The following is a 115343-nucleotide window of genomic DNA, read 5'->3' on the forward strand; positions in this document are numbered from 1 at the left end:
ATCACAGGGCGAAGAAAGTCCCGTACCGAAGCCCATTCGGCTTCGGTCTTTAAATTTCGGGGCACATTCATGTTGCTGATAGTATCGCCATGCAAGTATTGAGCCGAAGGCATCCAATAGTCAGCACGCTTGAATACTCCACCTTTAGAAGTTGCACTTTTCCAGAAGCTATCCGATACTTTTTGCTTTTTTAGAGGTCTCCAATAATGACCATTTCCGTCAATCGCTCCACTTCCCGTTATAGCTACATTTATGAGATTTTTTCCCGAGATAGGTGATTGGCATCTGCGTGTATCAAGTCCCTCAAAAACCGTTTCAACCAAAGGGTACAAATCTTTATCGGGCGAAAAAAGAATGATTGATTTATCTTCTAAATGCAGATTAATATTACTTTTAAAAACGATAGGTCCTGTCAGCCATACACCGGGAGGCACAGTTAATTGTCCACCACCTTTAGCTGCCAGAGCATCTATTGCCTTTGCAAAAGCTTGGGTATTTAATGCTATACCATCGCCTATCCCTCCAAAATCTTTAATGGATACTTTGTTGGTAGGAAAAGTCGGACGAGCCAATTTAGGCATCTGAAAAGGTAGATTTTCATATAGATATTCATATCCTCCCTCTTCTTTTGCAAAGAGATTGCAAGCAGATACAACGAATAAGGTTATAATAATTACGAGTTTTTTCATAGTTAGTTTAGGCTTTCAATAGTTAAAGGAGTTAAGGTTACAGGACCCAACAAACCAGAAGGTATTATTTCCCATCCCGAATAGTCCCCTTTCTGATAATCGATTTTCACAAAATTTATTTCCTTGAATATTCGCCAATCGAATTTCTGTCTGTCATATTCAGCAATTCGATTTGCAGGCAGATTGGTTACCTCAATTTCAATACGGTTATTACCTTCTTTCAGGTATTTACCAACCTTTATTTTAAAAGGAACAGCCCAAAGGGTTGCTACATCTTGACCATTTATTCTTACCCGAGCACTCTCGCGGACATCGCCAAGATCTAACTCCCATTCATCACTCTGTATCAATGGTAAGTTAAATTCAGTAGTATATAAGGCTGTTCCCATATTTGTTTTCAGGTCAGGATTATCCAGTCCAGTCCATGATCCTAGCTTATTTAGTTTAAACTCATTAGCAATAGCAGGGCTACTTTCCACAAATTTCATCGCCCACCCACTATTAAGCATAATAGATAGATTTTGAGGAGTGTAATATTTCCAATCGGCAACATTCGTTATCTTCTTATCAAATGTTTTCAGTATAATCGATTGCCCTGATTCAAGTTGAAGATATACTTGTGTTTTATTTCCTTCTTTACGAACCTTAGCCAATCCTGATTTTCCATCCATCGGATTAAAGAACATCGCACTTTCGGCATCCACAGCAAGAGTTATCCAACCTTCTGTATCTTCGGCTTTAAGTGCTGATATGAAATAATGATAACCATCCTTGTTGCTTCTTCTGATATATTGCAAACCGTTTAAGGTTTTCATTTCCTCTTTTTGGATATTACAAGCATCCAACGTTTTAGTATAATCCGAGCCTGTTATTATCTGCCCTTTGCCCAATGTTTGAGTATTTACTTCAGCAAATGATTTCGTTTTAGATATCTGATTTATAAGCTTTACTAATTCTGCTCTTCGTTTGTCGAAATCTTTAAATCCGGGAACATCATTGGGATATTTCTCTACGAAAACGATCTTTGCCCCGTCTTTAGCTAATTTCAATAAATGTGACAATGTTTCAATCGGCATCTTATCAACAGAAGGTACAATTATAGCTTTATATGATGTACTGCCTGATGTCACAAGTTTACCATTAATAACCTGTGTAGACAATAAATAGTTATCTGATATATAATCGACATCATATCCCGAATTGACAATATTATTTACAGCTGAAATAAACTCAGGAGCACGTTCTTGCATCTTATGAATATCAAACATCAAAAGGTGTCCGTCTTGTTCATGCCACATATCGTACACAGGGAAATAAAGCAGAAAATCGTTATCCGGTTTACCCTCTTGCAGAAAAGACTGGCATCTGGTGATATACTCAAAGAAAGCATCTGCATCTCTCCAAATACTATTGGTGGGCGACATATCTATTGAAGCATAAAATTTCCATCCGGGCCATTTAGCCTCTTTGGGCGAATAGGTTGTTCCATGAAAAAAGACGTGATTTACACCCGAAAGAAACAGCAAATCCAAATCGGGTTTACACTGAGAAAGTGAAGTTCTGAAATGCTCGGTCAACCATGTAAATGTTTCGGAGCTGGTATACGGTTTTCCTGTAATATGTGCTCCCGAAGAGGCATATTTAAGCATAGATAAGTCAGAATCATTTATCTTTTTGATCGAATCTTTCCGAAGTCCTTTTATATGAAAATCGGATATACCAAAAGACTCAGCTTCGGGAATATCTACTGTCGCATATAAATCGATCAGATTTCCGGGTGATCCGTGTGCCTGATTTCGGGTGGTACTTCCATGCTGATGCGCCCAATTTGTCCACTGATGAGTAAAGTTTTCAAGAAGCAGATCAGCCAGAGTTTCTCTATAATCGGCAATTATACGTGCTGTTACATCCGTTCTTTCTTGGGAGATAAATTCAGGTAAATAATTTTCCAATTTATATCCCCGTCTTTTCTCGAATTGTTCGAATAGGTCGGGAGTCCAATCACCACCATATACTTCATACGAATCGTTAAAGAAAGAATTAGGATAGCTAGCGTTATTATCCTGAAAGGCTTTAGATAGTCGGGTAAGATAATTAGAAACTGCTGTTTTCGAAAAATGATTCATTACCAACCCTTCACCTCCGGGAGCAGCACGCTTTACCTGCTGCAATGTTTTACCATTGAAAACAGCTATCAATCGCCAATTTCCTTTTGGAGCAGTCCATGAAAGTGTTTTGTTTTTGACCTTAGAAGTAAGATCTAATTTATCTCCTTTATCAGAGAAAGCCATCAAACGATAAAAGATTGCGATGTTTTTTTGCTTCTCGTCTTTTACTTCTATCTTTTCATTTAATTGTTGTCCGCCTTGCAAGCTATATTCCTCGAATATAACTTTTGTTGCAGCATCTTCCATGCTTACCTGAGGTCCTCCGAAAGGCCAGCCTGTGCCACCATTCATATCTATCTTTAAGCCGAGTTGATTGCCTTGTGCTTCTGTATATTTAAGCATTTCCATCCAACGTGGCGACAGGTATTGAATTTCATTCGCCTCATTATTCCGAACACCATAAATAGGAGTGATTTCGAGTCCGCCCATACCTTTACGGGCATATTCTCCCATATTATAGGCAAGATTCTCTTTATCGACGGCACTCCCCATCCACCACCAACGTGCGGCGGGTTTCATCTCGGATTTTATTTGTGGCCAGCCTGTCTGTTGTGCCGATAAACACAACGAAAATATGCTGAATAAACAAAGTATCGTGTTTTTCTTTTTCATACGACTGATTTAAGACTTAATATCTTTATTTGCCGAGTTGCAAACATCCCATTATAAATGGTCCTGTTGCTTTTGCATCGTTATCTCGAATACGTTCGTTTACATAATATTCGAAGCTACCGTCACGATATGGATTTCCTCCCAGACCCGATACAGCACAACATTTTGTCAATGTAAGAGTTCCGTCTGCATTTTTCACAATCAGGTTTTTCATCAATCCATCATAAGCTTTTTCGGCAACAGCTTTGTACTTTTTATCGATATATCCTTTGTTTAAAGCCTTAGCGTAAGAATACATAAACATAGATGACACGGATGCTTCAAGGTAATTGCCTTGTTTGTCTCCTTTGTCCAAAACCTGATACCAAAGCCCTGTTTTATCTTGATACTTGGGTAAAGTTTCAGCCAGTCCGTTTATTATTCTGATAAGCTCACCTCTCTGAGGATTATCTTGTGGTATAAAATCCAAAACATCCACCAAAGCCATAAACCACCATCCGATGCTACGTCCCCAGAAGTTAGGAGACTGACCTGTAACTTTGTTTGCCCAAAGCTGATTTTTACTCTCGTCCCAGGCATGGTAATATAGTCCTGTCGCAGGATCGTAGGTATGTTTGGCACAAATCAGGAATTGATTGATAACATCTTCTGTCCATTCGGGCTTATTAAATGTGATGCCATACTGAGCCAGAAACGGAGATCCCATATACAACCCATCCAACCATATTTGATGCTGATAAATCAGTTTATGCCAAAATCCACCTTCGAGCGTTCGGGGATGAACACTCATTTGTTTTACCAGCCTGTCCATAGCCAGTTTGTATTTTTCATCTCCTGTTTGCTTATAAACATCAAACAGAACTTTTCCAGAATTGATATAATCGATATTATAAGTTTCGACTTTATATAGATGTATCTCTCCTAAATCGTTGATAATAGTATCAGCCCATTGTACAACATAGTCAAGGTATTTTTTATCTCCCGTCTGTTTCCAGACATCGAGTATCGCCTGACATCCCAATCCTTGTGAGTAGCCAAAGTAAAGGCGTTGTCCATGATCTAATTGATATGCCTGAGGAAAACGTTTCATTTCAGAATCGGCAAAAAGGATTCCTGTTTTTTGCGAATAAGCTAATTGTATTGTAAATAAAGTAATCACTACTAGGAATAAGTTTCTCATAAATATTATATATAGGTTACAGTTTATAAAACTACAAAATGCTTATCCTTTCAAAATAAGCATTTTGATCTTTATTGTATGACTTTTGACTATTTACGTAAAAGGGTTACAGCCATTAATCCGATTACTACTTCATTGGCTACCGCCTTCACTTCTATATTCTTTAATTCCTTTTGGGGATTTAAAGGTAGATCAAGAATTATTCCTGCACCACCGTCAATAGTGCGACCATAGACCTCAGTAGGACTTATTTTCAAATCGGTTTCCATATCACGAGTCACCAATGCTGTTTTAAAAGCAACACGATACGGACGAGGCTGTTTCGATCTGAATGCTTGTCCATCTATAAAGAAATCCTGTTCGATAGGTGCCCATGTTTCAGGGTTTATCAATTCCAAAACCTCTTTTGTTCCATCCTGATAATTTATAGTTACAGTTCCGTTTACTACATGACATTGCATATGGTTAGTGCTTCCTGCCATCATCAGATAGGCATGGGATGCTTTACCCGTCAAAGGTGCTGATAGCTGACTAGGATAATTATCCCATAAAGTAGTGAAAGCAATGTTATTGGTTTTCGGCTCACTATGCGTACGGAATGGAACACCGAATGGTGTCATAAATAGATTGTCGTTGGTTGCTTTACGCAAGCCGACGTCGTCTATATTAGCTGTCATTGTCGGGTGACACCATTCGCCTATTCCTTGTTTAGGTACTTGCAATGTTGTATAAGGTGAACGGGGTGTCAGATATTCATTCTTGAAAATCTGAGTAACCGAAGCATTCAGAATATTATCAATATTTACAGTTTCATATTGAGGTGATGGATTCTTTAGATTCCAATTGATTAGGTTCGTTTCATAAATTACCTTTCCATTTTCGGCTAATAGTAATCTGTTTGTTCCCAATTTTATATACTCTTCCGGAATAGTAATTAAATCAGAGGCTTCACCTTTTTTTATAGTTAATGGCTGAGCTGAATTATTTATAAGTAATTGAACATTTAAGTCTTTATTCAAATTATTTTTTACTGTAAATTGTAAACTTGTTGCTTCTGCATCATAATTAATAAAAACGGGTTCTTTTATTTCAATATCAATAGGTTGCCACCAGATCATTTGTCCTTGCTTAAGTTGAACAAATAATGTCCGATGTCCTAATTCTCCATTTAATTGTCCATTTATACTATTGGCTTTTAATTTTGCATCCGCCAATACATTTTGAGGATCATATATTTTCTGAATCTTAGCTTTAGATGATAGATTCCAATTCTCACCATTTACACCGTTTGAGATATACGAGGGCTGATCTAATTTACTTCCGCCCCACTCTATTTCTACTGTATAACTAGTTGATGGTTCGCTTTCAATCTTAATGAGAGGCTGTCCAACACTCTCTTCTAAAGACCACTTATGAGGTTTACCGTTTACTTTTACAGATAGTATATTTTCTCCTTGAGCCTTTAACCGCAAATCGAGATTCAATGACTTTTTAAACTTGCTATCGATAGTATATATATCAAGATTACCTTTTCGTTTGAAATCAATATCAATATCAGGGGTTGAAATTGATGCATATTCCCAAGCTGATGGAAATCCGGGACGAATTTCCAAACGATTACTCATTGCATCAGGTAATATTCCAAAAAGTCCTTGAATAAGTGTTCTTGAATATACCCCTATGGGATCGCCAAAATCCCGATAACATTCTCCCCGTGCAGCATCATAAAAACTCACCTGACCGATATTTCCGGGACTACCTCCGAGATACATACCATCCAAAACTGAACTTTTGAATAGTTTAAAAGCCTCATCATTCCTACCAGATTGCCAGTATGCCAAACTAGTATGAGCCACCTCCGCAAAAGCCACATTATTAATAGACCACGAATAAGGTAACCAATTAGTTGTCGAAATTGTCTGATACCCCTCATCATCCAATCCCCTAGCCAAAACAGGAATATGGGGAATTTCAGTATCTATGTATCGTGTTGCCTGATAAGCCTGAAAAGGCGTGTGAATATCCGAATCTATGGCATGATACACCGTCCAGATGGCAGCATTGGGATGAATCATTTTATTGCCCATAAAGTCTTTGTATTCTGCCCACCACCCTTTATTATCGAGCCACAATTGAGAATTAACTGCTTTGAGTATCTTGTCAGCCTCATCGGCATAAGGCTTGGGGTTTTCTCCTAGTTGAGCAGCAATTTGAGCAGCCATTTTATTGGCTCTGTAGTTATATGCCGATGAATGCGTCACACTGCCACTATTATATTGCAGTGCATCACTCGCCCAAATGCTGGCATAAGCATCATAAAGACCATCGTCATTGGGATCGAAGTTTCGTTTCTCCCAAGCCAAATGACTTTTCAATACAGGCCACATTTTACGTACATAATCCATATCACCTGTCCAGTTGAAATGCCAGAGCAATTCATCAATATAACAGAGATTCATGTCATAATGATGCATCTGATTCGTGCTGTACTGATTACGGGTAATGTAACCGTTACTATACATTTGTGTACCCCAGATTTTTTCGGCTCGTGCCAAATTGAGTTTTTGATCTTGTGCAGGATGCGGAATAGTTGGTTCAACGTTTGTAATCTGTGAGGCTGCATATCCATCGAAATGCTTTCTGGCTCTATCGTGCCAACCAATAGCATCGCCCACATAAGCCGCACGCCAACCATTAAGAGGCATACGCCATCCTACTGCTCCGTGTTGCCAACAATCGGGATCCCAAATACCGTCGGCGGCTATACTCAAAACACCTCCTAAGGTATTGAAATACTGATCAGGGGTATTTATGTTTACTGTCTCTGCTATTGATTTACGTTTAGTTTCGGCATCATCGAAACATTTCTTTAATTCTGTATAAAGAAGCTTTCTCTCTTTATTATTTTGGATAGCGAAATAATAAGTATTAGATGAATTTAGAGCTGTCTTAGATAGTACAATCGGTTTATTTTCTACAACAACCGATTTCCAAACATTCAAAGGTGTTGTCATAGTAAAAGGTGAAGCCAATTTCACTTCCGAATTTTCGGGATATATACCTGCTATTTTTTGTGCTCCACCTTTTGTACCTTGTCCATATTCTAATATAAACGAATTACCGTTTATAGCAAACTCATTGTTTATACAGGCATCGGGTTGCAAGCCAAAAGCATTGGGATCATCCACTCCTAAATCTCCGTTTCTGAAAAAGCGTTTATTGCTTGCTCCACCAAACGTGGTAATCAGTTCTATATTGGCAGGAAGATTTTCCGATTCTATTTTCATTATCAGACCTTCGGCATAGGCCATTGCTAATACTGAAATCGTTATCTTTCCCGATTGAATAAAGGAATCTTTTATCTCATAAATCCGACTACCTGCCCGATAAATAGACTTGATATATTCGGCATCATTCAGCCAGAGACTTTTACCGTCTTTCACTAAACCCAACTGCATATTTCCGCCCATATTCGGCATGAAGAAACCAAATTCGGGTACATCGCCTGTTTCTATGCGGAAAGCGGTATTTGTTCCATACAAAGCCCTGTTGAATTTTTTATCTCCATTTACAATAACGAAGTCTTCTCCTTCGGGAATATAGCGTAACTTTCTTTCTTTTCCATGCCAATATCCTTGAGGTTGCCCCAACATATTTACACAAGAAAAAAGAAGTAAAGAAAGTATCAGTATAAGGTGTCTCATATTATATTTTATATGTTTTAAGGTTTCAGTAGGGGCAGACACATAGGTCTGCCCCTACATTTTTACGGCATTGGTTTTAAGTCTTCCCAAATCACATTCCAAGTTCCATCTTTGGGAAATCCGGGAGTTTCTACTTTGTTTCCATCCCATCCGGCACACATCATAGCTACCGCTGTTAATAATCCACCATTACCGGGAAGATATACTCTAAGGCGTGAATCCTGATAATTATGACCGTTCCCTAAATAGGTATTTGTACGTTTATCCATCAATAATGCCTCAACCGCTTTCTCTGGTTCGCCTAAACGGGCAGCACACATGGCTGTCATCGGATAATCCCATCCCCAGGTTTTACCCCAGTTCCAATTTTCCAGAATCCAATCCAATGTATTTTTCATGTAATCGGGGCGTATCAGTTTGTTTTGAGGCAAGACACCCATAGCTCCCAACACAGCAGGATGATCGGATGTAAAACGAATATCTTTGTATGTATCTACTGCATCCTCAGCAGCAAGATACAAGCCATCTAAAGCTGCAAGAGGAGATAATTTGTCGATCAATTCATCCCATTGAGGTTTTCTTTTCTCGCCGGCTCTTTCTCTCCATTGTTGAGCTACCAACATGGCATAATGCCAATAAGATAATTCGAACGGGGGATTAATCGTTTCCGATGCTCTTAACGATTCCTGAGCAGGAATCAAACCTTTCAAGACATAACGACCTTCCAGTTCTTCATAAGTGGCAAATGATGCCATAAATTCGGCAGTTTCTTGTACCAAGGAGTTATATTTTCTCAAGACTTCGGGTGACGGATTATTTCTATAAATCAATTCAGCCATATAAATAAAGTGAGGCTGTTGCCATACCAAAAAAGAGCCGACTTTCGAAGGGGCTTCTATTCCCGAAGGGTCTGTCATTTTCATCCAACGTACTCCTTTGAATCCTTGCCTTTCTGCAATAGACTTAGCTACAGGATAAGCCGTAGAATACCAATCCATACTACGTTCCAACAAATCGGTTCTGTTCCACAATGCAAAATGGACAGCATGCCACCAATGCATTTCCAAATGGAATTTTCCAAACCAACTATTATAGGTCAAACCTGTTTCTTGTGGCGGGTACATTCCTGCTGATTGAATAGCCATCAGGTATTGAGAGAGAACAACCCGTCTCTCCAATTCTTTGGCTCTGGTATCGGTGCATTTCGAGAAATCAATAGCACCGCCTTTTTCCCAAAACGATTGCCAGTATTTTGCCGATGCTTCGAAAGCTTCCTTTGCTGTATTTTTTGCTTCAGCAGGGTTCTTGTCTGTAAATTCACAGGTAAAAGAAAAATCTTTGCTTTCGGGACTCAACACAAAATAATGTGCTTCTTTTTGGCTTACCGATGCTTTACCCTCCCATTTAACGTTCACGTAATAGGTGGTACTATCTAGCATACGTTTAAATACTAAAGATTGATCATCCTGAGTCAATATTTCAGTATTATGTTTCTCAGGAACCGACCAATCCGAAGCATCATCCGTATGTTTTCCTGTCGGATAGGCAAACTTGAAATTGACTTTCATAGTGCCTTTCGTCATCAAATCTGAGTTTAAAGCTACTGCAATCTGGTCTTTATCTGGATTACACACCGTTTGAACCAAGGCAGAATCAGCATCCAATTCAAAACGACTGATAATCTCACCCTTCCAAAGATCGAGTGTTTGATTTATACCCTTTATTTCATTCGCCTTTACGGTACTTCCATCTGCATGAGTAAGCTCTAATCCTACATTTCCTAAATGCAAGCGATGAGAGTTTACACGATACCAATCGGCAGCGTCTTTCGGTCTGCCCGGTTCATTGAACTGAACGGCATAAGGTTCTTCCCATCCTCGGAAATTATAATTTTTGAGGGTTTCTTCGTGCTTAAATTTCTCAGGATTAGCAAAACTATGCCATCCCCATTGAGATTGAGTGCCTAAAGGAACTCCGGCTGAATACAGTTCAGGGTAAGTTTGTAGTCCTGTAGCATCTACCGTAAAAGCAAAATTGCCATTACCAACCGATAAAGAGGACAATTCCTCAAACTCGGTTACTTTCGGATTGTTTCTCTCTACAAGTGCATATCTGTCTATCTTTTCCTGTTTCCCTGAACCGCAAGCGACTAAGAAACCTGCCAAGACTATAAAATTCCATTTCTTCATAGTAAAACGATTATTCATTTGTACTGATTTTAAAGACAAAACCGGAGGAAGTTCCATATTGACCTCCTTGCATAGCATTAAAAAGATATGCAGTTTTTCCATCTTTCATTAATAACTGAGGACGCTCAAACCGTCCGTATCTTTTTAAGTGTGAAGGAGCGGGAGGCTCTTCCAAATAGGCATCGGCTCCAAACCAAGCTATCTGAGGTTTCGACCAATTGATTCCATCCGCAGATTCGAAGATCAAACCGACTTCATGGTCAAAATATCCCATATCCCGCATCAACATTTTAAACTTACCATCTTCAATATATACATAAGCATCTTCGACCTGCTTATTATCTCCGTATTTCGAAAAATCGACAACAGGATTATTTTCGAATCTCTTGTACTCTCCTTCTATATTATCGGCAATTGCCAAACCATATTTGCGATTGGCTCTTATGGCTCCTTTCTCATTCTGATAAGCCTCCTTGTTCCACGATTTATAGTATAACCAAGCCTGCCCGTTCGGGCGAGATACAAATGCAGGGTTGGTTGTATTGCAATCATCCCAAGCCCCTGTTTCGCCGGCTTCCAGAATCGGTTTATCCGATCTGATCCAAGGTCCGTTTATCGATTTCGATTTCGCTAAACCGATTCGTTTCGTATAAATCGTACCATCACTATTGCCCATATAGAATAAATAATACATACCGTTCAAATACTGAATATGCGGATTGTGGCAAGTAGTTGCATCGAAATAACCTTCACGAGGAGCCAATACTGTCTCCACATAAGTATAAGGTCCTTCGGGTTTACCTGCTATAGCATGAGCTATTTCAGATTTATGTATCCAACCTCCCATTTTGTATTTTTCAGGCCACCGAGAATAGAATACATGCACCTTACCATCTTCACCATAAATTGGAGCACAACACCAAACATAGTATCCTTCCGATTCGAGAATCCGCCCCACAGGTTGAAGATTTTTACTGAAGTCTGAAATTTTATCCTGTGGATATTTTTGTATGACATTTTTATCCTGTTCTTTTTTCAGTACAGAAAAATAATGTGTATCTAAATCTACTAAAGAATTCAGATAGACTTCAATATTTGTATAATCTTTACTGAGATTGTACATATTTCCATCTTCACTATCATTTGGGTTCAATTTATGCTTTATCTCCCATTCATCGGGTATACCATCTCCATCACTGTCTTTAGGATATCTCCCCTGTTTTAATTGAGGCCATCCTCCAACTGCATTTTGAGAATCAATAATACCTTTGTTGCCTCCACCATAACTTTCGCCACTATTGGCTGTACTTGTACGAACTTCTTCGATTACACCGGCATCGTAACTATCTCTACGAAAACTGCAACCTGCCTCGGCCAATACCCTTTGATAAGCGACTTCAGCTGAATTTTGATTAATAGCGACAAATGGAAACGGTTCGTTTGCACGAACTCTGTTGGTTGCTCCCACTCCTTTCCAATTATCAGAAGTGACAAGATCGCTTCCTTCCATCACATTATCGGACAGATAGTAAGAGCCCGTACCATCTTCTGCCGGGTCGAGAAACCAAGCACGTTTATTTTCAGATGTGGCAGGACCGGGTTTATAGTAATTAGCTACAAAATTTACTTTCCCCGAACGCCCTCCTCCATAGGCTGACTTGAATCCCCAATTGTAAACCACATTATTTCGAAAATCAACAGGCGAACATCCATCTGATGCAAAACGAGGATTACGGCTACTGTGATGAGCTATCAAATTGTGATGAAAAGTAGCTCCGCAACCTCCCCAAATACCACCGAAGCCGTGTGCGCCTTTGGAGTGTGCCGATTTCGATAAGCTATGGGTAATCATACACCATTGTACGGTTACATTTTCTGAATTGTAAATAGAAAGGCACTCATCAACCGACCAAGAAGCGGAGCAATGGTCGACTATTAAATCTTTTACTTTTATAGCTCCTATAGCATCGTCTTCCACTTCGTGAAGGTCTCCCATCCGTGAACGGATATATCGTACAATCACGTTATTGGCTCGTATGTAAAAGGGATATCCCTTCAAACAGATGCCATCGCCGGGCGCACTTTGCCCGGCAATGGTTATACTGTCATTCGTTATGATAAGTTTCGACTTTAAATCTATCGTTCCGTCTACTGCAAACACAATTATACGTGTTCCTTTTTGCTCAATAGCATCACGAAGACTCCCCTCTCCCGAATCATTCAGATTTGTAACTATCAATACTCGTCCTCCACGTCCTCCGCTTGTGTACTTGCCATATCCTTCGGCTGTAGGAAAAGCCAAAGATTGAGCAGATAAACCAAAGGAGCAGAATATACCTAAGAGTATAGTTATATATCTAAACATCTTTTTAATACAAGGGATGTTGCTGACCTTTCAGACCAATATTTGTATCAATAGTCTCAGAGTTAAGAGGAAGAAGTTCAACTTTATTTTTTTCCAAGCCTCTGAAAATTCCTTGCACCCATGTTGCATTAGCTTCCAACTTTTGTGTGTAATGCAGGGATACATTACTATACATATCAAGAAGTGTATATCCGTCAGACTTTAATTTAGCTTTCTCATCAGCAGTTGGTTCTGATTTATAGCCAATGTAGGATACGACAACAACAGGATCTTCGAAAGATGTAGCTTTTTCTTTTTTATAGGCTCTAAAACGATCAATATTGGCATATTTACCTGTGTGGTTGGCCATATCTATCACATTTTGTTTGGCTTGGGTTAATGCTTCGAAATGAATTCCCCAACGAACAAGGTCTGTTCTGCGCATTCCTTCAAAGCCAAGTTCCAATTTCCGCTCATGGATAATAGCATTTCTGAATGCCTGATAACTTGTCGGAGTAGTACCTATTTTAGATGCATCATTTTTGAATCCACGCAATCTCACTTTTTCATATGCCCATTTTGCAGTAGCTGTGACCCCATTGTTAAACTCATTCTCAGCTTCGGCATACATCAACAATACATCCGAATAACGAAGAAAAGTCCAATTGATATCACGTTTATTGATAGCTGTACCCTCTTCTTTTTTCCATGTAACACGAAATTTACCGATACTCATACTCGAATAAGCACTCATCTGACGTGTATTATCGGCAGCTATACCATAGTTACAAAGCGTAACGTCGCGACGAACATCTCCTTCTTCAAAATCATACCAATAAGTAGGTAAAGCAGTCATAGCAGGACCGGCCTTTTGGAACATTGAACTTGTATGACAGAACATTCCATTAGTATATCCTATTGCCGAACCATTTACATCGGTTCCGTACTGACCAAATTCTAGCATAGACTCCTTATTGTATCGCCCATTCACTAAATCACGGAAAACAGTTTCATAGTCAATCAAATCATTTTCGCCTCTGTCAACAACTGCTTTACAGGCATCTCGTGCTATTCCATATAATTCTTTAATACGTGTAGCATCTTCACGTTGAGCCATTTTAACTGATCCGGGATCATAGGTATTTAAATCCCACCGTAAAGAATAACCTGCGGCATATAAAGCTATACGAGCCAGAATTCCATAAGCCGAGTTTTTGGTGAAACGTTCAACCGAAGTAACCATCCCTTCACCTTGCCAAGGCAGGAGTTCTACTGCTTTTTGAAGATCTTCAACAGAGCCATCCATTATAATATCGCGGCTTACACGTGACGAAAAGAAGGTGCCTGCATCTTCAACCGGTATTGTTGAATAAGGAACATCCCCAAAGAAGCGAACGATATTCAGATAGTTCATACCTCTGATTGCATAGCATTCACCTAACAGCATGTTGATCTTTTTCTTTTCTGCCTCTGATGAACCTTCCATAGCCGATAGTTTCTTGATACAAATATTGGCATACTCTATGCCTGCATACATAGCAGTATAGGTTGAAGTCGGTATATTGGATGTATTGAATACGTAGTTGGCAACCTGATTTTTCGAATTAGTATCTCCTTCGGTAGAAATGCACTCATCTGTCCCCATACCTAACTGATAATACAATTCTCTATTAAAAATACTTGTATAACAACCGATAACAGCCATTTCGGCACGGTCTACATTCTCAAAAACAGTCTCATTATCAAATTTACTTTCCGATTCCATATCCAGCCAGTCCTGACATGAACTGAAGCTCATAGCTGTGGCTAATATTAATACTATATTAATTATCTTTTTCATTCTTGTTTATTCTTTAAAAGGTTAGATTTAAGCCAATAACATAACTTTTAGATCTGGGGTAGGCCGAATTATCAACCCCTTTAGTCAATAAGCTTCCTGTTGATGATACCTCGGGGTCATAACCTGAATAGTTGGTAAAAGTATGGATATTGTTTAATGTGAAATATATACGGGCATTGTTGATCCAAGCTTTCTTTAACAAAGGTTTAGGTAGAGAATAACCTAGCGTTATTGTATTTAAACGAAGGAAAGAGGCATCTTCCAGATAATAATCAAGAGCATCGGTGATAGCAATTTTATTATCGGAATGTATGCTCCATAAAGCATCACTTGCATATTGATTTGGATTCAATTCTGCCAAACGAGCCAAGCTGGTAGTTTCTTTACCTGTAGCTGGATCGATTAGAGTAAAACGTTCATTCATTATTGCCAGTGAATTCTGATTGGGTAAATACGGACCAATGAAGCGTTGAGCATTCATATTAAAGACTTCGTTACCCGATGAAAATGTAAAGAATACGCTAAGATCAAATCCTTTATACATAAATGTATTCACCATACCTCCAGTAAACTTAGGTTCTGAACTTCCTATTACCGTACGATCGTCGGTAGACCAAACCGGATTTCCTTTTGCATCTGTTTGTCCGGCAGTAGTTTTATACTTTACATCTCCGGGTTTGATAGTTGAAGTATTTTTACCTTTCAGATAAGGAATTCCATCTTTTAGAGTATACGTTCCGTCTGCATTCTGTTTAAAATCGTCAGTGGTATATACCCCATCGTATCTATAGCCATAGAATTGTCCCAGAGGTTTTCCTTCTTCAATCCAAAAATCCATGCGTGACTCGTAATTCTTTCTCCAATAGCTAATATCATCCGAAAATAATCTTAAGACTTTCGATTTATTGAACGATATATTAAAGTCTGTAGTCCATGTAAAATCTTTAGATGCAACATTCACTGTATTTAATACAAACTCGAACCCTCTGTTACGAATAGATGCTGAATTTTGAAATTGAGTCTTATAACCTGAAGAGGTAGGAATCTGGTTTTCAATCAATAAATTATCAGAAACATTATAGTAATAATCGGCAGTAAGACTTACCCGCCCTCTAAAAATCGATATATCCAAACCTATATTGGTCGAAGTTGTCTGTTCCCATTTCAATAACTTATTTCCCAACTTATCACCGGGTTTCAGTCCATTAACTATACTATTATTCATAGCATAAAGAGTCGATCCGTAATTCGTCCTAAACATATTATCATCAATATTGCAGTTACCTGTAGTACCGTAACCTATACGCACTTTCAGTTGGTCAAATATATCCAACTCTTTCATAAAAGCTTCTTCTGAAATTCGCCATGCAGCCGAAGCCGAAGGCAACATACCCCATTGCTTTCCTTTTATAAATTTGCTGGTACCATCTGCACGGAGAGTTCCTGTTACCAAGTAGCGGTCTGCATAATTATACATAACACGTCCAAAAACCGATACCAAACCTTCGCGACCTTTATCGGAGCTATAAGTCGATCTTTTGGCCATATTCACATCATTCAAACCAAAATTACTTTCAGGAAATTCATAGTAAGAATTATCCAATTTCATGGTTTCGATGTACATAGTCTCCTGTCCCAGCATTGCATTAATATTATGCAAACCAAAATTTTTCTTCCATGAAAGCGTGTTTGTTATCTGCCAATTCAACTTTTCAGCATTATTACGTTTTCCCCACGGACCTTTATTGACTTCTGCAGTACGAGTGCGGCCATCATCCCAATAATCGTTACGTACTTGTCTCCAATAATAACTTCCGGCTGTACGGAAAGTCAAATCTTTTAGAATATTTATTTCTAAACCTAAGTTTACTGTAGCTTCTCTAGTATATTTATTCTGGGTTATAGCATCGTTCGTGATAAGAGGATTAGAAATATCATATTGAGAATCTATAGCTAACATCTCATCTCCAAGATCGGCATTCAACATCTGCTCATTTGTAAATCGGATTCCTCCTGTCACCGGCTGCAAAATAGACATTTTAAGCATTCCGCCTAAAGAGCCTCCTCCTTCGACATTAGTGGCTTGAAGATTAGCTCCAAAATCCATACGAATGCGTTTACTGATCTCATGATTTATTTTAGTACGTATACTATTTCTGTTATAGCCCGATTTATCCAATAACCCATCTTGTCCTGTATAATTGTAGCTAAGCATAAACTTCGTTTTTTCGCTACCTCCTGTAATACTTAAGTTGTGATTTTGAAGAATAGCTGTCCCCCCGAAAACTTCATCTTGCCAATCGATACCTGCACGATTACCATATTCACTGGCAATACGTCCAAAGGCTCCTGTAAAGAAATCAGGATCGGAAACATTACCTCCAAACATACTTGCCCATTTTTCTTCATTTCCGGCTAAAGTTTGAAATTCGTATTGGTACTTTACATATTCGGAAGTATTAAGCAGGTTTAATTTCTGACCCAATTTTTCAAAACTTACAAATGTATTATAGTTGACTTCGGTCTTTCCGCTTTTACCTGATTTAGTCGTAATAAGTATAACTCCATTCGATCCACGTGCTCCATATATAGCTGTAGCTGATGCATCTTTCATAACATCAATCGATTCAATATCATTGATGTCAACCATTTGCAACCCATTCTCCATCTGAAAACCATCTACAATATATAATGGAGTTGTAGATTGAGTAACTGAAGTACCTCCACGAACAGTAATATTAATATCTGCACCGGGCGCACCACTTTGTGTTACAACATTTACCCCTGCAATTTTCCCGGTAATGGCTTGTGCCGCTGTAGTTACAGGTATTTGTGCAATTTGAGAACCTTTAACCGATCCTGTAGCTCCGGTCAGATCTCTCTTTCTGACAGTACCATATCCAATAACAACAACTTCATCTAATGCTTTGTCATCGGACACCATTATAACATCCAATTTGCGAGCTCCTCCTATAGGAATAGTTTGCGTTTCATAGCCTATAAAAGAGAAAACCAACACAGCTTTGTCATTAGGCACCGAAAGACTAAAGTTTCCGTCAATATCAGTAAATACTCCCGATGTACTGCCTTTTATGGTAACACTTACACCCGGTAATTCTCCTATATTATCTTTCACTGTTCCGGTTATGACAATGCCATTCTGGGCATAAATCATATTTCCCGTCAGAGAAAAAGAAATGAAGAGAAGTAAAAATTTAAAACAGAAAAGTTTCTTACACTTTTTCACACATCTTTTCATGATATTACAATTTATAGTTAAGGTTTAAAAACTATTATTAGTAGGACTATAAAAAATCTCAGGTTAACATTATAACTCAAATAGGCTTATACACAGAAAAGCGTACATGAAAATATTTTCATGCACGCTTTTCGATATTTATACAACACAATAAATAATACCACACCTTATAATATAAGGGGGTAATGGTATTACATTCTTTTTTATTATATTTAAGGCTCTCTCTCTCTCTCTCTCTCTCTCTCTCTCTCTCTCTCTCTCTCTCTCTCTCTCTCTTAAAAATAATCCTAACTTCCAAATTTTCAGCTATAAAATTTAGAGAAATATTAGATATTTGTTGGGATAAGTTTAACATAAAAAGTTCGGATCTTAAGGTTAATAGAGCCGATTACACATTCAAGAATTTCTATCTGTAGACTTTTCAGAATGGAGTTCCAGCATCTTGGTTACAAATATATAGTGATCCCAACCCGGCATAATTATATATATTGAGATTAATCATTAAGGATTTGATACTAATAAACGGAATACATTTTAAAGCCTCAGACCGTCTTATGCTTTGGCAAGTATTACAATTATAGCAGATTATATTTGAAAAAAAACTTTTAGGACTTGCGTCATTTAACCGAAAACAATCTTATTTTTCGTTATATAATAAACAGAAACAGCTTAGTAATAAACTAAAGAAAATAATAATTGTTATATTTATAGATCTTATGCCAATACTAAGTTCGCAGAACTATTTATTGCTTTGGTAAGCAAAACAGCAATAGATTATTATGCCTTTAAAATGTATCATTAAATATTTTCTTTTACTTAAAAAAAGTAAGCAATTAGTACATATATAATTACCTTATTTTATTTTAGCACGCTTTATATATCGAACTTACCTAAATAACTAATAGGTCTGAGACCTTAACAGTAATATATATGAAAGAATTTATATTAAACAATGGAGTAAAGATACCGGCAGTAGGACTCGGTGTATTTAGAGTGAATGATGCGAATGCAGCATATCAGACAGTAAAATCGGCTTTATCTGTTGGATACAGACATATAGATACTGCTATGATTTATGGTAACGAGGAAGAGGTGGGTAGAGCAATTAAAGATTCGAGAATTTCCCGTCACGAAATATTCCTGACAACTAAACTTTGGAATGACGATCAACGGTCAGGCAAAGTAAGAGAAGCCCTTGATGCTAGTTTAAAACGATTAGGCACAGAGTATGTAGACTTATATCTTGTGCATTGGCCTGTAAGAGGCACCTATGTGAGTGTATGGAAAAAAATGGAAGAGATTTACAGGGCAGGAAAGGTGAAGGCGATAGGTGTAAGTAATTATCACTCGCACCATTTGGACGACCTGCTGGAAAGTGCTGAAATAGTGCCTGCAGTGAATCAGATCGAATGCTATCCCTATCTGACCCAAGAACCTCTCATCAAATATTGCAAAGAAAAAGGCATATATCCCGAAGCATGGGGTCCATTGGGTGCCGGACAATCGGATGTATTGGTTAATCCCATAGTAACTGAGATAGCCAAGAAATACAATAAAAGTGCTGCACAAATAGTACTTCGTTGGAATCTGGAACGTGGTGTAATTGTAATTCCTAAGTCCGTAAATAAAGACAGACAGATAGAGAATCTAAGTGTCACCGATTTTCAATTAACAGACTCTGAAGTTAGGCAGATCAGTTCCTTGCATAAAGGCTTACGTTTAGGCTCCGATCCCGATAATTTTAATTTCTAGGATTGCAGACTCTTTTCATTGCTTTGGTAGATATAAAAAATAAAGACAGCTATATAAAAAAATAAAGGCTACCTCGATGAGGTAGCCTTTATTCACTCTTATGCAATATGTATATTTAAGAGAGAACACCTCTGATACGATCTTCAAAGGCCGAAAGCGAAGCTTTTGCACCTTCTCCCATCGCTATTATAATTTGCTTGTACGGAACAGTCGTTACATCACCCGCAGCATATATACCGGGTATATCTGTACGGCAATGAGCATCGACTTCAATTTCGCCAAAACGATTCATACTCACTAATCCTTTGAATACCGAACTGTTGGCAGCCAAACCGATCTGAACAAAGATACCATCCAGTTCAACAACACGTTCCTGTTCAGTCTTACGGTCTTTTACTCGAATACCTGTAACCTTATCTCCATTCCCTACAACCTCAGTTGTTTGAGAACTTAGTATAATTTTTACATTAGGAAGACTTCTGGCTTTCTCTTGTAAAACTTTATCAGCCTTCAATTCATCCAGAAATTCGAAAACGGTTACTTTAGAGCAGATACCTGCCAAATCAATAGCAGCCTCTATTCCTGAGTTTCCACCACCCACAACGGCTGCATGTTTTCCTTTATAAAAAGGCCCGTCGCAATGGGGACAGAAGGCAACACCTTTTCCTATGTATTCCGATTCTCCTGTAACATTAAGCTTACGCCAACTTGCCCCTGTAGCAATAATCAGGGCAGGAGTTATTAATTTTTCGCCTACATTAGTATATATAATCTTACTACCATCTTCGTTTTCAACCTTCTCTACCAAGCGATGCTCTAATACATCAATTGCATAATCTTTTATATGCAACTTCATATTATTGGCAAGTTCTTCGCCTGTAGTTTTTGGTACAGAAACCAGATTCTCTATACCGACAGTTTCTTTCACCTGCCCACCCATACGCTCGGCAAGTAACGCAACAGTCAAACCTTTACGAGCCGAATATATAGCTGCGGCTGCACCTGCAGGACCTCCACCAACAACTACTACATCGTAGTTTTTAGTAGTACCGGTCTCTATCTTTTGGTCGTCTGAACCATACTGGTTTTCAAGCTTCGAAAGCAATTCGCCAAAATCGCCTCTTCCTACATGAAGCAGTTTCCCATCTGCAAATACAGCAGGAACACCTTGCAATTTCAAAGCATCTACTTCTTCCTGATTTAATGCACCATCTACCATTTCATGAGAGATGTCAGGATTAAGGATAGCCATTAGATTTAGTGCCTGAACAATATCAGGACAGTTTGTACATGTCAACGACACATAGGTAGTCAGGCGAACAGGTCCTTTTAATGCTTTTACACGACCGACAATAAAATCATCGGGAATATTTTTCCCTTTACCATCACTATTCAATATAGCTAATAGCAATGAGGTAAATTCATGACCATTGGGAATTCCACGAAATTTAACGCCTGTTTTCGCCCCATCTTTCAGTAGCGAGAATTCCAGACCATTACCTTCGTTTACTTGACTTGTTATTTTATCCGAGCACGAAGCAACATCTGAAAGCATTTCGAGTAATTCGCTACGGCTTTCATGCTGATCAGACACGGCTATATTAAATGTATATTGAGCCTTAAGATCGGCAAATACTGTACGTAACTGTTCTTTTAAAGAGGAATCTAACATATCTAATTTTTTATTTTCAGTTTAATGGTCTTCGACCTAATAGTTATTTAAGCAGATGATATCTGAAAAATCAAGACCGGCAGTCGCCGGTCTCAATGTATTTTTATTAGATCTTTCCTACCAAGTCGATGCTAGGTTTCAAAGTCTCATCGCCTTTTTTCCATTTAGCAGGACATACTTCACCGTCGTGAGTAGCTACAAACTGAGCTGCCTCAATTTTACGTAACAATTCATCAGCATTACGTCCGATACCATTGTCATGTATTTCAGCAATTTTGATTTGTCCCTCTGGGTTAACCAAGAATGTACCTCTGTAAGCCATTCCTTCTGATTCGATCATCACACCAAATGCACGGCTCAACAATCCTGTTGGATCGGCTAACATAGGGTATTTGATTTTGCGAATAGTTTCTGATGCATCATGCCATGCTTTGTGTACGAAATGAGAATCGGTACTTACCGAATATACTTCAACACCCATTGCTTGCAATTGATCGTATTTGTCTGCAACGTCCACTAATTCTGTAGGACACACAAATGTGAAATCTGCTGGGTAGAAAAAGAAAACAGCCCATTTTCCTTTTACATCTTCGCTTGTTACTGTTTTGAAAGCTCCATTGTGATAAGCTTGTACTTTAAATTCCGGTAATTGAGAATTGATAATTGGTTCCATGTTTTATATTATTAAGTTGATAAATTTCATTTATAACACCACAAAGATATATAGTTTTTATTTATAAACAAACTATCACTTATAGATTATAACTATATGAAACCGATCATCAAAAAACAGTTACATTCCGCTTGATAATACAAAAGCAAGTAAAAAAAATAAGTTACAAAATACACATTAAGGTAACAAAATAAGCACTATAATAAATGGATATGTATCCAGTTGTCACTTTCATAAAACACTGTTAATCTGAAACAAAATCACAAAAAGGTAACAAAGGTGACAAAAGTGACACATTTCTTCATTGTTACCTTTTTAGTAATTTTCAGAAAATGTGTTTATATCTTTCTTATTATTATAGATAAAGAAATGCAATCGACTCTGTAATGTAACCTGATATTTTCCGAAAGCAATTCTTTGTATTTTGAGTCACAGACTAAACGTAGCTATGCTAAAAAAAGAGGTTTGAGAAAACTTCATTCTCAAACCTCTTTCTATATAGAAAACACTTTTATTATTATAAAACTAAACTAATCTAATCTCCTTTATCGGCTTCGTCATCTAGCATAGAGGCTATTTCGGCTTCTATATCTTTATATTCAGCTGCCATCAAGATTAACTGATCTTTTATATTACGATATTTCTCGGCTTGTAATCTTATCTCCTCTTTGTGGCTCTTGGAAAGTTTAGACAAGCGTATCGATAAAATTAGTAATGAAAGAAAAACAACTCCACTAATAAGTAGCCAAAAAACAAGTTGAGAGCGAAAATGATCGATTTGCTTATCCTTTTGCTCCAGAGCATATTTTTTATCGGCATCAAAAAGTTCTAATAATTGACTTTCGGCTTTTATAGTTTCATTCAATTTTAACTCTAATTCAGCATAGCGTAATGCATCGATATAATTTCCTAATTGTTTGTTATATTCTAAAAGCGAAGCATAAGTCCCCTTAAGAATTCCACGATCGGTAGTCTCCGGTAAATGTTTTTTCAGTAAATCTGTATAAAAACGGGCAGAATCAAGCTGCTCTGTACAATTATATAGGTTCGAAAGATTAAGATAAATCCGCAAAGAATCTATTGATGATGTTGTTTGAGCCAGCGATGAATGTAACTTTATAGTTGCTTCTTCATAATTTCCTCTTACCCGATCAATAATACCTAAATTCTTAGTAAAAATGCTTTGATATGTTTGATCATTAGTAAGTTTAGCTAGATCCAATCCTTTATTTAAATAATAATAAGAACTATCTAAATCGTAGTTGGAATAAAATGCAGTTCCCATTGAATAGATGGTTTGCATCTTCAAGTTGTCAGTATCTTTTATTTTATCAAACAGGTTTAATGCTATTTTGTAATGAAATAGAGCACTATCCATCACATCCTGTTTATAATACTGATAACCAATATTGTATTGACTTCGTGCTATTAATATAGTATCTTTAGATAAATTCGCATAATATTTGGCCTCCATATAACTTTTAAGAGCCTTACCTACTATATTTTTTTGGTAATATACATTCCCTGAATAAAAATGAGCTAAAGCTGATTGGGCATAATTTCCTTTACTTTCAAAATAATCGCGAGCTTCAAAAATTAAAGTATCGTTAGCTATACTCTGTTTATTTTTAAATTTTGCCTGTACACAAGTCACAATATAGAGCATATAATCTCCTTTATCAAGACTTCCTGCCTGGATAGAGTCCAATAAGGCCAAAGCTTCTACAGGATGACTTTCTGCTAACTTCTGAGCTTGAATCAATAATGCGGAAGAAGGATTATCATTCTCTTTACAGGAAAATAATGAGGCAAAAATTAAGACTAAACAGGCTATTCTAAGAAAAAAATTATTCATAAGTGAGTATTAATAATATTGTATAAAATGTTCGAGGACATATTTCCTCGAACATTTTTACGACTCAGCTTAATCCACTGTAAATTTTTCACTACTTATAGTAGCCCCTTTATTATCTCTTAAAATAAGAGTATAAGATCCTGTTGGTAAATTAGCTATATTAATATACAGATTAGTATCCAACGATGTATCTGTTTTTGCTTGACTAACAGTTATACCTATGTTATTTTTTATTATTGCATTAACAATACTAATATTTGCAGTAAAAGTAATCTCAATATTATTTTTAGGAGTAATAACTGTTGTAATAGGAGAAACAAAAGCCATTTGAGAAGATTTCATCAGTCCGCCATCTCCCATACCATCATCACCCTGCTTAACAAAAGAAAAAACTGAACCAACAGAAGCTATTATAGCAACTGACAATAATGAAGCTTTTATTTTCATAGTATTTTTATTTTTAATCATTTTGAGTAGATATTAAATTAAACCTCAAAATATGAGATTATACAGAGCCCTATAATAAGGATCTAATTGCAAAATAAATCGAAATACACGACTATACATACACTTAGAAGGGCTTTTTATTCAAGCAACACGCCTTTTAACCAAGTTTTCTAGAAACATTATAAAAAAATGATAAAAACAAAAGAAGCACACTCTTATTTGAGTGTGCTTCTTTTACTAAATAAAATAAAACCTATTCGTTAAGCTTAGAGCATTTATCGCATAAACCTTTCAAAACAAAATTCACACTCTCCAAAAGAAATCCCTTAGGTAATTGCACTTTAGGTATAGAGATGTTTTCCATACAAAAAGTTTTTTTACATTCATGACAATTAAAATGAACGTGCAAATCTTGGATTGAACAGTTACAATCGGAACTGCAAACCGAATACTTAACCGAACCCGAACCATCGTCAATACTATGTATCAGAAGTTTTTCATGAAACAAGGATATAGTTCTGAAAAGGGTCGATTTATCAACGGTATCAAGACTTGTTTCAAGATCAGATAAACTAAAAGCCTGAGGATATTCTACCATTGCTTTAAAAATCAGAAGCCTGACTGCTGTAGGCTTTACCCCCCTTTCTTCTAATCTTTCAATATATTCTGCATTCATATTTTTCTCCTTTCTTTAAATTTAACGATCCTAACGATCCCATTGTTGAAGCTCAGATAAAGCCAGTTGATATTCTTTTTCCTTCTCCATATACTGGTCAATGGTTTCGTAATAAACGGATAATTCCAACAAATAATTAATCAAAGATAACTGTCCTTTTTCGAAAGCTTTCTTCAGTAAAGTCCTATTATTGGATGTACTCAAAATTTCTTCGTAATCACGCAGCAAATCAAATAATGTACCAGCTCTATGGTATTGATTTTTGAGGGTATTATAAAACTGAAGCTCCGAATCTTTTTGCTGCATCTCCAAAGCCACAGTCTGTGCCTTTTGGTACTTAACGGTATTTTTACCCTCCCACAAAGGAATAGATACTCCAAAAGTAAACCCTTGATGGGTAGTTCCTAAAAGACGCTCACTCATATACCCCGCTGTTATTTTAGGAAGATTAAGAGCCTTAGTCAGTTTCTCTTGCTTTCGGCTGAGATCAACCTCCTTCATCGCCGATTCAAGTGCCGGATTATTCATCTTTGCCTCATTGAACCATTGGTCAAAACTCAAAGGTAACGAATAAGAAGAGTAATTACTCAATAGATCAAGCATCGGTTCGCCTCCATTGAGCCGTTGCAATTCAGCACGCAGTGTAGCAATCTCCACCTCAGCTATCTGCATAGCTTTTTCCGAATTCAGCAAATTCAACTTGGTCTTATTGTATTCGATAATATTGATATCTCCTTTATCGAAACGGGTCTGATATGCTTCACTCAATTCCTTTGCCAGTTTTACCCGTTCATTTAGTTCTGCATATCTTTTTGTTTGATAAACAAGCTCCACGCAAAAGACTCTGGCTTGTTGTAAAATCTCTTTTGCCTGTTGTTGGTAAACTAAATCAGCTTGCACATTTTGCCCTGTCACTACTTGTGATCGGTATCCGTAAGCTGTCGGAAAATCAAAGGACTGGGTAATATTCAAATCTTTCCGATTGCCCTCTTCACTTGGACTACCCCACAGATAACCTACTTCGACTTCGGGATTTGCCATATTCAAAGCTGTTTTATTTCCTATTTTATCTGCTTTAGTCTTTTCCAGCAAAGCTTTGAGAGTCGTATTATTAGATTCTATACGATTCAATACCTCCTGAAAATTATCCTGAGCATTTACCGTGAATAATACGCCTGACAATGCAATTAGTATATATATAAGTTTCATAATTCTACTCTTTTTCTATTCAAATTTCGTTGCTGCATCATTCTGTAAATAATAGGAACGATATACATATTCAACAATGTAGATGTCAGCAATCCACCTAAAATAACTTTAGCCATAGGACTTTGTATTTCATTGCCCGGAAGATCGCCTTGCAGAGCCAATGGTATAAGAGCCAATCCCGAACAAAGTGCTGTCATAAGAATCGGATTCAGCCGGTCAAGTGATCCCATAACAATACTGTTTTCAAGAGATTCTCCGCTATTGTGCAGGTCATTATAATGAGCCATCAACAATATTCCGTTTCGGGTAGCAATACCAAAGAGGGCAATAAACCCGATAATAGCGGGAATGCTTATTTCGCCCGTAGTAAACAGGATAGCATAAATACCCCCTATCAAAGCCAATGGCAGATTCAATAAAATAATGATGGACTGCGATACATTTTTAAATTGATTATATAACAAAAGAAATATAACCAAAATGGCAAAAATAGAAGTAATCAATAATGTTTTAGAAGCTGCCTGCTCACTCTCGAATTGTCCTCCATATTCGATATGATAACCTTCGGGTAATTGAATCTTTGAACCTACAGTTTCCTGTATTTCATTTACTACACTACGCAAATCACGATCGGCTACATTTGCCGATATAACTATTTTACGCTGAACATTTTCACGACTTATCGAATTGGGTCCCTCCGAAGATGTTATTTCAGCAATGTAGTCAAACGGTATTTTAACACCATTGGCATCAATCATCAGGTTTTTAATTTTCTCTGCCTGATCTTTGTATTGATCGTCCACCTTAAGAATCAAATCAAAGGTCTTTCCTTCACTATACACCTGGGAGATAACTGCTCCTGAAAGCATTGTCGATACCATCTCCGAAAATTGAGGCAGTGTAATACCATATTTAGCCAACAATTCTCTGCGAGGTGTAATTTTCAGTTGCGGACGGTCAACTTGTTGCTCTACATTCAGGTCGGTAACTCCATCTATATTCTCAATAGCATCTTTAATCCGGTTACCCTGTGTAAACAATTCGTTCAGATCGCTTCCGAAAAGTTTAATGGCAATATTGGCTTTGGTTCCCGAAAGCATATGATCGAGACGGTGAGAAATAGGTTGCCCCACTTCGATACTTATTCCCGGAATGGCGTTTAATTTCTCCCTTATTTCGGCTAATAGTTCATCCTTAGAGCGTCCATCCAGAATAAACGGAGCTTCTATTTCCGAAGTATTTACTCCTAAAGAATGCTCATCCAACTCTGCACGTCCGGTTTTACGTCCTACGGTCTGTATTTCTTTGATGCTAAGCAGTTCGGTTTCTACCAATCGCCCTATTTTATCGGACTCTTCCAATGAAATCCCTGGAGTAGTATTTACTGTGATGGTAAAAGATCCTTCATTAAACGGAGGCAGGAAATTTCGTCCTAAAGTAAAGAATATTACCATTGCCGAGATCAACATGAGTCCTGTTACCACCAATACTTTTTTCTGGTTTTCCAATGCCCAATGCAGACTTTTTTCATACCAATACTTTAAGGTCAAAACCATGCGAGGTTCTTTTTCCTCCTTATCGCCTTTCGTTTTTCCCAACAAGTAACTACACAAAACGGGAGTTATAGTCAGAGCCACAACAGTAGAAGCAAACAAGGCTACTATAAATGATATACCTAGGGGTACAAGCATACGTCCTTCCATTCCACTCAAGAAGAATAGAGGCACGAAACAAGCCACTATAATAAGCGTCGAATTAAGGATCGGCATTCTCACCTCTTTCGATGCTTCGAAAACAACATCCAAGATAGGCTGCTGTTCTCCTTCGGGTTTCATCCTATTGAGGCGTAAATGCTTAAATACATTTTCGACATCTATTATGGCATCATCCACCAATGAGCCTATGGCAATTGCCATACCTCCCAAACTCATTGTATTGATGGTTAATCCCATTAATTTAAGGGTAAGTATAGATACCAACAGCGATAATGGAATAGCCATTAACGAAATGAATGTTGTACGTGCATTCATCAAGAATAAAAAGAGTACAATCACCACAAAAACAGAGCCTTCGTAAAGTGATTTTTCGACATTGCCTATTGAACTTTCGATAAAACGTTCCTGACGAAAGATATCGCTCGAAATCTTCACATCCGAAGGTACATTCTTTTGCAGATCGGCAATCGAAGCATCTAGTTTTTCAGTCAGCTCAATTGTATTTGTATTAGGTTGTTTCGTTACGGTTATTAAAACAGCCGGTTTTGTTTTTTCGGAAGCAACTCCCAATTTGGGTTGCTTGCCTCCTATTTTAATCTCAGCAACATCTCCAATTAAGACGACACCATTACCTTGTTTTTTCACAAGGGCTTTTCCTAACTGGTCGACATCGTTTGTTTGCAGAATTCCCCTTACAATATATTCGTTTCCATACTCATAAAGTACTCCCCCCGAAGCATTCTGATTCATATTTTCTACAGCAGCAAGAACTTCATTCAGCCCTACCCCGTAATGTTTCATCCGCCCCGGATCGAGTAATATCTGGAATTCTTTTATATCACCTCCAATTACCGTTACCTGAGCTACTCCACCTGTCGAAAGAAGGCGTGGACGTATCACCCAATCTGCAATAGTTCTTAAATCCAATAATGAAGTTGAATCGGACGAAAGCCCGATAGTCATTACCTCGCCCATTATTGATGATTGAGGTCCCAACGTAGGTTTTCCAACATTTGTGGGCAGATCATTTCCTAGAGCCGCCAATTTTTCGGTAACTACCTGACGGGCTCTGTAGATATCCGTTCCCCATTCAAATTCGACCCATATAACAGAAAATCCTGTTGTGGATGACGAACGTACCCGACGTACATCAGTTGCTCCGTTTACAGCGGCTTCGATAGGAAAAGTGACAAGACGTTCGACTTCTTCACTCGCCATACCGTTAGCCTCGGTCATAACAACCACAGTGGGAGCATTCAAGTCGGGAAATACGTCTATCTCCATATTTTTAGCTGTGTAAAATCCTCCTAATAAAAGAAGAAGTGCAGCTACAAGTACCACTGCCCGATTATGAAGCGAGAAGTGTATTATTTTATTTAACATATATAATTTCTCCTTTCATTAGTGAGTATGACCTTGAGGTAACGTTCCTGATGCTGCAGCCAATTTTATATGATAAGCTCCTTTGCTTACCACTTTATCTCCGGTCTTCAGACCCGATAAGATTTCTACATTTTGCCCATCACTCGCACCTAGTTTAACCTCTTGCTTTTTGTAATCGTCAGCATTTAACTGAATATAAACAAAGTATAAACCTTGTGATTCGATTAATGATGAAACAGGCACAGTAAGAACGTCTGCTCGTGGCTTTCCTAAAAGATAGACTTCGACATATGAACCCGGAACAATATTTCCCACATTATTAAACTCAAAACTTACAGGGATATAAAATCCATCGCTACTTGTCGACTTTCCATAAGAAACCAACTTTCCACCCAATTCCGACAATTGATAAACTCCATCATAATATGGAATGCGGAAATTAGCAGATGTAATATTTTTAAGGTCTTTATAGTAGCGTTCCGAAATATCTGCACGAAGTTGTAATTTCTGACTTTGGGTAATTGTAAACAAGGGCTGACCAACTTCTACATACTGCCCCTCGTTTACCAATCGGGCTTTAATATATCCACTAATAGGAGCAGAAATACCTGCACCGACATTAGTCTGTCCTTTAGCATACGATTGATAAGAAACCTTTGCATTTTCATAATACAATTTAGCTTCATTGAACTCTTTCTCGGAAATCAATTTATCACCAATAAGAGATTGTGCCCGTTGGAATTCTTTTTCTGCCATCTCGTAAGTTGACCGGGCTTTCACCCCGGGATCACCATCCGGTAAATTACGTGAGGATATAGATAGCAACGATTCTCCCCTACCTACCGATACACCTTCGTTTATAGAGCTTTTATTAAACGACACGATTCCGCTTGCAGTAGCAGAAACAGTTACCTCATCACCGGGAGGCGATAATATTTGTCCGCTTGTCTTTATTACTTCGTGAAATGAAGTCGGTTCTATTGAAATAACCTCTAAACCTATATTCTTGGCTTGCTCGCTTGTAAAAACAATCTCATTTGAATGATCTCCCGTTTCGGACTGTGCAGCATCGTCATGCGAATGTTCTCCGTGCCCTGTACAACTCCAAGAGAGAGCCAGAACACCGAACATATATATAATCTTTTTTCTCATTTTTCTTCTTTTGAAGGTCTCAGACCTATTTTTGTCATAATAAGAGTGTAACAGCAATAGCGTGTAATAGCCTTAAAATATTAGACACAATATTTTAAGCAGCTAAAACCACTAAAGCATACTGAATATGTCAAACCTGTGTTGACTTCAATAAATTGTTATTATCCTAAAAAAGAAGGAGGGGCTCTCAGGCTCTTTATAGAACCTGCGAAAGGTGAAGTATAAGTATCGGTATAAGGTATTTGATTCTTTTCAGTAGTAGAATCAGGAAATTCCAAATATAAATTACTCAACGGATATACCAAACAGTATAACGAGAGTAAGTTTATCGAATTAGTCGTATCTAAGTCATCATTCAAATCATTCTGACGAATAACAATCTGCTTGATATCGCAAGCATCGAGATTTTGCGAACAATGATTTTTAGCATGGTTATGGCCTTGTGCCGAATGACATCTAAGACAATCGGTACTACTTTCTTTTGTAATACAAACGATTCCATCGTGGTGAAAATGAGGTAGAATAACATGAGCTTGCAGCAATACACAAGCTAACATTAAACATATTTGTATTATAAACTTTTTAGTTTTCATAAATGATTCTACCTTTTTCTGATTGCAAATGTAGTAAATACTTGCTGCAACCTGGTTGCATTTTTCGATTTAAGGTTTGAAACTTTTTCTATTTGGAAGAAAAATATAAGCTATTCACGGTAGGGTTGCAAGATACGGCATTAAGGTAAACAAACAAAATTCAATTCTAATAAATCATATAAAAACGACTACAAATCAAGTATCCGCCATAAATATTTTATAACTTATTAGCTAGATAAATCTATTTTATTTTCTGTATATTTGCGGCTTAATAGTAATAGGTACTCTTTAACATAATATATTGGTAAGCATCAAATACAGCATTATTTCATAATAGAAATCGTTTGTACTTTAGACTTACTTATTAAAGAAAACTGTTCTAACAACGTCATTTATGCTTGCTTTTATAACATGGGATATTAGTCCCGAACTAGTTAATATTTTTGGACGGGAAATCCGTTGGTACGGATTGTGTTGGGCAATAGGTGTACTCTGTACATCTTATGTGGTACAAAAAATGTATCAATCGGAGAAACTTCCTGAGAAATGGTTCGATTCTCTTTTTGTCTATGTATTAATTGGTCTTATTATAGGTGCCCGACTAGGGCATTGTCTGTTTTATGACCCCGAATATTACTTATCTCACCCCATCGAAATCTTAAAGATATGGGAAGGTGGTCTTGCCAGTCATGGAGGAGCTATCGGGATGACTATCGGAATATGGCTATTTTGCCGTAATGTCAGCAAAAAAAGTATCATCTGGGCACTCGATCGCCTTATAGTAGGGGTAGCCATAGGAGCTGCTTTTATCCGTGTAGGTAACTTGATGAACTCTGAAATATATGGTGGTCCGACTACCATGCCTTGGGGATTCAACTTCGTGAGAGACAGAAGCTGGCACTTGCCAATCGCAGAAGGAGGAGCAGGTGAATTACCTTGTCATCCGACACAGATATATGAAGCTGTCATCTATTTTGCGATATTTATTCTGACGATGTATATGTTCTACAAAACAGATGCAAAGAAAAAGCAAGGTCTGATATTGGGTGTTTCTCTGATCGGAATATTTTTATCCAGATTCTTTATCGAGTTCCTGAAAAATGTACAGGAGCCTTTTGAGTTACAAATGAGAGCAAGCATAGGTATTAACATGGGGCAATTATTAAGCATACCATTTATTATATGGGGTGTTTGGCTAGTATACAATGCTCTGAAAACGAAAGAACAATCTATCAAAAAATAATATATTACTTGTATTATGTTAAAACCTATTCAAATAAAAGAAGACTTATACTATATTGGCGTCAATGACCGAACAAAGGCTTTATTTGAAAATTTATGGCCTCTCCCTAAAGGAGTTTCGTATAATTCTTATTTAATTGTAGACGAAAAAACAGCACTATTTGACACTGTAGATATATGTTATTCTGACATTTTTTTACAGAAATTAGAAACAGCACTAAACGGAAAATCATTAGATTATCTTGTGATTAACCACATGGAACCTGATCACTCGGGCTCTCTAAGATTACTTAAAACCAAATACCCTAATATTCAAATCGTCGGTAATAAAAGAACTGCCGATATGGTAAGCGGGTTTTATGGTATTACTGATGGAGTAATGATCATTGAGGATGGACAAGAACTGAGCCTAGGTAAACACAATCTGGTGTTTTATCTGACTCCTATGGTACACTGGCCTGAAACGATGATGACTTATGAAACAACCGAAAAAATGATTTTCTCGGGAGACGCATTCGGTACATTCGGAACACTTGATGGTGGTATAACCGACAAACAATTACATCCTGAACGTTACTACGACGAAATGGTACGCTACTATTCAAATGTAGTAGGCAAGTTCGGTTCTCCTGTACAAAAAGCATTACAAAAACTAAGCCACCTCGAAATCAATTATATTTGCTCGACACATGGTCCTATCTGGACTATTCCGGAGCAAATTAATAAAGTGATTTCGATCTATGACAAACTAAGCAAATATCAAGGTGACGAAGGTGTGGTTATTGCATACGGAAGTATGTACGGAAATACCGAGCAAATGGCTGAAACAATAGCTTTAGAACTAGCTCAACAAGGTATTAAAGAAATTATACTTCATAATACATCGAAACGTTCGCATTCATATATTATCCGCGATATATTTAAGTACAAAGGTCTTATTATCGGATCGCCTACTTATAATAATAAATTGTTTCCTGAGGTAGCTACTCTTCTTGCAAAAATAGAAGAAAGAGATATGAAAAACAGATATTTCAGCTATTTCGGTTCATATACATGGGCAGGTGCAGCACTTAAACGCATCGCTCAATTTGCTGAAAGTACCAATTTCGAAATTATAGGTACTCCTGTAGAAATGAAACAATCGATGAGTATCGATACCTACAACGCATGTGTAGCGCTGGGTAAGACTATGGCCGACAGACTTATCCAAGACAGATAAGCCATAGTATTTTAATGATTCGCTCTTACAAAAGCAACAATAACTTCATAAACGAGACTATTATAATAGTCTCGTTTATCTTTAGGTATCAGACCTTTTTATTACTTTAGCAAGTAAATATCATTTAACGCTTCATTTACTTAAAATATGGAATGGCAAAAACTACTATCGTCTAAACGTTTTGGAATGGAAGAATTTCACGATGAAAGACAACATGACCGATCCGATTTTCAAAGAGATTATGATCGCCTCATCTTTTCATCTCCTTTCCGTAGACTTCAGAACAAAACACAGGTATTTCCCCTTCCGGGTAGTGTGTTCGTACACAACCGATTAACTCACAGCCTAGAAGTTTCCTCCGTAGGACGTTCAATCAGTTTGATGGTATCAAAAGCCTTGCGCAACAAATACCCCGATTCTCCTGCAGCATTCGAGGAAATAGGTTCCATTGTTGCTGCAGCTTGTTTAGCACACGATTTAGGTAACCCTCCATTTGGACATTCGGGCGAAAAAGCCATTGCCACTTATTTTTCCGAAGGCAAGGGACAACCGCTTTATCACGATATCGTAAAAGGTGACGGACGCTGGGAAGATTTCATCAACTTCGATGGTAATGCAAACTCAATCCGTTTGCTTACACATCAATTCATAGGACGCAGAAAAGGCGGCTTCGCCATGACCTACTCGATGTTGGCTTCTATCATTAAATATCCTTTTTCATCGGAGCTGGCACATGGTAAAGGTAAATTCGGCTTCTTTCAAGCCGAAGAGCCTGACGTTATAAAAATAGCAGATGAACTAGGAATACCTAAGCTACAGGAACAGCCACTTAAACTGGCTCGCTATCCGCTTGTATATCTTGTGGAAGCTGCTGATGATATCTGTTATAAGATAATGGACATTGAGGATGCTCATAAATTACATATTCTGACTACTGAAAGAACCATTGATCTTTTCATAAACTTTTTCCCTCCCGAAAAACAGGAAAAAATGAGAAGAACCATGTTGCTTGTAAATGATGTAAATGAGCAATTGGCATACCTGCGATCAAGTGTAATCGGCCTACTGGTTAATGAGTGTGCGCAAGTATTTATAGATCACGAAGAAGATATACTAAATGGGACTTTTAACAGTCCTCTAATCAAACATATTCCTGAACTTTCGAGCAATGCTTATAAGGTTTGCACCGATTACAGCGTCAAATACATATACAAAGCTAAAGATGTTCTGGATATCGAACTTGCAGGACACCGCATCATTGGGCTGCTGTTAGATACTTTCATGGAAGCTATACGCAATCCAGACAAAGCATATTCGCAGCTTTTACTAACAAGGGTTCCCGAACAGTACGAGGTACAAGACCCTTCATTGTATACGCGTGTATTAGCTATATTGGATTATATATCGGGAATGACCGACATTTATGCACTGGATTTATATAGGAAGATCACAGGTATGAGCCTGCCTGCGGTTTAAGGTTTTCTGATGATCGGTTTCATCTCTTTTGTCAGATAAGTATCATCAATAGCAAAGTAAGGCTTATTTCGAATACTACCCGTCGCTTTTATCAAATTGCGATGGGTTGATTTATTTATAGAAAGAGCTATCAACTCTGTACAATAGACTTTATCATCTGAAGTATTATCAAAATCAAGATCGAAAGGTGTTTCTTTATTTAAATATTGGGTGGCAACGTAAACAATAGAATCGCGCACTGTTTGCGTTGTATCTAATCTGTAAACCGCCCAAGTAGATATATTCTTAAGAAAAACGTTTAACGACTCTTTCCTGACTCCTCCTACCCCTGTCAATTCACTTGCCTCAGCATGTATGACGTATACTTCACGATTGTTATCTATAGCTATAATACCGCCATGGGAATATAATTTTTCTCTATTTGATGATTTTCTAAAATAATCAGAGAAAAAACCATTTCCATGGCGGTATATAATATCTCCATTCCGGAATTCTTTTAAATCCCATTCACTGGAAGATGAATTCTCATTGCTATGACAACTCACCAATAAAAGAAAGAGACTTAATAAAAATATCTTAAGTGTATCCAACTAGATTGTACTTACTAAAGGAATAAAAAGGTTGTGACCTTATTTACCCATTGTAACTTTCCACTGACCGTCTCGTTTTACCAAGTTTAGCTCTTCCTGACTTCCTAGAGGTGAAGTATAGGTAACCCAAGCAATAGTATCACCAACAATAGAGTCTTTGATCATTTTAAACTTAAAGTCAGGGTATTTAGGAATAGAATCGCCTGACATTTTCATCGCCATATCCAATAATGATGCCGTTCCGGCTGTCATATGTTTTTTGGCTTCTTCCATATCACCTTTAGCCATGCTTTCAGTAAATTTTTCGGCTGTTGCTTTAGGTGAATTGGTATCGCATGATACAAATGCAACAGAGATCAATAGCAACACTAGTAATTTTCTCATAATTTACTTTTTAGTTTCATATACAATAGCATCAATAACAGCCACAGTAGTCAAATTTATAATATCTCGCACAGAACTCTCTATATCTGTAAAATGTACAGGTTTGTTCAGTCCCATTTGAATCGGTCCGATAGTCTCACCCGATATTCCCAGATCAACAAGTAATCGGCTTACCACATTTGCGGAACTTAAATTGGGGAAAATTAAAGTATTTACATCTTTATCTTTCAATGTATTGAACGGAAAGGTAGTATCTCTTAATTCTTTATTCAAGGCAAAATTAACCTGCATTTCACCATCAATTACTATTTCCGGATTATTCTTGTGCAGATAATCTACTGCCTGAGAAATACTATAAGGACTACCATCCTTTTCTGCACCAAAATTTGAAAAAGATAACATAGCCATTACGGGATCGGTATTGAAAAACTTCACGGCATTGTGAGTTAATTTCGCAATATCAACCAAAGCATCCGTATTAGGCCACCTGTTTATAAGCGTATCAGCTATAAAGAATGTACCTTTCTTGGTTTGAAGAATATGCATTGCCGCAAAATGTTTTGTATCGGGACGTAGACCTATCACCTCTATTGCCTTTTGAGCAAATTCCTGATAATGACTGTATACCCCTGTAATCAAAGAGTCAGCTTCACCTGTTTCGACCATCATCATTCCAAAATAATTACGGTCGTTCATTTTCTCAAAAGCTTCAACATAGGTAATACCTTGTCTTTGTCGCTTCTCGGATAGTAAACGGGCATATTTATCACGACGAGCATCTTCAGACAAAGCTCTATGATTTATAATTTCAATACCCTCTAAGTTCAGGTTATTTTCCTTAGCAATCCGTTGTATACGTTCCGTATTCCCTATAAGGATAGGAAAACATATCTCCTCATTCTTAGTTAATACAGCAGCCTTTATCATATTGATGTGATTACCTTCACAGAATACAATTCGTTTAGGATGTTGTTTAGCTAAGTTTGTCAACTGTCTCACCAACTTATTACTGTATCCCATCATCTCGGTCAACCTATTTTCATAAGCAGACCAGTCGTCAATAGGCTTACGGGCCACACCCGATTCTATTGCAGCCTTGGCAACAGCAACAGAGACAGCTGTTAATAATCTTGGATCTAATGGTTTCGGTATGAAATAATCCCGTCCAAATACAGTACGCTGAAGACCATAAGCTGCATTTACAACATCGGGAACTGATTCTTTTGCCAGATTAGCCAATGCTTTTACCGCAGCCAACTTCATCGCCTCATTAATACCTCTGGCTCTCACATCTAAAGCTCCTCGGAATATATAAGGAAATCCTAACACATTATTTACCTGATTAGGATAATCAGATCTTCCGGTTGCAAAAATCACGTCTGCCCTAGCCTCAATTGCATCATCATAAGCAATCTCGGGATCAGGATTAGCCAAAGCAAATACAATAGGATTGTCATTCATCGATTTCAGCATATCAGCTGTAACAACACCGGCTTTCGATAGTCCTAAAAAAACATCAGCACCTTTCATCGCTTCCGTTATGGTCGAAATATCTCGATCCGTTGCAAAGAATTTCTTCTGTTCATCCAGATTCGTTCTTTTAGATGATATAACACCTTTACTGTCACACATCACCACATTCTCTTTGCGGACGCCTAAGCTCATATATAATTTAGTACAGGCAACAGCAGATGCACCCGCACCACTAACAACGAGTTGAATATCTTCTATTTTTTTTCCTGAAATTTCCAAAGCATTCAATAAAGCCGCCGAAGAAATAATAGCTGTACCGTGTTGATCGTCGTGCATAACAGGAATATCAAGTTCCTCTTTTAAGCGTCGTTCTATTTCAAAGCATTCGGGAGCTTTTATATCTTCGAGATTGATTCCTCCAAAGGTTGGAGAAATAGCTTTCACGGTTTGTATAAATTTTTCAGGATCTTTTTCATCCACCTCAATATCAAAAACATCTATTCCTGCAAATATTTTGAAAAGCAATCCTTTTCCTTCCATCACAGGTTTTCCTGCTAAAGCACCAATATCGCCAAGTCCCAGTACAGCCGTCCCATTAGATATTACAGCAACTAAATTGCCTTTAATGGTATAATCGTAAGCTGTTTCGGGGTCTTTTTCTATTTCGAGACAAGGATCTGCTACACCCGGCGAATAGGCTAATGCCAGATCGGTTTGAGTACTGTAAGGCTTGGTTGGAACCACCTCTATTTTTCCGGGTTTACCCTTCGAGTGATAAAGCAAAGCTGCTTCTTTTGTAACTTTTCTCATAATGCCAATACTGGTTCTTGATAGATTGTTTTACAAATTGAATTCTTTAAAATATAAAGAATTATACCAGAAAAAAAATAGATTCTGATATAAAAACGAAGTTAATGAAAAAAGTGCGATTAGTAGTTTAAATTAATAAATTAAGTTTGCAGAACTATTTATTGCTTTGGTAAGAAAAAAAGCGATAGATAGTTATAGTTTTAAACTATATCATTAAATAGTTGCTTTTACTTAAATAACAAAAGGTTAATGTTATAAAAATAGAAAGTCCGCGAAATCACTTCGCAGACTCTCCTTCTTAACACAAACTTTACAAAACTACACAATAGAGTTGATTGCGGTCTGATAATTAGGCTCTTGCGTAATCTCAGGAACCAACTCAATGTACGATATATTTCCTTTAGGGTCGATGATCACCACTGCACGGGCTAAAAGGCCTTTAAGTGGTCCGTCTGTCATCAACACGCCATAATCTTTTCCAAATTCCGGGCTTCTAAAAACTGACACCGGACTTACATTTTCAATTCCTTCTGCTGTACAAAATCTTCCTGCAGCGAAAGGTAGGTCTGCTGATACTGCCAAAACAACTGTGTTGTTTAATTTAACAGCCTCCTGATTGAATTTTCTAACAGAAGCAGCACATACACCAGTATCTAAACTTGGGAAAATATTTAAAACAATTGTTTTCCCTTTATAATCAGAAAGAGACACTTCCGCTAACTGACCACTTACTAATGTAAAATTAGGAGCTTGAGTACCAACTTTAGGTAGATTACCTATTGTATTTACCTCACCACCTTTAAAACTTATTTTTGCCATAGCTTATTGTTTTATTGATGCTCTCTAAATTCAAGAGCAAATTTATACTGTTTTTTGTTATTTATCTAACTAAAATCTAACTTTTTTATATTTTTAACTCTATTTTAAGGAAATTCGCAGTAATACCTGCATTTTTCCTCACTAATTCTTCGGGGGTACCCTGCATCATCAACATTCCGCCTCCTGATCCACCTTCAGGTCCCATATCTATTATATAATCGGCACACTTAATTATATCAAGATTATGCTCTATTACAATAACGGTATTTCCTCTCTCAACCAATTGATTCAGCACATTTAATAAAACCCTTATATCTTCGAAATGAAGTCCGGTAGTAGGCTCATCCAAGATATAGATAGTATTACCTGTATCTGTCCGTGCTAATTCTGTAGCTAGTTTCACCCGTTGCGATTCTCCTCCTGACAGCGTTGTAGAGGGCTGACCCAGTTTAATATAACCTAATCCCACATCCTGAAGAACCTTAATCTTGTGTAAGATATTAGGTGTATTTTCAAAGAACTCAACTGCCGCATTAATCGTCATATCTAAAACATCGGCTATAGATTTCCCTTTAAATCTTACTTCAAGAGTTTCTCTATTATAACGTTTACCATGACAGTCCTCACATGGAACAAATACATCGGGCAAGAAGTTCATTTCAATCGTCTTATAACCATTGCCTCCACATGTCTCACAACGCCCTCCTTTTATGTTAAAGGAAAACCTACCAGGCTTATAGCCTCTTATTTTAGCTTCGGGAAGACTTACAAATAAATTTCTTATATCCGAAAATATTCCTGTATATGTTGCCGGATTAGAACGAGGGGTTCTTCCGATGGGCGATTGGTCTACACTAATCACCTTATCTACAAACTCCATTCCTTTGAACGATTTGTACGGAAGGGGGTCTGCAAGCGATCTGAAAAAGTATTGGCTAAGTATCGGCAGCAAAGTTCCGTTCAACAAACTTGATTTACCACTACCCGATACTCCGGTAACACAAGTAAGTGTACCTAGAGGAATTTTTATGTCTACAGATTTCAGATTATTGCCTGTTGCACCTTTCAGTTCCACAAAATGCCCGTTACCTTTTCTTCGTTTCTTAGGCACTTCTATCATTTTTCGCTCATTCAGATAGTCGGAAGTCATGGTGTCGGCTTTAAGCATCTCTGCCGGAGTTCCAGCAAATACAACTTCTCCTCCTCTACGACCCGCAAAAGGCCCCATATCTATAATATAATCGGCTTCGAGCATCATATCTTTATCATGCTCTACAACAATAACCGAATTACCTGAATCTCTTAATTTTTTCAGAGATTTAATCAATCTCACATTATCCCGTTGATGAAGACCAATACTAGGCTCATCGAGAATATAAAGGACATTAACAAGCTGAGAACCAATCTGTGTAGCAAGTCGTATACGCTGACTCTCACCACCCGACAAGGATGCAGAAGCTCTATTGAGTGACAAATAACTTAATCCCACATCGAGAAGAAAAGTCAAACGTGAAAGAATCTCTTTTTTTACCTCAGCAGCAATATGTCTTTGCTTTTCAGAGATATGCTCGTCCATATTTTGTACCCAGTCATAAAGCTCCTGGATATCCATAACCGATAATTCTGCAATATTTTTATCATTGATCTTGTAATGCAGAGCCTCAATATTAAGACGCTGACCTTTACAATCGGGACAAGTTCTGGTTGTTATAAACTGATTTGCCCATTTCTGAGCGGTAGCCGATGCTTCGCTCTCTTGTTGCATGTTGATGTATTTTGCAACACCTTCGAAAGTTACGCTATATGTAGAACCTCCTAAAGTCTCGTTTTTTATTTCGAGTTTCTCGTCAGTTCCAAACATTATTTCATCCAGAGCTTCTTCGGGAATATTTTTAATCGGAGTTTTTATAGTCACTCCGTATTTTTCACAAATAGCTTCGATCTGCCAGAAGAACAAAGAGTTCTTATATTTACCAAGAGGTGCTATACCTCCGGCATGTATACTTTGTTCGGGCTTTGGTACAATCTTATCCATATCGATCTGATTGACAACTCCCAAACCTTTACATTTAGGACATGCTCCAAATGGCGAATTGAATGAAAAATTATGTGGTGCAGGCTCTCCATACGACAAGCCCGAGCTGGGGCACATCAACTGGCTACTGTAATGACGCACTTCTCCTGATTCAACATCTTGGATCATAATCAGCCCATCACCCTGTTTCATCCCCACCCGTACACTATTCTTCAACTGATCACTGAATTTATTGGATACAGCCATCTTATCGACCAGAATCTCGATACTGTGATTCTTATAACGATCGACACGCATTCCGGGAAGAATCTCTCGAATCTCACCATCGATACGCACATTCAGATAACCTTTCTTTCTGATCTGCTCGAAAAGTTCCTTGTAGTGTCCTTTACGATTCCTAACAACAGGAGCCAATATATATATTTTCTTACCCAAATAACGGGTCAAAATAAGCTCAAGTATCTGCTCTTCGGTATACTTAACCATCTTCTCTCCGGTTAAATACGAATAAGCATCTCCTGCCCTTGCATATAGAAGACGTAGGAAGTCATATATTTCGGTCGTAGTTCCTACTGTAGAACGAGGATTACGATTTGTGGTTTTCTGTTCAATCGAAATAACAGGACTTAATCCTGTTATCTTATCTACATCGGGACGCTCCATTCCTCCTAAGAAGTTACGTGCGTATGCCGAAAATGTTTCGATATAGCGTCGTTGACCCTCTGCAAATATTGTATCAAACGCTAAGGAAGATTTTCCGCTACCACTCAATCCGGTAATAACAACCAGTGAATTACGGGGAATATCAACATCAATATTTTTCAGATTGTGTACACGCGCTCCGTATACAGATATTAATTCAGTCTCTTCAACTTTGTGATCCATTGTTTATCCTAAGGCCTCAGACCTTTTTATTGCTTTGATTGTAGGGGCAGGTCTCTGTGTTCACCTTCAGTTTACAAGTAAAGCAAACCCTTACAAGCAGAAATGCGATATTTACTATTTTCTTTTACTTAAGGTCACAGACCTTTTTATTGCTTTTACTCCGTAACCCATCTTTTATCATATACTTTTATTTTTTCGCCTCTCTTATAATAAAGAGACTCGCTATTAGGTATAAGAATAGTATACGAACTTTGACTTTTTGGGGTTATGGTCAATTTACGATCCCTTAACCAGGAGTTGAAATCTTTCAATTGAGCATAAGTCACACCATTATCTTTGGCAAAAGAGGCCAGATCGGGTATGCTTTGAGTAACCTCAACCGAGTTAAATTGAATCGGTTTATACAATTGATCGGCAGATATTACATAGCCATATTTATAGGGATTCTCAAAAATACATTTGAGTGCCAACATTCTAAAATAATAACGTGAAGTTTCTTCCACCAACCACAAATCTAAACTATCTTCAGCTTGTTGTTTATCCAATTCGCCGCTGATACGTCCCATGCCTGCATTGTATGACATAGCTACGCTTGACCAGTTTCCATACTTACGATAAGCACTGTTTAGATATTTACAAGCCGCCTGAGTCGATTTTTCGATAGAATATCTCTCATCAACTTCACTGGTAACCTCCAGCCCGAATTGAGTAGCAGTGGCAGGCATCAGCTGCCATAAACCCGATGCTTTGGCTGATGATACTGCCCGAGGATCAAGCGAACTCTCAATTGCAGCCAAATACCTGAAATCTTCGGGTATACCGTTCGCTTTCAATATAGGGTCTATAATCGGGAAAATACGGTTAGCTCTTTTGATAAGCAACAGCGTAGTTGAATGAAGGTATGCAAAACTATTTATCTCACGATCGAAACGCTCATGAAGATCATATCTGTCAAGTTTCAAACTTTCACCTGCCAGACTCACTTCATCGGGTATTTCGATAGAGGTTGTCATTGCCAAAACTTTAGGATTTTTCCGTTCTTCAAGAGTGGCTTCCGAAGTAGACAGCAAAAACACACCTAATGAACACACACATGCAATTGAAGCAGCTAGTATTATATATTTCTTCATCATAAATTCTCCTTAGTTAGTTAAGTAATAAAAGTATAAAACAACCATTTTAAGACCATAGCTTATACCGGGTATATCTACCAAAGCAATAAAAGGCTTAAAAATTTTATTTATGTGTACGTTCTGATTTATCAGTCTTACCTACAGGTTGATTTAGCAATTCCTGTAGTTTTTCGGGAGTTATATTAGGATATATGTGTCCTCTACTCATAAATGAAATTTTACCCCTTTCCTCGGAAACTGTTATAACTTGTGCATCTGTTTCCTGACTAACACCAAGTCCTGCCCTATGTCTCAATCCAAATTGTTTGGGAAGGTTCGGGTTTTGTGATATGGGTAATATACAACCGGCAGCAGTCACTTTTCCTTTCGAAATAATCATTGCCCCATCATGAAGCGGACTATTCTTGAAAAATATATTTTCGATTAAACGTGTACTGACATCTGCATTTATAATCTCACCTGTTTGCTCATATATTCCCAACGACATCTCCCGCTCTATAACAATTAAAGCTCCGGTATAAGTCTTAGACATATTCATACATGCCAGAACAATAGGCGTTACAAAATTATTTCCGCCGGTATCACGGCTTTTACCACCAAAAAGCTTAACCAATGACCGGAATACACTATTGGCACCCAGTGTCATAAGGAAGCGCCTGATCTCGTCTTGAAAGAGGATAATAATGACAAACATTCCGATACTTACAAATTTATTGAGGATAGCCCCCATCAGTCTCATTTGCAGTACATGCGAAACGATAATCCAGAGTATAATAAATGCTATTATCCCTTTAAATATGGTGGTAGTTCCCGATTTTTTGACAAGATTATACAACTGATACATTACAAATGCCACCAGTAGAATATCAATAATGTCTTTTATTCCGAAATTCTCCAAAACTAAATATCTTTAAGGTCTCAGACCTAATTTATCTTTACTTATATCTCAACTGCTCTGTGATTTTAACAGCTTCACAAGCTTCCTTCACATCATGAACACGCAAAATATTAGCACCGTTCATCAGAGCATATGTATTAAGAACCGTAGTACCATTAAGTGCCTCTGAAGATGCCACTTCGAGAAACTTGGTTATCATCGATTTTCGTGATATGCCTACAAGCAAAGGTAATTCAAAATTTTCAAAAAAATTCAAATGCCTCATCAATTCGTAATTTTGGGATACGTCTTTCGAGAATCCAAATCCGGGGTCAAGAATAATATCATTGACGCCCAATTGATGCAAACGAGCTACCTTTTCGGAGAAATAATAAGCTATATCCTGAACTAAATCGTCATAATTATTCAGCTTTTGCATGGTTTGAGGAGTACCCCTCATGTGCATCAAAATATACGGTACATGAAGATCGGCGACAGTCTGAAACATATTAACATCAAGACTTCCTCCAGAAATATCATTAACGATAGCAACTCCATAATCCTGCACACATACTTTGGCAACATTCGCATGAAAAGTATCTACAGACAAAATAACATCGGGAAATTCCCGATTTATAGCCGATAAAGCAGGCGATAAACGTTCGATCTCTTCTTCTGATGAAAGGAATTGTGAGGATGGACGAGTCGACTGCGCACCTATATCAACAATAGTCCCACCTTGAAGAATGATCTCCTCTACCCTCTTTAATATGTCTGCCTCATTTTGTTTGCGGCTTCCTTCATAAAAAGAATCAGGTGTAACATTGAGTATCCCCATCACCACAGGGGTAGACAGATCAAGTAATTCTCCTTTGATATTTATCGTCTTTATCATACTTTTATTCGCCAAGACTTTATAGGTCTAAATCAATTATACTTTCTTCTAAAACAGTCAGATTCTCAATATTATTATCATGAACCAAATAGGTATTCTCTACACCTACTGCCCCTACATTTGGAATTACAAATTTGGGTTCAAGTGCAAAAACCGTATTACTTACAAATACCTCTTTCGAACGAGGTGTAAGTACTGGCGGCTCGTTTATTTCGAGACCAACGCCATGACCTACAAATTTAGCTTGTAGCTTCGTTCCCATAAAATAAGCTTCCAGATCATTCTTTTTAGTAAGATCCATAGCTATATTATATAAGTCGGCACAAGGCGTTCCCTGTTTTGCAGTCTGCTTAATTACTTCATGTATCTCTCTCGAAACCTCATGTGCTTTATAAGCTAAATCGGATAATTTACCTACTGAAAAAACACGGGTCATATCAGTCATCCAAGGTCCATAATTACCGGCCATATCTACCATGATGGCATTACCTTGTTTTATTTTTTCGCCACAAGCACCAAGAGGCAAAATAGCATTTCCACCTTTTCCTCCTAAAGCAAAATCGAATGGAGAGGGACTTTCGGCATTTTCGCCTACCAGCAAACTACCCATGTAGATATCCATATTTGCTCCGTAGCTTCTGAATATACCTAATGAACCATGCTGACGCATCAGATGTTCAATCTCGAATTGTAATTCAAGATCGGTCATTCCTTTTTTATATAGATTGGGGATTTGCTTATATACCTCTACGTGTTTTTTCGCACACTCTCTGACCTGAGAAATCTCAAAATCTGATTTTACGGAACGTAACTGACGCAACAATACTGAAGCATTTACTGTTTCGGTTATTTGCATTGAAGATATCAATCGGCTACATTCCGAGAATGACAATGTATCTACCTCCAAAAGCACTTTCTTAGGTAAAGCTAAACCCTGCTTTTGCAGTTCTTCAACTATCTGCTCGGGTTTACGAATAAAAATCGCATTCTCTAAAACCGCATCAGTAGTTCTTTTTAAGAAATGAAATGCTTCTCCCTCAGCAGGTAAATAGAAGTACCCATTGTAGATACATCCTGCAACGTAAAACACATTGACCCCTGTTGTCAGGATACAAGCATCCACTCCATCTTTTTGCATTTCGGCTTGAAGTCTTTTCCGGCGTGCCTGCAAATCGTTGAATAAAGATGTATTGAAATCCATATCTTTTATATTTTTTCTGGTCTAAGACCTATTCATTTTCTTCTTAAAAAAAGTAGAACTGTAGCTTAGAGCAACTATACCTTAACGGTATAACTCTTTTTCTTTGATATATTGATACACACTTTCGGGTAAGAAAGCATGCATGTCTTTTCCTTTGGTAAATCCTTCCCGAATAAAGGTTGACGAGATCTCTATAATAGGGGAATTTAGAGCCTCTACATTCTCTTTCAGCTTCTTAGATATAGATATACGATACCCTAACCGAGGATAAACATATATTCTATATTGCTCTAATATCCCTTCGAAATCTCTCCATCTATCGAATGACTCCCAATTGTCCGCCCCTATAATTAAAGCAAATGTATTTTCGGGATAAGCATCACTTAATGCTTCCAACGTATGCACTGTATAAGATGGTCTGGGGAGAGAAAATTCAAAATCGGAGGCTTTTAATTTCGGATAATTTGCCAAGGCCAGTCTTGTCATTTCAAAACGGGTATTTTCGTCCAATAAAAGAGTATCTTCTTTGAGAGGATTCTGAGGTGTCACCAAAAACCAAACTTCATCAATATCCGTAAATTCGGTGATGAAGTTCGCTAACACCATATGCCCGATATGAATCGGGTTAAATGATCCGGAAAAAATTCCTATTTTCATTCTTGAAGAAATTTAGAAACGACAGCCAAAACCTCAGCTTTTGCCACTTCGAGATTTTCATTGTGAATAATCACATCAAAACGGGGAGCAAATGTTATTTCGTATTCAGCTTTTGCAATCCGGTCTTGGATTACTTCGGCATTATCCGTGCCTCTTTTCTCCAGTCTATCTCTCAATGCCTCAATTGATGGTGGCTCTACAAACACCGAAAGAGCCTTATCGCCGTAATGCTCTTTAATATGACAACCTCCTACAACATCAACATCAAAGATAACATTGCCTCCATTATCGGTAATACGTTGAATTTCGGATTTTAAAGTCCCATAATATCTATCAGTATAAACCTCTTCGTATTCGAGGAACTCATTATTTTTTATTTTTTCCCTGAATTCATCAGGAGATAAAAAATAATATTCTACTCCATTTTGTTCGGTTCCTCTCGGAGGACGGCTGGTGGCAGAAATAGAAAAAGAAAGATTCAGATCCTGCTCCAATAAATAATTTACTATTGTCGATTTTCCTGCTCCCGAAGGTGCGGAAAAAATAAGAAGTTTACCCATTAAATTAAAAAAGTTTACGAATTTACAAATAAACGAGTAAACAAGGCTTACTTACTTGTCAACTCGTTTACTTTTTTGAAACTTTACAGTACGTTAAGTACTTGCTCCTTGATTTGCTCTAATTCATCTTTCATCTGTACAACCAATTGTTGCATCTGCACATGATTAGCCTTAGATCCTGTTGTATTTATTTCACGTCCCATTTCCTGAGTTATGAAGCCAAGCTTTTTACCCTGACCCGACGTGTCGTTCAGTGTTTCAAGAAAATACTTAAGATGGTTTTTCAAACGGGCTTTTTCCTCATTTATATCTAACTTTTCGATATAATAAATCATCTCTTGTTCGAAACGGTTCTTATCGTAATCAAAATTCTCGATTTTTTCAAGAGCCTCAATAATACGAGCTTTCACCTTTTCAACACGCTCGCCTTCGAAAGGCTCTATAGCTGTCATCAAATTACCGATATTAGAAATCTTCTGAATAAAGAGGTCTTCCAACATTTTACCTTCCTGCTTTCTGAATTCAACAAGTTGATCTAATGCCTGATTAATGACATCTGCTACAACTTTCCATTCTTCCTCATCTGCATCCTGTGCTTCATATTTCAAAACATCGGGTAATCTTAATAGTACTTGAAACCAATCCGATGGTACATCAATTCCTAACTTTTCAGAAGAATTTTTAATCTGGTTGTAATACGATTCAAGTACATTCTGATTTATCTGAGATGTAGTTTCCTTACTTGTATTCTCGACATAAATAGCAAAATCAACCTTACCTCGTTCGAGACGACGAGCTATCAGGCTACGCACGTTTAACTCCTGTTCTTTATACACACTAGGAATACGCACTGATAGATCAAGCTGTTTACTATTCAAAGATTTAACCTCAACAGTAATTTTCTTATTCGATAATTCGGCTGTTGCTTTGCCAAATCCTGTCATCGACTGTATCATATAATTTGTTTTAAGGTCTCAGACCTATTTATTATTCATTGGCAGGCAAAAATGCAACTGATGGCTATCTTTATAAACAAGGTTGCATTAAATACTTACTACTATTTATTCTTTCACAAAAGTAACCTTTTTGGACGAAACTATAATCAATATTTGATCTCCAAATAATAATGTCAACGCTTTATTTCGTCTATATGCTGCCCTCTCTCATGCGTATATCTTCCGAATTTAGGTTCACCCACCATCTGTTTCCCATAAATACCTGTATGACCGGATATTAAATATGAAATTACGCAAGCGATTGCTGCATACACACCGCATCCTCCGCCAAATAATTCAATAGCCATTATTGAACAGGCTATCGGCGTATTGGTAGCACCTGCAAATACGGCAACAAAGCCTATTCCGGCCAACAAGCCCATAGGCAAAGGGATAAACAGCGACAGTGCATTTCCTAAAGCTGCTCCTATAAAAAACAGCGGTGTAACTTCTCCACCCTTAAATCCGGCAGCCAGTGTTATGATTGTAAATGCTATTTTCAATAGAAAAGCATAGGGAACAAGTTGATGGTCAAAAGAATCTACAATAACAGGGATGCCCAATCCGATATAATCGGTGGTATCCATTGCCCAAACGGCAATAATAACGATCAAACCTCCGACAAAAGGGCGGAAAGGGGGGTATTTTATTTTCGATTTGAAAAGTGCTGTTACATAATGTATGCCTTTACTGAAAAACACGGCACAAAGTCCGAAAGCCACTCCTGCAAATATTGTATACAATAAAGTTTCGGCTGAAATTTCAGGTACAAACGAAATTGAATAATGTGTATGATGGGCTTGCCATGCTTTAGTCGCTAAATCGGCGATAACAGACGATAAAAGAGCCGGTAACAGGGCATTGTACCTCAAACGTCCTATCAGGAAAAACTCCAGACCAAATATTGCTCCTGCCAGAGGCGTACCGAAAACAGAACCAAATCCGGCAGCCGTAGCAGCGACTAGTAAGATACGGCTTTCTTCAGAGGTTAATCGAAAAGGTTTACGAAAAACATCGGCAATGGCTCCTGCCATCTGAATGGCTGTACCCTCTCGTCCTGCCGAACCTCCGAATAAATGAGTAACTACTGTACCTATATATACAAGAGGAGCCATTCGAAAAGGAATCCTTTGTTCGGGTTTATGAATCGTATCGATCAAGAGGTTATTTCCTGCATTGGCTTCTTTTCCATAATAATGATACAACAAACCAATAAATACTCCGGCGATGGGCAGAAAAGCCATAATCCAAAGATGCGATTGCCTGTAATTAGTTACAAAATCGAGAGAATGCAGAAACAGAGCCGAAGCCGAACCAATACAAATACCAATAACGGCACTTATTGTTATCCACTTAAGAATATACAATATAAAGGGGTAATTTCTAAGAATTAATCGGAAATGAATGCTGATTTTTCGCACAAAAAAAATGTTTTTGTTTCTTTATTAAATTGCTTCAGACCTTTTCTTATTACTTCCATAAGTAAAATAGCAATAGCTGGCTATTATCCTTAAAGACAGTAATAATATTAAAATCATTTTAATAAGGCGTCATCAGCTTGTTGAAGGCGGTTGGTTAAGGAAGACACCATTTCCTTTAAGATCATAAAGATAATCACTTTATATTGAAAATAAAAAAGGACATATTAAAATAGCCTATATTTTATTGCAGGATTTATAACTCTTACATACTTTTGAGCCCGAATTAAAAACATCCTATTCATGAAATCAAAATATACCTCTTTATTGAGATTCGAAACGATCATTATTATATTTATTCTCGTGGCTTTTTCTTTGACCTGGATAAGCTGGGGTAAGCTCATTGTTACAGGGTGGGATCTGCCTTCTTTGTATAAAAAGACTACCAAAATTTCGAATACAATCATGTTCTTCGCTAAAAAGGATTCTCCACATCTAGCATATGTATTTTACATAGTACCGTTATTGAGTTTAATATCGGGTATTTTTTTGTTTAAGATGAGATACCGAACCGCTAATCTTATATTAGTACTCACTTCTATATTGGGAATATTTGTTTCTATATATATGTATATTTATTTTATTACCTCCAAGATGTTTAAACTCTCCAATGCAGGAGGAGGTATACACCTCTTACTTTTGGTCAGCAGTATAGGGTTGATATGGTCGTTTATATATTGTATCAGAAAAAAGAAAAATAAGGATATTCCTTTAGAAGCAGTTTCTGAAACTAATGACCTGCTTTAAGAAAATATACTAACTGAAAAGCATTTAGCACACTATAAATGACATAAATCGAAGTCTTTTTTTTGATTTTTTCGCATTCTTTTGTGGTAGAAGTACAAAGTATTCCCTATTTTTGGATTTACAGACTAGCAATCTTTAACCAATTAAAAATACTATTTGTAACGCCATGAAAGAATTAAAAATGTTCATCGATGGGAAATTCATCGAAAATACTTCAGGAAAGTGGATCAATGTCCTAAATCCTTCAACAGAAGAAGTAATCGCAAAGATGCCTGACGGCACTCTCGAAGATACAAAAAAAGCCATCGACGCAGCAGACGCCGCTCAGATACAATGGGAAAAAACTCCCGCCGTTGAAAGAGCCGGTTACCTCCTTAAAATTGCTGCGGGCATTCGTAAAAGGGAAAAAGAAATAACAGATATTATTGTACAAGAAGGTGGTAAAACACAAGGCTTAGCAAATGTTGAGGCTCTGTTTACCGCCGATTATCTGGAGTATATGGCAGGATGGGCACGACGTTACGAAGGCGAAATTATCCAAAGTGATCGTCCTAACGAAAACATATTCTTATTTAAGAAAGCTATCGGTGTAACAACAGGCATCCTACCCTGGAACTTCCCATTTTTCCTTATAGCCCGAAAAGCTGCTCCGGCACTCGTTACAGGAAATACGATAGTAGTAAAACCAAGTCAGTTAACACCTATCAATGCATACATCTTCGCACAGATTGTCGAAGAAGCAGGTGTACCCAAAGGAGTATTCAATCTGGTCAACGGACGTGGTTCTGTGATCGGTCATGAACTGGCAGCTAATCCTAAGGTGGGCATGGTGAGTCTCACAGGAAGTGTTTCAGCAGGACAACAAACCATGGCTGCTGCAGCTCCTAATATCACCAAAGTATCTCTCGAACTGGGGGGAAAAGCTCCTGCCATAGTAATGGACGATGCCGATCTCGATTTAGCCGTTAAAGCGATTATTGCCTCAAGAGTAATTAACACAGGGCAGGTTTGTAATTGTGCCGAACGTGTATATGTACACAAAAATGTTAAAGAGGCATTTATGACTAAATTGGTTGCAGGAATGAAAGCTGTTAAAGTAGGAGATCCGAATAAAATCGCCGATCTTGATATGGGACCGTTAGTAGAAGAAAATGCTCTCAAATCGGTTCAGGATAAAGTTGAAAAAGCAATTAAACAAGGTGCAAAATTAATCTGCGGAGGAAACCGTATCGGAAATAAGGGATATTTCTTCGAACCAACTATACTTGATAATGTTACTCAAAATATGGATATTATCAAAGAAGAAACATTCGGTCCCGTTTTACCGATTGTAGAGTTTACCGATATAAATGACGCTATTGCTTGGGCTAATGACTCCGAATTTGGCTTAACCTCTTCGGTATATACTCAGAATTTAGACACTGCTTTTAAATTGGTGAGAGCTCTTAAATTTGGAGAGACATATATCAATCGTGAAAACTTCGAAGCCATGCAAGGATTTCATGCAGGATGCCGCAAATCGGGTATTGGCGGTGCTGACGGAAAACATGGATTGGAAGAATATCTACAAACTCATGTAGTCTACTTAGAAACAAAGGGTTAATCATTCGTTAATTGATCATAGGGGGTCTCAGGAGCAATGCGTTCCTGAGACCTTTTTGTTAAAAACTACTTTTCTTCATTATTGTCAATAAAAAAATCTATATTTGCGGCAAAGAGGAACAACGAAAATTCTAATATTTAAGAAATAAAAGGGTACTGCAAATGTTAAATTTCAGTACGTAATACATTCGCAACATACCTAGTGCTACGAGTTGTATATACCTATAATCTAATTTTGCCTAAAAAATGAGAGTAAAAATTCTACTATTAAACTTTGTTTTATCGTCCCTAGGCTTATCTATGGCTCAGGTTGGATTAAACACCGAATCGCCTAAAGCATCCTTACAGGTATCGACAGCAACAGCCACAGACAATACTGTAAGCGAAGGGATAATCGCTCCAATATTAACTCGAACTCAACTAATTGCTAAAGATGCACTATACGGAGCCGATCAGACCGGAGCAATAGTATATATTTCAGAAACTTCGGGAACACCCTCTCAAAAGACTTCTCTTATCGACTGGAAAGGATATTACTTTTTTGATGGGACAATATGGAAACAGCTTGGTACCGAACCTTGGTATCGAAAAAACGGTGGACCGGCCATTGCAAATTCCGATTCAATTTACCTCAGAGGAAAAGTGGTTATAAATGGGACTGAGATAGCAACAGTGCATGGTGATAATGCAGCATTAAGTGTTTATGGCGCCGATGCGTTAATTAATGGATTAACAGTTGGAAAAGGGTCTGGAAATATCACTGGCAACATCGCTGTAGGTGAGAATGCTTTATTGGCAAATACTACCGGAAATAATAATATTGCAATAGGCTATTATGCCTTGGCTAAGAATACTAACGGAAGCCACAACATATCGATGGGGTCATTAGCAACCCCTAGTCTTGCATCTGGCGATTACAACATTTCAGTAGGATATATGGCAAATAGCAGCCTCATTACGGGAAGCAACAACATTGCAATAGGCAGTCAGTCCGGTTTTCCGGGAGGAACGAGTAATATAGCTATAGGCTACAAAGCAGGTAGTGATATTACAGGAACGAACAATATCGCTATAGGTGCTTTATCCAGAATCATTTCCGGAAATAATAATATCGTCATTGGAAATGTAGCCAGCATAAATGGCAGCGGTACTAATTTTAATATCGCTATTGGAGACTCTGTTACTGTTGAGGGTAATTATAACATCGCTATAGGAAAACTCTCTAAGGTTAGAGGCACCAATTCTGTAGCTTTAGGCTATGGATCCATTAACAATACAAATAACTCGATAGTACTGGGTTCTTCGCAAGTAAACACAATCAGAGCTGCAGTTACATCAATTACAGCTCTATCTGATCGTAGGGTCAAAAGAGATATTCGAGAAAATGTTCCAGGATTAGCTTTCATCAATAAATTAAATCCTGTAACCTACAATATGGATGTATCGGCGATGGCTTCTCTGCAACAAACTCCAGACACCATAAATATGCAGAGAAAGTTAGAAATTGAGAAAATATTACATACCGGATTTATAGCTCAAGAGGTTGAAAAAGCTGCTCGAGATATAAATTATGACTTCGATGGAGTTTCTATACCACAAAACAAAAATGAAATATACGGTGTGAACTATACCTCATTTGTACCATCGCTGATAAAAGCTGTTCAAGAACAAAAGAAACAAATAGAAGAACAAGAACAGTTTATTGAAGAACAAAAATTAAGTATCCAAAAACAAGATATTTTAGTACAAGATTTAAGAAAAAGATTAGCAACCCTTGAAGCCAAATAAGATTACTTAGCAGTTATCGAACCGAAATGGTAAGGTTATTACACATCCCCATTATGAGAAAAAATACAATTAAATTAATATTAGCCTTGGGAATCCTTTTGTGCTTCACAATACAGATCAAGTCACAAAACATAGGTATAAATACCACCGACCCGAAAGTATCGTTGCACATTATAGCTTCCGACAATGCTTCCTTGGCAGAAGGGCTCATCGCTCCGTCTCTTACCCGCCAACAACTTATTAACAAAGATGATGCATATGGTATTGATCAAACAAATACCCTCATATATATCACAGATCTGTCGGGCACAACAACATCCAAGACAAAAGAAATAACATCACCCGGATATTATTTCTTTGATGGTATATCGTGGCAATCTTTTTCTATTGAGCCCTGGTATAAAATAAATACTTCAGAAAAAGCAATGTTAAACACCGATTCTATCTACCAGCGAGGAAAAGTAGTAATAAAAGGTAATACCATAGGTAATGTAAATGGTGTACCTGCTGCCTTAACTGTATATACCGCCGATGCCTCTTTTAACAATGTAAGAGTAGGAAAAGGTAATTTGAATTTAGCTCGAAATACTGCATTAGGATACAATGCATTGTCATTCGATGAAACGGCAACTGAAAATAACAACCTTACGGCTATAGGCAATAACTCGTACAGTAGTTTTACTGCTGCATCAGGAACAACTATTGGAAATACTTACTATCCTTCAAATAAACTAACTACCGATTTTGTATCATTATCATCTTCGTTTTTAGGAAATATAAGTCCTTTATCCATAAAAATAGGAGCAGCACGAACCAGCAGCTCAGATTCCTGTAATGTTCAAATAGGATATATCAACCCTAACGGAACTAAAAACTCAATATTGATAGCGGGTTATATGTCCTTGAATCCAACAGAAGACTCAGTTTTATTAGGCGACTCTATTAGTGGAAATGGCACAAGGGAATCGGTTTATGTGGGAACGAGAATAAGTACTAATAGTGCTACCAGAGCTACAGTTATCGGCTCAAATAACCGAGCTAATTCAACTACACACCTCATTATAGCTAACAATACAAGCTATCCCTACGAAGGATCTTATGGAGTTGTACTAGGCAATGCAAATATTACCTCCATCCGAGCTGCCGTAACCTCTATTACCTCTTTATCAGACTATAGAGTAAAAAAGAATATTGAGAGTAATGTTCCCGGAATCGAATTCATAAAAAGACTAAATCCGGTTACATACAAATTAGATATACCATCAACAGACCAACCAATGTCGAAAAGGTCACCCGAGAATATTCGACATAGTGGTTTCATTGCTCAGGAGGTAGAAACTGCTGCCAAAGAGATAAAATATAATTTTGATGGAATCTATGTGCCACAAAATGAAAAAGACAGATACGGGCTCAATTACTCTTCATTTGTTGTACCTTTAGTAAAAGCTATTCAAGAACAACAAGCAATCTTAGCCGAACAACAAATAGCGTTATCACAGCAAAAAAACAAATTAAAAGAGCAGAATGCACGATTGGAGATTTTGTCTCAAAAACTCGCTGCATTAGAGCAACAATAAAGCCTCAATCTTTTTTATTTCCAAAGCAATTACAACAATAAATAGAACTCATTTATGAAAAAAAATATACTATATCACCTGCTTCTTTCGCTTGCTCTTTTCAGTACAAGTGAGTTCGCTCAATCGCAAGTTGGTATAAATACAAAAGATCCTAAAGCAACATTAGACATCCATAGCTTATCAACAACTCCTACAACTCCTGAGGGACTTATAGTACCCTCATTAACACGTCAGCAGACCATCTCAAAAGATGCAGCATATGACAACACACTAACAGGAGCAATAATATATGTGACTGACTTATCGGGGACATTAACGACAAAAACAAGAGCTATCAACAGAATAGGATATTATGCCTTTGACGGAACTATGTGGATTCCTTTTCAAAAAGAACCTTGGAATAAAGTAGGTACCAATCAAGCTTCTACAGAAAACACCGATGATATTTATTCCAATGGAACAGTAACTATCAATTCGACATCAGCATTAACATCAATGGCACTAACAGTAGTGAGTCAAGATGCATACATTAATGGAATCAGTATTGGTAGAGGAAAAGGAAATGTGAGTTCCAATACTGCAGTTGGGTATAATACACTAAATAATAATACAACAGGAACCACGAACAATGCAATTGGATATAACGCACTAGCTAAAAACACAACAGGAAGCTATAATATTGCAGTTGGTTACTCAGCTCTTGCCAATAACGAAAAGGGAAACTACAACCTGGCTATAGGCTATCGTGTTAATGAAAACAGACAAGACAGTCTCACATACAATGTTGCAATCGGCGCAAATGCAGGCTTTACTGCAGGCAACTATAATGTCGCCATTGGTACTAACGCCATTGGTACAACAACCTCTGGGGGTAACACAATAATAGGAAATGGAGCCAAGGCTGCAGGAGAGATGCTAAACCTTGCTATCGGAACAAATGCTTCGACCAGCGGGGGCAAAAACAATACAGCAGTAGGCTATAACACCACATCCATAGGTGAAGGTAGTATTGCAATAGGGTCTACAGCAAGAACTCAAGGCACAAACACTATTGCCATAGGATATGGTGCGACTAACACTGTGTCTAATTCGATAGTACTGGGAAATAGTTCAATAACTTCAATAAGGGCAGCCGTGACATCTATTACCTCCCTTTCTGATCTTCGCTTAAAAAAAGATATTCAAAATAATGTACCCGGATGGGATTTCATAGGGAAGTTGAAGCCTGTTACTTATCATTTGGATCTAAGTGCAGAAGCTTCGATAAAAGGCATTCCTGCTGAATCCCGTATTCTTGAATCGGAAAAAGCAGCCGAAAAAATAACCAGAAGCGGTTTAATTGCTCAGGATGTTGAATCAGCAACTAAAGAAATCGGGTATGACTTTGACGGAATTTATATTCCTGAAAATGAAAAAGACACTTATGGACTTGGATATACAACATTTGTTGTGCCTTTGGTAAAAACAGTTCAAGAACAACAAGTTATATTAAAACAACAACAACTAACAATACACATACAACAGCAAAAAATGAATGAACGAGATACAGAGATAGACTTATTATTGAAAAGAATAGAAGCTCTGGATAGTAAATAAACTTTCCTGAACTCTAAATAACAAAATAAAAAGCTTATTTGCTTCGGATTTTGTTTATATCTATAAAAGAATTATATTTGTGACTTAAACAGAACTCTTTAGCTATAAAAATGGCAAGCATATTAACAAATAATCATTTCAACAACGAGCTTATATTTAACAATTTAAGCTTGGATTATTGTGCCAAAATATTAGAGAGAGAGAGAGAGAGAGAGAGAGAGAGAGAGAGAGAGAGAGAGAGCTAACTAGCAAACACGTTAGTTATAAAAATATTTTAGGCGGAACTTTCCGCCTTTTTTTTGGCTTGCGTTTTAAAGACGCAAAGACTTTCATTCCTAAATATTCCCCAATAAATACATCTATAGTTGTGTCGGTAAACACTTTCGTGTCGCCGATTTATTTTGTTGTTGTCATTTCAGATCAGCACGTAAAGGGTATTTATCTATGTCACAACTATGCTCGGCAGCAGCGTGTAGCGATTACATGCTGTTGCTATTTATCCTTACATTTTCAAGCTACTAACATTAATTAATTATCATAAAACGATGACAATGAAAAAGTTTTTTTTAACAGCAATGAGCATATGGACTATAGGCTCTATATATGCACAGATCGGTGTAAATACCGAAACGCCGGCAACGACACTTCATGTACTGCCCGGAAAAACGGACGGTACAACGGCTGAAGGGATTATCGCTCCTAACCTGAAAAGGTCGGAAGTGATTGCCAAGGACAGTAAATATGCAACTGCACAAACAGGGGCAATGGTATACGTTAGCGACTTGTCGGGAGTACTGACTACCAAAACAGCGAAAATCATAACAACCGGATACTACTACTTCGATGGGGCTCTTTGGCAACCATTTACAAGTGGATCTGCTTCCGTTACCACAGCCAACAACGGTTTGACAATGAACGGCACAACTACCCAATTGGGGGGAGCTTTAATTAAGGCGACAAGTATTACAGGCACAGACCGATTAACTTTAGCTACGCCTACTACTATTTCGGGCATCCTCCAAATTACCAGTGGATCGCCTGATACAGGAAAAGTACTGACCTCAGACATAAATGGCACTGCAACTTGGGTTACACCTGGCATAAGTACCGCCAACAACGGTATAACAATGAATGGATCTGTTGCTCAATTGGGAGGAGCGTTAAATCAAAACACAACTATTACAGGAGCTACCCGGCTTACTATAGCTACACCAACTACTATTTCGGGAACAGCACTTCTTATTACAAGCCCATTACAGATTGCTAGCGGATTACCTGGTGCAGGAAAAGTATTAATGTCCGATTTTACGGGTAATGCAACATGGGCTACAGCAATAACTACCGCAAATAATGGTTTAACAATGAATGGAATAGCTGCCCAACTAGGAGGAGATTTAACCCAACCTACAAGCATTACAGGAACAAACCGATTAACTTTAGCTACACCACTTCAAATAAGTAGCGGAACACCCGGTGCAGGCAAAGTATTAACATCGGATGCCAGCGGTAATGCTACATGGGCTGCTAACGCAACCCCTTGGTATAAGGTGGGTACTACAGTTCCATCGATATTGAACACTGACGATTCGTACCTGACAGCTAAAACAGTTATCGGAGGAAATACCATTGCTTCTATCAATGGGGGAACAGCCAATGCACAACTTACAGTAACAGGAGGAGATGCTTCCATTAATGGTATAACTGTAGGAAGAGGGGCAGGCAATATATCAACAAATATAGCAGTAGGAGCCAATAGTTTGGCAGCAAACACTTCAGGAACCAATAACACTGCTATTGGGTCAGGCGCCTTAAAAAGTAATCAAACTTCGTCTTTAAATACTGCGGTGGGGTACCAAGTTCTTCAAGCTAATACAACTGGCGGTGCTAATACTGCTATGGGATATTCAGCCGGAAGTGGCCTGACGACGGGAAATGGTAATACTGCTATTGGATATTCAGCCGGAGCTAATCTGACGACGGGAGCTTATAACGTGGCTATAGGTTACAACGTGAGTCTTCCGGATCCTGCAGCCAATTTCCAAATGAATATAGGTAATGCTATATATGGGGTTACTAGTCTTACTGCTGGAGCGGGGCGTGTAAGTATTGGTAAAACAACTCCTGATGCAGGTGTATTTTTAGATGTAGCCGGCTTAACACAAATAACAGGAGCCGGAAAATTCAAATATGTAGATAACAATCAGTTATCAGGACGGGTATTGTCTACTGATAATAATGGTGTTGCTAAGTGGGCTGATCAGAATATGCTTACAGGGAGTTGGTTTTATTTGCCATCAATAAACTTAGATATGAGTACAACAACAAGTAAAACAATAAATTTATTTACAGCCGGTGTACAACAGCTAATTCAAACACCAATAATAAGTAGTTTTGGTGGTGGCAATCTACCTACTCTTCCTACAACAGCAAGTGCATACGAATATATGGTTGTAGGTAGTAGTGGACACATTACAATATCAAATATATCTTCATTAGGAGTTATGACTTATACACCTACCACCACCAACCCTCCTCCATTTGCTTTTGTGAATATCATTGTTCGGGTTAAATAAAATTACAACCCATAAGCTAGTATTCAATAAACTCACGCTCCGCCACGATGTGACGGGGCTGATAAAATAGGTAGATTATATGCTAAAAAAAATAATATTAATTTTAACCCTGTTCTTAATAACAGTGGGCAGCATCTATGCTCAAAAAGAACAATACAACTGGTATTTTGGGTTTAACGCCCGTCTTTCCTGGAATTCAACCAGAACACTTACAGGAACAGGAGTTTACGGAACAGCTAACGCCACCTTAACAGGATTACCTTTACAGTTTCCCGGATCGGCTATGCAAACATATGAAGGTTGCTTTTCCACTTCGGATGCAGATGGAAATATTTTGTTTTATTCGGATGGGATAACCATATGGAACAGAAACAACCAACAAATGGTTACAGGCTTATCGGGCGATCCGTCTTCGGCACAATCGGGAATCATATTACCGTACCCCGAAACTCCGGGTAAATACATTGCAGTAACATTAGGGAAAGACAATTCAAACAACCTCTCTTATACTGTTGTAGATATGTCTCTGAATGGAGGGCTTGGGGGCACAGTCCCTGCTACAACGAACGTTGCACTCACAGGACAATCCGGAGCATTGGGTGAATCGGTTTTTGCAGTAAGACATACCAACAAAGAGGATTTCTGGATAGTGGCTCCGGGACGCACAACCACTACATCTTATCTGAATGTATGGAAAGTAACTTCTGCAGGCGTACAAACTACCCGATATAGCGTAGCAACAGTAAGTATAGGCTTCACATCATTAGGAGCCAATGGATACCTCAAATTTACAACTGACGGTCTACACTATGTATGGGCAGATTTCCTTAGCGGAAGACTTGTTTATGGCGATTTTAATCCCACAGCAGGTACTATCACCAACGTAAAAATCCGTAATACATATCCGTTATTTCCTTCTAACCCTAACCGTGCATATGGAGTAGAGTTTTCGCCTAGTGGCAAATATCTGTATCTGACACAGGCTCCGGGTAGTTTGAATACAAACCAGGTTTCAGGATTAGTAGTTTATGATTTTGCAGCTTTGCTGGCTACATCTAATCCTAATTCAATAAATCCAGTAAAAACTATCACTAATCCGGTTTCTCTAGCTGACGGTGTTACCGACCATTTCGGAGGTATACAACTTGGGCCCGACGGGCGGATGTATATCTCCCGGTTCTCCTCTACAGGGATGTTTGTAATTACCAATCCGGAAAGCCCTACGGCTATGAATATTTATAAACTCCTGAATTTCTTACCCGGCAATGGCTATTGGGGACTACCCAACTTTGCTGCACCGTGGTTTCGGATGGAGCTTACACCTCCGGCAAATGCCGAAAGTTGCGCAAACGTATCAGCCACTTTTCAATTATCAATCATTCCGGGTATGGGGCTTAGTAATGTAAGTAGAATCGTAATAGATTTTGGTGATGGTGGTACAACAACATACAACAGCCCCCTAAGCAGCCTGTACAGCTTCCCTCACACCTATAATAAACCAGGTATTTATACCATTACAATTACTGCTTATAACGCAACGGGAGGGGTCGAAATTTCGACATCTTCTACTATGACCATAAATTCGTGTGCGATGAGAGTTAATCCGCAAGTGAGCGTTAGAGCCGGCACTTAATAAGATTAACTCGTAATTTTCTCAAAAAAAACAGGAGGGCAAGTATATTATTGTCCTCCTGTTTTACTTAGTATCTAAATCAATTACATTTCCAAGTCAATATCAAATAATTCGTGCCAAGGTAACCCTTGCTTGTTTAATTGCTCCATAAACGGATCGGGGTTAAACTCTTCGACATTGAATACTCCGGGTTTACGCCAGATTCCTTTAAAGAACATCATGGCTCCTATCATGGCAGGCACACCTGTAGTATAGCTTACTCCCTGCATACCTGTTTCCTTGAAAGCAGCCTCATGCGAACAGTTGTTATATATATAATAGGTACGTTCTTTACCATCCTTTACGCCTGTGATACGGCATCCGATAGAAGTTTCACCTGTATAATTCTCTCCAAGCTCTCCCGGATCAGGTAAAACAGCTTTCAAAAACTGAATCGGAACAATCTCTACACCATTATATATAATAGGATCGATACGAGCCATTCCTATATTTTGGATCACACGTAAGTGAGTCAGATATTCCTGCCCGAAAGTCATCCAGAAACGAGCACGCTTAAGTGTTGGGAAATTTTTCACCAACGACTCCAATTCTTCGTGATAGATCACATACGATTCTTTTGGTCCGATATTAGGATAATTCAATGGTTTATGGATTTCGTGCGGTTCGGTTTCAACCCACTGTCCATTCTCCCAGTATTTTCCTTTCTGAGTAACCTCACGTATATTAATTTCAGGATTGAAGTTGGTTGCAAAAGCTTTTCCATGATCACCTGCATTACAATCTACAATATCTAATGTATGCAATTCATCAAAATGATGTTTTGCTGCATAGGCAGTAAATACACTTGTCACACCCGGATCAAATCCACAACCAAGAATAGCCGTAAGACCCGCTTTCTCAAATCTATCTTTATAAGCCCACTGCCAGCTATACTCATATTTTGCTTCATCTTTTGGCTCATAATTCGCAGTGTCCAGATAATTAACACCACATGCCAAACAAGCATCCATTATAGTCAGATCCTGATATGGCAAAGCAACATTGATTACTAACTCGGGTTTAAACGAATTAAATAATTTAATCAAGTCCTCAACACTGTCGGCATCCACTTGAGCTGTTTGAATTCTACCTCCCCCAATAGCTTGGGCAATAGCATCACATTTCGATTTGGTGCGGCTGGCAAGCATTACTTCTGTAAATACTTCCGGATTCTGAGCAACCTTGTGAGCTACTACTGTACCTACACCACCTGCTCCAATAATTAAAACTTTACCCATTTTAGAATTGTATTAAAAGCCTTTTGTTAATTAATATTTAAAATATAGTAAGTACACTTATTTTTTCTACAAAAATAAAACTTAAAAATGAAATATTGGCTATATTTGCTTCAACAATCATACTAAACAGATAGTAATAATATAATATTTTAGTAACTTCTTGAAATATCATTATTGCAAAGTGTGTAAAATATGAAAGTTATTAGAATACTGTGATTGAATAAATAAATATATATTTCTTAAAGTAGGAATATATTATTCGAAACCTGAGAAACATAAATTAAATTGTTGTTACGTTTTACTGCGAACATCGCGTCTTTGACAAATACCAGTCAAAACAGTCCCTGCACAGTAAACTTAGGAGATAAGAAATAAAAAATATATAATTATGTCACAATTAGTAGGTCGTATATCTCAGGTAATAGGTCCCGTAGTGGATGTCTATTTTGAGCAAAAAGAAGGTTCGGCACCAAACTTACCCCAGATATATGAAGCATTACATGTACAAAGACCAAACGGTAAGGTTTTAATTATTGAAGTACAGCAACATATTGGAGAAAATACCATTCGTGGTGTTGCAATGGATAGTACCGATGGTTTAAGACGAAACCTGGATGTTATCGCAACCAGAAAACCCATTACCGTTCCGATAGGCAATCAAGTAAAAGGTCGCTTACTAAATGTGGTAGGAGATGCCATTGACGGCATGGAAGCTCTTGATAATTCAGGAGGATTACCAATACATAGAGAGCCCCCTAAATTTGAAGACCTTATAACCTCTCGCGATGTATTATTTACAGGAATAAAGGTTATTGACTTATTAGCTCCTTATGCAAAAGGAGGTAAGGTGGGTCTTTTCGGTGGAGCAGGTGTTGGTAAGACCGTATTGATTATGGAGCTTATCAATAATATTGCTAAAAAACACAATGGATATTCGGTATTTGCCGGAGTTGGAGAGCGTACTCGTGAAGGTAATGACTTGTTGAGAGAAATGATTGAATCGAACGTTGTTCGCTATGGTGATGAGTTCAAAAAAAGTATGGAAGAAGGTCATTGGGATTTATCGAAAGTTGATCCTAAAGAACTCGAAAAATCTCAAATATCACTTGTCTTCGGACAGATGAATGAACCTCCCGGAGCACGTTCGTCAGTAGCACTTTCTGGACTTACGGTTGCAGAATCTTTCCGTGATGCAGATCACGAAGATGGTGCACCTAAAGATATACTATTCTTTATAGATAATATATTCCGTTTTACGCAAGCAGGTTCTGAGGTTTCCGCCCTTTTAGGTCGTATGCCTTCGGCAGTAGGTTATCAACCTACCCTATCTACTGAGATGGGTGCAATGCAAGAGCGTATCACTTCAACCAAGAATGGATCTATTACATCTGTTCAGGCAGTTTATGTGCCGGCAGATGACTTAACTGACCCTGCTCCTGCAACCACATTCTCTCACTTGGATGCAACCACAGTATTGAGCCGTAAGATTACAGAGTTGGGTATTTATCCGGCAGTAGACCCGTTGGATTCTACATCTCGAAGCCTCGACCCGAATGTTGTAGGTCAAGAACATTATGATGTTGCTCAACGAGTAAAACAAATATTACAAAGAAATAAAGAACTTCAGGATATTATCTCCATATTAGGTATGGAAGAGCTTTCAGATGAAGATCGCCAAACGGTAAACAGAGCAAGACGTATTCAACGTTTCTTATCACAACCGTTTAATGTTGCCACACAGTTTACAGGCGTTGCCGGTGTAATTGTAGATATCAAAGACACGATAAAAGGATTTCAGATGATTCTTGATGGTGAGGTTGACGATCTGCCCGAACAAGCTTTCTTAAATGTGGGAACTATTGAAGATGCAATCGAAAAAGGCAAAAAATTAATGGCACAAGCGTCTAAAGCTTAATAATACGAAGAAGTTCACAGAGCTTATTTATTGCTTTTTCTCCATATTTATAGCTAACGACTGTAAATATTAAAGGCAAAGTAATAGATATTCAACATTAGTTATAATAAATGAAAGAATTACAATTAAAAATAATTTCACCCGAAAAGATACTGTTTCAAGGAGCGGTGTTATCCGTAATACTTCCGGGGACAGATGGTGAATTTGGTATATTGCCCGATCATGCTTCCCTTATAGGGTCTTTACGCAAGGGAGATATTTCTTATGAAATAGAAAAGGGATCGCCGGAAATAGTTACCATTGAAAGTGGATTCGTTGAAGTCAAAAAGAATGTAGTTACCATTTGTGTAGAATAATTTATGAACATATTCAAAGCGAATTTAATTATATACGTGATTGCCTTCGGACTCTTAATCAGTGGATGCTTAGGATTAGGGTTATCTTATTTCTTACCAACTTTTAATTGGAATTGGTTCATAGGTCTTGCTGCATTTTATCTGGTTATCGAATCGATAGTCGTATTGATGGTAGAGAGTTTCAGCCAGAAAAAAAACATAAAACAAATGGTAAACATCTACATGTTAACTAAGGTCATAAAAATCATAGCATCTTTGATCTTTATAACAGTGTATGTTGTTATAGTGAAAGAAAACGTCAAAGCTTTTGTAGCTGTTTTTATATTATTTTATTTATTATACCTGATCGCCGAAACCTTCATTTTCATGAAAACAGAAAAGCGTATCAAAGAAAAAAATAGTAGCAATGAATAGCCAATTAAAATACATATTTATACTGGTATGCTTATTCGTAATGGGGACGACGTCTTCCTTTGCTTCTGAAGGAGATTCGTCTGAAGAAGCAAAAGAACTTAACGTTAAAGAGTTAATACTTGAACACCTTGCGGATTCATACGAGTGGCACATTACAACATGGGGAGAACATCATATCTCGGTTCCATTACCTGTAATAGTGAAAGGCGAAAATAGTGGATGGAATGTATTCTGTTCTTCAAAACTAAACCATGGAGCTTCGGAATACAAAGGCTTTTACATTGCTAGCGAAGGTGACTACAAAGGTAAAATTGTCGAAAAGAATGCTTCAGGAGAAGAAATCAGACCCTGGGATATTTCTATTACAAAAAATGCTTTTGCACTTATCATATGCAGTATTATAACCCTTGTACTTATTTTGTCAGTAGCCAGATGGTACAAGAAAAACTCAACAGCTGAAAATCCAAAAGTTCCCGGAGGATTCATTGGATTCATGGAGTTATTTATAATGAGTGTTAACGATGATATCATAAAACCATGTATCGGTAAAAATTACAAGAAATTTGCTCCTTATTTACTGACTACATTCTTTTTTATCTTTATAAACAACATTGCCGGTTTAATTCCGATTTTTCCCTTCGGAGCTACTGTTACAGGCAATATAGCAGTCACTTTAGTACTGGCTGTATTTACGATGGTTATTGTTAATGTATTTGGTACTAAGGAATATTGGAAAGAGATATTCTGGCCCGAAGTTCCTACATGGCTAAAGGTACCTGTACCAATTATGCCTGCGATAGAATTAGTTGGAATCGTTACAAAGCCATTTGCCTTAATGATTCGTCTCTTTGCTAACATTTTGGCAGGTCACTCCATCGTTTTGGGATTGGTATGTTTGATCTTTGTTACAGTGAAACTAGGAACCGGAATTAATACTTCAATGACTGTGGTATCTGTTATGTTGACGATATTTATCAGTTTTGTTGAAATATTGGTTGCATATATCCAAGCATACGTATTTACAATGCTATCAGCAGTATTTATTGGTTTAGCACAGGTTGAACCTCACAAAGAAAAGAATCATAAATAAAAAGGTATGAGACCTTAAACGATAAACAATAATTAAATAACTAAAAGAATAAAATTATGTTACTATCAACTATTCTACAAGCAGCAGCTGAAGCTGGTGCAGGACTTACAGGATTCGGTGCAGCTCTAGGAGCAGGTTTAGCAGCTATCGGTGCAGGTCTGGGTATCGGTAAAATCGGTGCTTCTGCGATGGAAGGTATCGCTCGTCAACCCGAAGCTAGTGGGGATATCCGTATGTCTATGATTATTGCAGCAGCCCTAATTGAAGGTGTGGCTCTATTTGCTGTGGTAGTTTGTGGATTTATCCTATAAAACAATTAAATTAATAAATTATGCTTTTACAACCTGAAGCCGGTCTTTTATTTTGGATGCTTCTATCTTTCGGAGTCGTTTTTGCTGTATTGGCAAAATTTGGATTCCCGATTATAACAAAGATGGTCGAAGATCGCAATGCGTACATCGAAAAATCTTTAGATGCAGCCAAAGAAGCCAATAAACAATTGGCTCAAATAAAAGAGCAAAGCGAAGCTATATTAGCTTCAGCCCGTGAAGAGCAGGTGAAAATCTTAAAAGATGCTGAAAGCACCAGAACCCGTATAGTCAACGAATCTAAGGAATTGGCACGTGCCGAAGGATTGAAAGAGCTGGACGAATTAAGAAAGCAAATGAAACGCGAAAAAGAAGATGCAATAAAGGACATACGTCGTCAAGTTGCAGACCTTTCGGTGGATATTGCAGAAAAAGTAATTCGCAACAATCTCAACAGCAATGCTGAGCAAATGGCAATGATAGACCGTTTGATTGACGAAGGTATGGTATCTAAATCTTAATATAATATGAATTCAGGAATGGTATCTATGCGTTATGCACGAGCTTTGTTTAGCTATGCTTTGGAAAAAAAGGCTGAGGACACGATTTTTTCAGAAATGAAAATCTTGTCTGAAAACCTTGCCAGTAGTTCACAACTTCGGGCAACACTAGATAATCCTGTACTGAGTACAAGGGACAAACTGGAACTTATAAAACTTGCTGTCGGAGAAACCATAAGCGATGTATTTGTTCGGTTTATCCAATTGGTATTGCATCAGAGAAGAGAAAACCATCTGCAAACGATCAGTTTAGTATACTTAGATTTATACAGGAAATATAAGAATATTAGTGTCGGAAAATTAGTAACGGCATGTCCTGTCGATGATACTACTATAAATAAAATTAAACAACTGGTTAAACAGAAAGAAGAGGGTACAATTGAATTTGTAACCGAAGTAGATCCAAAACTTGGTGGTGGTTTTATTTTATATATTGGTACTTATAGACTTGATGCCAGTGTGGCTTCTCAATTGAGCAGAATAAAAAGCCAATTGATGAGTAAGAATAAAAAAATTGCATAGTAACCTTATGTTGTAACAGGCTTTGGTTATAATGTCCACCAAAGCAATAAAATAGGTCTGGAGACCTTAATACAAGGAATAAATATGTCTGAAAATATAAAAGCTAGTGAGGTTTCTGATGTGTTGAAGATGCAATTGGATGGGATTGATAATCGTATTCAATTGGATGAGGTCGGAGTAGTTCTTTCGGTAGGTGACGGAGTTGCACGGATCTATGGTCTCAATAACGCAGAAGCCAATGAATTATTAGAGTTCGACAATGGGGTGAAAGCTGTTGTGATGAATCTCGAAGAAGATAATGTAGGAGCAGTATTACTTGGATCGAGCAGCCAGATTAAAGAAGGCTTCAATGTTAAAAGAACAGGTCTTATTGCTTCAATAAAAGTGGGTGACGGACTACTCGGACGTGTTATTACACCTTTGGGAGAACCTATCGACGGTAAGGGAGATATAACAGGCGAATTATTGGAAATGCCTCTGGAGCGCAAAGCTCCGGGAGTAATATACCGTCAGCCTGTAACCCAACCTTTACAAACGGGTCTTAAGGCTATTGATGCCATGATACCTATTGGTAGAGGTCAACGAGAGTTGATTATCGGTGACCGTCAGACCGGAAAAACAGCAATTGCAATTGATGCAATCATTAGTCAAAAAGCAAATTTCGATGCAGGTGATCCTGTATATTGTATCTATGTTGCTATTGGACAGAAAGCGTCTTCGGTTGCCAATATTGTTGAAACACTGAAAGAAAAAGGAGCATTACAATATACAACTATCATTGCAGCAACGGCAGCCGAACCGGCAGCCATGCAATACTTCGGAGCTTTCTCCGGAGCTGCTATCGGTGAATATTTTAGAGATACCGGTCGTCATGCTTTGGTAGTCTATGATGACTTATCGAAACAAGCTGTTGCCTATCGTGAAGTTTCGTTGCTTTTGAAAAGACCTCCGGGTCGTGAGGCGTATCCCGGTGATATTTTCTATCTGCACTCTCGCCTACTGGAACGTGCTGCTAAGATTATCAATCAGCAAGAAGTTGCCGAGCAAATGAATGATCTACCCGAATGTCTCAAAGGCAGAGTAAAAGGTGGAGGTTCATTGACTGCACTTCCAATCATTGAAACTCAGGCGGGTGACGTATCTGCATATATCCCGACTAACGTAATTTCAATTACCGATGGTCAGATATTTTTGGATATTGACTTGTTCAACTCCGGTTATCGTCCAGCAATTGACGTAGGTATTTCGGTATCACGTGTTGGAGGTAGTGCTCAGACCAAGGCGATGAAAAAAGTAGCAGGAACATTGAAAATTGATCAGGCTCAGTATCGTGAACTCGAAGCTTTTACAAAGTTTGGTGGAGACATGGACCCAATTACCGCTTTGACTATAGACAAAGGGCAAAAAAATGCAGCATTATTGGTACAACCCCAATATTCACCAATGCCTGTTGAAAAACAAATTGCAATACTATATTGTGGAACAAATGGATTGTTGAATAATGTTCCTGTAGATAAGGTTCATGAATTCGAAAGTAATTTTCTGCAGATATTAGAAATGCAATACAAAGAAACAGTATTGGATATTCTCAAAACAGGAGTTATAAATGACGGTGTAACAGCTATCATAGAAAAGGTTGCTGAAGAATTAGCAGGTAAATATAAAAAATAAGGTCTCTGACCTTTTTATTGCTCTGCAGTAGGGGCGAACCTCTGGTTCATCTAAGGTGCAAGCCTTTCCCCTACTATCGGAAATATATTATTAAATACTATCATAGTTATGGCATCATTGAAGGAAGTAAAAGATAGGATAGATTCGGTAAAAAGCACGAAGAAAATAACTTCGGCTATGAAGATGATTGCAACAGCTAAGCTTAGAAAGTCTCAGCAGGCAATAAATTCTTTTCTACCCTACTCTACCAAGTTGAACGAGATTCTGACTAATCTTTTGGCTTCTGACAGCAGCATCGACTCTGTTTATGCACAAGAAAGAGAAATCAAAAAAGTAGCTATTGTGGCTTTTTCGTCTAACTCGAGTTTGTGCGGAGGTTTTAATGCGAATGTAATTAAAGAGCTTTCCTCTGTATTATCTAAATCGATACCGGCAGTAGGTAAAGAAAATATCATTATTTATCCTTTCGGGAAAAAGATTATTGATTTTGCGAAAAAATCAAATCTGACGATTGAAAATGATGCTGAATTTATACAATTAGCTGACAGACCTTCTTTTCCTGCGGTTCTACAAATATCGAAGAAACTTGTAGGCAGATTCTTATCAGGAGAAATAGATCAAATAATTTTAGTTTATACTCATTTCAAATCGATGGGTGTACAAGAAATTAAAAATAGCATTTATTTGCCTTTTGATCTGAAAGGTGTGATTGAAAACATTCAAACCGACTCTATATCCTTGACAAATCAAAGCATTGATTATATATTGGAACCTGAGAAGGTCGAGTTATTATCTCACCTAATACCAAAAGTTTTAGCGTCCAATTTATTTGCAGCCCTATTAGACTCTAATGCTTCGGAAAATGCAGCACGCAGTCTTGCAATGCAAATTGCAACTGATAATGCAGAAGAGTTAGTGGGTGATTTGACTATTGAATATAACAAGAATCGTCAGGCAGCTATAACAAATCAATTGTTAGATATAATTGGTGGAGCATCAGCTTTAAATAAATAAGCCGAATCTCAAATAAAAAAACAAGAACATCCAAATATTTTGGATGTTCTTGTTTTTTTTATTTATCTAGTTTTAAATAACCTATAATATTGATTATCTTCGAGAAATAAAGATTCTTGTAATCGAATTATTTCCTTAATACCCCGAACAATTATCATGAAAAATATTTTCATCTATCTTATTATTTTTAGTACCTGCATTACATCGTGTACAAAAAAGATAAACCCACCAACTAATTTACAATGTGAACATCTGGACAATCCTTTAGGAATAGACAGCCCTTCACCACGATTGACGTGGAGAATAGCTCAGACAGAGAAAGCACAAACTGCTTATCAGATAATGGTAAGTACTGATTCTATAAAGCTGGCTAATAATAAAGCCGATGTATGGGATACTGGCAAAATAGATGCCGATAGTTGCCTTGTTACCTACAAAGGTGACTCTTTAAAGCCATTTACCAAGTATTATTGGAAAGTTACGGTTTGGAATGAAAAAGATACACAGTCAAAACCGTCTGATATTACTTCTTTCGAGACTGGATTAATCTCCTCTTCCAATTGGGCAGGAAAATGGATCTCTGATGGTCAGGACGTCAGCTATAAACCCACTTTTTACTTTAGAAAGGATGTCAATTTGGATAAAAATAAAAAGATCAAATCAGCACGTGCTTATATTACAGCAGCAGGGCTATACGAACTATCCATTAATGGATTGAAAGTCGGAGACCGCATGCTAGATCCAATGTACACACGATTTGATAAACGAAACCTCTATTCGACTCTCGATATAACGTCATTACTTCAAAACGGTGCTAATACTTTTGGAGTAATACTCGGAAATGGATGGTATAATCATCAATCGACAGCAGTATGGGACTTTGATAAAGCTCATTGGCGAGGAAGACCTAAATTCTTGGTAAATATCAGACTAAATTATGAAGATGGTACAAGTGAAACAATTGTTTCGGATGAGACTTGGAAAATCCATGAAAGCCCTATACTATTTAATAGTATATACACTGCCGAACATTACGACGCACGTAAGGAGATAGAGGGATGGAATATGCCGGGCTTAGATACTTCAGAGTGGCTACCGGCTGTTATAGCACAAGCACCTTCTCCTTTAATTGTAAGTCAACAGCTATATCCGATACGTGTAACAGAACGATTGGAGCCAACCAAAATAGACAAAAAGAATGATACCTGTTACGTATTTAGTTTTGCCAAGAATATTGCCGGAATTATAGAAATACGTGTTCAGGGAGATAAAGATACCGAACTAAGAATAAAGCATAGCGAGCGCTTATACCCCAATGGTAGAGCCGATATGTCTAACATAGACGTACATTACCGCCCGACGGATAATAGTGACCCTTTTCAGACTGACATTTTTATTCTTAAAGGAGGAGGGATTAAAGAGACCTTCTCTCCTAGATTTAATTATAAAGGCTTTCAGTACGTAGAGGTTACATCATCCAAACCAATAGACTTAAGCAAAGAAAGTATTACTGCCTTAGAATTACACAGTGATGTTCCTCAAATAGGAAGCATTAAATCGTCAAATCCGACTCTTGACAAAATATGGGAAGCTACAAATAACTCCTACCTATCCAATCTCTTTGGATATCCGACAGATTGCCCCCAACGTGAAAAAAATGGCTGGACGGGCGATTCTCACATTGCGATAGAGACAGGATTATACAGCTATGATGCCATTACAATTTACGAGAAATGGATGAACGACTTCAAAGATGAGCAAAAGCCAAATGGAGTTCTACCAAGTATAGTACCAACTCATGGTTGGGGTTATGACTGGGGTAACGGACCCGACTGGACAAGTGCAGTAGCTATAATTCCTTGGGAGGTTTATTTATTTTATGGTGATAGCCACTTACTTCATAGTATGTATGGCAACATAAAACGGTATGTTGATCATATAGCATCGATCAGTCACCACGGAACCACAGACTGGGGGCTTGGAGATTGGGTTCCCGTAAAAACCGTAAGCAATAAAGAATTAACTTCATCTCTATATTATTATAAGGATGTAACCATACTTGCCCATGCCGCTAAAATGTTTGGAAGAAAACATGATTACGAGCATTATACCCGTCTTGCTAAAAAAATAAGTAATGCAATTAATAATAAGTTTCTAAATACGGAAACAGGTATATATTGCTCAGGGTCACAAACTGAACTTGCAGCACCACTTTATTGGGGAGTTGTACCTGAAGAACTCAAATCAAAAGTTGCAGAGAATCTATACAAAAAAGTTGAAGAAGATAATTTCCATATCGATACCGGTATTTTAGGAGCAAAGGCTCTGCTTCATGCTCTTTCGGAGAATGGTTATGCTGATGCTGCTTATACTATTGCAGTACAAGAAACATATCCATCGTGGGGTTGGTGGATTGTAAATGGAGCTACAACTCTATATGAAAACTGGAATATTGATGCAGAAAATGATATCTCGATGAATCATATCATGTTTGGAGATATCAATGCATGGATGTACAAAGCTTTGGGAGGTTTATTTCCTGATGAGAACAAAGCTGGGTTCAAGCATATACAACTTCGTCCGAATTTTGTAAAAGGGCTTGATCAGTTTGAAGCAAAACATACTTCACCCTATGGCGAAATAGTATCATCATGGACAAGACGTACTGATAAACAAATAATTTATCATGTGGTAATTCCGGCAAACACTTCTGCAACATTACATTTGCCAGAAAACATAGAAGGAGATAAAACAATGGAATTATCGGCGGGTACCTATAATCTGGAGCTTAGAGAGATAAAACGATAACGTCAGATAAAATAATATGATTAATCAAAAAAGCAGAAACCTAAAGGTCTCTGCTTTTTTAATATATAATAATGATTAATCTAATTAACCATTAACTTTAGCCATGTGAGCTACTAGTTCAAGAACTTTGTTTGAATAACCCCACTCGTTGTCATACCAAGATACAACTTTCACGAAAGTGTCAGTTAAAGCAATACCAGCTTTTGCATCAAAGATAGAAGTACGTGCATCTCCTAAGAAATCAGAAGAAACTACTGCATCTTCAGTATATCCTAGAATACCTTTCAATTCTCCTTCTGAAGCATCTTTCATTGCTTTACAGATTTCGTCATATTTAGCAGGTTTTGCCAAGTTTACAGTTAAGTCAACTACTGACACGTCCAAAGTTGGAACACGCATTGACATACCTGTTAATTTTCCGTTCAATTCAGGGATAACTTTACCTACAGCTTTAGCAGCTCCTGTTGAAGAAGGAATAATATTACCAGCAGCAGCACGTCCACCTCTCCAGTCTTTAGCAGAAGGTCCGTCAACTGTTTTTTGAGTAGCAGTTGTAGCATGTACTGTAGTCATAAGACCATCTGTAATACCGAATTTATCATTCAATACTTTAGCGATAGGAGCTAAACAGTTAGTAGTACAAGAAGCATTAGAAACGATTTGAGTTCCTTTTACATAAGAGTCAGTATTCACTCCACATACGAACATTGGGGTATCGTCTTTAGAAGGAGCCGACATTACTACATATTTAGCACCTGCTTGGATGTGAGCTTGAGCTGTTGGTTTGTCTAAGAAAAGACCTGTAGATTCTACTACATATTCAGCACCTACAGCATCCCATTTCAAGTCAGCTGGATTTCTTTCTGCTGTTACACGGATAGCATTACCATTTACTACTAACTTACCGTCTTTGATCTCAACTGTTCCGTTAAATCTTCCGTGAACTGTATCGTAACGTAACATATAAGCCATGTACTCTACGTCGATAAGGTCATTGATACCAACTATTTGGATATCACTTCTTCCTTGAGCTGCACGGAAAACAAGACGACCAATACGTCCGAAACCATTAATACCTACTTTAATCATTTTATTAAAATTTTTATGGGTTAAAAAATTTATTAATCCGAATTTAACTTAACCAGTACTCCTTTATGTATTTCTACATTACCTAAATGATATCTTTTCTATATTCATTTTGAGGTCTACAAAAATACGCAAAAAATATATTTTTCGCTAATTATTCACTGTCAAAATTATGCATAGAACTATCCTCCTTAGTATAATCAAGAATTGGCTTTTAACAACAAGCAATTCTGCAATACGGGGTTTACAAAATGCAAACAAAACGAATTTTCGATATTACATTTTAACAAATATATTTTTCTACCATATATTTTTTTTCACCATTAATTAAATCCAATTTTGGATAAATATAATTAATAAGCTACGTTCTTAAATTTATTGATCTATTTTTAGTTAAATTTGCGATCTTAAAAACAGAATACAATTTACTATAAATAACGCACCTGCAAAAAATGAATAGCTTTGCTAATTTTTTCCGGAAACCTATATTTTCCGATAAAAGATTTCTTCTTTCCATTTGGATTGTTCTTGGAGTCATAGGCTCTTTAAAAGGAAGTAAAATACACAATAATTATCTGATATTTAAAGGTGTTTTCAATCACACCATACAACAGATAAATTTATATACGGCTTATCCGTCAGAATATCACGACTCCAATCATTATGGACCTTTTTTCAGTTTGATCATTGCCCCTTTTACATTCTTGCCTGATCAAATAGGTGTTCTACTATGGAATCTATCAATGGGATTATGCCTCTTTGTTGCATTCTACTACTTGCCTATTCAATGGCGAAAGATGTACCTATTCTTTTATATAGTATTGATCCAACTATATACCTGTATAATGAATTCGCAGACAAACGGGCTAATTGCTGCTCTTATAATAGGTAGTTTTCTATTTATACGAAAAGAAAAAGACTTCTGGGCTGCATGCTTTATTATGCTTGGGGTATTTATTAAATTGTATGGAATTGTAGGATTAAGTTTCTTTTTCTTTTCGAAGCATAAAGGTAAATTCATAGTTTATTTATTTTTTTGGGCTGCAATCTTCTTTGTCTTACCCATGTTTATTTCATCACCCGAATTTATTATCCAAAGTTATTATGACTGGTACGCATCCCTCTCAAATAAAAGTGTTGAAAATATGACAAACTTCTCTCAGGATATGTCTGCGATTGGACTAGTCAGAAGGACTTTTGACATTATGGATGCTTCCGCTCTATATATTATAATTCCCGGTATCATATTATTTGGATTGCAGTACATTAAAACAGAGAAATACAACCAATTAACATATCAGCTGGGAATATTAGCCTCAACGCTATTATTTATGGTTCTCTTCAGTACTGGTTCTGAATCTGAGACTTATATCATTGCTTTGACAGGAGTTTCCATTTGGTTCTTTATACAGGAAGAGCCACATAAAAAATGGGTCGTTTTCTTATTATTATTCACTATTTTCTGGACATGGGTAACAACATCTCATTTATTTCCCAAAAGTATAAGAGTAGACATCTTTAAGAGATATTCTCTAAAAGCATTACCCTGTTTAGTTGTTTGGCTAATTCTTGTTTATCAATTAATAACATCACGAGGTATTATTAAATTATCAAATCCCGATGAGCTATAAAAAGAAGGTGTCAATTATACTTTGCAGCTATAATGAGGCTTCAAATTTGCCTATTGTTATCAGAGCTATACATGATAATTTAGACGAGCTACCTTATGATAAAGAAATAATCATAGTAAACGATGGTAGCTCCGACAATTCGATGGAAATAATTGATGAGCTGTGTAAATCCGACCCGGAATTATTCTACATAGAATTCTCCCGTAACTTTGGTCATCAGAACGCATTGAGAGCAGGAATCGACCACGCAACGGGTGACTGCATTATTTCGATGGATGCCGATATGCAACATCCACCTGAGATGTTACCCCAATTTATTCAAAAATGGGAAGAAGGTTATGACATTGTCTATACCCGAAGACTTGAAGATAAAGGACTTTCGAAGATGAAGAGAAAAAGCTCTTCCTTATTCTACAAAGTCTTAAATCACTTTTCGGAGATTGACCTTGAGGAAGGAACTGCTGATTTTAGATTAATTGATAAAAGTGCCAAGAAGGTCATCTCTAATATAAAGGGTGGTGAGTTATTTATGCGTGGATTAGTCAAGTGGATTGGATTCAGACAATATCGAATTGACTACATGCCTCATCAAAGATTATACGGAAGTACCAAGTATACTTTCAAGAAGATGATGAATCTTGCAGTTCAAGGGATTCTTTCATTCAGTACCAAGCCTCTGCATATAGCTTTATATGTCGGATTTGCCATTGCTTTCATATCGCTTGTATTTATGATTCCCTATGCACTGATCAGTTTCTTTTTTGGGCATCCTTTAGCCGGATGGGCTTCGATGATTAGTATCGTATCTTTTCTAGGAGGTTTTCAGCTATTTGTACTGGGAATTATCGGATTGTATATTGGTCAGATATTTAACCTCTCGAAAGGCTACCCTACTTACATTATAAAAGACACTAATTTATATCAACAAAATAACGAAAGAAGATGATCTTATTAAGTTTTGATATTGAAGAGTTTGAGATGCCCAGAGAATATGGCGATCCGATTCCTTTTACCGATCAGATCCAAATCTCAAAAGAGGGCACAACAAAGATACTGGACTTACTGAAAAAGCATAATATAACTGCCACATTCTATACTACGGCTAATTTTGCCCAGAATGCCGAAGACATCGTTACAAGGATTGTTTCGGAAGGACATGAACTGGCTTCGCATGGCCTGTATCACGATCACTTCAAGCCTGAGCATCTGAAGCAATCTAAAGAGATTCTTGAACAAATCGGCAAGACTCCCGTCAGAGGATATCGTATGGCTCGTATGATGCCTGTTCCCGAAGAAGAAGTATATAATGCAGGATATATCTACAACTCCTCTATCAATCCGACCTATTTACCGGGAAGGTATAATAAACTGAATGAACCTCGCACTTACTTTATGCGTGAGGGAGTATGGCAGATTCCGGCCTCTGTTACGCCACTGATTAGGTTTCCTCTTTTCTGGATTTCATTTCATAACCTGCCATTATCCTTATATTGTGCTTTAGCAGGCAGAACCTTAAAGAAAGACGGTTATCTGAATGTATATTTCCATCCTTGGGAATTCATGCCGATAGGTCCCAAATTGAAATACAACTTTCCTTTTTACGTGACTAAGAACACCGATCAGAAAATGGTCGACAGATTAAGCAAGTTTATAGAATGGGCTCTAAAGAAAGGACATAAGTTTGAGCATACGTATAAGCTTATAGAAGATAAGACATCATAAGGTCAGAAACCTTTATTTCAAATTATACCCATTAACAACCTTGAATAATAAATCCTTTATTTGAGGTTGTCTGTTTATTTTATCATCCTTAACCACGTAAAAAGGCTGATCTTTTTTATTCCCCCAAATATGATCTACTAACGCAGGGCAATCTACATATGGATTGCGGTTACCTTGTATTTTATAGACCTCGTTATTCCTCTCAATCTCCTTCTCGCTTACAGGGTCTTCGTTATTCCATTTAATCAGCATCTCTAACGCCCAAGGCTGTAGACCCGGATAAGCAGTTGTCTGAAGCATCGACTTTGTAGCATCCGGTTTCCAGTCATAAGCATAGTCCTCATAGCAAGTCAGCATATAGAAGTAAACACGGGCAAAGTCTCCCTTGTACTCATCTGCCGGTTCGAATACCTGCCCTCTGTATCCCTTCGGATAAGTATTGATCCCAACCTTAGAAACTCCGTTATCAAATTTGGCAATACCTACTTCTCCCAAAGGAAGATTACTCTTGGCAGCATTGGCATTATAGTCAGACGGGAATAGATTATGAAGATCTCCATTGGCATCGTATGATGAATATTTATCTCTCTTACCCCACCAACTGCGAGGCATGCAATGTTCGCGATTCTGAACATTTCCCCCCACATAGGTAGGATGTTTCTCATTGGAATACATATCGATAAAATACCCTTCGGAACTCCAATCGGTCTTCTTAAAGTAATTATCCCACCAATAGCGGGCAGTTGTTTTTTCGTCGAAATCAAGATATGTGTGATCCCTTATAATGTCGTGCATAGCTGTTTTTAGAGCAGCACCCGATAAGCCATTAGCCCGATCATAATACCCGATAGAAATATCTTTGACAAATAATGAAGCTATGGCAATCACTATAGGAATAAGCCATAATAGCTTTCGTCCAAAACCCGAACCTTTCTTTTTACCTTTTTTCTTCTTTCTTTTCTTAGCCACTTGTGTTTGTAAGGTCAAAAACCTTCTTTATTATTTTTACTCTAAAGTAAAAAACACAGATGAAGCCTTTAAACCTCAACTGTGTCTCTTTATATGAATGACAAATCACTTACTTACTCAATCACCAAGCAAATAAAGGGTAATCTTGCATCATTTGATTTACCTTCTCACGCACTGTTTTGATCGTTTTTTCGTCTTCGTGATTAGCCAATACTGTATCGATCATCTCTACAATATCACCCATCAAACCATCCTTAACGCCACGAGTTGTTATTGCCGGAGTACCGAAACGAAGTCCCGATGTAAGGAATGGGCTACGGCTGTCAAAAGGTACCATATTTTTATTGGTAGTAATATCTGCCGCAACAAGAGCTTTCTCGGCAACCTTACCTGTCAATTCAGGGAATTTCTTTCTAAGGTCGATTAAGATCAAGTGATTGTCTGTACCTTCCGACACAATCTTATATCCTTTATCAGCAAAAGCCTGAGCCATTACAGATGCATTCTTTTGAACTTGCGATTGATATACTTTATAAGATGGATCTAATGCCTCAGCAAAAGAAACTGCTTTAGCTGCAATAACATGCTCAAGTGGTCCACCTTGTATTCCCGGGAATACAGCAGAATCCAACAATGCAGACATCATACGGGTTTCACCTTTTGGAGTTTTCTTTCCGAAAGGATTTTCAAAATCTTTACCTAACAATATAGCTCCACCACGAGGTCCACGTAAAGTTTTATGAGTTGTAGTAGTTACAATGTGTGCAAATGGAAGTGGGTTATTTAAAAGACCGGCAGCAATCAATCCCGCAGGGTGAGCCATATCAACCAAGAAGATAGCACCGATTGAATCTGCAATCTGACGGATACGTGCATAATCCCAATCACGAGAATAAGCCGAAGCACCTGCAATAATCAATTTTGGTTTTTCTGCTTTAGCAACAGCTTCCATTTGGTCGTAATCGACCTCTTCGTTATCTTGTCTTACATTATACTCAAGTGCATGGAACATCAATCCCGAAAAGTTTACGGGTGAACCGTGTGAAAGGTGACCTCCATGAGAAAGATTCAATCCTAGAAATTTATCGCCTGCCTGAAGACAAGCCAAAAATACTGCGGCATTTGCCTGAGCTCCCGAGTGAGGCTGTACATTCGCCCATTCGGCTCCAAAAATTTGTTTCAAACGATCGATAGCCAATTGTTCGCTAAGGTCAACTATTTCGCAGCCTCCATAATAACGTTTTCCGGGATATCCCTCGGCATATTTATTAGTTAGACACGATCCCATAGCATCCATCACTTGCTGACTTACAAAATTTTCTGAAGCAATAAGTTCAATTCCTTTTAGCTGGCGCTGGTGTTCTCTTTCAATAATATCAAAAATTGCAGTATCTCTTTTCATTATATAAGAAAGTTTTAAAGGTCGCTGACCTGTTGTTTATTTTCTGATTAAAGGTCTCTGACCTCTTTATTACTCACATTGCTTAGAATAAGATTATTCATTCAATGTTAAAAATGTGTTTACAAATTTACTATATTATTTTTCATTTCCCTGACTATATGAGTAATATTTTCACCTTCGCCAACCATTCTGAAAACCCATCGAAATAATATCAAAAAAATGCTGCGATTATTCAAGCCCTACTTTTTCTTTATTAAAAACACTACTTTTGTAGAATAGATAAAATATGTCAATCAGTAGTTGGAATTATATGTTCAATTTTCCTAACGCACCCTATGGGTTTGTTTTTCATTTTGCCTTGATGCAAAACGAAACAAAAGATCAAGACTATGCCTCTTTGCCCGACCCGCTACGGTCTCGAAAGCTAAAACAAAAGAAAACGTTTAACGTTGATACCCTTTTGTTTCTTAACGCTTTCTTTATCCTGCGGGTACCCCGTGCAACTGGCAAGGTCGGTAACCTAACGGATGACAAGCTTTTGCGTGCGTCAGCCCAAGTGCATCAGTGGCACAGCCGTTGGCTGACAAGCGAAGCAGGCGTAAAACTAAACGTGCCGTAAGGCAGTAGGTTTAGTTTTACCTGCAAGCTAAAGTCAGACAGGCGAGCCACGCAGCACAAAGCCTTTTTGATTCCTTTTGCGGATTTGGGCAAAAGGAATACAAGCAATCTGTGATTGTGCGTAGTAAAAAGACAATTTAATAGAACATTAAACAGATCAACTACTGATTCGCATAAAATAATAAAGAAGACATGAACACAACCGAAAAAAGCACAATTGAGAATCTCGAAAACCAGTTACTGGATGCTATGCGAACTGCCAATATAGAAACATTGGATAAGCTTATTCATCCCGATCTGTTATTTAACAGTGCCATGGGGCAAACCATTACTAAGGAGATTGATTTAGAAGCGTATCGAAGCGGACTGATGGTTGTAAATAAAATCAGTGCTTCCGATCAACAGATCAATATCATTGGTAACACAGCGGTGGTTGCTGTTACAATAGATATGGATGGGAAGTATGGTACTCAACCGATTTCGGGTAAAGTACGTTTTCTTAGGGTTTGGAAACAGTGCGATAAAGGATGGCAAGTTATTGCAGGAAGTAGTGTGATGATATAAATCGATATTTTCTAAACACTTCGCCTACCTTATAAATACAAAAACTGCTTTTCTCGTTTCATGTAGAAGAAATTGAGAAAAGCAGTTTTTACATATTATATTTTAGCGAGCCTTGTTCAACAAATAATAATCGAGGATAGTCATTGCTGCCATTGCCTCAACAATAGGCACGGCACGAGGAAGCACACACGCATCGTGACGTCCACGAGCTTTAAGATCGGCTTCATTTCCTTCACTATCTACCGTATGTTGCTGCATCAAGATCGTTGCAACAGGCTTAAAAGCTACTCTGAAATAAATATCCTGTCCGTTTGAAATCCCGCCCTGAATACCTCCCGAATGGTTGGTGCGGGTACTGATTTCACCGTTTTTATCATAAAATTCGTCATTCACTTCCGAACCTCTGTGATTCACATCAAAGCCATCGCCGTATTCAAAACCTTTCACAGCATTGATACTTAGCATAGCATTCCCCAAGGCTGCATGAAGTTTTCCGAATACAGGTTCACCCAATCCAACCGGAGTACCTTTGATTACACAAGTAATCACTCCGCCGATAGTATCGCCTTTCGATTTCACTTCGTTTATCAATGTGATCATTTCCTCTGCTTTTACAGCATCGGGACATCTTACAGGGGTATCTTCAATAGTATTCAGATCGTATTCAGAATACAACTTTTCCAACTTAATACCACCTACCTGCGATGTATATGCAGTAACCGATACATTCAATTGATTGAGTGCCAATTTAGCTAAAGCACCAGCTACACAACGGGCAATAGTTTCACGAGCCGAAGAACGACCTCCTCCTCTATGATCTCTGATTCCATATTTCTGTTGATATGTGTAATCCGCATGAGACGGACGATACAAAGCTTTCATATTATCATAATCAGAAGAGTGCTGATTAGCGTTCCATATCACAAAACCAATGGGAGTACCCGTGGTTTTACCTTCGAAAATACCCGATAAAAACTCCACCTTATCGGCTTCGTTTCTGGGTGTAGTTATTTTTGATTGTCCCGGACGACGGCGGTTAAGCTCATTCTGGATAAAATCCATATCCACCTCGATGCCCGCAGGACAGCCGTCAATTATGCCTCCGATGGCAGCACCGTGAGATTCACCGAAAGATGTTAACCGAAATATATTGCCAAAAGTATTCATATTCTTATTAAATAATAGTAGTAAGTAATTTAAGTTGGCGTATTCCTTTCAATAAGCCTGCCATCTTAACTATTACAAATATAGATAAAAATGAAAGTAAATCACAACTTCTATTATACATATAAGGTCTCATACCTTCTTTATTACTTTGGCTGTAGGCGCGAACCTGTGTGTTTACGCATTTAAGACAGACACATAGGTCTCTTTCCAACAAAAGGATATCATTAAATATTTTCGTTTACTCGATTTATACTTCAAAATCCGAAAATATATCCGATCGAATAAAACATCTGACTCCCATAAGGGCTCCATTCATTCTGAACCAAATCGTAATGAATCATCATAGTGACAGCTCCATTACGTCCTGAAGGGATATTTACACCACCTCCGACTAATACACAAGGAACTGTTTTTGAATCAATAGACTCTCCTCCCGAACTTCCCCACATCTGATAAATTTCGGGCTGTACTTCCAATGAGATAAAACGGATCGGGTGAAATCTGGCAAATGCGTTTAACCCCAAGTAATTTTGCGAAAAATCATTCCGGCGAGAATCTTCTTTATAATAGAAATAACCGATTCCACCTCCCGCAGTAAAGTAACGGTTAAACTCATAACCAACCTGCGGAGAGATATTCACAGACACATAACCACTACCAAATGCCATACCAAACGAACCTCCGAATATCATTCTGCCTTGACTCTCATTTCCTTCTCTGTAGTTTAGAGGCTGCGAAGGCTTTGGCTGATATGTTTGTTGTTGTTTCGCAGGCTGCTCAATTCTGTACAAAGGCTCCTGAGATTGATTCACCATTGGATCGGCAACTGTATCATAACGAAACAGTGGCACTTGATTCTTTGCCGGAGCAGGAACCGTGTCATAACGAAAGGCTTTCGTTTCTGTTTGACCGAAGCTGTTTGATACTACCCAAATGAAAGCTGCCAGCGAAAGAATTAAAGTTTTCATATGCTTAGAGGCGTTATGTGTTTATTATTTAATTTTATTAACATTCAGCATATTGAATAAGTTCAGATTTACTCTATTAAAAGTAACAAAAGCTGCAATAAGGTTACAAAAGTGGATTATAAGCTTATTTATAGGATATACTTTTGTCACTTTACAAATAACTGATTTTCAAAATACAAATAGAAAAAAGGTTACAAAAGTAACAAAAGTGACACTTAACACGGGCTTCTGTTTCCACTCAACTTCTGTTGTAACCTTTCCATATCCCGTTTGGTCTTTTCGCTGTCTACCGTTATCACTAATGAGCTTGGCGGCTGCGACTGTTTCTCTCCTTTCGATTCGTTGTATCCTCCCGATAAAGAATATACGATAGCCGAAGTTTCGGGTACACAATATTTTTCTTTTACTACATATTCTTTCACCACAAGCGTATAAGGATCATCGCTGTCTTTGGATGCCGCATAAGTGGTTTTTGTTTCTATTTGTTTGTATCCTTCAACCTTTTTCCTCATCGACTGACGGGCTTTTTGCTTCAGTTTTTCCTCCCGTGCTTCTACCGCTTGTTGCAGTTCTTCGGCAAAATTGGGTTTGGTTGCTTTCCATTGGTAAAACATTTTGCGGCTAACGCCTACAATACTGCATATTTCGGTAATTGTATAATTATCTTCTTCTATCAAAGTAGTAATCTTTTCGGCTAGTGATCGAGTAAATTTTCCCATAATCCTTTCTTTTATAGATAAAAGGTTCTATTATTTCTAATGCACCCTTTGGGTTTGTTTTTCATTTTGCCTTGATGCAAAACGAAACAAAAGATCAAGACTGTGCCTTTTGCCCGACCCGCTACGGTCTCGAAAGCTAAAACAAAAGAAAAACATTTAACGACAATACCCTTTTGTTTCTTAACGCTTTCATTCGCCCTGCGGGTACCCCGTACAACCGGCAAGGTCAGGAAGCCTGACGGACAATAGGAATGCAAGCAATTTTTAATTGCGTACAGGTCGAAAAGTATAGAAATAATAGAACTAATATCATCACACATCTTTTCATATTCGGCTCAGAAACTTATCTTTGCATAAATCCGAAAAATAAAATATTGTATGACTGAAAATCTATCCTCTCCTCAAGAAAGCGTATCGCATCCAAAAGGCTTAAAATATCTGTTCTTAACCGAAATGTGGGAACGCTTCGGATATTACCTCATGTTAGGCATATTTGCACTCTACCTTATTGATGCAGATGGCATGGGCTTATTAAAAAAAGAAGCTTATGACATTGTTGGTACATATTTAGGACTAGTTTATATAACACCTTTTCTGGGAGGACTGATTGCTGATAAACTTCTGGGATATCGCAAATCTATCATTATCGGAGCAGTACTTATGTCTGCCGGATATTGTACGCTTGCCATTCCGGGAAGTACAGCCATGTGGATAGCCCTGCTATTAATTATCGTAGGTAATGGTTTTTTCAAGCCTAATATCTCAACTTTATTGGGTAATCTCTATTCAGAAGAAAAATACAAGGCTAAAAAAGATGCCGGTTACAGCATCTTTTATATGGGTATCAATGTAGGAGCTTTTGTTTGTAATTTTGTGGCAGCATATATGCGCAACAATTACGGATGGGGATATGCCTTTATAGCAGCCGGTATAGGTATGCTTATCGGTCTTGTAGTCTTTCTGATGGGTACACGCCATATTAAAGAAGCCGATATTATTAAGAAATCGGATGATTCTAATTCCGACATAACTAAAGTATTACTTTATGTATTTGCGCCTGCCCTGGCGTTTGGAGCATTGGGATGGTTGATTCCGGGGAATGTTTTCGGATCAGATTCCAATGACGCATTCTTATTCGGATGTATACCCGTTATTGTATTCTATGGCTCACTCATATTCAGATCCCCAAAAGAAGAACGCTCACAGATTAAAGCCCTTTTGAGTATCTTTCTTATTATGGTTGTATTCTGGACAGTATTTAAACAGAATGCTACGGCACTTACCACATTTGCGGAGAGTTATACCGAACGCTCGATAACTCCTGCTGTATCCAAATTGGTAAAACCCGTTGGAATGGTGCAAGAATTAGAATACAAAAAAGATTCTGTTATCGCCATGGATCATACATTGAAAGCTGTAACAGATGCTAACGGAAATACGATAAAAGCGTACGATTATCCTCATTACTTTATCAATGAATCACCCGAAAACTTACCTCAGGAAGGCGAAAAAGTAAACTTGATATCTACTGAAATTTTCCAATCCATAAATCCATTCTTTATAGTTATACTTACCCCTATTGTATTGGGATTCTTTTCGAGACTCCGGATAAGAGGACGGGAACCGTCTACTCCTGCCAAAATGGGATGGGGACTACTTATTACCGGACTTTCATCCCTTGTTATGGCTGCATCGGTTATCTATACGGATATTTACACAGACAAAGCATCGGCACTCTGGCTTATCGGCACATACGGAGTTATCACTGTAGGAGAATTACTAATCAGTCCAATAGGTTTATCCCTTGTCTCTAAAGTAAGTCCCAAAAGCATTACCTCATTTATGATGGGAGGCTGGTTTTTGTCTACTTCGATAGGTAATAAACTGAGCGGAATGGTTGCCGGAATGTGGGATATGTTCGATAATAAAGAATACTATTTCCTGATGAATTTCGGTGCGTGTGTAGTGGCTGCTCTTGCCATTATGATGTTGGTTAAATGGCTGCGAAATATTATCAATCAGCATTCTTAAGTTTTAAATAATATACATTTAACATAAACAGAGGTCTTTTCTTAGATAGAAAAGACCTCTGTTTTTAAATATTTCTATATATTTGTCAAGTCTATCTCATATAGGCAAAAAACATTACACAAACAAAATTATACAAACAAGAATCAAATTCTTCAACACATGTCATTTCAAATAAGTAAATCATACTTATTAAGTACTTAATTTCCTAATTGTAAATATTATGAAAAGAAAGACTATCTACATTCATCTTCTTTTTCTGGCCACCCTATTCTGCTTTAGTTGTGATCATAGTAATATGGATAATAGCGATGAAGTATTATCCGTATCAAATATTATAATTACAGATTTAGGGCAAGTTAATCCCGTCAAAGATTTCAAAATGAAAAAAAGCGGCTCATCAGTAACATGCGAAGTCAGAACAAAACTGATAAAAAAAGGAGATAAAATCCAGAAAATTTATTTATATCAACAGAACAAAACTCTGAAAATAAATATCATAAGTACACCTAATGATTTTGATTGTATTGACCTATCTTGCTTTACTACTCATATTGTAACATTTGATATCGATAAAGAGTTGCCGAAAGGTGTCTATGACATTGAGCTTGGCATTAACAACGCATATACAGAAGGATATGCGTTTAAATACGAACTAAACTAATTATATCTACTAAATTTTATCAGGATGAAAAAACTATTTCTTATCACAACTTTACTAGTTACTATTTTCACCTCATGCTCTAATGACATAGAAAACGATAAGGGTGTGAATTTAGATCAAAGTCTAATATCAAAGTCTAATCTTATAGAAGTGAATACCGGTGCATTTCTGCCCGATAGCCTGATCCAATCTTTAACAATAAACAATCCGGATTTATACACTTTCGATAATCCAAATTCTGATTTATGGATAGATGAAACAGGTAATACAACAAGATCTGCCGGAGTTACTTACAAAGTCTATGGATACGATGAGGTAAGATACGTAAATGACTGGAAATTTAAATTTGCCGAAGGGAGTGTACCTAAAGACTCACGCGTATATGGGTATACCAACATGATTTTTATAGGAAACATAAGACTTTATGTTAAATTTGTCAGGATACCTAAAGGGGCAACATTCGTTCTTCCCCCTCAAAGTGTGATGGAATCTTTATCGGCAATGGGGCGCCTACCTATTGGCACTGCGACTAATAAGGCTATAACCACCGGCTATACACACAAACAATATTCATCTACAAGCACAGAAGATATCTATGAATTAGTAACGGAAGCGGTAACAGTGCAGTATAATGTAGAAGGTAAACAAATTTTTTACAACCCACCCTACTATATGCCATTGAAAGCCATACCAGGTCCTTCTAATTTTGAGTTCAAGTACCAATATATATTTACAAGCTGGGACTAATTATATATAATGAAGTTAAGCCTCATTTTATTCATTCGAAAAAAATATACGTATGAAAAATAAAAAATTGATCCTGTTTTTGGGACTATTATTCTCTTTTCTCTCATGCTCTCATGAACCTGAGATAGAAGAAGTAAACTTGAATGGAGAAGTTCAATCAATTAAAATATTTTCAGAAAATGATCTGAAAACCAATATTGAACAGATTAATGCCGACTTAAAAAAACAAAATCCGCAAAACTTTATATTTGAGAACTCTCATTCAGAATTATTTGTATACGAAACAAATAGTTCATTGAAAAGTACTAATCAAACCTATATTGTTTCCGGCTATGACAAAAGAAGTATTTTAAAGAAGTATAACTTAACCTTTGGCTTCCCTTACGATTCAAGAATAATAGTAGGTGTTCCATATTATACTGAGTTTTGCGAATATATTAAATATATAGAAGTGCCAAAGGGGTATAGTATTGTTATACCATCCTCCAATCCACCCTTATTAACAAGGGGATTACTTCCTGCAACTTTAAATATGGGTTATATACCTGATACTTTTATAACAGGCTACACCATCAGATATATTTCCACAATAGGATCTAAAGAAAAATATGCTTTAGTAACGCAAGTAGAAGAAATCATTAGAAATACAGCAAATAATCAAACGCTGTCGCCATTCATTTTCAACCCATATGATGTGGTAAATCCATCTACTTTCCAGTTTAAATATCAATTACAGGATCTTTCTTGGAATTAAGAATCTTAGATATACTAAAAAAGGCGATCCCCAATATCCCGGATCGCCTTTTTGGTATCTTACCCCCTAATAACCTGCTGAAAAACATACTATTTTACTTCTATTAAGATAACCTCATCAAAAGAACATTTATTAATTTTGAAAAAATGCAAACGAGCATTTGTTTCCTAAACCTTATTGAGTTTGAATATTTAAAGTAATTGAGAATATAATCAAATATTCTCAAAATAATAGGCTGTAGTTTTTATACTGAATGAAGTAATAAAAAGGTCTGAGACCTTATATAAATCCTATAAATATTTATTACCATGAGAACTTACCAAACTAACGAAATCAAAAACATTGCAATTCTTGGGAGCTCCGGCTCCGGGAAAACCACTCTTGCCGAAGCAATGCTTTTCGAGGCAGGGGTTATAAAACGCAGAGGTACTGTGAAAGGCGGAAACACAGTTACCGATTATTTTCCGGTTGAAAAAGAGTATGGATATTCGGTCTTCTCGAGTATCTTTTCTGTTGAATGGATGAATCGAAAACTCAATTTTATTGATTGTCCGGGAGCTGACGATTTTATAGGCAATGTAGTAACATCACTCAATGTGACCGATACTGCACTCATGGTATTAAATGCTCAATATGGAATAGAAGTTGGTACAGTAAACCAATTAAGATATATCCAAAAATTTCAGAAACCGGTGATGTTTATAGTCAATCAGCTCGATCACGAAAAAGCCGATTTTGACAGTGTAGTGGCTCAGCTGAAAGGCAATTACGGAGAAAAAGCCGTACTTATACAATACCCCATCAATTGCGGACCGAACTTCAATGCCATAGTTGATGTCCTCAAAAAAAAGATGTACAGATGGAAACCCGAAGGAGGAGTTCCCGAAGTACTCGAAGTTCCCGAAGAAGAAAAAGATAAAGCGGAAGAACTTCACCAAAAACTGGTAGAAGCGGCAGCCGAACATGAAGAATCGCTAATGGAAAAATTCTTCGAACAAGGTACTCTTACCGAAGAAGAAATGCGGTTCGGAATTCGCAAAGGGCTTGTACAAAGAGATATTTTTCCCATATTCTGTGTTTGTGCCGAACGAGATATGTGCGTAAGGCGTACCATGGAATTTCTAGGTAATGTCGTTCCTTACGTTGTAGATATGCCCTACCCTGTAAACACCGAAGGCGAAGAAGTTAAACCTGATGTCAATGGTCCTACCAGCCTGTTTTTCTTTAAATCGACAGTAGAACCTCATGTGGGCGATATCTCCTATTTTAAAGTGATGAGCGGAAAAGTAAAAGAAGGCGATGACCTCATCAACTCCGACAGAGGATCTAAAGAACGTATCGGGCAATTGTTTATGGTTGCAGGTCAGCAACGCACCAAAGTTGACGAACTGGTTGCGGGAGATATAGGTGCAACCGTTAAACTAAAAGATGTACGCACCGGAAATACGCTGAACGGAAAAGGAACCGACAATCAATTTGACTTTATTAAATACCCCAATCCTAAATATCGCAGGGCTATAAAAGCTGCCAACGAAAGAGACTCCGAAAAACTAAGCGAAGCTTTACAGCGGATGCATGAAGAAGACCCAACATGGCTGATCGAGAACTCCAAAGAGCTGAAACAAATGATTGTATCAGGGCAAGGAGAGTTTCACCTGAAAACATTGAAGTGGAGAATCGAAAATAATGATAAAATAGCAATCGTATATTCTGAACCTAAGATACCTTACCGGGAAACCATTACCAAACCTTCGCGAGCAGAGTATCGTCATAAGAAACAATCGGGAGGTGCAGGGCAATTCGGAGAAGTCCATATGATTGTAGAGCCTTACATTGAAGGTATGCCTGTACCCGACACTTATAAATTTAACGGACAAGAATTTAAAGTACAATCGAGAGATATTCAAACCCACGACTTAGACTGGGGTGGCAAGCTTGTTTTTGTCAACAGTATTGTCGGAGGTGCTATTGATAATCGATTTGTACCTGCTATCATAAAGGGGATCATGGCTCGCCTTGAACAAGGTCCACTTACAGGATCATATGCCCGGGATGTGCGTGTTATTGTTTATGATGGAAAGATGCATCCTGTAGATTCGAATGAAATATCGTTTATGCTTGCCGGACGTAATGCTTTTAACGAAGCTTTCCGTAATGCAGGCCCTAAAATTCTGGAACCAATATCGGATGTGACCGTTTTTGTTCCTTCCGACAAAATGGGTGATGTAATGAGTGATATTCAAAACCGCAGGGGGATAATTCAAGGAATGGAAAGTGATAAAGATATTGAAATTATAAATGCCAAAATTCCTTTGAAAGAGATGTCTAATTATTCGATCACACTGAGTTCTCTAACCGGAGGGCGTGCTTCATTTATTATGAAATTCTCGAAATACGAACTGGTACCGGCCGATGTTCAAGACAAATTACTGAAAGAATATGAAGCAACAATTAAAGCCGATGAATAACCTATATTAATAATAAAGTAAAAAACAGATCTTTTAAAGCATAGCTCAAAAGATCTGTTTTTTTTATTTTTTAGATAAAAGAATTCTGTTTTAAGGAATAAGCGATGCAGCACCCAGTAAACTAATATCTTCTTTCGATGATAGCAGAATTTTCATTTGGTCTAAAGCTAAAGGATAAGGAAAGTCAGCCAGATTTTTAGCCATCCCCCCCTCAAAGTATTTATATCCTTTGGAGATTCCTCCACCCAAGATTAAAGCTTCGGGATCATACATGTACATGATCACTTGAATCATATTACCGATATGGTGCCCAAATTCCTCCCATATAGCCAAAGCTTCCTTATCGCCATTCTCAGCTCTCAGATATGCTATATGTGCAGTCGTTTTATATCGTTGAAAAAATTTAGATGCGCAATAATGTTCATAGTTACTATCCAGATAAGGTACTAAGCCAATTTCACCGGCTCCTGTATTCAGTCCTTCATATAAAACATCGTTAATAATGATACCCGATCCGACTCCTGCTCCCAATGTTACACCTACAATATTACGATAAGGGGTACATTCGCCATAATATCTTTCACCGAAAGCAAAACAGTTACAGTCATTATTAACACGTACCTGTATTTTAAATTCAGCTTCGAGGATGTCCTTCAAGTGAACTTCTTTCCACGACGGAACGTTTCCGGCTTTATAAACTATTCCCTTACGAGAATCAACCACCGATGGAACACCAATACCAATACCTTTGATATTTGTATTCATCAATCGTCTGATAGTGCTTATTAAAAAATTGATTGTTTCTTCAAATGTTTTATCATACGGGAAAGGCTCAGATATTTTACGGTAGATAACACCACCTTCGACTATGCCTACTCTTATATTAGTAGCTCCCAGGTCAACACCTATTGTCATATTTTTTCCATTAAAGATTTCAGACCTAAACCTTTATAAAAAGGATCACTCTAAATAAGGTTAAATAAATTATTCTGCTTAGAAATTATCAAGTAAGGCATCTGTTTTTTTCGCTATTGAGCCAAATATCGTAACAATTACTGGTGATAGCTTCAAAATAGGACATCAACTACTTATAAATATTAAAACTGCCCACCCTCAATAAAATCTAACACAAATATAAGCATTTAATCAAATTGTGTATTATTTAGTATGTGAATTAACATTTTGTCAGTGACGTATAATCTACACAATCTAAAAAGAAAGCCTCCGGATGCTTGGAGTTTAAAAAATTACATAACAAAAGAGGAGTATAAATACTCCTCTTTCACATATCGATTTATTATCTTGAATACCTTTATAGGTAAGCTAATCAACCTTACTTTACAAAACCTCTGTTTTTCAAAAGATAAATCGGATTAGGTTCTGCTCCTCTGAAAAGTTTGTATAGAACCATCGGATCTTCCGAACCACCTTTAGATAACACATTGTCACGGAACGACTGACCTGTTGTTCTATCAAAGACTCCTTTTTCTACAAAAGCTTCAAAAGCATCTGCATCCAATACCTCAGACCACAAATAGCTGTAATATCCGGCTGAATATCCGCCATCAAAGATGTGGGCGAAATAAGTACTCTTATATCTGGGTATAATCTCGGAGATAAGTCCGATTTGATTCATTGCATCAGATTCAAATGCATTTACATCAAAATCCTGATGTTCTGTTATCACATGCCATTTCATATCCAAAAGAGCAGCAGCTACAATCTCTGTAGTTTCAAATCCCGAATTAAAATTAGAAGCTTCCTCTATCTTTGCAATTAATGCATCCGGAATAACCTCTCCTGTTTGATAGTGCTTTGCATATAATTTCAACACCTCAGGGTGTAATGCCCAATGCTCATATATTTGAGAAGGTAACTCTACAAAATCACGAGAAACTGCTGTACCCGACAATCCGTTATAATTTACATTCGATAATAAGCCATGTAAGCCATGTCCAAACTCATGGAAAAGAGTTGTAACTTGCTCCAAAGTCAGCAAAGAAGGTTTATCCTCAGTAGGTAAAGCAAAATTACCAACGTTGTAAATTATAGGATTAATAAACTCTCCATTCTTTACACTTTGTTTGCGGAAACTACTCATCCATGCTCCATTACGTTTACTCGCACGAGGGAAATAATCCAAATAAAGAACACCGATAAATGATCCGTCAGCATCTATTACATCAAAAACCTGAACATCTTTATGATAAGTAGATATCTCTGCAGAAGGTTTAAATGTTATTCCATATAATCTATTCGCAACCAAAAATGCTCCGTCACGAACATTGTCAACCATAAAATAAGGCTTCAATGCTTCTTCATCCAAAGCATATTTCTCTTTGCGTAGTTTTTCGGTATAATACCACCAATCCCAAGATTCTAATTTGAAATTACCTCCATCTTTATCTATAAGCTTTTGAAGTTCAACAGCCTCTTTTTTAGCTTGAGGTAATGCGTATTCCCATATATTGTTCAATAAAGCAAATACATTATCAGGAGTTTTAGCCATTGTATCATCAAGCACATAATCCGCATGAGATTTATATCCTAACAAATTAGCTCTCTCCAATCTCAGATTAACGATCTTACTGATAATTGCTTTGTTGTCAAATTCATTATCATTGTTACCACGACTGTACATCGCTTTATACAATTTTTCACGCAATGCTCTGTTATCGGCATATTGAAGAAAAGGCAACCAGCTAGGTTTACTTAGAGTAAATACCCATTTACCGGTCATACCTTTACTTTTAGCCGTTTCGGCAGCAATACTAATAACATCCGAAGGTAATCCTGCCAGATCTTTCGGGTTATCTATTACCAATTCGTAATTATTTGTTTCAGCTAAAAGATTCTTACCGAAAGAAAGTGATAACAGGCTTAACTCTTTATTTATCTCACGTAAACGGTCTTTTTGTGTATCATTCAAGGCAATACCCGAACGTACAAATGACTTGTAATATTTCTCTACCAAACGTTTTTGCTCTGTAGTTCTTGCCGGATTCAAACTATCCGCATATACAATTTTAATACGCTCAAATAAAGGAACATTCAAATAAATATTATCGTTATGCTCTGATAACAGAGGCGAAATTTCCTCTGCTATTTTTTGAATATCCGGATCACTTTGAGCACCACGTATCGCTCCGAATACAGCAGATACACGATCTAATATTTCGCCGCTTTCGTCCAATGCCACCACTGTGTTTTCGAACGTAGCTACATCTCTTTTTCTGGTAATTGCCGATATTTGGGCTGTTTGTTGTTCGATACCTTTAACAAAAGCAGGCTTATAGTCCTCTTTTTTAATTAAATCAAAAGGAGGAGTGCCTTTAGGTGTTTTAAACTCTTCGAAAAAAGGGTTCTTTGTGTCCATTTGTTTGATATTATTCTGATTGTCTTGTGCATAACTTAAAGTCGTTATAGCCAGACTAAATAGAAATAAATACTTTTTGATCATAAACTAGGGCAATTTATATTTAGGTTATAAGGTCTCAGACCTTTTTATTGCTTATTTCAATACCAATCTTTATGGAGTCATTTCCTCCACTTCTATTATTCCTGCTGAATTCAACTCATCAATCTCCGAATCGGGTAACCAACCTTCCTTAGTCGAAAAATAAGTATATAAAGAACATGAAGTTCCGTTCTCTATATCGCCACAGTTTCTTAACACTAACTTTGTTTTATCAATTTCCAATATCTCTACGATCTGAGAACTACCATCATTGGGACTTACCATCACAAAATGGGTATCATCAACCAATTTCCATCGATCTTCGTACACATCAGCGCTGTATTTTGAAAAAACCGAGTATAATTTATTCTCTTCGTCAAAAAATATACTGGAAATGTCATCTTTTTTGTAAAACTCAACCTGAGTTAAAACTTCTTCACCCACTTGCTCTTCGGTTCTCACCGAAAACAAAAACCAAGCACCTTGCGATGTGAGTTTATGGCTCATATCCGTATCTTGCCCTTTCATATAAATGAAACAGAACAACATGAATGATAGTATAAGTCCAATCTTTTTCATCTTATCATTATTTTCTGAATAACGTAAACTTTATAAGTTTGCTAAACTTGTAACCGGATCGTTTCGTTAATACAACAGCCAGATACACTCTTTCAATCTAAACGATATCCAAATGTTCTCAAGATATTATCACGACTTCTCCAATCTTTTTCTACTTTCACAAACATTTGTAGAAATATTTTTTTCTCAAAAAAACGTTCCATATCCTGGCGAGCCATTGCACCAACCTTTTTCAAAGCAGCACCTTTATGACCGATTATTATTCCTTTTTGCGAATCGCGTTCTACAATAATAAGAATGCGTATATTGATAATGTCTCTTTCTTCTTTAAATTCCTCAACAACAACCTCTACCGAATAAGGAACTTCCTTTTGGTAATAAAGCAGTATTTTCTCTCTCACAATCTCAGTTACAAAGAAACGGGCGGGACGATCCGTCAAGGCATCTTTTTCAAAATAAGGAGGCGACTCAGGTATTAAATCGATAATACGACGTTTTACAAAGTCGATATTAAACTTATTGAGTGCAGATATAGGATATATTTCGGCTTTGGGTAGTAATTCTTTCCATTCCTCCACTAATTTAACCAAATCATCCTGATTGGTTTGATCGATTTTGTTTATCAAAAGTAATACAGGAGCTTCGACTTTTTGTACCTTCTGCAAGAAATCTTCATTCTTCGAAGTCTTCTCTACCACATCAGTCACATAGAGTAGTACATCGGCATCACCCAATGCCGATTCCGAAAAGTTACGCATTGATTCCTGTAACTTATAGTTAGGACGCAGTACACCGGGAGTATCTGAATATACAATTTGATATTCTTCAGTATTTACTATTCCTAAAATACGATGACGTGTAGTTTGAGCTTTTGACGTGATAATCGATATTTTCTCGCCAACCAGTTCATTCATCAATGTTGATTTTCCAACATTAGGATTTCCTACAATATTTACAAAACCTGATTTATGCATTCTTTATTATTCTCTCAAAAATTTAGTTGAAGGTCTAAGACCTGTTTATCATTTGTATATGCGGATAGATATTGAAAAGAGCCCGGTCTATCTTTTAAAACACACCAATAAATTTTATTCTTCACTTAAATACCTCATTGAACAACAAATATAGAATAAAAAAACGCACCTGACAAAGATGCGCTTTTCTATCTATATAAGATTTATATATTTTTTCTATCATTTTCCGTCGTAAGCCCACTTCAAATACACAGAACCCCATGTAAATCCGGCACCAAACGCGGCAAGAATAATATTATCTCCTTTTTTAAGTTTGCTTTCCCATTCCCATAAACAAATTGGAATTGTTCCGGCACTTGTATTACCATATCTTTCGATATTTACCATCACTTTATCTTTAGACAAGCCCATACGATTAGCGGCAGCATCTATAATTCTCAGGTTAGCTTGATGAGGAACAAACCAGTTCACATCATCCTTGGTCAATTGATTACGCTCCATGATCTCAGCCGAAACATCAGCCATACGAGACACTGCATGCTTAAATACAACCTGACCTTCCTGATATACATAGTGCATACCTTTCTCTATGGTTTCTGCTGATGCAGGAAATGCCGATCCACCGCCACACAAGTGTAAGTGTGGTGCACCAAAGCCATCGGTATGTAAGATTGTATCTTTAATACCATAATCTTCGGTAGTTGGCTCTAACATTACAGCACCTACAGCATCTCCAAATAAAGGGCAAGTAGTTCTGTCTTTATAGTTGGTTATTGCAGTCATTTTATCACCTGCTACAACTATAACTTTCTTATATCTTCCTGATTTTATATAATTCGATCCGGTTTCTAAACCGAATAAGAAACCTGAACAAGCTGCCTGCAAATCGAAAGCCAAAGAATTTTTAATTCCACAACCATGTGCAACTAAAGCAGATGTAGAAGGAAACTGATAATCGGGGGTTGTAGTGGCAAAAATAAGGACATCAATATCATCAGGGCTTGTATTAGTTTTATCTAACAACTCCTGTACGGCACGTATACCCATAACAGATGTACCTTGACCTTCACCTTTAAGGACATGACGTTCCTTGATCCCTACGCGGCTCATGATCCACTCATCATTCGTATCCACGAGTTTTTCAAGATCCTCATTAGTGATGACATCTTCGGGAACATAAGCTCCGATGCCTGTTATCGCTGCTTGAATCATATTTTCAGATAAGTAAGTTTATAAAAAAAATGCCCTATTTTGAGTAGGGCTTTTATTGTTTAGACAATTAAAGAGCTACCTCTTTTTCAATTGCTAATTTTCCTCTGTAATAACCGCAATCACCACATACTGTGTGATAAACGTGCCATGTTCCGCAATTAGGGCATACAGCTAATGTTGGAGTTAAAGCTTTATCATGAGTTCTTCTTTTCGCTGATCTAGACTTTGACTGTCTATGCTTTGGATGTGCCATTTTATCTGTTTATTTAATTTAAATTTTTACTTCTGAGTAGTATTTTTACACTACTATATTTTTATAATTATTCCTTATTTATTTTCATCAAACAGGAAAAAGGTCTGCGAGTTTTATTCCTCAACAAGTCCTTTCAATCCATCCCATCGTGGATCGGTTACCTCACCAGCTTCTTCTTCAACCGAATCGTCAAAATCGTCATCATCTACTATATCCAAACTATCATCCGAATCAGCAGCTGCAACTTTATGTTTATTCAGCTTCGAAGACATCATTTTATTACACTTACCCGGTGCATGTACATGCTTCATTGGAAGGCTCAACATTACAAATTCATATAAAAACCATGCAATATTAATTTCACCTTCTTCTTCGGGTATGATTACGATTTCGTCGCTTTCTTCCGAATATTCATGACCAAACTTCACCACCAAGCGGTTGGTTGAATTGGTTTCGATAAGAATATCATCTAAACAACGATCGCAAGGAACATGCACTTCACCATTCTGAGTAAAACTAAACTCGAATGTCGAAGATACACACTTCACGATTACTTCTACATTAACCTTGCCTCGTCTAATATCCGAATCGGCATCGCCAATTGCTTTGAAATATTGATCATCCAAAACATACTCGAACTTATGTAGACCATCTGCCAGATTCCTTAACGGAATATTATAGAGACTAAATTTTCCCACTTTTTCAATTAAATAAAAGAATGGTCGCAAAGATAAAAAACTTTTTCCTAATTACCATATTTCTTCTTGGTAAAAAAAGAATACTGTTAATCTTTGAACAATCCATCCCGAATTTATATTTATGTATTTATTTTGTTGTATTTGCTGCAAATATAGTTAAATAAAAGAAAGAATCTATTCGAGCATCTTCAATGTAGAGGCGTATTGCATACACCTTACAAACCATAAGCTGTGTATGATATTTACAATCACATGGTACATTTATAAAGAAGTGAATAATAGAAAATATTCAATAATACATTCTAAAAACATAACCATCTATTGCAGTTTAACTAGCCGAAGCAATAAATAGTTCTGTGAACTTAATTATATTTACACTCTCTTAGAACAATAAGAAGATCCAAAGCTTTACTTTAGCCAATGCAAAAATATATATGCATATTATTCCTTTCTGTCCTATGTATATCGTATACACAGGCACAAAGCAGCAAAGTTATCCAATATACATTCTCGGTAGTGAAGGGTGACACTATATTTAATGCATACCTTCCGGAAACCGTTGTATTCCCCCCCCTTCGCTTCAAAGACGAAAAGGAAAGGCTCGAATACACTAAACTGGTGCGTGATGTAAAAATAACCTTGCCCTATGCCAAACAGGTAGCACAAAACATCATTGAGACTTACGAATTCATGGAAACTTTACCCGATAAAAAGGCAAAACAGAAACACCTTGAACAAACTCAAAAATTCATTATGGATTCCTACAAACCCAAGATGAAAAAGCTAACAAAAAATCAAGGTAAAATATTAGTAAAGTTGATCGACAGGCAAACAAACTCCTCGGCATATGATATTATCAAATCTCTCACAGGGGGTATAAAAGCCACCGTTTACAATACTTTTGCGGGTATTTTCGGCAACAACCTGAAAACTCAATACGACCCTAACGGCAAGGATAAGATGATAGAACGGATAGTGATAGAAATAGAACAGGGTACATTGTAATTTTTAATACTACAGAATTTCATTATTCGAAGAATACCGATACTTTTGCAATAAAATAACAAAATAATAAAATACCCCATGTATATAATAGGCATTGCCGGAGGATCTGGTTCAGGAAAAACAACGTTAGTAGACGGTATACTAAGCCGAATTCCCCGCGAAGAAATTGCTATTTTACCACAGGATGCCTATTACAAAGACAACAGCGATATTCCACTCGAAGATCGGTTCAAACTCAACTACGATCATCCCGACTCCATAGAATGGGAGTTGATGTACAAAGATATCGAGCTTCTAAAATCAGGGCAAACCATCAACTGTCCTACTTATTCGTTCTTAACATGTGCTCGTTTGGAAGAAACAATTCCCATTGCACCAAAGAACATTTTATTAGTAGAAGGTATATTAATATATACATCACAAATGATCTATGATCAACTGGACATGAAAATATTTCTGGAAGTTCCGGCAGATCAGCGCTTGACCAGAATTATTCAAAGAGATATGGATTCACGTGGACGTACGGCACTGGAAGTTATCGACCGTTACTACAAAACAGTTCGTCCCATGCATGAAGAATTCATAGAACCATCGCGCCAACAGGCCGACATGCTTGTTATGGGAGGCGGATTAAACGAAAAAGCGGCTGAATTTATAGCAGCAGCAATTCTTGAAAAGCTAAGATAAGAGCTGAGCCTTTTTATAATTTTAAACGCAAATATTAGAGATACTTAATTATAGAAAAAGGAGATAATAAAAATATTATCTCCTTTTTTCATGATCATCACACTATGCCTTTCAGTCCCTAAAGAACGTAGGTGTATCTCCAAATATAAAATTAGAGAACCCAACATCTTTAAATTTGTATTTAACTAAAACCTCTTTTGCAATAGCTAAGAATGCATCTATATCGTAAACAATAAAATCCATATACGAAAAATAAAAACCTGTTGCTCCTCCAATAGAATCAGCTACATTAGCGGCTTTAGCCTCTTTTAATATCTGATCTTCGATCTCGGTTCTAAATGGAACCATCCGATCTTTGGGCACATTGATATTCTCATAAAACAAGAAGCCGAACACTACCCCGTCAGCATAAAAGTTCCCGAACAATTCTGTCGATTTGTTATAAAAGGCATTCAACACAGGAAAACACGATGAATAGGCAATGTAAATATCCTCACGCAACTGCCAATCCTTTGCTTTTGAGGGAACCATTTCATATCCGGCACATCTCTCGCAGATATTCTCGATACGGAACCAGTTTTTCGCCTCAATGGTATCATCCATCAATTTTCTCAAATCAGTTGCTGCAACCTTCTTCAATCCCTTTCCTGAAACTCGAAAATCAATAGTGCCTATATATTCCATTGTATAAGCTTCGCCAATAAGCTGATCGAGATAAATAAAAAACAAACTATACTTTTTATTCTCTTCCAATTTCATCAACGGAAGGCACTCTACTTGCAAATTCACTTTCTGATGCTTTTCATCAATTTCGTAATAAAGACTTACACTATCAGCGGAAAGAGTAGTATCATACATCGAAATACTAAAATCGCCTTTTGCCTTAGCGGGCTTAGAGGAATAAAAATTCCACTTTTCGGATAAAACCGCCGGAGCCTGCTTCAACCAATACTCTAACTGAAAAAGTTTTGCCCGGTCTCCCTCAGGTGTAAGAATCAACTCATACTTCCCTTGATCATTAATACCCAACTCAAAAAATGCTTTATGAAAGGCTACTGATAAAATATCATCTACAAATTTTATTAATGTATCAGTTTCAACCTTGTCATCCAACATTTTTCTAACCTCAGACTCTTTTTCAGTAAAAGCGTCCCAAAACTTACCTACTCTCTCTTTAAATGATACACTCATAAAATTCTCTTATTATTATTTTTTAAGGTCACAGACCTTTTCTTCTTCATTTCAAAAACATAAAACCATTTAATAAAACCGGACAAAAAAAACTCAGCCGACAAACGAACTTACATCTTAAAAATAAGTTGTAACACCACAAATACAGGAACAGAAGCGCCTGCCCTTTTGCCTGTTTGCCACTTGGGCATCGATTTCACCAATCTATACGCTTCCTTATCCAAAACTTCATTACAGGTCTCTAAAATCTTCAAATCCTTAACTGAACCATCTTTATCGACAATAAAACCGAGAACAACCGCCCCGCACGTATCCGTCGCATCCGTATCACGTGAAAGGGTTACTTTCTCATTGAGATATTTCATCATCCCACTATATCCCCCATTGAAAGCCGGCATAAATTCGGCATTTATCAAAGGATTAAACTTAGTATTCAAAGTTATATACCTTACTTCATTTATTAAATCAGCCAAAGCATCATCTCCCTGAAAAGATATGGCCGCAACAGACCTTGTTTCACTTGGCTCGAAATGCGGATCATTAAAAAGGAACATAAAACGCCCTTCATCCCCTTTCTTGAAACGGGATAACTTCTCCACAGACAGCAAATGCTTAACAAGACCACCTTCAACACACTCGTCCATATACTTGGATTCCCGATAATAGGAGATTACTTTTTTCATCTGCAACGAATCTCTCAATAACGAATCATCATTCCAGACCAAATACATCCGATCAACCTTAGTCGAATCAGAAACTACAGTTTCTTTTGCCTGAGAACCAAACGAAAAGAACACTAAAGCATAGAATAAGAATAAAAATCGTCCCATAACTCAATCAATTAAGACCACAGACCTATCATCACGAGCAATCAATCAACTGCTATTTTAAAAACCACCTTACGCACCTTTGCCTTTTCTCCGTACTGAATATTAGTCATATGAATATCATCCGGAAAGAAAATAGTAAACTGATTGGGTTTAACTACATGATATTCTATCACGGGCACTTTATAATGAGCAACATCTCTTTTTTCATCGTACGGATTTATAACTTCTATAGCTGTCGCCAACTTTGCATAGCCTTGTAATTCACAACCATCAACGATATATTGTAAGTCGATGTACTTTTTATGTCCTTCGAGCTGCTCATTACCCGGTTCACGAGTCATATATTCCTGTACGTTCACAGTTATATCATCTCCTAACGATTGCTTGCCGAGCGGTAATGTTGCCAGATTATTCTCTTTTATAAATTTGAACACCCTTTTCCATCTTTCCGGATGTTTCTCATAATGAGAAACAAATGTTATTTCATCTATTCCCGTATCAGGAAATGCAGCAGCACCTTCGAGCCACTTTTTATCTTCAAACCACCTCTGTTGTTTCGATGATAGCTGTTTTGTCTTTACAGAATGCTGTGCATGTATATTACAAACAGGAAATAATGCAACAACAGATAAAATTAGCACAAAATGGTAAAACGGTGTTTTCTTGTTCATAGATTTAATCTTTAAATACCGAAAACAAGTATCGCTATACGTCTGCAAATCAAAGAATACAATTCATCTACACAATATAGCAATAAATACTTCACGATACAATATTATTATAAACAAATGTATGATTTGTCTTTTACATTTAAGAGAAAACACCAATTAAGTAACGTTAAATAATAGATGTAAAATTTCACCTTCTCAACCTCTTTTCGGCACAAATAGAACTTTAGGCGAAGTATCTAAAGTAAAAACAGACCGTATCTCATCCTTAAAAGATTTTATTACACAATGTTATTTCGATAGTGTAATTCTTTCCGTATATTTGCATCCCGTAAATTGGGGTTGGAATCTCCAATCGAATAAATCGAGTAACAATAAGTACTGAATACAACTTTATTTAATCATAACTATCAGTTGTATTTATATTTGCCAAAGTAATAAAATTAGGTCTGTGACCTCAGTCATACCGTTGTTTAAGAATGAATAAAATAAGAAATTTTTGCATCATTGCGCATATAGATCATGGTAAGAGCACATTAGCCGACCGCTTGCTTGAATATACCAAAACAGTTGAAGGTAAAGATATGCAGGCTCAAGTCTTGGATAATATGGATCTGGAACGTGAACGTGGTATCACCATCAAAAGTCACGCGATCCAGATGCAATACCAGTACAATGGCGAAACATATATACTCAATTTGATTGATACCCCGGGACACGTTGACTTCTCTTACGAAGTTTCGCGTTCAATTGCAGCCTGCGAAGGAGCATTACTGATAGTAGATGCGGCTCAGGGAATACAAGCCCAAACAATTTCGAATCTTTACATGGCGATAGACAATGATCTGGAAATCATTCCGGTTCTTAACAAGATCGACCTTCCAAGTGCTATGCCCGAAGAAGTAGAAGATCAAATCATTGAGCTGTTGGGTTGTAAACGTGAAGAAATAATCCGTGCCAGTGGCAAAATGGGGCAAGGAGTATATGATATTCTGGCAGCCATTATAGAACGTGTTCCTGCTCCAAAAGGAGACCCAGAAGCACCTCTACAAGCCTTGATCTTTGACTCTGTTTTCAATTCATTCCGAGGTATTATCGCTTATTTCAAGATCGTAAATGGCTCTATCAAAAAGGGTGATCTTGTAAAATTCTTTGCTACCGAAAAAGAATATAATGCAGACGAAGTAGGTGTATTGAAATTAACCATGTCGCCCCGTAACGAAGTTACCTGTGGTGATGTAGGATATATTATATCAGGTATAAAAACCTCCAAAGAAGTAAAAGTAGGAGATACAATCACACATGTGAAAAATCCATGTGAGAAAGCGATTGATGGATTCGAGGAAGTAAAACCGATGGTTTTCGCCGGAGTATACCCTATCGAAAGTGAAGACTTTGAAGACTTGAGAGCTTCTCTCGAAAAACTTCAATTGAATGATGCTTCGCTTACTTTCCAACCCGAATCGTCTATTGCACTGGGCTTTGGTTTTCGATGCGGGTTCTTAGGACTTCTGCACATGGAAATTATACAGGAACGTTTGGAGCGAGAGTTTAATATGGATGTAATCACAACCGTTCCCAACGTTTCGTATCTTGTATACGACAAAAAAGGGAACGTAAAAGAGGTACATAATCCTTCGGGACTACCCGACCCTACTCTCATCGACTATATAGAAGAACCTTATATACGAGCTTCGGTTATAACCAGCACAGCCTATATCGGCCCTATCATGTCGCTATGTTTAGGTAAACGCGGAATACTTTTGAAACAAGAATATATTTCGGGAGACCGTGTAGAGATTACTTACGATTTACCTTTGGGTGAAATTGTAATCGACTTTTATGATAAACTGAAAAGTATATCAAAAGGATACGCTTCGTTCGACTACCAAATGCATGACTATCGTGAAGCAAGACTGGCAAAAATGGATATTCTCTTAAACGGAGAACCCGTGGATGCTTTGTCAACACTTACACACGTAGATAATGCGGTAAGCTTTGGTCGCCGCATGTGCGAAAAATTGAAAGAACTTATCCCACGCCAGCAGTTTGACATTGCTATACAAGCAGCCATCGGAGCTAAAATTATAGCTCGTGAAACGATAAAGGCGGTACGTAAAGATGTTACCGCAAAATGTTATGGAGGTGATATTTCACGTAAGCGTAAACTTCTTGAAAAACAAAAAGAAGGTAAAAAGCGAATGAAACAGGTAGGTAACGTTGAAGTACCTCAAAAAGCATTCTTAGCTGTATTGAAACTTGATTAAGATCACATACTGTTTCACATCAGACCTTAATCAATTGATATTGACGTAAACTATTTTATTTATTTTAATTTGACTAAAAAGATTCTTATTTTATTTTTCTTTATGATCGCACTGTACACTCAGGCACAAGAAAGAAAAGAATATGACACCGATCATTATAGGGAGCGTATTGCTTATTTTGAGCAAAATCCGATTGGTGAAAATAAAATTGTCTTTTTAGGTAATAGTTTAACAGAGGGTGGACAATGGAATAAATACTTCCCCGAAGCTGCTCCCGTCAACAGAGGTATATCAGGTGATAATACCGAAGGTATGCTCAACAGGATAGATGAAATTGCGATCTCACATCCAGCCCAACTATTTATTTTGGCTGGTATCAATGATATCTCTCAAAACGTACCCAACAAACAAATTATAAAACATTATCGTTATATAATTCAACGAGTTAAAGAGCAATCTCCCGAAACCGCTATTTATATACAAAGCTTACTTCCAATTAATAATGACTTCGGGCGTTACAAAAGATTAATCGGGAAAGAAAAGCAAATAGTAAAGCTCAATAAAGAGTTGAAAAAACTGGCATCAAAAGAAAAAATAATTTTCGTGAACATCAACCCATTATATATGGGTAAACAAGGGAAATTAGATGCTCAACATACAAATGACGGTTTACATCTTACCGAAACTGCTTATAGCATATGGGTAGGAGAACTCCAAAAATATATTCATTAAAGGTTGAAACCTTTTTACAGAAAGATTTACAAACAGATATGAATAATTTCAAAGAAATATCGGCTAAAGAATTAGCATTTTCGCCTTTCGACATTAAAGAAGAGTGGATGTTAGTTACTGCCGAAAAAGATGGCAGAGTAAATACAATGACCGCCAGTTGGGGTGGCTTTGGTATCATGTGGAACAAACAAGTTGCTTTCATAGTAATTCGTCCACAACGCTGTACCAAAGAATTTGTAGATGATGCTGATTGCTTTTCTCTTACTTTTTTCGACAAGAGTTACTTGAAGAAACTAGGCTATCTGGGAAAAGTATCGGGTAGAGACGAGAACAAAATAGAAAAGGCAGAGTTGAGCATTATTCATGAAGAGGAGATTCCCTACTTCGAAGAAGCTCATACAGCTATTTTTATAAAGAAATTATATGCTCAACCGATGGGAGGAGAATATTTTCTGGATAAAGAAATTATAAGCAAATGGTTTCCCGAAAAAGATTTCCATGTTTTATATATAGGAGAAATTACAAAGGTCTTAACCAAAAGGTAAGACCGCTCTATTTACAAACAATTAAAAACAGGCGTATTTGCAATAATGAGAAAATGGCGCATTGAAGATTCGGAAGAATTGTACAACATCTCCAGTTGGGGTGTTAATTATTTTTCAATCAATGAAAAGGGGAATGTAATAGTCACTCCCCGAAAAGACGGTGTAGCTGTGGACATGAAAGAGCTGATAGATGAACTACAGCTTCGCGATGTAGCAGCTCCTGTATTAGTTCGTTTTCCGGATATTCTGGACAACCGCATCGAAAAAATATCTACCTGCTTCAAAAAAGCAGCGAAGGAGTATGGTTACGAAGCACAGAATCACATTATATATCCTATAAAGGTGAATCAAATGCGACCCGTAGTAGAGGAATTGGTAAGTCATGGTAAGAAATTCAATATCGGTCTTGAAGCAGGTTCTAAACCTGAACTTCATGCAGTTATTGCTATCAACACAGACCCTAATTCGCTGATTATTTGTAATGGATACAAAGACGAAAGCTATGTAGAATTGGCTCTTCTGGCTCAAAAAATGGGTAAAAGAGTATTTATTGTCGTAGAAAAACTCAACGAATTGCCTCTTATTACCAAAACTGCAAAACGCTTAAAAATTGTTCCCAATATTGGTATACGTATCAAATTGGCGAGTAGCGGCAGTGGTAAATGGGAAGAATCGGGAGGAGATGTTAGTAAATTCGGATTGAATTCGAGTGAACTATTAGAAGCTCTGGCTTTTCTTGACAAAAACAACATGCAAGGCTCTTTGCGTCTGATCCACTTTCACATTGGTAGTCAGGTAACAAAAATCAGACGAATCAAAACAGCTCTACGTGAGGCATCGCAATTCTATGTACAACTTCATGGAATGGGGTATAATATCGAATTTGTAGATATAGGCGGAGGTCTTGGTATTGATTACGACGGCACCCGCTCGTCACATAGCGAAAGCAGTGTTAACTACACTATTCAGGAATATGTAAACGATTCTATATCAACAATGGTGGATGCAGCAAACAAAAATGGTCTGCCTCATCCCCATATCATCACAGAATCAGGAAGATCTTTGACTGCGCATCACTCCATACTAGTGTTTGAAGTGCTCGAAACAGCAACTCTGCCCGAATGGGAAGAAAGCGATGTTATCACCGAAAATGATCACGAATTGGTACGCGAACTGTATCAAATATGGGATGATTTGAATCAGCGTCGAATGCTGGAAGCTTGGCACGATGCTCAACAGATTAGAGAAGAGGCGCTTGATTTATTCAGCTTGGGAATGCTCAACCTGAAAACAAGGGCACAAGTCGAACGTCTTTATTTCTCTATTGCCCGTGAGATATATCAAATGGCGGGACGTATGAAACATTCTCCCGACGAATTGAAGCAATTGGCAAAATTATTACCGGATAAATACTTCTGTAATTTCTCTCTTTTCCAATCCCTACCCGACTCTTGGGCTATTGATCAGATATTTCCGATCATCCCGTTACATCGTTTAGGAGAAAGACCGGACAGAACTGCAACATTGCAAGATATTACTTGTGATTCGGATGGTAAGATAGACAACTTCATTCCCACAGGCAATCAAACCGGATATTTACCCGTACATAACCTAAAGAAGAATGAGCCGTATTACTTGGGCGTATTCTTAGTAGGTGCTTATCAGGAAATACTAGGAGACCTTCATAACCTGTTCGGTGATACTAATGCCGTACACGTATCGGTTGATGAGAACGGTTATAAGATAGAGCAAATGATAGATGGAGAAACTGTAGCCGAAGTACTTGAATATGCACAGTATAACGCCAAGAAACTGGTTCGAACAGTAGAAACCTGGGTAACAACCTGCGTTAAACAAGGATCTATTACTGTTGAAGAAGGTAAAGAGTTCCTATCAAATTATCGTTCAGGATTATACGGTTATACTTATTTAGAATAAAATAGTCTAGATTCTAATAAATGCAAATAGGCAGGAAAGTTAAACTTTTCTGCCTATTCTTTTATAAATATCTGCCACTTTAGAAAACAATCTCTATATTTAAGGTCACAAACCTATCTATTACCAGAGTGCAAAAGTAAACCCATGCGTTCATACAAACGAAGATAATTGCATTACTCTTGCCTCTAAAAACAGATCATTAAATAATACTATTTACTTAACAACACACCTTAAATAACAAAATACAATATTATGAAAAAATACTTTATACCCATATTAATGACAATTATTATGCTCACATCGTGTAGTCGTCCGACTAATACAGAAATAACCGCCACAGATAACGGATGGGATATGGTTCCAAAAATTATGGAAAACATCTCTGCACCCGAATTCCAAGATAAAACTTTCAACATACTTGATTTTGGGGCAAAAGACGACAGCACATTTAATAGCCTTCCGGCAATTATTAATGCTATCAATGAGTGTAATCAACAAGGAGGCGGTAAAGTATTAATTCCCTCAGGAACATATTATATCAAAGGATCAATTATTCTAAAAAGCCATGTAAACTTACACTTGGAAGAAGGAGCACGCCTCGAATTCTCTACCGAACCCAAGGATTACCTCCCTATGTCGCTAACCAAATGGGAAGGTACTGAATGTTTCAATTACACACCCTTCATTTACAGCTATCAAAGCATAAATGTAGCGATTACAGGTAAGGGCGAAATTGATGGCAACGGTGCTGTAACCTTCAATACTTGGAAACCTAAAGAAAAACCGGCGATGGATAAACTCCGTCAAATGGGAAATGACTCTATACCTATCTATGAGCGCATTTTTGGAGAAGGCTGGTATCTACGTCCTTGCATGATACAGTTTTTTGGATGTAAGAATGTTCTGGTCGAAGGTGTGAAGATATACGATTCGCCTTTCTGGATTATTCATCCTGTGTATTGTGATAATGTAATTGTGCGTGATGTATATATAGACAGTAATAATTACAACAATGATGGTTGCGACCCCGAATCGTCAACCAATGTATTGATTGAAAATGTAAAATTCAATGTAGGAGATGATGGCATCGCAATCAAATCAGGACGTGATCAGGATGGATGGCGTGTGGGTCGGGCAACCGAAAATGTTATTATACGAAATTGTTACTTTGCACGCTGGGCTATCACAATTGGCAGTGAAATGTCGGGAGGAGTACGCAATATATTTATCGAAGATTGTAAAATAGACAGTTGCCGCAACGGGATTTATTTCAAATCAAATCTCGACCGTGGAGGATTTTTCGAGAACCTCCATATGCGAAATATCGAAGCCGATGTTTGCTTATGGGGAGTAATAAATTTCCGTACAGACTACCATGGTTATCGAGGAGGAAATTATCCAACGCAATTCAGAAATATTACTATCGAAAATGTAACCTGCAATCGTGTAGACAGTGTAGCTATTATGGCAAACGGTGTTCCTGAAGCAAAGCTATACAATATTACATTACGAAATATCGTAGTAAAAAAAGCCCCCAAAGCTACTCAAATTAAGAACGTAGTTAATCTGGTTCTGGATAATGTAAAAGTAAATGGAAAAATAATTACAGACGAAAACGAATAATAAGTAAAAGAAAATATTTAATGATACATTTTAAAGGCATAACAACCTATCGCTGTTTTGCTTGCCAAAGCAATAAATAGTTCTGCGAACTTAAGTCTGAAACTTTAAATAATCTATCAAGCTTTAATACATTCTTGATTTTACTTATGCCGAAGACACTAGAGGGTTAAATAGTATTAACAAAAAGCCCTGTAATCTATTTTTAGAAGTATATTGCACTCTCAAATTAATAGACATACCTATTCAAGAGTAAGAGTGTCATAAACAAAGACTATAAGTATTTTGTTTATATACTTGGCTAAACATAAAATAGGGACAAAAGACTAGCAACAATTAATATCCTAAGCATGAGCAAAATAACAACAACAGCTAAAAGCGGTATGGTCTCAAAAGTTCTTGAATGGACTTATGCCAGAGCCATCAACGGATTTGGAGGAGTAGATTCTGCATATCAATTAGGAAATGATTATCTAAATTCAAAAGGTACCCTTGACCAACAAGTAGATCAATTGATTAAATGGCAAGTAACCAAAGCTGCATCAAGCGGATTCTTTACAGGATTGGGAGGATGGGCCATTATGCCCTTTGCTCTACCCGCTAATATAGCCAGTGTCATATATATTCAGGTACGCATGATTTCGGCCATCGCTTATATGGGAGGTCATGATATACAAAGTGATCAGGTAAAATCGATCATCTATGTTTGTATGCTCGGCAACGGAACCAAAGAGATATTTAAAGAAATGGGGATCAAAGCCGGAGAGAAATTCGTAAAAAGCCTCATTGAGAATACTTCAAGAAAAATGCTTCTTTCGGTAAACGAAAAAGTCAGTGTGAATATTGCTTCGAAATTAGGAAGCAGGAGCTTAACCGGCTTAGGTAAGGCAATACCTATCGTTGGCGGTGTTATCGGAGGTAGTTTTGATGCCGGATCAACGTTGATTATAGGGAAAGTTGCAAAGAAAATGTTTATCGACAACGGCAAATCGATATTAAATCCGGAGAGAGAGGAAACAGGAATTCCTTCCGTTGTCTAATTTTTTTGTACATTTGTTATTTAGAAAAATCAGATAAGGCTATAAGCCTACTTATTGCTTTTTTCTGATATAACAATATACAGATTGCCGTATTTGAATAATACGCATTGATATTTTACTGTACTTAAAAGTTAATTTAAAGGTATGCTATTAACAAGTTCGTTAGAAAAATTGGGACAATATGCAATATTGATGCGTAAAGTCCTAACCAGACCTCAGAAATGGAGAATATTTCTTCAACAGCTATCAAAAGAGATAAGCAAACTTGGAGTCGATTCAATAAGTATTGTTATAATAATTTCGTTTTTTATCGGAGCCGTTATTGTAATACAAATAGCGCTGAATATAAACAACCCTCTATTACCCCGTTATACAGTAGGTTACACATCCAGAGAGATTATTCTTCTCGAATTTTCGTCCTCTATCATGTGTCTTATTCTGGCAGGGAAAGTCGGTTCGAATATTTCTTCCGAAATTGGAACAATGCGGGTTACCGAACAAATTGATGCACTTGAAATTATGGGAGTAAACTCCGCCAACTATCTGATTCTACCTAAAGTAGTAGGATTAATGGCATTTGTTCCCGTATTGGTCGTATTAAGTATGTTTTTCGGTATTGTAGGAGGATTTGGAGTCTGTTACTTTACAAATGCTGTACCCGTCGCCGATTTCGAATACGGATTGCAGTCATTCTTCAAGACGTTCTATATATGGTATGCCATTTTAAAAACAATATTCTTTGCGTTTCTGATCTCGTCTATAGCAGCCTACTACGGATATTATGCTAAAGGAGGTTCGCTTGATGTGGGAAAAGCAAGTACTAATGCTGTTGTTGTAAGCAGTATTTTGATATTGATTTCCGATTTATTAATCACTGATTTAATGATGGGATGATAGAAGTTAGAAATTTAGTGAAATCATTCGATGGCCGCGATGTCCTTAAAGGGCTTAGCATGACTTTCGAAGAAGGTAAAAATAACCTGATTATAGGTCGAAGTGGTTCGGGTAAAACTGTATTGCTTAAAAATTTAATCGGACTGATGAGACCTACCAAAGGGGAAATTCTGTATGACAATAGAGACTTAACAAAACTATCGTCAGACCAGATGAAGGCGTTAAGGCAAGAAATGGGCATGATTTTTCAGGGATCGGCATTATTTGATGCAATGACCGTATTCGAAAATGTTTATTTTCCATTGGATATGTTTTCAACAATGTCCAAAGGAGAGAAAATGAAACGGGCACAATCCTGCCTGGATCGTGTAAATCTTTCGGATGCCGGACACTTGTATCCATCGGAGATAAGCGGTGGTATGATGAAACGTGCAGCCATTGCCCGAGCGATCTCCCTTAATCCCAAATACCTGTTTTGTGACGAGCCTAACTCAGGTTTAGATCCTCAAACATCGCTGGTAATTGACGAATTGATAAGTGATATTACCAAAGAATACAAAATTACCACAATCATCAATACGCATGACATGAACTCGGTTATGAATATTGGCGATAAAATATTTTTCATTAAAGAAGGCAATCTCGAATGGGAGGGAAGCAATGAACAGATATTGACAACTAAGAATGAAGCTCTTAATGATTTCGTTTTCGCCTCCGACCTATTCAAAAAGGTTAAAGCCATAGAAATGGATGAAATAAATAATAAATGACAAGTGATGAGCATAAGTAAGGCTCATCCACTTTTAAATATTCAATTTAAATAATGAAGATTGTATCCTATAATGTAAATGGTATACGTGCTGCATTAAATAAAGGATTAGCCGATTGGTTAAGTAAAGAAAATCCCGATGTAGTATGTTTTCAGGAACTTAAAGCACAAGAAGACCAGATAGATTTAATAACCTTAAAATCTCTAGGCTACGAATATTGCTATTTTCATCCGGCAGAAAAAAAAGGCTACAGCGGAGTAGGAATTATCACTAAAATTCAACCCGATTTTGTAAAAATCGGAATGGGAATGGATAAATACGATATAGAAGGACGCGTTATACGTGTTGACTACGGAAATGTGACTATCATCTGCGTATATATCCCTTCGGGAACTACAGGAGGACTTCGTCAAGTCTTCAAAATGGAATTTTTAGCCGATTTCACCCAATATATTCTAGAATTAAGAAAAGAACGTAAGGAAATATTGATTTGTGGCGACTATAATATTTGTCACAAACCTATCGACATAAATCAGCCTGAACGCCATCTGACCTCTTCGGGCTTCCTTCCGGAAGAAAGAGAATGGTTTGACCAGTTTGTAGAAACAGGTATGATTGATACGTTTAGAGAATATGATCAGGAACCCGAAAAATACACATGGTGGAGTTACAGAGCAGGAGCAAGACCTAAAAATCTAGGTTGGAGAATAGACTACCACATGATTTCGAGTGAAGCAAGAGAAAGAGTTAAAGGTGCAACAATTCACAGTGATGTATACTGCTCCGATCACTGTCCGATATCTATAGAAGCTGATATTTAATTCTTGATAGATTTTATAGATTGAACATAACAGAAAAGTAATAAACAATTTCTCTCAACTTTTGTTCATTGTATTGAAATAAGGCTTCAAACCGTTTTATTTTTTATTACTTTAGCAACCGTAATAGCAATAGCCGATTATAATTTAAATATAGCGATACTTGCTTTATCGGCAGTATAGCTTCTATAATCAGCAAACAAAAAATTTATAAAAAAACGAGTAACAAAGTTATTAATAAGCTGAATAAGCGATTATTAAAAGACTTACACTATATTATTTAATTATTTTATTTTAAACAAAATAATGGCGAATTTATTAAACATAAAAAACTTACATGCCAATATCGATGGCAAAGAAATATTAAGAGGATTGGATCTTGAAGTGAACAACGGAGAGATACATGCAATTATGGGTCCTAACGGAGCCGGAAAAAGCACATTGGCATCCGTATTAGTGGGTAATCCAAATTTTGAAGTAACAGAAGGTGAAGTAACTTTCGAAGGCAAAGATTTATTGGAACTTGCTCCCGAAGAAAGAGCATGTGAAGGATTATTCCTCAGCTTCCAATACCCGGTAGAAATACCCGGAGTAAGCATGGTAAACTTTATGCGTGCCGCAGTAAATGAGACTCGCAAGCACAAAGGTCTTGAACCTATCGCAGCATCGGACTTTCTTAAGCTGATGAAAGAAAAACGCGAATTGGTAGAATTGGACAGCACTCTTGCCAGCCGTTCGGTAAACGAAGGTTTTTCGGGTGGAGAGAAAAAACGCAACGAGATTTTCCAAATGGCTATGCTTGATCCTAAATTAGCTATTTTAGATGAAACAGACTCAGGGCTTGATATTGATGCACTTCGTATTGTAGCAGCAGGCGTTAATAAATTGAGACGTAAGGACAATGCTACCATTGTAATTACTCACTATCAACGTCTTCTTGAATATATAAAACCCGACTTTGTACACGTTCTATACAAAGGCAGGATTGTAAAAAGTGCAGGACCTGAACTGGCTCTTGAGCTTGAAGAAAAAGGGTACGACTGGATTATTAAAGATTTTCAAGACTAAGGTCACAGACCTTTTTATTGTTTTGGTACACGGGCAACCTATGTGGTCACCCTCAAAGGAAAGATCGACACGATCTGCCCTACAAATAAAAACAAATCAATAAATATTTCTCATTACTTAAAATATACAGAATTCAATGATAGAAACTCAATATATAGACTTATTCACCAAGCATAGAAACTTGATCGACGAAAAATCGACAAAGGTTCTAAACGAGGCGAGAGATAAGGCTTTTGAAATTTTCAAGACTTTGGGATTGCCCAATCGTAGTCTCGAAGATTATCAATACTCGGATGTAGCGAAAGAATTTATGCCCGACTATGGATTTAACTTGAGCAGATTAGCTATTCAAAACAATCCATACAACGAATATAAATGCAACGTTCCCGAATTGGCTACGAATTTATTCTTTTTAATGAACGATACATTCCACAAAGAACATCAGCCAAAAACTGATTTCCCTAAAGGTGTATTCATCGGTAGTTTGAAAGATTTTTCGGAGCAACATGCAGATATCTGCTCTAAATATTACGGCAAAGTAGCTCAGTTAGAAAACAATGCGATAGCTGCTTTCAATACAATGTTTGCTCAGGATGGATTTGTAATCTATATTCCCGACAATGCAATTATCGAACAACCTTTACAGTTAATCAATATACTGACAGCTAAGGTTGATTTTTTAGTAAACAGACGCTTACTGATTATTGCAGGCAAAAACACTCAGGTAAAATTATTGGCTTGCGATCACACGGTTGACAATCATAAATTTCTGGCAACTCAGGTAACTGAAATTTTTGCAGAAGAAAATGCACATATCGAGTTCTACGAATTAGAAGAAAATTCTAATCAAGTAACCCGATTGGCTTCGACTTACGTTCAACAAGAAAAATCGTCAACTGTATTAGTCAATAATATAACCCTCAACTGTGGTTTTACAAGAAATAACTATCATGTAAAATTAAACGGAGAGCAAGCCGAAGCTACGGTTGCCGGTATTGTTATTGCAGACAAAGTACAACATGTGGACAACTTTGCATTTTTAGATCATGCAAAACCTCATTGCCAAAGTACACAGTTATTTAAATATGTATTGCAAGAGCATGCCGTAGGTTCTTTCTGCGGACGTATCTTAGTAGAAAAGGATGCTCAAAAAACAATGGCGTATCAAACGAATAACAACCTTTGTGCTTCACCTGATGCACGAATGTATTCGAAACCTCAACTTGAGATCTATGCCGATGATGTAAAATGTTCGCATGGTTTAACTACCGGACAACTTGACGAAGATGCTCTTTTTT

At 37.4% G+C, this 115343-nt stretch carries 90 protein-coding genes, 1 pseudogene and 1 riboswitch (2 of these 92 running past the window's edge); of the genes and pseudogenes, 44 read left to right on the forward strand and 47 right to left on the reverse strand.

Going from position 1 to position 115343, the window contains the following annotated elements; all coding sequences use genetic code 11:
- The 8 genes and pseudogenes from G7050_RS00630 to G7050_RS00665 form a co-directional block, all read right to left on the reverse strand.
- On the reverse strand, nt 1-689 hold the 5' portion of the coding sequence (locus G7050_RS00630; RefSeq protein WP_166109688.1) for a glycoside hydrolase family 28 protein. It extends 988 nt beyond the left edge of the window; only the first 689 of its 1677 coding nucleotides appear in the window; it begins with the start codon at nt 687-689; its stop codon lies beyond the left edge, outside the window.
- A gap of 2 nt (nt 690-691) precedes the next feature.
- On the reverse strand, nt 692-3469 hold the full coding sequence (locus G7050_RS00635; protein ID WP_166109691.1) for a glycosyl hydrolase: 2778 nt from the start codon (nt 3467-3469) through the stop codon (nt 692-694).
- Between the two features lie 25 nt (nt 3470-3494).
- A pseudogene (locus G7050_RS00640) lies at nt 3495-4574 on the reverse strand (glycoside hydrolase family 105 protein); the annotation flags it as partial.
- A gap of 164 nt (nt 4575-4738) precedes the next feature.
- Nucleotides 4739-8353 carry a DUF4450 domain-containing protein gene (locus G7050_RS00645; protein WP_166109697.1) on the reverse strand — a complete coding sequence of 1205 codons (3615 nt, stop codon included), beginning with the start codon at nt 8351-8353 and terminating at the stop codon, nt 4739-4741.
- A gap of 62 nt (nt 8354-8415) precedes the next feature.
- A complete protein-coding gene (locus tag G7050_RS00650) occupies nt 8416-10542 on the reverse strand; it encodes a hypothetical protein (protein ID WP_166117602.1) in 2127 nt (708 codons plus the stop codon).
- A 10-nt stretch (nt 10543-10552) separates the two neighbouring features.
- Entirely contained in the window at nt 10553-12907 is a 2355-nt protein-coding gene (locus tag G7050_RS17985; protein ID WP_370521863.1) for a hypothetical protein, read from the reverse strand.
- Between the two features lie 4 nt (nt 12908-12911).
- Entirely contained in the window at nt 12912-14726 is a 1815-nt protein-coding gene (locus G7050_RS00660; RefSeq protein WP_166109700.1) for a RagB/SusD family nutrient uptake outer membrane protein, read from the reverse strand.
- A gap of 13 nt (nt 14727-14739) precedes the next feature.
- Nucleotides 14740-17985: a TonB-dependent receptor gene (locus G7050_RS00665; protein ID WP_166109703.1), complete on the reverse strand. Its 3246-nt coding sequence runs from the start codon at nt 17983-17985 to the stop codon at nt 14740-14742.
- Between the two features lie 930 nt (nt 17986-18915).
- Between G7050_RS00665 and G7050_RS00670 the strand changes: the two genes are divergently transcribed.
- Nucleotides 18916-19737, forward strand: coding sequence for an aldo/keto reductase (locus G7050_RS00670; protein WP_166109706.1), 822 nt, complete (start codon nt 18916-18918; stop codon nt 19735-19737).
- Between the two features lie 115 nt (nt 19738-19852).
- Here the strand turns inward: G7050_RS00670 and ahpF are convergent, their stop codons facing one another.
- From ahpF to G7050_RS00715, 9 genes are all read right to left on the reverse strand, one after another.
- Nucleotides 19853-21409: an alkyl hydroperoxide reductase subunit F gene (gene ahpF / locus G7050_RS00675; protein ID WP_166109709.1), complete on the reverse strand. Its 1557-nt coding sequence runs from the start codon at nt 21407-21409 to the stop codon at nt 19853-19855.
- A gap of 106 nt (nt 21410-21515) precedes the next feature.
- Entirely contained in the window at nt 21516-22082 is a 567-nt protein-coding gene (gene ahpC / locus G7050_RS00680; protein ID WP_166109730.1) for an alkyl hydroperoxide reductase subunit C, read from the reverse strand.
- Nucleotides 22083-22617: 535 nt separating this feature from the next.
- Entirely contained in the window at nt 22618-23937 is a 1320-nt protein-coding gene (locus G7050_RS00685; RefSeq protein ID WP_166109733.1) for a hypothetical protein, read from the reverse strand.
- A gap of 69 nt (nt 23938-24006) precedes the next feature.
- On the reverse strand, nt 24007-24384 hold the full coding sequence (locus G7050_RS00690) for a DUF3244 domain-containing protein (RefSeq protein WP_166109736.1): 378 nt from the start codon (nt 24382-24384) through the stop codon (nt 24007-24009).
- A gap of 253 nt (nt 24385-24637) precedes the next feature.
- Nucleotides 24638-25060 carry a Fur family transcriptional regulator gene (locus G7050_RS00695; RefSeq protein ID WP_166109739.1) on the reverse strand — a complete coding sequence of 141 codons (423 nt, stop codon included), beginning with the start codon at nt 25058-25060 and terminating at the stop codon, nt 24638-24640.
- A 30-nt stretch (nt 25061-25090) separates the two neighbouring features.
- On the reverse strand, nt 25091-26269 hold the full coding sequence (locus G7050_RS00700; RefSeq protein WP_255499234.1) for a TolC family protein: 1179 nt from the start codon (nt 26267-26269) through the stop codon (nt 25091-25093).
- On the reverse strand, nt 26266-29367 hold the full coding sequence (locus G7050_RS00705; RefSeq protein ID WP_166109742.1) for an efflux RND transporter permease subunit: 3102 nt from the start codon (nt 29365-29367) through the stop codon (nt 26266-26268). Before G7050_RS00705 ends, G7050_RS00700 begins: the two co-directional genes overlap by 4 nt.
- 18 nt (nt 29368-29385) lie before the next feature.
- The gene (locus G7050_RS00710; RefSeq protein ID WP_166109745.1) at nt 29386-30519 is read right to left on the reverse strand and encodes an efflux RND transporter periplasmic adaptor subunit; all 1134 of its coding nucleotides are present in this window, start codon (nt 30517-30519) and stop codon (nt 29386-29388) included.
- A gap of 161 nt (nt 30520-30680) precedes the next feature.
- Complete coding sequence (locus G7050_RS00715) at nt 30681-31112, reverse strand: DUF6769 family protein (RefSeq protein WP_166109748.1); 432 nt, start codon at nt 31110-31112, stop codon at nt 30681-30683.
- Between the two features lie 394 nt (nt 31113-31506).
- Between G7050_RS00715 and lgt the strand changes: the two genes are divergently transcribed.
- The 3 genes from lgt to dgt all read left to right on the forward strand — a co-directional run bounded on the left by lgt (nt 31507) and on the right by dgt (nt 35049).
- Complete coding sequence (lgt, locus tag G7050_RS00720; protein WP_166109751.1) at nt 31507-32355, forward strand: prolipoprotein diacylglyceryl transferase; 849 nt, start codon at nt 31507-31509, stop codon at nt 32353-32355.
- Between the two features lie 15 nt (nt 32356-32370).
- Complete coding sequence (locus G7050_RS00725; protein ID WP_166109753.1) at nt 32371-33573, forward strand: FprA family A-type flavoprotein; 1203 nt, start codon at nt 32371-32373, stop codon at nt 33571-33573.
- Nucleotides 33574-33720: 147 nt separating this feature from the next.
- A complete protein-coding gene (dgt, locus tag G7050_RS00730) occupies nt 33721-35049 on the forward strand; it encodes a dGTP triphosphohydrolase (protein ID WP_166109756.1) in 1329 nt (442 codons plus the stop codon).
- Here the strand turns inward: dgt and G7050_RS00735 are convergent.
- From G7050_RS00735 to G7050_RS00795, 13 genes are all read right to left on the reverse strand, one after another.
- Nucleotides 35046-35639, reverse strand: a complete 594-nt coding sequence (locus G7050_RS00735; protein WP_166109759.1) for a YiiX/YebB-like N1pC/P60 family cysteine hydrolase — start codon at nt 35637-35639, stop codon at nt 35046-35048. The genes dgt and G7050_RS00735 overlap by 4 nt on opposite strands.
- A gap of 39 nt (nt 35640-35678) precedes the next feature.
- Nucleotides 35679-36023 carry a DUF4878 domain-containing protein gene (locus G7050_RS00740; protein ID WP_166109762.1) on the reverse strand — a complete coding sequence of 115 codons (345 nt, stop codon included), beginning with the start codon at nt 36021-36023 and terminating at the stop codon, nt 35679-35681.
- 3 nt (nt 36024-36026) lie between these two features.
- Nucleotides 36027-38306 (reverse strand): NADP-dependent malic enzyme, encoded by a 2280-nt coding sequence (locus G7050_RS00745; RefSeq protein ID WP_166109765.1) that lies wholly within the window; start codon nt 38304-38306, stop codon nt 36027-36029.
- 318 nt (nt 38307-38624) lie between these two features.
- On the reverse strand, nt 38625-39125 hold the full coding sequence (gene tpx, locus G7050_RS00750) for a thiol peroxidase (RefSeq protein ID WP_166109768.1): 501 nt from the start codon (nt 39123-39125) through the stop codon (nt 38625-38627).
- 85 nt (nt 39126-39210) lie between these two features.
- Nucleotides 39211-42045, reverse strand: coding sequence for an excinuclease ABC subunit UvrA (gene uvrA / locus G7050_RS00755; protein WP_166109771.1), 2835 nt, complete (start codon nt 42043-42045; stop codon nt 39211-39213).
- Nucleotides 42046-42200: 155 nt separating this feature from the next.
- Nucleotides 42201-43175 carry a lytic transglycosylase domain-containing protein gene (locus G7050_RS00760; protein WP_370521924.1) on the reverse strand — a complete coding sequence of 325 codons (975 nt, stop codon included), beginning with the start codon at nt 43173-43175 and terminating at the stop codon, nt 42201-42203.
- A gap of 106 nt (nt 43176-43281) precedes the next feature.
- A complete protein-coding gene (gene cdaA / locus G7050_RS00765) occupies nt 43282-44022 on the reverse strand; it encodes a diadenylate cyclase CdaA (protein WP_166117604.1) in 741 nt (246 codons plus the stop codon).
- 91 nt (nt 44023-44113) lie between these two features.
- Entirely contained in the window at nt 44114-44950 is an 837-nt protein-coding gene (folP, locus tag G7050_RS00770) for a dihydropteroate synthase (RefSeq protein WP_166109777.1), read from the reverse strand.
- A gap of 19 nt (nt 44951-44969) precedes the next feature.
- Nucleotides 44970-46151 carry a Xaa-Pro peptidase family protein gene (locus G7050_RS00775; RefSeq protein WP_166109780.1) on the reverse strand — a complete coding sequence of 394 codons (1182 nt, stop codon included), beginning with the start codon at nt 46149-46151 and terminating at the stop codon, nt 44970-44972.
- 81 nt (nt 46152-46232) lie between these two features.
- Nucleotides 46233-46808 (reverse strand): nicotinate (nicotinamide) nucleotide adenylyltransferase, encoded by a 576-nt coding sequence (gene nadD, locus G7050_RS00780; protein ID WP_166109783.1) that lies wholly within the window; start codon nt 46806-46808, stop codon nt 46233-46235.
- Nucleotides 46805-47368 (reverse strand): guanylate kinase, encoded by a 564-nt coding sequence (gene gmk, locus G7050_RS00785; protein WP_166109786.1) that lies wholly within the window; start codon nt 47366-47368, stop codon nt 46805-46807. Before gmk ends, nadD begins: the two co-directional genes overlap by 4 nt.
- An 83-nt stretch (nt 47369-47451) precedes the next feature.
- Nucleotides 47452-48324, reverse strand: coding sequence for a YicC/YloC family endoribonuclease (locus G7050_RS00790; RefSeq protein ID WP_166109789.1), 873 nt, complete (start codon nt 48322-48324; stop codon nt 47452-47454).
- Between the two features lie 173 nt (nt 48325-48497).
- Nucleotides 48498-49784, reverse strand: coding sequence for a voltage-gated chloride channel family protein (locus tag G7050_RS00795; RefSeq protein ID WP_221412819.1), 1287 nt, complete (start codon nt 49782-49784; stop codon nt 48498-48500).
- 116 nt (nt 49785-49900) lie between these two features.
- Nucleotides 49901-49967: riboswitch (Fluoride riboswitch) on the reverse strand.
- A 117-nt stretch (nt 49968-50084) separates the two neighbouring features.
- Here G7050_RS00795 and G7050_RS00800 point away from each other — a divergent pair.
- The 7 genes from G7050_RS00800 (at nt 50085) to G7050_RS00830 (ending at nt 61357) form a co-directional block, all read left to right on the forward strand.
- The gene (locus G7050_RS00800; RefSeq protein ID WP_166109792.1) at nt 50085-50588 is read left to right on the forward strand and encodes a SoxR reducing system RseC family protein; all 504 of its coding nucleotides are present in this window, start codon (nt 50085-50087) and stop codon (nt 50586-50588) included.
- Between the two features lie 166 nt (nt 50589-50754).
- Complete coding sequence (gene aldA, locus G7050_RS00805; RefSeq protein ID WP_166109795.1) at nt 50755-52191, forward strand: aldehyde dehydrogenase; 1437 nt, start codon at nt 50755-50757, stop codon at nt 52189-52191.
- A 245-nt stretch (nt 52192-52436) separates the two neighbouring features.
- Nucleotides 52437-53978 (forward strand): tail fiber domain-containing protein, encoded by a 1542-nt coding sequence (locus tag G7050_RS00810; protein WP_166109798.1) that lies wholly within the window; start codon nt 52437-52439, stop codon nt 53976-53978.
- Nucleotides 53979-54031: 53 nt separating this feature from the next.
- Nucleotides 54032-55555, forward strand: coding sequence for a tail fiber domain-containing protein (locus tag G7050_RS00815; RefSeq protein WP_166109801.1), 1524 nt, complete (start codon nt 54032-54034; stop codon nt 55553-55555).
- A gap of 54 nt (nt 55556-55609) precedes the next feature.
- Nucleotides 55610-57151 (forward strand): tail fiber domain-containing protein, encoded by a 1542-nt coding sequence (locus G7050_RS00820; protein ID WP_166109804.1) that lies wholly within the window; start codon nt 55610-55612, stop codon nt 57149-57151.
- A gap of 551 nt (nt 57152-57702) precedes the next feature.
- Nucleotides 57703-59724: a hypothetical protein gene (locus G7050_RS00825; protein WP_166109807.1), complete on the forward strand. Its 2022-nt coding sequence runs from the start codon at nt 57703-57705 to the stop codon at nt 59722-59724.
- A gap of 79 nt (nt 59725-59803) precedes the next feature.
- On the forward strand, nt 59804-61357 hold the full coding sequence (locus G7050_RS00830; protein WP_166109810.1) for a PKD domain-containing protein: 1554 nt from the start codon (nt 59804-59806) through the stop codon (nt 61355-61357).
- An 83-nt stretch (nt 61358-61440) separates the two neighbouring features.
- Here G7050_RS00830 and G7050_RS00835 read toward each other — a convergent pair whose 3' ends face one another.
- Nucleotides 61441-62634 carry a saccharopine dehydrogenase family protein gene (locus G7050_RS00835; protein WP_166109813.1) on the reverse strand — a complete coding sequence of 398 codons (1194 nt, stop codon included), beginning with the start codon at nt 62632-62634 and terminating at the stop codon, nt 61441-61443.
- Nucleotides 62635-63022: 388 nt separating this feature from the next.
- On the opposite strand from G7050_RS00835, the gene atpD reads away from it, so the two are divergent.
- The 10 genes from atpD (at nt 63023) to G7050_RS00885 (ending at nt 73292) form a co-directional block, all read left to right on the forward strand.
- A complete protein-coding gene (gene atpD / locus G7050_RS00840) occupies nt 63023-64549 on the forward strand; it encodes a F0F1 ATP synthase subunit beta (RefSeq protein ID WP_166109816.1) in 1527 nt (508 codons plus the stop codon).
- A 110-nt stretch (nt 64550-64659) separates the two neighbouring features.
- Complete coding sequence (gene atpC / locus G7050_RS00845) at nt 64660-64905, forward strand: ATP synthase F1 subunit epsilon (RefSeq protein WP_166109820.1); 246 nt, start codon at nt 64660-64662, stop codon at nt 64903-64905.
- Nucleotides 64906-64908: 3 nt separating this feature from the next.
- A complete protein-coding gene (locus G7050_RS00850) occupies nt 64909-65319 on the forward strand; it encodes a TssN family type VI secretion system protein (protein ID WP_166109822.1) in 411 nt (136 codons plus the stop codon).
- A gap of 40 nt (nt 65320-65359) precedes the next feature.
- Nucleotides 65360-66409 (forward strand): F0F1 ATP synthase subunit A, encoded by a 1050-nt coding sequence (atpB, locus tag G7050_RS00855; protein WP_255499287.1) that lies wholly within the window; start codon nt 65360-65362, stop codon nt 66407-66409.
- A gap of 56 nt (nt 66410-66465) precedes the next feature.
- Nucleotides 66466-66720 (forward strand): ATP synthase F0 subunit C, encoded by a 255-nt coding sequence (atpE, locus tag G7050_RS00860; protein WP_050708158.1) that lies wholly within the window; start codon nt 66466-66468, stop codon nt 66718-66720.
- A 17-nt stretch (nt 66721-66737) separates the two neighbouring features.
- Nucleotides 66738-67238 (forward strand): F0F1 ATP synthase subunit B, encoded by a 501-nt coding sequence (atpF, locus tag G7050_RS00865; protein WP_166117606.1) that lies wholly within the window; start codon nt 66738-66740, stop codon nt 67236-67238.
- 6 nt (nt 67239-67244) lie between these two features.
- A complete protein-coding gene (locus G7050_RS00870) occupies nt 67245-67799 on the forward strand; it encodes a F0F1 ATP synthase subunit delta (protein ID WP_166109827.1) in 555 nt (184 codons plus the stop codon).
- Nucleotides 67800-67883: 84 nt separating this feature from the next.
- Nucleotides 67884-69470: a F0F1 ATP synthase subunit alpha gene (gene atpA, locus G7050_RS00875; protein WP_166109829.1), complete on the forward strand. Its 1587-nt coding sequence runs from the start codon at nt 67884-67886 to the stop codon at nt 69468-69470.
- Nucleotides 69471-69578: 108 nt separating this feature from the next.
- A complete protein-coding gene (gene atpG, locus G7050_RS00880) occupies nt 69579-70484 on the forward strand; it encodes an ATP synthase F1 subunit gamma (protein WP_166109831.1) in 906 nt (301 codons plus the stop codon).
- 156 nt (nt 70485-70640) lie between these two features.
- Nucleotides 70641-73292, forward strand: coding sequence for a glycoside hydrolase family 78 protein (locus tag G7050_RS00885; protein ID WP_166109834.1), 2652 nt, complete (start codon nt 70641-70643; stop codon nt 73290-73292).
- An 84-nt stretch (nt 73293-73376) separates the two neighbouring features.
- Here G7050_RS00885 and gap read toward each other — a convergent pair whose 3' ends face one another.
- Nucleotides 73377-74381: a type I glyceraldehyde-3-phosphate dehydrogenase gene (gap, locus tag G7050_RS00890; protein ID WP_166109837.1), complete on the reverse strand. Its 1005-nt coding sequence runs from the start codon at nt 74379-74381 to the stop codon at nt 73377-73379.
- A gap of 449 nt (nt 74382-74830) precedes the next feature.
- Here gap and G7050_RS00895 point away from each other — a divergent pair, with 449 nt between their 5' ends.
- From G7050_RS00895 to G7050_RS00905, 3 genes are read left to right on the forward strand one after another with little or no spacing between them, the layout of a single operon-like run.
- Entirely contained in the window at nt 74831-76009 is a 1179-nt protein-coding gene (locus G7050_RS00895; RefSeq protein ID WP_166109840.1) for a glycosyltransferase family 87 protein, read from the forward strand.
- Complete coding sequence (locus G7050_RS00900) at nt 75999-76955, forward strand: glycosyltransferase family 2 protein (RefSeq protein WP_166109843.1); 957 nt, start codon at nt 75999-76001, stop codon at nt 76953-76955. The genes G7050_RS00895 and G7050_RS00900 overlap by 11 nt, the downstream gene beginning before the upstream one ends.
- Nucleotides 76952-77731, forward strand: coding sequence for a polysaccharide deacetylase family protein (locus tag G7050_RS00905; protein WP_166109846.1), 780 nt, complete (start codon nt 76952-76954; stop codon nt 77729-77731). Before G7050_RS00900 ends, G7050_RS00905 begins: the two co-directional genes overlap by 4 nt.
- Before the next feature lie 12 nt (nt 77732-77743).
- Here G7050_RS00905 and G7050_RS00910 read toward each other — a convergent pair whose 3' ends face one another.
- Together G7050_RS00910 and glyA are read right to left on the reverse strand one after the other, a co-directional pair.
- Complete coding sequence (locus G7050_RS00910; protein WP_166109849.1) at nt 77744-78700, reverse strand: endonuclease I family protein; 957 nt, start codon at nt 78698-78700, stop codon at nt 77744-77746.
- Between the two features lie 121 nt (nt 78701-78821).
- Nucleotides 78822-80102: a serine hydroxymethyltransferase gene (glyA, locus tag G7050_RS00915; RefSeq protein WP_166109852.1), complete on the reverse strand. Its 1281-nt coding sequence runs from the start codon at nt 80100-80102 to the stop codon at nt 78822-78824.
- 286 nt (nt 80103-80388) lie between these two features.
- On the opposite strand from glyA, the gene G7050_RS00920 reads away from it, so the two are divergent.
- Complete coding sequence (locus G7050_RS00920) at nt 80389-80721, forward strand: hypothetical protein (protein WP_166109855.1); 333 nt, start codon at nt 80389-80391, stop codon at nt 80719-80721.
- 191 nt (nt 80722-80912) lie between these two features.
- On the forward strand, nt 80913-81284 hold the full coding sequence (locus G7050_RS00925) for a nuclear transport factor 2 family protein (protein ID WP_166109858.1): 372 nt from the start codon (nt 80913-80915) through the stop codon (nt 81282-81284).
- 102 nt (nt 81285-81386) lie between these two features.
- Here G7050_RS00925 and aroC read toward each other — a convergent pair whose 3' ends face one another.
- The 3 genes from aroC to G7050_RS00940 form a co-directional block, all read right to left on the reverse strand.
- Nucleotides 81387-82451, reverse strand: coding sequence for a chorismate synthase (aroC, locus tag G7050_RS00930; protein WP_166109861.1), 1065 nt, complete (start codon nt 82449-82451; stop codon nt 81387-81389).
- Between the two features lie 254 nt (nt 82452-82705).
- The gene (locus G7050_RS00935; RefSeq protein WP_166109864.1) at nt 82706-83419 is read right to left on the reverse strand and encodes a hypothetical protein; all 714 of its coding nucleotides are present in this window, start codon (nt 83417-83419) and stop codon (nt 82706-82708) included.
- Between the two features lie 215 nt (nt 83420-83634).
- Entirely contained in the window at nt 83635-84138 is a 504-nt protein-coding gene (locus G7050_RS00940; RefSeq protein ID WP_166109867.1) for a phBC6A51 family helix-turn-helix protein, read from the reverse strand.
- Between the two features lie 378 nt (nt 84139-84516).
- Here G7050_RS00940 and G7050_RS00945 point away from each other — a divergent pair, with 378 nt between their 5' ends.
- The 5 genes from G7050_RS00945 (at nt 84517) to G7050_RS00965 (ending at nt 90799) form a co-directional block, all read left to right on the forward strand.
- Nucleotides 84517-86169, forward strand: coding sequence for a peptide MFS transporter (locus tag G7050_RS00945; RefSeq protein ID WP_166109870.1), 1653 nt, complete (start codon nt 84517-84519; stop codon nt 86167-86169).
- Between the two features lie 220 nt (nt 86170-86389).
- A complete protein-coding gene (locus tag G7050_RS00950) occupies nt 86390-86830 on the forward strand; it encodes a hypothetical protein (protein ID WP_166109873.1) in 441 nt (146 codons plus the stop codon).
- A 24-nt stretch (nt 86831-86854) separates the two neighbouring features.
- On the forward strand, nt 86855-87577 hold the full coding sequence (locus G7050_RS00955; RefSeq protein ID WP_166109876.1) for a hypothetical protein: 723 nt from the start codon (nt 86855-86857) through the stop codon (nt 87575-87577).
- Nucleotides 87578-87629: 52 nt separating this feature from the next.
- Entirely contained in the window at nt 87630-88331 is a 702-nt protein-coding gene (locus G7050_RS00960; protein WP_166109879.1) for a hypothetical protein, read from the forward strand.
- Between the two features lie 308 nt (nt 88332-88639).
- A complete protein-coding gene (locus G7050_RS00965) occupies nt 88640-90799 on the forward strand; it encodes a translation factor GTPase family protein (RefSeq protein WP_166109882.1) in 2160 nt (719 codons plus the stop codon).
- Nucleotides 90800-90889: 90 nt separating this feature from the next.
- On the opposite strand, the gene G7050_RS00970 is transcribed toward G7050_RS00965, so the two are convergent.
- The 7 genes from G7050_RS00970 to G7050_RS01000 all read right to left on the reverse strand — a co-directional run bounded on the left by G7050_RS00970 (nt 90890) and on the right by G7050_RS01000 (nt 97972).
- Complete coding sequence (locus G7050_RS00970) at nt 90890-91714, reverse strand: ROK family protein (protein WP_166109885.1); 825 nt, start codon at nt 91712-91714, stop codon at nt 90890-90892.
- Nucleotides 91715-92132: 418 nt separating this feature from the next.
- Nucleotides 92133-94259: a M3 family metallopeptidase gene (locus G7050_RS00975; RefSeq protein ID WP_166109888.1), complete on the reverse strand. Its 2127-nt coding sequence runs from the start codon at nt 94257-94259 to the stop codon at nt 92133-92135.
- A 69-nt stretch (nt 94260-94328) separates the two neighbouring features.
- Nucleotides 94329-94835: a hypothetical protein gene (locus G7050_RS00980; RefSeq protein WP_166109891.1), complete on the reverse strand. Its 507-nt coding sequence runs from the start codon at nt 94833-94835 to the stop codon at nt 94329-94331.
- Between the two features lie 92 nt (nt 94836-94927).
- Nucleotides 94928-95809, reverse strand: a complete 882-nt coding sequence (era, locus tag G7050_RS00985) for a GTPase Era (protein WP_166109895.1) — start codon at nt 95807-95809, stop codon at nt 94928-94930.
- A 219-nt stretch (nt 95810-96028) separates the two neighbouring features.
- Nucleotides 96029-97021, reverse strand: a complete 993-nt coding sequence (locus G7050_RS00990; RefSeq protein WP_166109898.1) for a beta-ketoacyl-ACP synthase III — start codon at nt 97019-97021, stop codon at nt 96029-96031.
- A 67-nt stretch (nt 97022-97088) separates the two neighbouring features.
- A complete protein-coding gene (gene rpmF / locus G7050_RS00995) occupies nt 97089-97274 on the reverse strand; it encodes a 50S ribosomal protein L32 (protein ID WP_082204055.1) in 186 nt (61 codons plus the stop codon).
- A gap of 113 nt (nt 97275-97387) precedes the next feature.
- Nucleotides 97388-97972 (reverse strand): DUF177 domain-containing protein, encoded by a 585-nt coding sequence (locus G7050_RS01000; protein WP_166109900.1) that lies wholly within the window; start codon nt 97970-97972, stop codon nt 97388-97390.
- A 420-nt stretch (nt 97973-98392) separates the two neighbouring features.
- Here G7050_RS01000 and G7050_RS01005 point away from each other — a divergent pair, with 420 nt between their 5' ends.
- Entirely contained in the window at nt 98393-98977 is a 585-nt protein-coding gene (locus G7050_RS01005) for a DUF4294 domain-containing protein (protein WP_166109903.1), read from the forward strand.
- A gap of 78 nt (nt 98978-99055) precedes the next feature.
- Nucleotides 99056-99664 carry a uridine kinase gene (udk, locus tag G7050_RS01010; protein WP_166109906.1) on the forward strand — a complete coding sequence of 203 codons (609 nt, stop codon included), beginning with the start codon at nt 99056-99058 and terminating at the stop codon, nt 99662-99664.
- A 111-nt stretch (nt 99665-99775) separates the two neighbouring features.
- Here the strand turns inward: udk and G7050_RS01015 are convergent, their stop codons facing one another.
- From G7050_RS01015 to G7050_RS01025, 3 genes are all read right to left on the reverse strand, one after another.
- Nucleotides 99776-100855: a hypothetical protein gene (locus G7050_RS01015; protein WP_166109910.1), complete on the reverse strand. Its 1080-nt coding sequence runs from the start codon at nt 100853-100855 to the stop codon at nt 99776-99778.
- Between the two features lie 110 nt (nt 100856-100965).
- Nucleotides 100966-101685 (reverse strand): energy transducer TonB, encoded by a 720-nt coding sequence (locus G7050_RS01020; RefSeq protein WP_166109913.1) that lies wholly within the window; start codon nt 101683-101685, stop codon nt 100966-100968.
- 41 nt (nt 101686-101726) lie between these two features.
- Nucleotides 101727-102356: a YhcH/YjgK/YiaL family protein gene (locus tag G7050_RS01025; protein WP_166109916.1), complete on the reverse strand. Its 630-nt coding sequence runs from the start codon at nt 102354-102356 to the stop codon at nt 101727-101729.
- 476 nt (nt 102357-102832) lie between these two features.
- On the opposite strand from G7050_RS01025, the gene lepA reads away from it, so the two are divergent.
- From lepA to sufD, 11 genes are all read left to right on the forward strand, one after another.
- Nucleotides 102833-104620 (forward strand): translation elongation factor 4, encoded by a 1788-nt coding sequence (lepA, locus tag G7050_RS01030; RefSeq protein ID WP_166109919.1) that lies wholly within the window; start codon nt 102833-102835, stop codon nt 104618-104620.
- A gap of 102 nt (nt 104621-104722) precedes the next feature.
- Nucleotides 104723-105352 carry a GDSL-type esterase/lipase family protein gene (locus G7050_RS01035; RefSeq protein ID WP_166109922.1) on the forward strand — a complete coding sequence of 210 codons (630 nt, stop codon included), beginning with the start codon at nt 104723-104725 and terminating at the stop codon, nt 105350-105352.
- 38 nt (nt 105353-105390) lie between these two features.
- Nucleotides 105391-105897, forward strand: coding sequence for a flavin reductase (locus G7050_RS01040; RefSeq protein ID WP_166109925.1), 507 nt, complete (start codon nt 105391-105393; stop codon nt 105895-105897).
- Nucleotides 105898-105942: 45 nt separating this feature from the next.
- On the forward strand, nt 105943-107835 hold the full coding sequence (speA, locus tag G7050_RS01045; RefSeq protein ID WP_166109928.1) for a biosynthetic arginine decarboxylase: 1893 nt from the start codon (nt 105943-105945) through the stop codon (nt 107833-107835).
- A 291-nt stretch (nt 107836-108126) separates the two neighbouring features.
- Entirely contained in the window at nt 108127-109458 is a 1332-nt protein-coding gene (locus tag G7050_RS01050; protein ID WP_370521927.1) for a glycoside hydrolase family 28 protein, read from the forward strand.
- A gap of 347 nt (nt 109459-109805) precedes the next feature.
- Nucleotides 109806-110495, forward strand: a complete 690-nt coding sequence (locus tag G7050_RS01055) for an EcsC family protein (RefSeq protein ID WP_166109934.1) — start codon at nt 109806-109808, stop codon at nt 110493-110495.
- Nucleotides 110496-110639: 144 nt separating this feature from the next.
- Entirely contained in the window at nt 110640-111389 is a 750-nt protein-coding gene (locus tag G7050_RS01060; protein WP_166109937.1) for an ABC transporter permease, read from the forward strand.
- Nucleotides 111386-112159, forward strand: coding sequence for an ABC transporter ATP-binding protein (locus tag G7050_RS01065; RefSeq protein WP_166109940.1), 774 nt, complete (start codon nt 111386-111388; stop codon nt 112157-112159). Before G7050_RS01060 ends, G7050_RS01065 begins: the two co-directional genes overlap by 4 nt.
- 53 nt (nt 112160-112212) lie before the next feature.
- On the forward strand, nt 112213-112980 hold the full coding sequence (locus G7050_RS01070; protein WP_166109943.1) for an exodeoxyribonuclease III: 768 nt from the start codon (nt 112213-112215) through the stop codon (nt 112978-112980).
- A 303-nt stretch (nt 112981-113283) separates the two neighbouring features.
- Nucleotides 113284-114045: a Fe-S cluster assembly ATPase SufC gene (gene sufC, locus G7050_RS01075; protein WP_166109946.1), complete on the forward strand. Its 762-nt coding sequence runs from the start codon at nt 113284-113286 to the stop codon at nt 114043-114045.
- A 136-nt stretch (nt 114046-114181) separates the two neighbouring features.
- Nucleotides 114182-115343: the 5' portion of a Fe-S cluster assembly protein SufD gene (gene sufD, locus G7050_RS01080; RefSeq protein WP_166109949.1), read on the forward strand. It continues 179 nt past the right edge of the window; only the first 1162 of its 1341 coding nucleotides appear in the window; it begins with the start codon at nt 114182-114184; its stop codon lies beyond the right edge, outside the window.

Source organism: Dysgonomonas sp. HDW5A (assembly GCF_011299555.1).
Lineage (GTDB): Bacteria > Bacteroidota > Bacteroidia > Bacteroidales > Dysgonomonadaceae > Dysgonomonas_A.

Coding starts and splice junctions, on each gene's coding strand:
- G7050_RS00945 (WP_166109870.1), top strand. CDS start 84,517: ATGACTGAAAATCTATCCTCTCCTCAAGAAAGCGTATCGCATCCAAAA.
- G7050_RS00835 (WP_166109813.1), bottom strand. CDS start 62,634: ATGGGTAAAGTTTTAATTATTGGAGCAGGTGGTGTAGGTACAGTAGTA.
- dgt (WP_166109756.1), top strand. CDS start 33,721: ATGGAATGGCAAAAACTACTATCGTCTAAACGTTTTGGAATGGAAGAA.
- rpmF (WP_082204055.1), bottom strand. CDS start 97,274: ATGGCACATCCAAAGCATAGACAGTCAAAGTCTAGATCAGCGAAAAGA.
- G7050_RS00975 (WP_166109888.1), bottom strand. CDS start 94,259: ATGATCAAAAAGTATTTATTTCTATTTAGTCTGGCTATAACGACTTTA.
- G7050_RS00850 (WP_166109822.1), top strand. CDS start 64,909: ATGAACATATTCAAAGCGAATTTAATTATATACGTGATTGCCTTCGGA.
- G7050_RS00870 (WP_166109827.1), top strand. CDS start 67,245: ATGAATTCAGGAATGGTATCTATGCGTTATGCACGAGCTTTGTTTAGC.
- lgt (WP_166109751.1), top strand. CDS start 31,507: ATGCTTGCTTTTATAACATGGGATATTAGTCCCGAACTAGTTAATATT.
- uvrA (WP_166109771.1), bottom strand. CDS start 42,045: ATGGATCACAAAGTTGAAGAGACTGAATTAATATCTGTATACGGAGCG.
- G7050_RS00895 (WP_166109840.1), top strand. CDS start 74,831: ATGAATAGCTTTGCTAATTTTTTCCGGAAACCTATATTTTCCGATAAA.
- tpx (WP_166109768.1), bottom strand. CDS start 39,125: ATGGCAAAAATAAGTTTTAAAGGTGGTGAGGTAAATACAATAGGTAAT.
- sufC (WP_166109946.1), top strand. CDS start 113,284: ATGGCGAATTTATTAAACATAAAAAACTTACATGCCAATATCGATGGC.
- gap (WP_166109837.1), bottom strand. CDS start 74,381: ATGATTAAAGTAGGTATTAATGGTTTCGGACGTATTGGTCGTCTTGTT.
- G7050_RS00935 (WP_166109864.1), bottom strand. CDS start 83,419: ATGAAAACTTTAATTCTTTCGCTGGCAGCTTTCATTTGGGTAGTATCA.
- G7050_RS00830 (WP_166109810.1), top strand. CDS start 59,804: ATGCTAAAAAAAATAATATTAATTTTAACCCTGTTCTTAATAACAGTG.
- G7050_RS01070 (WP_166109943.1), top strand. CDS start 112,213: ATGAAGATTGTATCCTATAATGTAAATGGTATACGTGCTGCATTAAAT.
- G7050_RS00685 (WP_166109733.1), bottom strand. CDS start 23,937: ATGAATAATTTTTTTCTTAGAATAGCCTGTTTAGTCTTAATTTTTGCC.
- G7050_RS00740 (WP_166109762.1), bottom strand. CDS start 36,023: ATGAGAAAATTACTAGTGTTGCTATTGATCTCTGTTGCATTTGTATCA.
- G7050_RS00905 (WP_166109846.1), top strand. CDS start 76,952: ATGATCTTATTAAGTTTTGATATTGAAGAGTTTGAGATGCCCAGAGAA.
- G7050_RS00955 (WP_166109876.1), top strand. CDS start 86,855: ATGAAAAAACTATTTCTTATCACAACTTTACTAGTTACTATTTTCACC.
- G7050_RS00635 (WP_166109691.1), bottom strand. CDS start 3,469: ATGAAAAAGAAAAACACGATACTTTGTTTATTCAGCATATTTTCGTTG.
- G7050_RS00745 (WP_166109765.1), bottom strand. CDS start 38,306: ATGAGAAAAGTTACAAAAGAAGCAGCTTTGCTTTATCACTCGAAGGGT.
- G7050_RS01060 (WP_166109937.1), top strand. CDS start 110,640: ATGCTATTAACAAGTTCGTTAGAAAAATTGGGACAATATGCAATATTG.
- G7050_RS00960 (WP_166109879.1), top strand. CDS start 87,630: ATGAAAAATAAAAAATTGATCCTGTTTTTGGGACTATTATTCTCTTTT.
- G7050_RS00800 (WP_166109792.1), top strand. CDS start 50,085: ATGAAATCAAAATATACCTCTTTATTGAGATTCGAAACGATCATTATT.
- gmk (WP_166109786.1), bottom strand. CDS start 47,368: ATGGGTAAACTTCTTATTTTTTCCGCACCTTCGGGAGCAGGAAAATCG.
- atpA (WP_166109829.1), top strand. CDS start 67,884: ATGTCTGAAAATATAAAAGCTAGTGAGGTTTCTGATGTGTTGAAGATG.
- G7050_RS00665 (WP_166109703.1), bottom strand. CDS start 17,985: ATGAAAAGATGTGTGAAAAAGTGTAAGAAACTTTTCTGTTTTAAATTT.
- G7050_RS01050 (WP_370521927.1), top strand. CDS start 108,127: ATGCTCACATCGTGTAGTCGTCCGACTAATACAGAAATAACCGCCACA.
- G7050_RS00760 (WP_370521924.1), bottom strand. CDS start 43,175: ATGAAGAAATATATAATACTAGCTGCTTCAATTGCATGTGTGTGTTCA.
- udk (WP_166109906.1), top strand. CDS start 99,056: ATGTATATAATAGGCATTGCCGGAGGATCTGGTTCAGGAAAAACAACG.
- atpG (WP_166109831.1), top strand. CDS start 69,579: ATGGCATCATTGAAGGAAGTAAAAGATAGGATAGATTCGGTAAAAAGC.
- lepA (WP_166109919.1), top strand. CDS start 102,833: ATGAATAAAATAAGAAATTTTTGCATCATTGCGCATATAGATCATGGT.
- G7050_RS01040 (WP_166109925.1), top strand. CDS start 105,391: ATGAATAATTTCAAAGAAATATCGGCTAAAGAATTAGCATTTTCGCCT.
- G7050_RS01035 (WP_166109922.1), top strand. CDS start 104,723: ATGATCGCACTGTACACTCAGGCACAAGAAAGAAAAGAATATGACACC.
- G7050_RS00965 (WP_166109882.1), top strand. CDS start 88,640: ATGAGAACTTACCAAACTAACGAAATCAAAAACATTGCAATTCTTGGG.
- G7050_RS00820 (WP_166109804.1), top strand. CDS start 55,610: ATGAAAAAAAATATACTATATCACCTGCTTCTTTCGCTTGCTCTTTTC.
- G7050_RS00920 (WP_166109855.1), top strand. CDS start 80,389: ATGTCAATCAGTAGTTGGAATTATATGTTCAATTTTCCTAACGCACCC.
- speA (WP_166109928.1), top strand. CDS start 105,943: ATGAGAAAATGGCGCATTGAAGATTCGGAAGAATTGTACAACATCTCC.
- G7050_RS00705 (WP_166109742.1), bottom strand. CDS start 29,367: ATGTTAAATAAAATAATACACTTCTCGCTTCATAATCGGGCAGTGGTA.
- ahpC (WP_166109730.1), bottom strand. CDS start 22,082: ATGGAACCAATTATCAATTCTCAATTACCGGAATTTAAAGTACAAGCT.
- G7050_RS00885 (WP_166109834.1), top strand. CDS start 70,641: ATGAAAAATATTTTCATCTATCTTATTATTTTTAGTACCTGCATTACA.
- glyA (WP_166109852.1), bottom strand. CDS start 80,102: ATGAAAAGAGATACTGCAATTTTTGATATTATTGAAAGAGAACACCAG.
- G7050_RS00715 (WP_166109748.1), bottom strand. CDS start 31,112: ATGAAAACTAAAAAGTTTATAATACAAATATGTTTAATGTTAGCTTGT.
- cdaA (WP_166117604.1), bottom strand. CDS start 44,022: ATGTATCAGTTGTATAATCTTGTCAAAAAATCGGGAACTACCACCATA.
- G7050_RS00810 (WP_166109798.1), top strand. CDS start 52,437: ATGAGAGTAAAAATTCTACTATTAAACTTTGTTTTATCGTCCCTAGGC.
- G7050_RS00700 (WP_255499234.1), bottom strand. CDS start 26,269: ATGAAACTTATATATATACTAATTGCATTGTCAGGCGTATTATTCACG.
- nadD (WP_166109783.1), bottom strand. CDS start 46,808: ATGAAAATAGGAATTTTTTCCGGATCATTTAACCCGATTCATATCGGG.
- ahpF (WP_166109709.1), bottom strand. CDS start 21,409: ATGTTAGATTCCTCTTTAAAAGAACAGTTACGTACAGTATTTGCCGAT.
- G7050_RS00645 (WP_166109697.1), bottom strand. CDS start 8,353: ATGAGACACCTTATACTGATACTTTCTTTACTTCTTTTTTCTTGTGTA.
- G7050_RS00790 (WP_166109789.1), bottom strand. CDS start 48,324: ATGATACAGTCGATGACAGGATTTGGCAAAGCAACAGCCGAATTATCG.
- G7050_RS00690 (WP_166109736.1), bottom strand. CDS start 24,384: ATGAAAATAAAAGCTTCATTATTGTCAGTTGCTATAATAGCTTCTGTT.
- atpE (WP_050708158.1), top strand. CDS start 66,466: ATGTTACTATCAACTATTCTACAAGCAGCAGCTGAAGCTGGTGCAGGA.
- G7050_RS01065 (WP_166109940.1), top strand. CDS start 111,386: ATGATAGAAGTTAGAAATTTAGTGAAATCATTCGATGGCCGCGATGTC.
- G7050_RS01005 (WP_166109903.1), top strand. CDS start 98,393: ATGCAAAAATATATATGCATATTATTCCTTTCTGTCCTATGTATATCG.
- aroC (WP_166109861.1), bottom strand. CDS start 82,451: ATGAATACTTTTGGCAATATATTTCGGTTAACATCTTTCGGTGAATCT.
- G7050_RS00990 (WP_166109898.1), bottom strand. CDS start 97,021: ATGATTCAAGCAGCGATAACAGGCATCGGAGCTTATGTTCCCGAAGAT.
- G7050_RS00660 (WP_166109700.1), bottom strand. CDS start 14,726: ATGAAAAAGATAATTAATATAGTATTAATATTAGCCACAGCTATGAGC.
- G7050_RS01020 (WP_166109913.1), bottom strand. CDS start 101,685: ATGGGACGATTTTTATTCTTATTCTATGCTTTAGTGTTCTTTTCGTTT.
- G7050_RS00950 (WP_166109873.1), top strand. CDS start 86,390: ATGAAAAGAAAGACTATCTACATTCATCTTCTTTTTCTGGCCACCCTA.
- G7050_RS17985 (WP_370521863.1), bottom strand. CDS start 12,907: ATGTTTAGATATATAACTATACTCTTAGGTATATTCTGCTCCTTTGGT.
- G7050_RS01015 (WP_166109910.1), bottom strand. CDS start 100,855: ATGAGTGTATCATTTAAAGAGAGAGTAGGTAAGTTTTGGGACGCTTTT.
- atpB (WP_255499287.1), top strand. CDS start 65,360: ATGGGGACGACGTCTTCCTTTGCTTCTGAAGGAGATTCGTCTGAAGAA.
- G7050_RS00670 (WP_166109706.1), top strand. CDS start 18,916: ATGAAAGAATTTATATTAAACAATGGAGTAAAGATACCGGCAGTAGGA.
- G7050_RS01055 (WP_166109934.1), top strand. CDS start 109,806: ATGAGCAAAATAACAACAACAGCTAAAAGCGGTATGGTCTCAAAAGTT.
- G7050_RS00825 (WP_166109807.1), top strand. CDS start 57,703: ATGAAAAAGTTTTTTTTAACAGCAATGAGCATATGGACTATAGGCTCT.
- G7050_RS00980 (WP_166109891.1), bottom strand. CDS start 94,835: ATGAAAAAGATTGGACTTATACTATCATTCATGTTGTTCTGTTTCATT.
- G7050_RS00775 (WP_166109780.1), bottom strand. CDS start 46,151: ATGGATTTCAATACATCTTTATTCAACGATTTGCAGGCACGCCGGAAA.
- era (WP_166109895.1), bottom strand. CDS start 95,809: ATGCATAAATCAGGTTTTGTAAATATTGTAGGAAATCCTAATGTTGGA.
- G7050_RS00725 (WP_166109753.1), top strand. CDS start 32,371: ATGTTAAAACCTATTCAAATAAAAGAAGACTTATACTATATTGGCGTC.
- G7050_RS00695 (WP_166109739.1), bottom strand. CDS start 25,060: ATGAATGCAGAATATATTGAAAGATTAGAAGAAAGGGGGGTAAAGCCT.
- G7050_RS00650 (WP_166117602.1), bottom strand. CDS start 10,542: ATGAAGAAATGGAATTTTATAGTCTTGGCAGGTTTCTTAGTCGCTTGC.
- atpD (WP_166109816.1), top strand. CDS start 63,023: ATGTCACAATTAGTAGGTCGTATATCTCAGGTAATAGGTCCCGTAGTG.
- G7050_RS00940 (WP_166109867.1), bottom strand. CDS start 84,138: ATGGGAAAATTTACTCGATCACTAGCCGAAAAGATTACTACTTTGATA.
- G7050_RS00900 (WP_166109843.1), top strand. CDS start 75,999: ATGAGCTATAAAAAGAAGGTGTCAATTATACTTTGCAGCTATAATGAG.
- folP (WP_166109777.1), bottom strand. CDS start 44,950: ATGATAAAGACGATAAATATCAAAGGAGAATTACTTGATCTGTCTACC.
- G7050_RS00970 (WP_166109885.1), bottom strand. CDS start 91,714: ATGACAATAGGTGTTGACCTGGGAGCTACTAATATAAGAGTAGGCATA.
- aldA (WP_166109795.1), top strand. CDS start 50,755: ATGAAAGAATTAAAAATGTTCATCGATGGGAAATTCATCGAAAATACT.
- G7050_RS00925 (WP_166109858.1), top strand. CDS start 80,913: ATGAACACAACCGAAAAAAGCACAATTGAGAATCTCGAAAACCAGTTA.
- G7050_RS00815 (WP_166109801.1), top strand. CDS start 54,032: ATGAGAAAAAATACAATTAAATTAATATTAGCCTTGGGAATCCTTTTG.
- G7050_RS01025 (WP_166109916.1), bottom strand. CDS start 102,356: ATGAACAAGAAAACACCGTTTTACCATTTTGTGCTAATTTTATCTGTT.
- G7050_RS00710 (WP_166109745.1), bottom strand. CDS start 30,519: ATGAGAAAAAAGATTATATATATGTTCGGTGTTCTGGCTCTCTCTTGG.
- atpC (WP_166109820.1), top strand. CDS start 64,660: ATGAAAGAATTACAATTAAAAATAATTTCACCCGAAAAGATACTGTTT.